General features: G+C 42.2%; 107 protein-coding genes, 2 tRNA genes and 2 pseudogenes (1 of these 111 running past the window's edge). 13 read left to right on the forward strand and 98 right to left on the reverse strand.

What is annotated here, in order from left to right:
* Positions 1-188 precede the first annotated feature (188 nt).
* The 6 genes from H8S88_RS06795 to H8S88_RS06820 form a co-directional block, all read right to left on the reverse strand.
* Positions 189-1112 carry an ATP-binding cassette domain-containing protein gene (locus tag H8S88_RS06795; protein WP_048714745.1) on the reverse strand — a complete coding sequence of 308 codons (924 nt, stop codon included), beginning with the start codon at positions 1110-1112 and terminating at the stop codon, positions 189-191.
* Between the two features lie 9 nt (positions 1113-1121).
* The gene (locus H8S88_RS06800) at positions 1122-2189 is read right to left on the reverse strand and encodes an ABC transporter ATP-binding protein (RefSeq protein WP_125335844.1); all 1068 of its coding nucleotides are present in this window, start codon (positions 2187-2189) and stop codon (positions 1122-1124) included.
* An 11-nt stretch (positions 2190-2200) separates the two neighbouring features.
* On the reverse strand, positions 2201-3127 hold the full coding sequence (gene oppC, locus H8S88_RS06805) for an oligopeptide ABC transporter permease OppC (protein ID WP_048692005.1): 927 nt from the start codon (positions 3125-3127) through the stop codon (positions 2201-2203).
* The gene (locus tag H8S88_RS06810; RefSeq protein ID WP_048692006.1) at positions 3127-4626 is read right to left on the reverse strand and encodes an ABC transporter permease; all 1500 of its coding nucleotides are present in this window, start codon (positions 4624-4626) and stop codon (positions 3127-3129) included. Before H8S88_RS06810 ends, oppC begins: the two co-directional genes overlap by 1 nt.
* A 64-nt stretch (positions 4627-4690) precedes the next feature.
* Positions 4691-6676, reverse strand: a complete 1986-nt coding sequence (locus H8S88_RS06815) for a peptide ABC transporter substrate-binding protein (RefSeq protein ID WP_125335842.1) — start codon at positions 6674-6676, stop codon at positions 4691-4693.
* Positions 6677-6856: 180 nt separating this feature from the next.
* The gene (locus H8S88_RS06820) at positions 6857-8821 is read right to left on the reverse strand and encodes a peptide ABC transporter substrate-binding protein (RefSeq protein WP_061564749.1); all 1965 of its coding nucleotides are present in this window, start codon (positions 8819-8821) and stop codon (positions 6857-6859) included.
* Positions 8822-8996: 175 nt separating this feature from the next.
* Here H8S88_RS06820 and pbp3 point away from each other — a divergent pair, with 175 nt between their 5' ends.
* The gene (gene pbp3, locus H8S88_RS06825) at positions 8997-10244 is read left to right on the forward strand and encodes a D-alanyl-D-alanine carboxypeptidase PBP3 (RefSeq protein ID WP_125335840.1); all 1248 of its coding nucleotides are present in this window, start codon (positions 8997-8999) and stop codon (positions 10242-10244) included.
* A gap of 64 nt (positions 10245-10308) precedes the next feature.
* Here the strand turns inward: pbp3 and H8S88_RS06830 are convergent.
* From H8S88_RS06830 to H8S88_RS06875, 10 genes and pseudogenes are all read right to left on the reverse strand, one after another.
* Positions 10309-10882 (reverse strand): annotated as a pseudogene (locus H8S88_RS06830) (hypothetical protein).
* A gap of 20 nt (positions 10883-10902) precedes the next feature.
* Complete coding sequence (gene sufB / locus H8S88_RS06835) at positions 10903-12315, reverse strand: Fe-S cluster assembly protein SufB (RefSeq protein WP_125335836.1); 1413 nt, start codon at positions 12313-12315, stop codon at positions 10903-10905.
* Between the two features lie 145 nt (positions 12316-12460).
* Entirely contained in the window at positions 12461-12895 is a 435-nt protein-coding gene (sufU, locus tag H8S88_RS06840) for a Fe-S cluster assembly sulfur transfer protein SufU (protein WP_125335834.1), read from the reverse strand.
* Positions 12882-14108, reverse strand: coding sequence for a cysteine desulfurase (locus H8S88_RS06845; protein ID WP_125335832.1), 1227 nt, complete (start codon positions 14106-14108; stop codon positions 12882-12884). Before H8S88_RS06845 ends, sufU begins: the two co-directional genes overlap by 14 nt.
* A 2-nt stretch (positions 14109-14110) precedes the next feature.
* Positions 14111-15373 (reverse strand): Fe-S cluster assembly protein SufD, encoded by a 1263-nt coding sequence (sufD, locus tag H8S88_RS06850; RefSeq protein ID WP_125335830.1) that lies wholly within the window; start codon positions 15371-15373, stop codon positions 14111-14113.
* Positions 15374-15414: 41 nt separating this feature from the next.
* On the reverse strand, positions 15415-16185 hold the full coding sequence (sufC, locus tag H8S88_RS06855) for a Fe-S cluster assembly ATPase SufC (RefSeq protein WP_048692034.1): 771 nt from the start codon (positions 16183-16185) through the stop codon (positions 15415-15417).
* An 86-nt stretch (positions 16186-16271) separates the two neighbouring features.
* Positions 16272-17429, reverse strand: coding sequence for a glycosyltransferase family 4 protein (locus tag H8S88_RS06860; RefSeq protein ID WP_048692036.1), 1158 nt, complete (start codon positions 17427-17429; stop codon positions 16272-16274).
* Positions 17426-18172, reverse strand: a complete 747-nt coding sequence (mecA, locus tag H8S88_RS06865; RefSeq protein ID WP_125335828.1) for an adaptor protein MecA — start codon at positions 18170-18172, stop codon at positions 17426-17428. The genes H8S88_RS06860 and mecA overlap by 4 nt, the downstream gene beginning before the upstream one ends.
* A gap of 165 nt (positions 18173-18337) precedes the next feature.
* Positions 18338-19174 (reverse strand): undecaprenyl-diphosphate phosphatase, encoded by an 837-nt coding sequence (locus tag H8S88_RS06870; protein WP_125335826.1) that lies wholly within the window; start codon positions 19172-19174, stop codon positions 18338-18340.
* Positions 19175-19333: 159 nt separating this feature from the next.
* Positions 19334-21241: a DUF2207 domain-containing protein gene (locus H8S88_RS06875; protein WP_125335824.1), complete on the reverse strand. Its 1908-nt coding sequence runs from the start codon at positions 21239-21241 to the stop codon at positions 19334-19336.
* 120 nt (positions 21242-21361) lie between these two features.
* On the opposite strand from H8S88_RS06875, the gene H8S88_RS06880 reads away from it, so the two are divergent.
* Together H8S88_RS06880 and H8S88_RS06885 are read left to right on the forward strand one after the other, a co-directional pair.
* Positions 21362-22924, forward strand: coding sequence for an ABC transporter substrate-binding protein/permease (locus tag H8S88_RS06880; protein WP_125335822.1), 1563 nt, complete (start codon positions 21362-21364; stop codon positions 22922-22924).
* On the forward strand, positions 22924-23664 hold the full coding sequence (locus H8S88_RS06885) for an amino acid ABC transporter ATP-binding protein (RefSeq protein WP_009732258.1): 741 nt from the start codon (positions 22924-22926) through the stop codon (positions 23662-23664). The genes H8S88_RS06880 and H8S88_RS06885 overlap by 1 nt, the downstream gene beginning before the upstream one ends.
* Before the next feature lie 195 nt (positions 23665-23859).
* On the opposite strand, the gene H8S88_RS06890 is transcribed toward H8S88_RS06885, so the two are convergent.
* The 56 genes and pseudogenes from H8S88_RS06890 to H8S88_RS07160 form a co-directional block, all read right to left on the reverse strand.
* Positions 23860-24075: a capsule biosynthesis transcriptional regulator gene (locus H8S88_RS06890; protein ID WP_006594972.1), complete on the reverse strand. Its 216-nt coding sequence runs from the start codon at positions 24073-24075 to the stop codon at positions 23860-23862.
* Between the two features lie 109 nt (positions 24076-24184).
* Complete coding sequence (locus tag H8S88_RS06895) at positions 24185-25072, reverse strand: SPFH domain-containing protein (RefSeq protein ID WP_048788758.1); 888 nt, start codon at positions 25070-25072, stop codon at positions 24185-24187.
* 59 nt (positions 25073-25131) lie between these two features.
* Positions 25132-26382: a threonine ammonia-lyase IlvA gene (ilvA, locus tag H8S88_RS06900; RefSeq protein WP_125335820.1), complete on the reverse strand. Its 1251-nt coding sequence runs from the start codon at positions 26380-26382 to the stop codon at positions 25132-25134.
* 215 nt (positions 26383-26597) lie between these two features.
* The gene (gene ilvC, locus H8S88_RS06905) at positions 26598-27620 is read right to left on the reverse strand and encodes a ketol-acid reductoisomerase (RefSeq protein WP_023027688.1); all 1023 of its coding nucleotides are present in this window, start codon (positions 27618-27620) and stop codon (positions 26598-26600) included.
* Between the two features lie 64 nt (positions 27621-27684).
* Positions 27685-28161, reverse strand: coding sequence for an acetolactate synthase small subunit (ilvN, locus tag H8S88_RS06910; RefSeq protein ID WP_006594976.1), 477 nt, complete (start codon positions 28159-28161; stop codon positions 27685-27687).
* A complete protein-coding gene (locus H8S88_RS06915; RefSeq protein WP_125335818.1) occupies positions 28154-29854 on the reverse strand; it encodes an acetolactate synthase large subunit in 1701 nt (566 codons plus the stop codon). The genes ilvN and H8S88_RS06915 overlap by 8 nt, the downstream gene beginning before the upstream one ends.
* A gap of 186 nt (positions 29855-30040) precedes the next feature.
* Positions 30041-30640, reverse strand: coding sequence for a response regulator transcription factor (locus H8S88_RS06920; RefSeq protein ID WP_236128212.1), 600 nt, complete (start codon positions 30638-30640; stop codon positions 30041-30043).
* Between the two features lies 1 nt (position 30641).
* Positions 30642-31739 (reverse strand): sensor histidine kinase, encoded by a 1098-nt coding sequence (locus H8S88_RS06925; RefSeq protein WP_125335814.1) that lies wholly within the window; start codon positions 31737-31739, stop codon positions 30642-30644.
* Positions 31736-32476 (reverse strand): ABC transporter permease, encoded by a 741-nt coding sequence (locus tag H8S88_RS06930; protein ID WP_125335812.1) that lies wholly within the window; start codon positions 32474-32476, stop codon positions 31736-31738. The genes H8S88_RS06925 and H8S88_RS06930 overlap by 4 nt, the downstream gene beginning before the upstream one ends.
* On the reverse strand, positions 32445-33362 hold the full coding sequence (locus tag H8S88_RS06935; RefSeq protein WP_125335810.1) for an ABC transporter ATP-binding protein: 918 nt from the start codon (positions 33360-33362) through the stop codon (positions 32445-32447). The genes H8S88_RS06930 and H8S88_RS06935 overlap by 32 nt, the downstream gene beginning before the upstream one ends.
* Entirely contained in the window at positions 33349-33546 is a 198-nt protein-coding gene (locus H8S88_RS06940) for a hypothetical protein (RefSeq protein ID WP_123159968.1), read from the reverse strand. Before H8S88_RS06940 ends, H8S88_RS06935 begins: the two co-directional genes overlap by 14 nt.
* Positions 33543-33734 carry a hypothetical protein gene (locus H8S88_RS06945; RefSeq protein ID WP_023027681.1) on the reverse strand — a complete coding sequence of 64 codons (192 nt, stop codon included), beginning with the start codon at positions 33732-33734 and terminating at the stop codon, positions 33543-33545. The genes H8S88_RS06940 and H8S88_RS06945 overlap by 4 nt, the downstream gene beginning before the upstream one ends.
* Positions 33735-33861: 127 nt before the next feature.
* On the reverse strand, positions 33862-34431 hold the full coding sequence (locus tag H8S88_RS06950) for an SP0191 family lipoprotein (protein ID WP_048691478.1): 570 nt from the start codon (positions 34429-34431) through the stop codon (positions 33862-33864).
* Positions 34432-34592: 161 nt separating this feature from the next.
* A complete protein-coding gene (locus H8S88_RS06955) occupies positions 34593-36257 on the reverse strand; it encodes a DAK2 domain-containing protein (protein ID WP_048691480.1) in 1665 nt (554 codons plus the stop codon).
* Positions 36258-36259: 2 nt separating this feature from the next.
* Positions 36260-36625, reverse strand: coding sequence for an Asp23/Gls24 family envelope stress response protein (locus H8S88_RS06960; protein ID WP_125335808.1), 366 nt, complete (start codon positions 36623-36625; stop codon positions 36260-36262).
* 154 nt (positions 36626-36779) lie between these two features.
* The gene (gene rpmB, locus H8S88_RS06965; protein WP_001140948.1) at positions 36780-36968 is read right to left on the reverse strand and encodes a 50S ribosomal protein L28; all 189 of its coding nucleotides are present in this window, start codon (positions 36966-36968) and stop codon (positions 36780-36782) included.
* Positions 36969-37086: 118 nt separating this feature from the next.
* A complete protein-coding gene (locus H8S88_RS06970) occupies positions 37087-37782 on the reverse strand; it encodes a LiaF transmembrane domain-containing protein (protein ID WP_125335806.1) in 696 nt (231 codons plus the stop codon).
* A 4-nt stretch (positions 37783-37786) separates the two neighbouring features.
* A complete protein-coding gene (locus H8S88_RS06975; RefSeq protein WP_125335804.1) occupies positions 37787-38233 on the reverse strand; it encodes a LytTR family DNA-binding domain-containing protein in 447 nt (148 codons plus the stop codon).
* 177 nt (positions 38234-38410) lie between these two features.
* The gene (locus H8S88_RS06980; RefSeq protein ID WP_125335802.1) at positions 38411-38722 is read right to left on the reverse strand and encodes a hypothetical protein; all 312 of its coding nucleotides are present in this window, start codon (positions 38720-38722) and stop codon (positions 38411-38413) included.
* Positions 38723-39049: 327 nt separating this feature from the next.
* Positions 39050-39122 (reverse strand) — tRNA-Thr (locus H8S88_RS06985).
* A 46-nt stretch (positions 39123-39168) separates the two neighbouring features.
* Positions 39169-39249 (reverse strand): annotated as a pseudogene (locus H8S88_RS09955) (GNAT family N-acetyltransferase); the annotation flags it as partial.
* A gap of 94 nt (positions 39250-39343) precedes the next feature.
* On the reverse strand, positions 39344-40129 hold the full coding sequence (locus tag H8S88_RS06990) for an ABC transporter permease (RefSeq protein WP_125335800.1): 786 nt from the start codon (positions 40127-40129) through the stop codon (positions 39344-39346).
* Between the two features lies 1 nt (position 40130).
* Positions 40131-40949, reverse strand: a complete 819-nt coding sequence (locus H8S88_RS06995; RefSeq protein WP_125335798.1) for an ABC transporter permease — start codon at positions 40947-40949, stop codon at positions 40131-40133.
* Between the two features lies 1 nt (position 40950).
* Entirely contained in the window at positions 40951-41943 is a 993-nt protein-coding gene (locus tag H8S88_RS07000; protein ID WP_125335796.1) for an ABC transporter ATP-binding protein, read from the reverse strand.
* Positions 41944-42407: 464 nt separating this feature from the next.
* Positions 42408-43814, reverse strand: a complete 1407-nt coding sequence (gene lacG, locus H8S88_RS07005) for a 6-phospho-beta-galactosidase (protein WP_312023214.1) — start codon at positions 43812-43814, stop codon at positions 42408-42410.
* A 213-nt stretch (positions 43815-44027) separates the two neighbouring features.
* Positions 44028-45722 carry a lactose-specific PTS transporter subunit EIIC gene (locus tag H8S88_RS07010; protein WP_125335790.1) on the reverse strand — a complete coding sequence of 565 codons (1695 nt, stop codon included), beginning with the start codon at positions 45720-45722 and terminating at the stop codon, positions 44028-44030.
* Positions 45722-46039: a PTS lactose/cellobiose transporter subunit IIA gene (locus H8S88_RS07015; RefSeq protein WP_117745228.1), complete on the reverse strand. Its 318-nt coding sequence runs from the start codon at positions 46037-46039 to the stop codon at positions 45722-45724. Before H8S88_RS07015 ends, H8S88_RS07010 begins: the two co-directional genes overlap by 1 nt.
* Positions 46040-46081: 42 nt before the next feature.
* Positions 46082-46915 carry a PRD domain-containing protein gene (locus H8S88_RS07020; protein ID WP_048691506.1) on the reverse strand — a complete coding sequence of 278 codons (834 nt, stop codon included), beginning with the start codon at positions 46913-46915 and terminating at the stop codon, positions 46082-46084.
* A gap of 291 nt (positions 46916-47206) precedes the next feature.
* The gene (gene lacD, locus H8S88_RS07025) at positions 47207-48187 is read right to left on the reverse strand and encodes a tagatose-bisphosphate aldolase (protein WP_048691508.1); all 981 of its coding nucleotides are present in this window, start codon (positions 48185-48187) and stop codon (positions 47207-47209) included.
* Position 48188: 1 nt separating this feature from the next.
* A complete protein-coding gene (locus H8S88_RS07030) occupies positions 48189-49118 on the reverse strand; it encodes a tagatose-6-phosphate kinase (RefSeq protein WP_125335788.1) in 930 nt (309 codons plus the stop codon).
* Positions 49119-49129: 11 nt separating this feature from the next.
* Positions 49130-49645 (reverse strand): galactose-6-phosphate isomerase subunit LacB, encoded by a 516-nt coding sequence (gene lacB, locus H8S88_RS07035; protein ID WP_048691514.1) that lies wholly within the window; start codon positions 49643-49645, stop codon positions 49130-49132.
* A gap of 13 nt (positions 49646-49658) precedes the next feature.
* The gene (gene lacA, locus H8S88_RS07040; RefSeq protein WP_048691516.1) at positions 49659-50084 is read right to left on the reverse strand and encodes a galactose-6-phosphate isomerase subunit LacA; all 426 of its coding nucleotides are present in this window, start codon (positions 50082-50084) and stop codon (positions 49659-49661) included.
* A gap of 221 nt (positions 50085-50305) precedes the next feature.
* A complete protein-coding gene (locus H8S88_RS07045) occupies positions 50306-51061 on the reverse strand; it encodes a DeoR/GlpR family DNA-binding transcription regulator (RefSeq protein ID WP_048691519.1) in 756 nt (251 codons plus the stop codon).
* Positions 51062-51215: 154 nt separating this feature from the next.
* The gene (locus tag H8S88_RS07050) at positions 51216-52097 is read right to left on the reverse strand and encodes a class II fructose-bisphosphate aldolase (RefSeq protein ID WP_006595009.1); all 882 of its coding nucleotides are present in this window, start codon (positions 52095-52097) and stop codon (positions 51216-51218) included.
* A gap of 177 nt (positions 52098-52274) precedes the next feature.
* Positions 52275-52360, reverse strand: a tRNA-Leu gene (locus H8S88_RS07055).
* A 163-nt stretch (positions 52361-52523) separates the two neighbouring features.
* Complete coding sequence (locus H8S88_RS07060) at positions 52524-53219, reverse strand: B3/B4 domain-containing protein (protein ID WP_125335786.1); 696 nt, start codon at positions 53217-53219, stop codon at positions 52524-52526.
* Between the two features lie 109 nt (positions 53220-53328).
* On the reverse strand, positions 53329-53907 hold the full coding sequence (gene rpoE, locus H8S88_RS07065) for a DNA-directed RNA polymerase subunit delta (RefSeq protein WP_048691524.1): 579 nt from the start codon (positions 53905-53907) through the stop codon (positions 53329-53331).
* Between the two features lie 218 nt (positions 53908-54125).
* Positions 54126-55409 (reverse strand): trigger factor, encoded by a 1284-nt coding sequence (gene tig / locus H8S88_RS07070; protein ID WP_048717652.1) that lies wholly within the window; start codon positions 55407-55409, stop codon positions 54126-54128.
* A gap of 219 nt (positions 55410-55628) precedes the next feature.
* Entirely contained in the window at positions 55629-56192 is a 564-nt protein-coding gene (locus H8S88_RS07075) for a TIGR01440 family protein (RefSeq protein WP_006595013.1), read from the reverse strand.
* A gap of 3 nt (positions 56193-56195) precedes the next feature.
* The gene (locus H8S88_RS07080; protein ID WP_048789871.1) at positions 56196-56666 is read right to left on the reverse strand and encodes an ECF transporter S component; all 471 of its coding nucleotides are present in this window, start codon (positions 56664-56666) and stop codon (positions 56196-56198) included.
* Positions 56656-57417: a bifunctional hydroxymethylpyrimidine kinase/phosphomethylpyrimidine kinase gene (locus H8S88_RS07085; RefSeq protein WP_125335782.1), complete on the reverse strand. Its 762-nt coding sequence runs from the start codon at positions 57415-57417 to the stop codon at positions 56656-56658. The genes H8S88_RS07080 and H8S88_RS07085 overlap by 11 nt, the downstream gene beginning before the upstream one ends.
* Positions 57410-58156 carry a tRNA pseudouridine(38-40) synthase TruA gene (truA, locus tag H8S88_RS07090; RefSeq protein WP_048691534.1) on the reverse strand — a complete coding sequence of 249 codons (747 nt, stop codon included), beginning with the start codon at positions 58154-58156 and terminating at the stop codon, positions 57410-57412. Before truA ends, H8S88_RS07085 begins: the two co-directional genes overlap by 8 nt.
* A 145-nt stretch (positions 58157-58301) precedes the next feature.
* Complete coding sequence (locus tag H8S88_RS07095; protein WP_125335779.1) at positions 58302-61862, reverse strand: family 20 glycosylhydrolase; 3561 nt, start codon at positions 61860-61862, stop codon at positions 58302-58304.
* Between the two features lie 795 nt (positions 61863-62657).
* A complete protein-coding gene (locus tag H8S88_RS07100; RefSeq protein WP_125335777.1) occupies positions 62658-63899 on the reverse strand; it encodes an aminopeptidase in 1242 nt (413 codons plus the stop codon).
* A gap of 21 nt (positions 63900-63920) precedes the next feature.
* Positions 63921-64073: a hypothetical protein gene (locus H8S88_RS07105; RefSeq protein ID WP_048717639.1), complete on the reverse strand. Its 153-nt coding sequence runs from the start codon at positions 64071-64073 to the stop codon at positions 63921-63923.
* A 13-nt stretch (positions 64074-64086) separates the two neighbouring features.
* Entirely contained in the window at positions 64087-64764 is a 678-nt protein-coding gene (locus tag H8S88_RS07110; RefSeq protein WP_125335775.1) for a hypothetical protein, read from the reverse strand.
* Positions 64765-64801: 37 nt separating this feature from the next.
* On the reverse strand, positions 64802-65080 hold the full coding sequence (locus tag H8S88_RS07115) for a type II toxin-antitoxin system YafQ family toxin (protein ID WP_045504411.1): 279 nt from the start codon (positions 65078-65080) through the stop codon (positions 64802-64804).
* A complete protein-coding gene (locus H8S88_RS07120) occupies positions 65073-65336 on the reverse strand; it encodes a type II toxin-antitoxin system RelB/DinJ family antitoxin (RefSeq protein WP_125335773.1) in 264 nt (87 codons plus the stop codon). The genes H8S88_RS07115 and H8S88_RS07120 overlap by 8 nt, the downstream gene beginning before the upstream one ends.
* 146 nt (positions 65337-65482) lie before the next feature.
* Positions 65483-69874, reverse strand: a complete 4392-nt coding sequence (locus H8S88_RS07125) for a PolC-type DNA polymerase III (protein ID WP_125335771.1) — start codon at positions 69872-69874, stop codon at positions 65483-65485.
* Between the two features lie 142 nt (positions 69875-70016).
* The gene (locus H8S88_RS07130; RefSeq protein WP_125335769.1) at positions 70017-71867 is read right to left on the reverse strand and encodes a proline--tRNA ligase; all 1851 of its coding nucleotides are present in this window, start codon (positions 71865-71867) and stop codon (positions 70017-70019) included.
* 17 nt (positions 71868-71884) lie between these two features.
* Entirely contained in the window at positions 71885-73144 is a 1260-nt protein-coding gene (rseP, locus tag H8S88_RS07135; RefSeq protein WP_125335767.1) for an RIP metalloprotease RseP, read from the reverse strand.
* A 41-nt stretch (positions 73145-73185) separates the two neighbouring features.
* A complete protein-coding gene (locus H8S88_RS07140) occupies positions 73186-73989 on the reverse strand; it encodes a phosphatidate cytidylyltransferase (protein ID WP_125335765.1) in 804 nt (267 codons plus the stop codon).
* An 11-nt stretch (positions 73990-74000) separates the two neighbouring features.
* A complete protein-coding gene (locus H8S88_RS07145; protein WP_125335763.1) occupies positions 74001-74750 on the reverse strand; it encodes an isoprenyl transferase in 750 nt (249 codons plus the stop codon).
* 132 nt (positions 74751-74882) lie between these two features.
* Complete coding sequence (yajC, locus tag H8S88_RS07150) at positions 74883-75212, reverse strand: preprotein translocase subunit YajC (RefSeq protein WP_006595033.1); 330 nt, start codon at positions 75210-75212, stop codon at positions 74883-74885.
* A gap of 187 nt (positions 75213-75399) precedes the next feature.
* On the reverse strand, positions 75400-75645 hold the full coding sequence (locus H8S88_RS07155; protein ID WP_023022151.1) for a hypothetical protein: 246 nt from the start codon (positions 75643-75645) through the stop codon (positions 75400-75402).
* A gap of 291 nt (positions 75646-75936) precedes the next feature.
* Positions 75937-78042, reverse strand: coding sequence for an ATP-dependent Clp protease ATP-binding subunit (locus tag H8S88_RS07160; protein WP_125335761.1), 2106 nt, complete (start codon positions 78040-78042; stop codon positions 75937-75939).
* Between the two features lie 550 nt (positions 78043-78592).
* Here H8S88_RS07160 and H8S88_RS07165 point away from each other — a divergent pair.
* Positions 78593-79414: a Cof-type HAD-IIB family hydrolase gene (locus H8S88_RS07165; RefSeq protein WP_125335759.1), complete on the forward strand. Its 822-nt coding sequence runs from the start codon at positions 78593-78595 to the stop codon at positions 79412-79414.
* A gap of 105 nt (positions 79415-79519) precedes the next feature.
* Here the strand turns inward: H8S88_RS07165 and glmS are convergent, their stop codons facing one another.
* From glmS to H8S88_RS07195, 6 genes are all read right to left on the reverse strand, one after another.
* Positions 79520-81328: a glutamine--fructose-6-phosphate transaminase (isomerizing) gene (glmS, locus tag H8S88_RS07170; protein WP_125335757.1), complete on the reverse strand. Its 1809-nt coding sequence runs from the start codon at positions 81326-81328 to the stop codon at positions 79520-79522.
* A gap of 326 nt (positions 81329-81654) precedes the next feature.
* The gene (locus H8S88_RS07175; RefSeq protein WP_236128213.1) at positions 81655-82533 is read right to left on the reverse strand and encodes an ABC transporter permease; all 879 of its coding nucleotides are present in this window, start codon (positions 82531-82533) and stop codon (positions 81655-81657) included.
* The gene (locus H8S88_RS07180; RefSeq protein WP_125335753.1) at positions 82526-83455 is read right to left on the reverse strand and encodes an ABC transporter ATP-binding protein; all 930 of its coding nucleotides are present in this window, start codon (positions 83453-83455) and stop codon (positions 82526-82528) included. The genes H8S88_RS07175 and H8S88_RS07180 overlap by 8 nt, the downstream gene beginning before the upstream one ends.
* 464 nt (positions 83456-83919) lie before the next feature.
* Positions 83920-84846 carry a helix-turn-helix domain-containing protein gene (locus H8S88_RS07185; RefSeq protein ID WP_236128214.1) on the reverse strand — a complete coding sequence of 309 codons (927 nt, stop codon included), beginning with the start codon at positions 84844-84846 and terminating at the stop codon, positions 83920-83922.
* Positions 84847-85058: 212 nt separating this feature from the next.
* Positions 85059-86444, reverse strand: coding sequence for a glycoside hydrolase family 1 protein (locus tag H8S88_RS07190; protein WP_185761525.1), 1386 nt, complete (start codon positions 86442-86444; stop codon positions 85059-85061).
* 147 nt (positions 86445-86591) lie between these two features.
* Positions 86592-87284: a gamma-glutamyl-gamma-aminobutyrate hydrolase family protein gene (locus H8S88_RS07195; RefSeq protein ID WP_125335749.1), complete on the reverse strand. Its 693-nt coding sequence runs from the start codon at positions 87282-87284 to the stop codon at positions 86592-86594.
* 167 nt (positions 87285-87451) lie between these two features.
* On the opposite strand from H8S88_RS07195, the gene H8S88_RS07200 reads away from it, so the two are divergent.
* From H8S88_RS07200 to H8S88_RS07210, 3 genes are all read left to right on the forward strand, one after another.
* The gene (locus H8S88_RS07200) at positions 87452-87640 is read left to right on the forward strand and encodes a class IIb bacteriocin, lactobin A/cerein 7B family (protein ID WP_125335747.1); all 189 of its coding nucleotides are present in this window, start codon (positions 87452-87454) and stop codon (positions 87638-87640) included.
* 214 nt (positions 87641-87854) lie between these two features.
* Positions 87855-87938, forward strand: a complete 84-nt coding sequence (locus tag H8S88_RS07205) for a class IIb bacteriocin, lactobin A/cerein 7B family (RefSeq protein WP_236128226.1) — start codon at positions 87855-87857, stop codon at positions 87936-87938.
* The gene (locus H8S88_RS07210; protein WP_125335745.1) at positions 87938-88168 is read left to right on the forward strand and encodes a hypothetical protein; all 231 of its coding nucleotides are present in this window, start codon (positions 87938-87940) and stop codon (positions 88166-88168) included. Before H8S88_RS07205 ends, H8S88_RS07210 begins: the two co-directional genes overlap by 1 nt.
* A 54-nt stretch (positions 88169-88222) precedes the next feature.
* Here the strand turns inward: H8S88_RS07210 and H8S88_RS07215 are convergent, their stop codons facing one another.
* From H8S88_RS07215 to H8S88_RS07290, 16 genes are all read right to left on the reverse strand, one after another.
* Positions 88223-88636 (reverse strand): YjdF family protein, encoded by a 414-nt coding sequence (locus H8S88_RS07215; RefSeq protein WP_125335743.1) that lies wholly within the window; start codon positions 88634-88636, stop codon positions 88223-88225.
* 141 nt (positions 88637-88777) lie between these two features.
* Positions 88778-90010, reverse strand: coding sequence for an acyl-CoA thioesterase/bile acid-CoA:amino acid N-acyltransferase family protein (locus H8S88_RS07220; protein WP_185761524.1), 1233 nt, complete (start codon positions 90008-90010; stop codon positions 88778-88780).
* A gap of 58 nt (positions 90011-90068) precedes the next feature.
* Positions 90069-90524 (reverse strand): MarR family winged helix-turn-helix transcriptional regulator, encoded by a 456-nt coding sequence (locus tag H8S88_RS07225; RefSeq protein ID WP_070674717.1) that lies wholly within the window; start codon positions 90522-90524, stop codon positions 90069-90071.
* Between the two features lie 96 nt (positions 90525-90620).
* On the reverse strand, positions 90621-93122 hold the full coding sequence (leuS, locus tag H8S88_RS07230; RefSeq protein WP_125335741.1) for a leucine--tRNA ligase: 2502 nt from the start codon (positions 93120-93122) through the stop codon (positions 90621-90623).
* Between the two features lie 283 nt (positions 93123-93405).
* Entirely contained in the window at positions 93406-95388 is a 1983-nt protein-coding gene (locus H8S88_RS07235) for a peptide ABC transporter substrate-binding protein (RefSeq protein WP_125335739.1), read from the reverse strand.
* A 188-nt stretch (positions 95389-95576) separates the two neighbouring features.
* Entirely contained in the window at positions 95577-96251 is a 675-nt protein-coding gene (locus H8S88_RS07240) for a CPBP family intramembrane glutamic endopeptidase (protein ID WP_236128215.1), read from the reverse strand.
* Positions 96252-96269: 18 nt separating this feature from the next.
* Positions 96270-96491 (reverse strand): hypothetical protein, encoded by a 222-nt coding sequence (locus H8S88_RS07245; RefSeq protein ID WP_048717596.1) that lies wholly within the window; start codon positions 96489-96491, stop codon positions 96270-96272.
* A gap of 61 nt (positions 96492-96552) precedes the next feature.
* A complete protein-coding gene (locus H8S88_RS07250; RefSeq protein WP_125335735.1) occupies positions 96553-96693 on the reverse strand; it encodes a bacteriocin in 141 nt (46 codons plus the stop codon).
* 210 nt (positions 96694-96903) lie between these two features.
* Positions 96904-97995: a glycerol dehydrogenase gene (locus tag H8S88_RS07255; protein ID WP_048788743.1), complete on the reverse strand. Its 1092-nt coding sequence runs from the start codon at positions 97993-97995 to the stop codon at positions 96904-96906.
* Positions 97996-98009: 14 nt separating this feature from the next.
* Positions 98010-98678 carry a fructose-6-phosphate aldolase gene (locus tag H8S88_RS07260; RefSeq protein WP_048717592.1) on the reverse strand — a complete coding sequence of 223 codons (669 nt, stop codon included), beginning with the start codon at positions 98676-98678 and terminating at the stop codon, positions 98010-98012.
* 15 nt (positions 98679-98693) lie between these two features.
* Positions 98694-101132, reverse strand: a complete 2439-nt coding sequence (locus tag H8S88_RS07265) for a glycyl radical protein (protein ID WP_023027619.1) — start codon at positions 101130-101132, stop codon at positions 98694-98696.
* 141 nt (positions 101133-101273) lie between these two features.
* A complete protein-coding gene (locus H8S88_RS07270; RefSeq protein WP_048691625.1) occupies positions 101274-102575 on the reverse strand; it encodes a PTS sugar transporter subunit IIC in 1302 nt (433 codons plus the stop codon).
* A gap of 11 nt (positions 102576-102586) precedes the next feature.
* Positions 102587-102895: a PTS sugar transporter subunit IIB gene (locus H8S88_RS07275; RefSeq protein ID WP_013904534.1), complete on the reverse strand. Its 309-nt coding sequence runs from the start codon at positions 102893-102895 to the stop codon at positions 102587-102589.
* Between the two features lie 13 nt (positions 102896-102908).
* A complete protein-coding gene (locus H8S88_RS07280) occupies positions 102909-103232 on the reverse strand; it encodes a PTS lactose/cellobiose transporter subunit IIA (protein WP_048691622.1) in 324 nt (107 codons plus the stop codon).
* A gap of 165 nt (positions 103233-103397) precedes the next feature.
* Positions 103398-104369, reverse strand: a complete 972-nt coding sequence (locus H8S88_RS07285; protein ID WP_006595063.1) for a sugar-binding transcriptional regulator — start codon at positions 104367-104369, stop codon at positions 103398-103400.
* Between the two features lie 14 nt (positions 104370-104383).
* Entirely contained in the window at positions 104384-105127 is a 744-nt protein-coding gene (locus H8S88_RS07290; RefSeq protein WP_048717589.1) for a DeoR/GlpR family DNA-binding transcription regulator, read from the reverse strand.
* Positions 105128-105257: 130 nt separating this feature from the next.
* Here H8S88_RS07290 and H8S88_RS07295 point away from each other — a divergent pair, with 130 nt between their 5' ends.
* Positions 105258-106034 (forward strand): glycyl-radical enzyme activating protein, encoded by a 777-nt coding sequence (locus tag H8S88_RS07295; RefSeq protein WP_048691616.1) that lies wholly within the window; start codon positions 105258-105260, stop codon positions 106032-106034.
* Between the two features lie 167 nt (positions 106035-106201).
* Here the strand turns inward: H8S88_RS07295 and H8S88_RS07300 are convergent, their stop codons facing one another.
* Positions 106202-108097, reverse strand: a complete 1896-nt coding sequence (locus tag H8S88_RS07300) for a M13 family metallopeptidase (protein WP_125335729.1) — start codon at positions 108095-108097, stop codon at positions 106202-106204.
* Between the two features lie 148 nt (positions 108098-108245).
* On the opposite strand from H8S88_RS07300, the gene H8S88_RS07305 reads away from it, so the two are divergent.
* The 4 genes from H8S88_RS07305 to tpx all read left to right on the forward strand — a co-directional run bounded on the left by H8S88_RS07305 (position 108246) and on the right by tpx (position 111333).
* A complete protein-coding gene (locus H8S88_RS07305) occupies positions 108246-108968 on the forward strand; it encodes a metal ABC transporter ATP-binding protein (RefSeq protein ID WP_048691612.1) in 723 nt (240 codons plus the stop codon).
* On the forward strand, positions 108965-109807 hold the full coding sequence (locus tag H8S88_RS07310) for a metal ABC transporter permease (RefSeq protein WP_120701320.1): 843 nt from the start codon (positions 108965-108967) through the stop codon (positions 109805-109807). Before H8S88_RS07305 ends, H8S88_RS07310 begins: the two co-directional genes overlap by 4 nt.
* A gap of 11 nt (positions 109808-109818) precedes the next feature.
* Positions 109819-110751 (forward strand): metal ABC transporter substrate-binding protein, encoded by a 933-nt coding sequence (locus H8S88_RS07315; RefSeq protein WP_048691608.1) that lies wholly within the window; start codon positions 109819-109821, stop codon positions 110749-110751.
* An 87-nt stretch (positions 110752-110838) separates the two neighbouring features.
* Positions 110839-111333: a thiol peroxidase gene (gene tpx / locus H8S88_RS07320; RefSeq protein WP_023027611.1), complete on the forward strand. Its 495-nt coding sequence runs from the start codon at positions 110839-110841 to the stop codon at positions 111331-111333.
* 105 nt (positions 111334-111438) lie between these two features.
* Here tpx and H8S88_RS07325 read toward each other — a convergent pair whose 3' ends face one another.
* Positions 111439-112464, reverse strand: a complete 1026-nt coding sequence (locus H8S88_RS07325; RefSeq protein ID WP_236128216.1) for a DUF3114 domain-containing protein — start codon at positions 112462-112464, stop codon at positions 111439-111441.
* A gap of 140 nt (positions 112465-112604) precedes the next feature.
* On the opposite strand from H8S88_RS07325, the gene H8S88_RS07330 reads away from it, so the two are divergent.
* Positions 112605-113258 carry a metal-dependent transcriptional regulator gene (locus H8S88_RS07330; protein WP_023027609.1) on the forward strand — a complete coding sequence of 218 codons (654 nt, stop codon included), beginning with the start codon at positions 112605-112607 and terminating at the stop codon, positions 113256-113258.
* Between the two features lie 293 nt (positions 113259-113551).
* Here H8S88_RS07330 and dtd read toward each other — a convergent pair whose 3' ends face one another.
* Both dtd and H8S88_RS07340 read right to left on the reverse strand, forming a co-directional pair.
* Entirely contained in the window at positions 113552-113995 is a 444-nt protein-coding gene (gene dtd / locus H8S88_RS07335; RefSeq protein ID WP_023027608.1) for a D-aminoacyl-tRNA deacylase, read from the reverse strand.
* A 203-nt stretch (positions 113996-114198) separates the two neighbouring features.
* Positions 114199-115343, reverse strand: the 3' portion of a protein-coding gene (locus tag H8S88_RS07340; protein ID WP_135783201.1) for a RelA/SpoT family protein. The gene runs 1075 nt beyond the window's last position; the window shows 1145 of its 2220 coding nt (coding positions 1076-2220); its start codon lies beyond the right edge, outside the window — the gene reads right to left on this strand; the stop codon is at positions 114199-114201.

Here is a 115343-nt window from a genome sequence, read left to right on the forward strand (position 1 = left end):
TTATAGTGCCCTGCACATTGGTTCGTCTTGTTCAGTTTTCAAAGGTCTTTGTCGCTCTCGCGCGACAACTATATTAGTATATCACGTCCATATGTCCTTGTCAATATCTTTTTTCTATTTTTTTAAAAAAGTTTTTCTTTTTTAAAAAAATAGAAAACGAGAAGCGTATTCTTCTCGTTTTCTTATGATTATACAAGTTCTTTATATTTTTTCTGTTCTGCTTTATTTGCCCAAACGTAATGTCCAGGTTTGATTTCAACCATTTCTGGTTTGTCGGTTGAATAATCATGCTGATCAGGATCATAAACTTTCAGAACTTTTTTGCGTTCTAGAATTGGATCTGGAATTGGAACAGCAGATAGTAGAGATTGTGTGTATGGATGAATTGGATTATTAAACAATTCTTCCGTTTCAGCTACTTCTACAATAACTCCTTTGTAAATAACCGCAATACGATCAGAGATAAATCGAACAACTGAAAGATCGTGTGCGATAAAGAGATAGGTCAAGCCCAACTCTTTTTGGAATTTCTTAAGGAGATTTAAAACTTGCGCACGTACGGATACGTCAAGGGCTGAAATTGGTTCATCTGCGATAACAAATTCTGGTTCCATTACCAAGGCACGAGCAATCCCAATCCGCTGGCGTTGTCCACCAGAGAATTCATGGGGATAACGAGTCAAATGCTCTGCTAGAAGCCCAACTTCATGCATAATCTCTTTTACTTTACGTACTCGGTCTTCTTCATTTTCGAATAGGTGATAATTGTACAAACCTTCTGAAATAATGTAGTCGACTGTTGCACGCTCATTCAAACTTGCTGCCGGGTCTTGGAAGATCATTTGAATCTTACGGATTAATTCATTTTCATCCTTACGCGATTGCTTCCCATTGATTTTTTTGCCATCATACAGGATGTCACCTGCACTAGTGTCATTCAAACCAATGATTGCACGACCAATTGTCGTCTTCCCACTACCAGACTCACCAACAAGAGAAAATGTTTCCCCTTTGTTGATGAAGAAATTTGCATTCTTTACAGCTACAAATTTTTTACTTCCTTCACCGAAGGAAATTTCTAGATCTTTAACTTCTATTAATTTTTCTGTCATTTCCTTCTCCTAGTCCTTGATTGTAGTGAATCCCATTTTTGCACTGATCTTTTCATGAAGATTATCAATAATTTCTGGTTTATTGACTTTTGGTGCATCTTCATGTAAGAGCCATGTTTTAGCCCAATGTGTATCTGAAACATTGAAGACTGGTGGATGTTCCTCGAAATCAATTTGCATAGCATAGTCTGAACGCAAAGCAAAGGCATCCCCTTTTACTGGTGAATATAATGATGGAGGAGTCCCTGGGATAGAATATAAATCACCTTTAGAGGTAGACAATTGTGGCAAACTTGAAAGGAGACTCCATGTATAAGGATGTCTTGGATCGTAGAAGATTTCTTCTACTTTACCAAATTCTACAATTTCACCAGCATACATTACAGCAACCTTATCTGCAATACTTGCGACTACACCTAAGTCGTGGGTAATAAAGATTGTTGTAAAGTTATATTCTTTTTGCAATGATTTCAACAAGTCAATGATCTGGGCTTGGATGGTTACGTCAAGGGCCGTTGTTGGCTCGTCACAGATCAAGATATCCGGACGACAAGCAAGCGCAATAGCAATAACGATCCGTTGACGCATCCCGCCTGAATATTGGAAAGGATATTCATCAAAACGACGTTCCGCTTCTGGGATTCCCACCTTTTCCATATAATCAATGGCCATTTCTCTGGCTTCTTTGGCACTCTTGCCTTGGTGTTTAATAATAACTTCCGTAATTTGTGATCCGATTGTATTAATCGGGTCCAAACTGGTCATTGGATCTTGGAAGATGGTTGCAATTTTTGCACCGCGGATATCTTCCCAGTCCTTGTTTGACTTGAGTTCTGTTAATTCTTGCCCACGGTAATTAATGCTACCATTGGCAATTCGTCCGTTGTCTTCTAACATTCCTGTGAAGGTTTTTGTCAGAACAGATTTACCAGAACCTGATTCACCAACAAGTGCCATGACTTCACCTTCAACAAGGTCTAAGGACACATTGCGAATGGCTGTTAAGACACGATCCCGAACATCAAATTCTACTACGATATCGCGAGCAGATAAGATTACATTTTTATCATTTGTCATACCTACTCCTCCTATCTATGTGTACGTGGATCGCTGGCATCTGCAAGGTTTTGTCCAACGATATAGAATGACAAGGATACCAAGACTAAGACTGTCAATGGAATCCAGAAAAGATACGCATTGGTTGTTACGTTTTGTGAGTAGTCTGAAATCAGACGACCTAAACTTGGAACTGTAATTGGCAATCCCAATCCAAAGAAAGAAAGGAAGGCTTCAGTTGAAATAAAGGCTGGCAACAATTGAGTTGTCGTCGTCACAATAACAGATACCAACTGCGGCAAAATATTTTTTGTCACGATTTTTAGAGTTGGAGTCCCCAAAGTACGGCTGGCCAAGTTGTACTCTAAATCACGGTAACGCATAATTTGGACACGGATAGAATAAGCAATCCCAATCCATCCTGTTACCGTCATCGCCAAAATCAAGTTCCAGAAACCAGCACCGATTGAGTAAGTCAAGACAATAACAATCAACATGAATGGAACGTTTGAAATAACGTTATAAACTTCCATCATGAAGCGGTCGATTGATTTTGACACACCCCAAATCCCACCAATCACTACACCAATCACAACGTTGATCAAGGTAGCAATAAAAGAGATGATAATCGAATTGCGGGCACCAAACCAAACTCCATCAAACAACGATTTACCATTGTTATCTGTACCAAAGAAAGCTTTGGCACTTGGAGGATTCAAACGAGCAGTGAAATCATTTACTTTACTTACATCATTGTAATCAAAGTTTGAAAACATTGGATAAACAAAACTCATCAAGAGAATCCCCACCAAGACTGCTAACATGAAAATGGTTGATTTCTTTTTGAAAAATTGGCGAAATACTGATTTCCAGTAGGAGTACGACGGCGCATCAATTGTTTCAGAGGCAAAGTCGTCACGTTCAACAAATTGGAATTTCTTTTTATCGATTGTAGACATTATTTGCCTCCTTTCTTAGTTGTCAATTTGATACGAGGGTCTACCATAACCATGAGAATATCACCGGCCATCGCTCCAAATACAGCAAGAACGGTGAAGATGAAGACAAGACCCACCACCATGGTATTATTCGATGCTTTGATGGAATCAATCAACATTTTACCCATACCAGGGAAGGCAAAGACAGTTTCTGTCAAGGTAGCTCCTGAGATAACCAAGACCAATTGAACAGGAATACCTGTAACGATTGGAACCATGGCATTCTTGAAAATATGCTTGCGTGAAATTTCTTTTTCAGAAAGTCCTTTAGCACGTGCAAAACGGACAAAGTCTTGTGAGTGCAAGTCAATCATATAACGACGAATCCAAACAGCCAAACCTGGAGCGGTCAATAGTCCCAGGATGACAGAAGGAAGAACGTACGATCTCCAGTCCTGAGCTCCTAAGACTGGGAAAGAGTCTGGAAGACCAATTGTTGAACCAACCAAGCGGACGATGTAGACCAAGGCAATCGTTGGAAGAGCCATCATCAATGTCAAGACAGCTGTTGAGGCACTATCAAACCATGTGTTCTTCAACAAGGCCATGTATGATCCCAATGGAATTGCGATCAAGTAAGCAATTGCAATCCCGATCAAGCCGATAATAGAAGAGCTCACAATCATGGATGGATTTTCATAGTTACTCAAAGTTGCTGTATAAGCATCTCCTTCACCAAAGCGGGCAATATCTTGAGCATCTGCCTTGCTTGGTGATTTGTAAGTACGTGAGTAGATATCGATAGAAGATTCTTTTTTCCCTGTTGGGAAGTTTACTTCACTCTTCTTGGTAGTACCTTGTCCTTGTGTAATAACCTGAAGAACCGGCGTATTTGAATAAGTTGGATAAGATTCACCCAAGTTTAACGATACAAAATTTTGATGAATGAACGGGAATTGACCATTGAAATACAAAAGATATTTATGTTTAGTCCCCGAACCAACTACTGACCAACCAATAGCTGGATCATTTTCAATTCGAATATAGCGTTCAAGTTTTGGATTGGAAGCATCTTTGATGACATTTGGATGATCAATCTGAATCAGGTTGCCGTAGAATCCAATAACACGTTCAAAGACAGGGACTTCACGAGTTGCGTAAAAGCCTTTGTTTTCAGGGAAACGTTTCAATACCCAGCCATTTCCAAGATTAGAAATGTACTTTTTGTAGATCTTTTCGTTTTCTTTAGTAGGCTCTACAGTTACTGATGAGTCTTCCTTGCTTGCTTTTTCTTTCAAAGCTTTTGAATCAAGATATTCTATATACCCCATACGATCATAGACTGTGTTTTCATAATTGATTTTAGAATCCTTAGTCTTTGCAATCTTATTATAGTTAGGGTCGTTTTTGAAAATTAAATTTCTTGGGGTTAGCGTATAAATAATTGTATACGTCAATGTCGTAACTAAAAAGATCGACACTAACGAACGTAAAATACGCATAAATATATATTTTTTCATATTCCGTTCCTTTAATGTTCAAAAGAACTTTCTCCCCTATTAGAGAAAGTTCTGATGAAGGTGATTATTTAACGTGTTTTTCTAGTTCTTGCTGAGCTTTTTTATTTGAATCAGCTTTTTCTTTCAACCATTTTTCACGTTCTTGATCATATTGTTTTTTAGTGACAGGTTCATCTTGAACTTCAACATATTTGAAATAAGTTGATCCTTTGTTACCTGTTTGTGATGATGGTCCAGAGAATGGAACTACTTTTGAAACAACTGTTCCAGCACCTGAACTTGTCATAGTTGGAATCACTAATGCGCTATCTGTTAACCAAGCTTGAGCTGCTGCAAATTTGTCGTAACGAGTCACTACATCTTGAGTTTCTTTTTCTGCATCATCAAGCAATTTCGCAAATTCATCTAAACCGACTGCTTTAGCAGAAGCATTGTCGACACCACCAGCAAATCCAAGGTAAGTCTTAGTTTGGTCTGGTGAAGATGGTTGCAAGGTATCAAGGTAAGTAGATGGGTCATCGTAGTCTGGATTCCATCCTACAAGTCCTTGAAGATCCCAGTCAGCTTCTGCAGCTGATGGTACGTTCAATGTAATGTTCAAGACTTCATCTTGGTCCATCATTTGAAGGTCCACAACAACGTTTTCTGTACCAAGTGTTTCTTCAACTGATTGTTTGAAGGATTGCATCCGTGACACAAAGTTTGTTGAGTTTTGTGCAACCGGAACATCCAAGTGGATTGGGAATTGAACACCCTCTTTTTGAAGTTCAGCTTTTGCTTTTTCAAACTGAGCTTTTGCTTTTTCCTTGCTATAAAGTCCGTTTTGACCGTCTGCAAGATTCACACCACTCCATTGATCTCCATAAGTTTGCAACTTGTCTGCTACTACATCACCAAAGTCTTTACCATTTACTTGAACAAAGGCAGGTGCGGTGTACATGTTCCGAATAGCAGCCTTAGCATAGTCTTTACCATTGACTTGCGCTGAATAATTCTCACGGTTCAAGGCAAAGGTGATGGCTTGACGGAAATTCTTGTTCAAGATAGCTTTCTTCGTAGAAGATTTCTGGTCATCTGACGTCTTAGAAGTATGGTTGTAGGCTTGACGGTCAATGTTGAAACCTAAGACTGCTACACCAGAACCAGGCTGTGTGTTGTAGATATTATCTTTGTATTTTTCTTCAACAGACGCAAAGTTTGAACTTGCTGGGAAGAGACGAGCAACTGTGTATGATCCATCACTAAAGCCACGCGCCAAGGAATCTTGATCTGATCCATCATAATAAGACAATTTAATCTTGTCGATATGAACGTTGTCTTTATCCCAATAATCTTCGTTTTTCTCAAAAGTGATTTCTGATTTAGAAGTGATTGATTTCAAAAGGAATGGACCATTGAACAAGATTGATTTGACATTACCTGGCTGACCAAATTCATCACCCTTGCTCTTCAAGAAATCTGTACTAATTGGGAAAAGAACACCATTAGTTGTTTTTGAATTCCAGAAAGTTTCTGGTTGGTTCAAAGTATACTCAAGAGTATAGTCATCCACTGCTTTGACTCCAACCTCAGAGAAATCTGAAATTTTTCCTTCTGAGTAGTCTTTCAATCCTTTGATTGAGTCTTTTACCAATGGAAGAGATTCTGATTTTTTATCCGCCGCATGCTTCAATCCAGTAACAAAGTCATGAGCTGTTACTTCACCATGCTCTTCACCATCAGCATCATACCATTTAACACCCTTACGGATTTTGTAAGTATAGGTCAAACCGTCTTTTGAAACAGACCAATCTTCAGCAATAGATGGTACAAGGTTTCCGTACTTGTCGTTCTCCAACAAACCATCTACACCGTTTGTTGTAATATCGTGTACGGAAGCTTTTGAAGATACAGTGTAATCCAAAGTTGTTGGATCATCGTTATAAACATAGCCATATGTTGTATCTTTTTTTGATGCAGACTTGCTATCTTTTGAGCCAGAACATGCTGCAAGGAAAGTTGCTGCGAGCAATGTTACTCCGGCAAATGCAAAAACTTTACTTTTTTTCATTTTGAGTCTCCATTTTATTGAATTTAGATAGAATTATAGCATAAGTGAGACAAAAAGTAAACTAAATTTTCTGAATATTTGGCAAGTGAAAGGAGCCACTAAGCGGAGGACTGTCTAAAAAATCAATCCTTTTTAGTGGCTCCTTCCCCTACTTAAACTTATGCGTTCTCACTATCCCAGCTATTTCGATTCGATGTGGTTCTTTAATTCTTCTTGGGCTTTTTTATTGGATTCAGCCTTTTCTTTCAACCATTTTTCTTTACTTGCATCGTAATCCTTTGTCTTGATGACTTCTTCTGAAAGTTCAAGATATTTATAGTTGGTTCCTGTACCTTTTGTTCCAACCCATGAAGCAGCACGACTATATGGGACAGTCCGTTGCAACATTGGCGTTCCACCATTTGAAACAGTTGGTAAGATCAACGAACTATCGGTTAGCCATGCTTGAGCGGCTGCGTATTTCTCATACCGTACAGCTTGGTCACTCACTTCTGCATTGGCATCTTTTAAGAGCTCTGCATACTTCCCAAAGTCAACTGCTGTAATAGAAGGGCTGTTTGAACCTGCATCCACACCTAGATAGTAGAAAACCGAACCGTTAACAGGACTTAAACTCTCTAAATAAGTAGATGGATCTTGGTAGTCTGGCACCCATCCTCCGCCTGCAAGATCATAATCTTTCTCAGCAGCAGTATCTGTGAAGTAGGTAATATTGTTAAAGTCATCATCAGATAATTTCTGAATATCTACGACAACATTGTCTGCACCAAGAACAGCTTCTACGGATTGTTTGAAGGAGCTAGCTTGTTGTACCTGACTGTTATCTGTCTGACTAACAACGTAATCCAAATGAATTGGGAATTGTACCCCTTCTTTTTGTAGTTGTTCTTTGGCTTTTGCAAATTCAGCCTTAGCTTTTTCTTGATTGTAGAGAGTGGTTTGGGCATCATCTAGATTTACGTCTTTCCACTCATCCCCATAGGTCACCAATTGTTTCTCAACAACCTTACCGAACTCTTCACCATTTACTTGAACAAAAGTCGGTGGAACCAAGGTGTTTCGAAGAATCTTGGTCGCTGCATCTGCGCCAGATGTTTGAGCTGCATAGGCTTCACGGTCAAAGGCAAAGTTGACAGCTTGACGGAAATCCTTATTTAAAATCGCTTGTTTTGTAGACGATTTTTGAGCATCTGTCGTTTTGGCTGTATGGTTATACTTCTGACGATCGATGTTGAAGCCTAGATAGTAAGATGTACCATATTGAACACCATAAACAATATTATCACCAAATTTCTTTTTCACACTCTTATAAGTGGAGCTATTTGGCATTACTGTCGCAAATGAATATTGTCCATTCTCAAATTTCTTGATGACTGATTCTGGATCTGATCCGTCATTGTAAGTCAACTTCACATTATCAATATGAACATTCTTTTCATCATAGTATTCTTTATTTTTTACAAGTTCAATTTGAGATTTTGAAGTTAAATTCTTTAAATAATAGGGACCGTTATAGAGAATACTACTTGGTTTTAAAGAACCAAAGTCTTTTCCTTGAGATTCTAAGAACGCTGCGTTAACTGGGAAAAGGACGCCTGATGTCGTCTTAGAATTCCAAAAGCTTTCTGGGCGTTCCAAGGTATATTGAACGGTGTAATCATCTAAGGCTTTCACGCCAACTGTCTTAAAATCTGTTGTTTCACCCTTGGCATAGGCATCCAAGCCTTTAATGGAGTTTTGGATTAAGAAGAGACCTTCAGATTTTGATTCCACAGCATGTTTGATTCCTGTCACAAAATCGTGAGCTGTTACAGCACCATATTCTTCCCCTTCACTGGTGTACCATTTAGCATCTTTTCGAAGTTTATAGGTATAGACCAAGCCATCTTCTGAAACTGTCCAGTCTTCTGCCAAACTTGGGATTAAATTTCCATATTTATCATTTTCTAACAAACCATCAACAAGGTTACTTGTAATATCAGACGTCGTTGTACGAGTCGATGCAATATAGTCCAAAGTATTTGGATCCGTTGAATAAATATAAGAATAAGTAGATTGATTGCTGCTTCCACCACCGCATGCTGTTAATAGAAGAGCGCTGGCTAGAGAAACACCGGCCAGTACAAACCGTTTATTTACTTTCATCACTATCTCCTTATGTTAGGTTTTCTACCATTATACACTATTTCTTCCATTTTACCAACTATCTTTACAATTTACTTATAGAGTTTTAAATTAAGTGAAGGTGAAAATAGGATTAAAGCAGTTGCCTTCTTTTATGATACAATAGTAGAGACAAAAAACAATCGAGGATTCAAACGTGAAAAAAATAATCACTTTACTTCTTTGTATAATTCTTACCCTTCTCAGTACTTCTCCTGTAAGAGCGGAGGATCTAGACCTCGGAGCTCAGCATGCTATTGCAATCGATGGGACAACAGGTAAAATACTCTACGAAAAAAATAGCAATGAAAAAAAAGAAGTTGGTGGAATCAGCAATCTCTTAACTACTTATCTCGTTTACGAAGCCATTCAGCAAGGAAAAATCTCTTTAAATGATGACGTAGATATTTCGGACAAAGCCTACCAACTGACCGCTGTTGAAGGAATCAGCAATGTCCCCATGGAAGCTCGTAAATACAAGGTTAAGGACCTGCTCACTGCTCTCCTCGTATCAAACGCCAATAGCGCCGCCATTGCCTTAGCTGAAAAAGTAGCTGGTAACGAAGAACAATTCGTCCTGCTCATGAAAGCGAAGCTCAAAGATTGGGGGATTACAGATGCGACGATTGTGAATGCTAGTGGTTTGAACCAATCTATCATTGATGGGGATGAGGATGAGGAAAACAAAAAGAAAGATACAGAAAACAAGCTGAGTGCTTATGATGTAGCAGTCATCGCAAAACATCTTCTGGAAGACTATCCTGAAGTTACAAAAATCACCTCCCTTTCCCATGCAGAATTTGCTGGAATTCAATTGGAGAGTAGCAACTATATGCTGGAAAACATGCCCAACTATCGAGCTGGGGTGGATGGTCTAAAAACTGGAAATTCCGAAAAAGGAGGGATCTCATTTGTCGCTTCTACTAATCAAAATGGGATTCGAATGATTACCGTTATCATTGGTGTTGAGGTAATCGATGGAGATCCCTACGCACGATTTGTTGCAACAGCCAACCTGATGAATTATGTGAGTCAAAACTTCGTTCCAAGCCTCATTGTCAGTAAAGGCGAAGCTTACAACAACAGTAAATCAACGGTTCTTGATGGCAAGAAAACAAACGCCACTGCTGTTGCCAAGGATGACTTCATCGTGATCGAACGACAAGGAAGCCAAGCAGAACCTAAAATCACCTTTAAAAGTAGCCAATCTTCATTTAGCGCTCCTATAAAGAAAGGTACTTCTCTCGGAACCCTTACCTACACTGATCCAGAACCCATCGGTCGAGGGTATATCGAAGGCAAAGCCCCTAGTATGGAAATGGTGAGCGGAGAAAATATCCAAAAAACTTTCTTCTTAAAAGTGTGGTGGAATCAATTTGTTCGTTACGTCAACGAAAAACTATAAATGCTCATAAACAAAAAAGAGGTCACCCTCTTTTTTTGTTTATTCAATTCCGTCAACAGAACTTCTATCGAACTTCGAAATAAGGAAAAGCAGTGTCGCTGTCTATTGGATGAGTCGGAATCTCTTCTTCAATCACCGCACGCCAACCTGCTACCAATTCTTCAAAAGATAAGCTAGCTTCAGGTGTAGCTGTTGTTAGCTTCCGACCAAACCAAGCCATGGTCGCCGTTTCTAATTGAAGCATGGCGTACTGGATTACTGGTACATTTGCCTCTTCATAATTTTCATTGACTGCACGGGCTACTGCTGGTGCTTGAGGCAAGAGTTGAAGGCGGATTTTTTCTACAAGTTCTGGATCCAATTCTTGCCAAGAAATTAATTTTCCATCGATTTGATAATACAAGTCAAATGTTTCTTGACCCGGCTTAAAATTCACTAGCATAAAGGCACGATCCGCTTTATCAGGACCACCAACAGCCTTCACAGCATTGATCAAGAGGTTTTGTTCCATCTGTCTCCAATAATCATCTGCTTCTTCAGCTAAATCGTTTGTAAATGGCGGAATAATTTCTTCTGCAGGAATTTCGCCCTTATTCGCTTTTTCGACATTACCAAATAATTTTTTTTAGGAATCCCATTGGCTTCTCCTTTTATCTCCTTAACCGACAGATCCTTCCATTTCGTAGCTAATCAATCGGTTCAGCTCAACTGCATATTCCATTGGAAGTTCTTTAGTGAAGGGCTCTACAAATCCCATGACGATCATTTCAGTCGCTTCTGATTCTGATAAACCACGGCTCATGAGGTAATAGAGTTGTTCTTCTGAAATCTTAGATACTTTGGCTTCATGTTCCAAAGCAACTTGTGAATTATGAATTTCATTAAATGGGATGGTGTCAGATGCAGACAAGTCATCCATGATAATGGTATCACACTCAATGTGACTGACAGATTTCGCTGAATCTTTATTGAATGTCACTTGTCCACGGTAGTCAACCTTTCCTCCACCTTTCGCGATGGATTTTGAGACGATTGAAGAGCTGGTATGTGGAGCATTGTGGATCATCTTGGCACCAGTATCCTGGTGTTGCCCCGTATTTGCAAAGGCAATAGAAAGCATGGTACCACGCGCTCCTTCTCCATCTAAGTATACAGATGGATATTTCATAGTTGTTTTGGCACCCAAGTTCCCATCAATCCACTCAACAGTAGCATCTTTTTGAGCCTTAGCGCGTTTTGTAACCAAGTTATAGACGTTATCAGACCAGTTTTGGATAGTCGTATAACGCATGTAAGCTCCATCCAAAGCAAAGATTTCTACAATAGCAGCATGCAAGCTATTGCTTGAATAAGTCGGTGCTGTACATCCTTCTACATAGTGGACGCTAGCGCCTTCATCAACAATAATCAAAGTCCGCTCAAACTGACCTGTATTTTCATTGTTGATCCGGAAGTAGGTCTGCAAAGGAACATCGACCTTTACACCCTTCGGTACATAGATAAAGGTCCCACCTGACCAAACAGCTGAGTTGAGGGCTGCCAACTTATTATCCGTTGGAGGTACCAACTTAGCAAAGTACTGCTTAAACAAGTCTGGGTATTCCTTCAAAGCCGAATCTGTATCGGTAAAAATGATTCCGAGCTTTTGGAATTCTTCCTTCATGTTATGGTAAACTACTTCAGACTCATACTGAGCAGCTGCTCCGGCCAGGTAAGCACGCTCTGCTTCTGGAATACCAATCCGTTCGAATGTTTCCTTAATTTTTTCAGGCACTTCATCCCAGCTACGTGCAGGTTTATCAGATGGTTTTTGATAATAAATCAAATCATCAAAATCAATATCTGACAAGTCCGCTCCCCAAGTTTGCATCGGCATTTTTTTAAATGCTTCATAAGACTTCAAACGGAACTCCAGCATCCATTCCGGCTCATTTTTCGCAGCAGACAACTCGCGAATAACCGATTCATTCAACCCTTTTCCTGTTGACAAGATTGGGTCTACATCATCGTGAAAGCCAAATTTATATTCACCAAGATCAATTGGTTTTGGTTCTACTCTTTCTTCTGTCATATCTTTCCTTTCATTTTCTTTTTAGCGCTCTTCCCATGTGATTACTTTTTCTAATCTGGATCATCAGCACCCGAATGTTGATAGCACTTCTCACCAGAAGCTCGGTTAAAAAACAGACTTGAGTCTTCATCACTTTTATTCATCATTAGGCTTGAGCATCGATTGCTTTTTTGAGAGCATTCCAAGCCAGGGTCGAGCACTTGATCCGTTGTGGAAATTTAGCAACCCCAGCTAAAAAGGCTGCATCTCCCAACTGATCTTGACGGGCATCTTCTTTGCCTTGGACCATTTCTGAAAAAATAGTCGCCAACTCTAGCACTTCTTCCTTGGATTTTCCTAGGACAACGTCCGTCATCATACTAGCAGAAGCCGTCGAAATCGTACAACCTGAGTTGACAAAGGCAATGTCCTTGACTAGTCCTTCATCATCAAACTGAACAGACAAACTAATCACATCGCCACAGGTTGGATTGTTTAAGTTGATTTGTTCAACCCCTTCAATCTTTCCATGGTGGTGGGGATTTTTTGAATGGTCAGCTACTACAGCCATATAGAGGCTATCTAATTTAGAAAGTGCCATTGAAAAACTCCTTTGTTTTTATCAGCGCTTCTACAAGCTTATCACAGTCTTCCTTTGTATTGTAGAAATAAAAGCTAGCTCGAGCAGTCGCTGGAACCTCCAAATACTGGATCAAAGGTTGAGCACAATGGTGGCCTGCCCGAACGGCAACTCCTTCATAATCCAAGGCAGTCGCAAGATCATGAGGATGCAGATCCCCTAAGTTGAAGGAAATCACCCCAGAGCGTTTCGCTAAATCTTGGGAGCCATAGATTTTCAAGCCTTCAATCGCTTGAAGTTTAGGAAAGACGTAGGCAATCAAGTCTTGCTCATGATGCTCAATGGCATCCATGCCAATAGCCTCTAAATAATCAATTGCCGCAGCTAAACCAATTGCGCCAGCCATATTTGGAGTCCCTGCTTCGAATTTCCAAGGGAGTTCCTTCCAGGTTGCGGATTGTTCATAGACAAAGTCAATCATTTCCCCACCAAATTCAACAGGTGACATTTGGTTGAGATAGTGCTCTTTTCCATACAAGACTCCAATCCCTGTCGGTCCAGCCATTTTATGCCCGGAAAAGACAAAGAAGTCTGCATCTAGCTTTTGAACATCAATTTTCATATGGGGGACTGATTGGGCCCCATCCACTACCATAATAGCACCTTTTTCATGGGCCAATTGAGCGAGTTCCTGGATAGGATTAATCACCCCGAGAACGTTAGAAGCATGGGTAATGGAAACAAACTTGGTTCGATCTGTCAATTTTTTTCGAAAATCCTCTAGATCCAAACCACCGTCTTTCAAGTAGGCATAGACCAACTTCGCCCCTGTCTTCCGACAAGCTTCCTGCCAAGGAAGAATGTTGGAATGGTGTTCCATAATAGAGATGAGGACCTCATCCCCCTCTTCGAGGATTTCCTCTGCAAACCGCCCAATCCAGTTCAAGCCTGTCGTAGTCCCTCTCGTAAACAAGACCTCTTTGGTCGAGGAAGCATTTATAAAACGACGGACCGTTTCTCTTGCTGCTTCATAGGATGCGGTCGCCCGTTCAGCCAAAGTATGAACCCCGCGGTGAACATTGGCATTATCCTCTTGGTAATAGCGATTCACCGCTTCTAGGACAGCTTTTGGTTTTTGTGTCGTCGCTGCATTATCTAAATAGACAAGCGGCTCATCATTCACTATTTGATCTAAAATCGGGAAATCTTTCCGAATCTTTTCGACATCTATCATGTTTATCTCTTCAATAATTTATCTTCAATGGTTTGGATCATTTCTTCACGAACTTCTTTGACTGGAATCTCCACGATCACTGATCCAAGGAAACCACGAACCACTAGGCGTTCTGCAGTTGCCTGATCCAAGCCACGGCTCATGAGGTAGTACATGTCTTCTGGATCTACCTGACCGATAGAAGCCGCGTGGCCTGCAGTCACATCATTTTCATCGATCAAAAGAATTGGGTTGGCATCGGAACGAGCTTGGTCAGAAAGCATTAACACACGGCTTTCTTGTTGGGCATCTGCCCCTTTTGCTCCTTTAATAATGTGGCCAATCCCGTTGAAGGTCAAGGTTGCCTTTTCAAGAATGACACCATGTTGGAGAATGTTCCCTACCGAATTGCAACCATAGTTGGTTACACGGGTATCAATCCCTTGTACCTGACGACCACTAGATAGGGCTACGACCTTAAGGTCTGCATGGCTGCCGTTTCCTATCAAGTCACTATCAAAGTCAGCAACGACATTTCCTTCGTTCATGACACCGATTGCCCAGTCAATACTAGCATCCTTGCCTAGTTTCCCACGGCGGCTAATGTAGGCAGTGACATTCTCACCAAGACGATCAATCGCAGCAAACTTCACTTGCGCACCTGAACGGGCAATAACTTCTACTGTGATATTGGCAGTTGCCTTAGCACTACCTTCTCCACGTGACTCTAACCGTTCAAGGTAACTAATCTTACTGTTCTTACCAGCGATAATCAAGATGTGCTTGTTAAATGGCACATCGCTATCACTATCCTGGTAGAAGACACCCTCGATTGGCTCCGCGATTTCTACATGATCTGGAATATAAAGAACAGCTCCACTATTGAAATAAGCCGTGTGGTAGGCTGCCAACTTGTCATCATCATATTTAACGGATGACATGAAAAATTCTTCTACAAGTTCTGGAATTTCTTCTAGAGCTGAGTGGAAGTCTGTAAAGATGACTCCCTGGTTGGCCAAGTCAACTGGAATCTGTTCAAATACTGTATGAGTCCCATGCTGAACCAATTTTAATTGATTGTCAATCGCCGTGAAGTCTGGCACAGCAGTGAGCGGCTCACTTTCTGTGATCGTTCCATCGCCAAGATTCCAACGATGAAATTTCACGCGTTCAATCACGGGTAGTTCTAAATCATCAATTTTATCAAAAGCCTTCTGGCGCAAGTCCTGCAACCATTGAGGCTCTGCATGCATTTCTGAAAAAAGTTTGATATTTTCTTTGGTCATTTACTCCTCCTCAAAGATCCTGTTCAGTTTTGGACACAAGATTAGAGTTCTTCTTTGTAGTCGTAACCTAACTCTTCTGCTAATTTCGCGTATCCTTCACGCTCCAAACGCACAGCAAGTTCAGGACCACCTGAAAGGACGACACGACCTTCCATCATCACGTGAACCACATCAGGAGTAATGTAGTTTAAAAGACGTTGGTAGTGGGTAATAATCATGGCACCAAAACCTTCGCCACGCATTTCATTGACCCCTTTTGAAACTACTTTAAGGGCATCGATATCCAAACCAGAGTCAATCTCATCAAGGAGGGCAAACTTCGGTTCCAACATCAACAATTGCAGAATTTCATTGCGTTTCTTCTCACCACCTGAGAAACCTTCGTTCAAATAGCGTTCTGCCATTTCTTCCTTCATATTGAGGAGTTCCATTTTCTGGTCCAATTTTGTGATAAAATCACGAACAGAAATTTTTTCGTCCTCTTCTTTGCCAGCATTCATGGCTGCACGAAGGAATTCAGCATTGGTAATCCCTGGAATTTCTGATGGGTATTGCATAGCCAAGAAAAGGCCCATGCGAGCACGTTCATCCACTTCCAATTCAAGGATATTCACTCCATCAAATAGAATTTCACCTTTGGTCACTTCATAGTTTGGATTCCCCATGATGGCTGCAGATAGGGTTGATTTCCCTGTCCCGTTAGGTCCCATGATGGCTGCAATTTCCCCTGTTTTAAGGGTCAAGTTTACGCCTTTTAAAATTTCCTTGCCTTCAATTTCTACATGAAGATCTTTAATCTCTAATACTGACATTTGTATTCCTTTCTGCTATAGAGTTTTGTCTTATCTAGTATAACAAAAAAAAGCCTAAAAGGCTTTTCTGGTGTTTAGAATCGTTCTTATTTAGTCTTGTTTTTTCTATTTTGTCGAACTTCCTCTCGATAGGCAGAATTTCCTATATAGCGTAAGCAATTTAGGAGCGGACTATGGTTAGGACCTAGGACTCCAATCAATTCTGCTAATAATTCAACTCCTAATACCAAACCGATGACAAGCAGAACGCCACCAATACGAGTCGAAATATTCAATAGAAGAGAAATCATAGCAAAAATCATCGAAATTCCATAGATGACCAAGACGGTTCCACGATGCGTTAAGCCCAAAGAAAGCAGGCGATGGTGCAAGTGATTCCGGTCTGGTGCATAGAACTTCTGACCAGAGAGAGTCCGACGAACAATCGCTAAAAAGGTATCCGTAATGGGGACTCCCAAAATAATCATCGGCGTAACAACCGCAACTGCCGTCGCATTCTTAAGACCTTGCAAGGACAAAACAGCGATCATGAAACCAATGAAGAGGGCTCCTGTATCCCCTAAATAAAGAATCGCTGGATGATAATTAAAGGGGAAGAAACCAGCAATGGCCATGACTAATACAAAAATCGTCATAGTCAGAAAGAGATTGGGCACTGGGAGAAAGAAATGAGAAACAATCCCCATCGTCACCAAGGAAATAATCGAAACCCCACTGACCAGGCCATCCAAACCATCAATCAAATTGACTGCATTGGTAATCGAAATGATCCAAATGACTGTTAAAATATAGGACAACCAGGGATCAAAATGAAGAAATGGCCCTCCAAAAGGGATCTTGAAATCATTTAAGCGAAAATCTGTAAAGAACCAGATCACACTGGCCCCTAGGAAAATCCCCAGCATCTTTAACCGCGGTGACAATTCTTTTATATCATCGATTAAACCAGTCAGACCAATGATCCATCCTCCAACAACAACTGGTAAAGTATAGGTCAGATAAGATGTCTTGGCTACATAGCCTTTGGTAATCATCGGTAGCAATACCACGGTTGCAATGGTAAAAGCAAGAAGAATGGCTAAACCACCAGCGCTGGGCATGGGTTTTTTATTGATCCGACGCGCATTTGGATAGTCTACGGCATCTATTTTAAAGGCCAATAACCTCACAAAGGGAGTTAGAATCAAACTGATCAAAAAAGTTGCAATCAGGACCAGGATAAATTGTAATGGAAAAGTAATCATACCAAATTAACCTTTTGTAGTTCGTGAATAGCATCTGAGACGAGCAAGAGATGACCATGTTCCTGGAGGACAGCCCTAGTAGTATCTGTGTCTTCTGCATATTCACGCATGGTTGCCAAGAGCCAACCTGGATAATCTTGCGGGCACCCTTCCAAATCGATCAAGATGGTTAAATAGTATAGCCCGTCCATTTTATAAAGTTCCGAAGTCTCGACCGCATAATGAACTGTCTTTGTAAACCGAATCACTTCTTCTAACTGAGAAAACTGGAGGATATAATAAATATACCGTGTATCTACTGGATGATTCGGCGTATCTTCTTCTGAAAGCTGATTCTCATCAGCCAATTCCTCAGCTTCTAAATGACGGATAGCATCGCCGTCTCCCTTACTCTTTTCAGAGATGGTTTTTTCCAAGGTCTTAATAAATTCGTCTGGAGACATTTGCGACAATTCTTCCATATCAGGCAAGTCGGAAAAATCTTCAAAATTTAAATGCTGATCAATTTTTGATTTGGTCACAAACACATCGAGCTTATCCGGCTTAGGAGTCACTCGGAAACTTAACATGCCACTGTCTAAGAAGCTTTCTGGCATTTCCAATTCATCTAAGATGGTATAGAAAAATTCTTCTGTTTTTTCTTGAGGCACCAAAAAATCGGCCATTTCCATGCCTCGTTCTTCTAAATCCTCTAATTGAATCGTGATTTTTATGGTTGAATCACTGATTTGCTTCATCTTCATGACTGCACCTCATACTGTTAGTCTTTCTATTATACTAAAAAGGGACATATTTTTCAAAACATGACCCCCCACCTCAGATATGAAAAAACCTTAAACAAAAGAGCACTTCCTCCCCCCTCAAACATAGCCATTTGAAGAGAAAGAAGAAGCACTCCTATCTCATGATTAGATAAAGATTTTAATTACTGCATAGACCAGCAAAATCGCTCCCAAAACAATCCGATATTTTCCAAAAACTGTGAAGTCATGAGTTTTAACATAATCTGTCAAGAAGCGAATCGCTACCATACTGACTCCGAAGGCAACTGCCATAGCGACCAAAAGGATTGTTCCTTGGCTGAAGCTTAAAGCATTTCCTCCCAAGACAAACTTAGCGACCTTTAATAGGCTAGCTCCAAACATGGCAGGAATCCCCAGATAGAAGGTAAATTCTGTCACAACGGAGCGGCTAACTCCATTGACCAAACCACCTACAATTGTTGCACCTGACCGACTGGTTCCTGGGAAAAGTGACAAGACTTGGAACAAACCAATATAGAGAGCAGTCTTATAAGGCAACTTGTGTAATTCCGTCACTTCTGGCTCTACTTGCTCTCGTTTTTCAAGGTAAATAAAGGCCCAACCATAGGTGATCAGCATGATGGCTACAGAAAAAGAGTTATGAAAATGAGCTTCAAACCAATCATCTAATTTAAAGACAAAGAGCAAAGGCAGGGTCGCCACAGCAACCTTGGCCCACAATTGCCAAGTCCGTCTCACCTCTTTTTTCGATTTTCCAGGCTTAAAGGGATAAAGCTTGTCGAAGTAAATCACGACGACGGCCATAATAGCACCAAGCTGAATAACAACATTAAACATCTCCATAAAGGCAGAGTTTTGATCCTTAAACTGGATAAAGTCTTGAATCAAAATCAAATGACCTGTACTTGAGATTGGAAGCCACTCGGTGACTCCTTCAACGATTCCAAAAAGAATCGCTTTTATCACTTCAATGATAAACATCTTCTTCTCCTAAACTTACATTTGCTATATTATAACACATTTCTAGCCATAGAACCAGATGCGCTTGCAAGGATGCATAGACTAAAAAAGTGAGGTAGATCCTACCTCACTTTTCTAAAATTGTAACTACAACTGTGGCTAGCTAGCACTTGTGCGACTCTAAAAAGCACCGAAGCCACCGCCACCACCGCCACCAGAGAAGCCACCACCAGAACTACCACTTGAAGACACTGTAAAATGACTAGCAGTTGTCGCGGTCGTTCCATAAGTAGATAAGAGATGGCTGGAATGGATCAGATTACTACGAAATGGAGTGTAGACATAGGCATCCATACTTGGGTTATCCAAGTGGATTTGACGAAGTTTCATCACTTTACTTACTTGATCTGCAAAACCAAACAGAGTAGCATAGACTAATAAGCGATTCCATAAAACCAGCGATTGAACTTCTGCTTCTTCCAAATGAGCGATATCCCGCAACATATTACGGAAGCTATCCCAGTAATAGCGCTGTTCTGCACCGAGGTCCGTTGGGACTCCATCCCGTCGATAGAGGGTGAACTTCCCTTGGAAGGATGCCGGAAGAATCCACATTACCAACACATAGATCACACAAAAGATAGAGAGCCAATTCAAGATGAAATAAGCAATTAGACCGGCTACCAAAGCAATGCTCCACGCAGCCCATCCAAAGAAGAGACACATACGGCCTGCACGTTCCTCCCCTACCTCTAAAGGACGGTAGTAAGGAGAAAGGGCAAAGGTTTGGATCTTTTGTTGAACTGCCTGAGCGACACGAGAAATCGCTGCATCAATCCGATCTTGCGCTTGTTTTCCTCGCTTGCGAATGGCATCTTGCTCTTTCTCAGAGGCATATTTATAGAGAGAATCCGAAATTTCATAATCTGAAAACAAGTCATCTGTTCTACAATATTTTTGAGAACCGAAAGCTAGTCTAAGAAATTCGCGCTCAAATTCATCCAATGTATCTTCATTTTGAATGGTTAAAACTGTATGAGTGTCGTATTGCTCACAGATGATATTTTTTCGATCAATCAAATCAAGTAAGGTTGCTTGCACCAACTGATCAAATTTAAAGGCGCCCCGAGCATGTTTTTTGGTTGGAGAAATCTCATCTAGCTCTGTAGAGTATACAATCGAGGCCATTAGTAGAGGCGCAACGTCATTTGGAATCTCATACAAGCGGCTATTTTTTGGGAAAACTCTGGTAGAAGTCACAGATTGCATGAATCGATGACGATAATAAATAGCAAGAAGAAGGATGAACAGAATAAGGATTGGGAGTAGGACCTTCATAAATAGGCGAATCCAGGTCCGTTTTTGAACAATTCCTGCTTCCGTCCGATGATAGTTGGACTCCTCCATCAAACCTGTATCGCGATAGGATTCCCCAAAGGAAGCTATATCCGATTTCCGCCAGTAAGCATAAATCTCAACACCTTCTTTTCGTTTCAGATTCTCTAGAGTAGCCTTATAGTTTGCTTCTTCTTTCTGAACAGTTGCCTCAGCCCCCATATAAGCCGTATGGATATTCAGTTCCGATTTTGAGGTAGCCGTGGCAAATTTCGGGATAATCTGTAACTCTACTTTTTTGACCCCCTGATCCCCATCACTGATCGGCTTCCAGTTCAATAACAAGATATCCCGATGAACATAGAGCAGATTTTTTAAGTGCCAGATAACCTTCACCTTAACAGTATCTCCTGCGCTTCCGCCATTGTAAATCTTAACCTGATAACCATCGCCTAAATTTTGAACTTCTGGTTCTTGTAACAAGGTTCTGCCTTCAACTTCCACCAGGGGAGGAGTTATTATTTCAAAACCTTGAGGCATTTTACCCGCCGATCCCAAGGTGACATATTGGCCATTATAGGAAGTTGTAAAATGATAGACCAATTCTTCCTCATAAGTAGCATCGTCCCAAGTTTCCAAGGTAAGAGTCCCCCGATAAGACTGAACCTCATAGGAAGGACCATCCGCTTTTACAAGACCTGTTACAAATAGACAGGCCATCACTGCCAATAGAACATACAGAATTTTTTTCATTTCCCCTATACTCCTTTGGTTTATTATAGCATTTTTTCATGAAAAGGTTATCAGGTTTGAAAAGTAGACCAATTTCCTGTACAATAAGATGATACTATTTATAAAGGAAGAGGAGACTACATGAAAAAAACAATTTATGCTCTCTTTACCGGACTACTTTTGTGTCTGGGAATGAGCCATATTGTCAAAGCAGATGAGTATCTCCGGATTGGAATGGAGGCTGCGTATGCTCCTTTCAACTGGACTCAAGAAGATGATTCAAATGGAGCCGTAAAGATTGATGGCACCAACCAATATGCCAATGGTTACGATGTTCAAATCGCCAAAAAGGTTGCTGAGGGACTAGGTAAAAAACCTCTGATCGTAAAAACATCTTGGAACGGACTAATTCCAGCCCTCACTTCTGGGAAAATCGATATGATTATTGCCGGGATGAGTCCTACTGCTGAGCGCAAAAAAGAGGTTGCTTTTTCTAATAGCTACTATACTAGTGAGCCAGTCATGCTGGTCCGCAAAGATGGAAACTATGCGAATGCCACTAGTTTAGATGACTTTAAGGATGCAAAGGTCACCTCTCAACAAGGGGTCTATCTCTACTCTCTCATCTCCCAACTCAAGGGTGCAAAACAAGAAACTGCAATGGGAGACTTTGCTCAAATGCGCCAAGCTTTAGAATCTGGTGTTATCGATGCCTATGTTTCTGAGCGTCCAGAAGCCTTGACAGCTGAGTCCGCTAATTCAAAATTTAAGATGATCCAATTCAAAAAAGGATTTGAAGTTGGGGAAGAAGATGCGACCATCGCTATCGGGATGAAGAAGGGTGACGCTAGACTTGACCAAGTCAATGCGGCACTAGCTAATATTTCATCAGAAGACCAAGTCAAACTCATGGATGATATGATCAAGAAGCAACCAGCTTCCAGCGATGCTAGCGATGATGAGCAGACTTTCTTCAGCCAAATGATGAAGATTTTGAAAGATAATGGCCCACAGTTCTTACGCGGAACTGGTATGACTCTCCTCATCTCCATGACGGGAACCATCGCTGGGTTGATTATCGGTTTGTTAATCGGTGTCTTCCGGACTGCGCCTATGTCTAAGAACAAGGCCGTCGCTGCCTTGCAATCATTCTTTGGTTGGTTCCTCAATGTCTACATTGAGATCTTCCGTGGAACTCCGATGATCGTTCAATCCATGGTTATTTTCTACGGTTCGGCCCAAGCCTTCAATATTTCCTTGGATCGTACCTGGGCCGCCATCTTTATTGTTTCGATCAATACAGGGGCTTATATGAGTGAGATTGTTCGTGGAGGAATCTTGGCAGTGGATACTGGTCAGTTTGAAGCAGCGACTGCTCTAGGAATGACCCATGGACAAACCATGCGCAAGGTCGTCCTTCCTCAGGTCGTTCGGAATATCTTGCCAGCGACAGGGAATGAATTTGTCATCAACATCAAGGACACATCTGTCTTGAATGTTATCTCCGTGGTCGAACTTTACTTTACAGGAAATACGGTCGCAACTCAAAACTACCAATACTTCCCAACCTTTACTATTATTGCAGTTATTTACTTTATCCTGACTTTCACTATCACCCGTATCCTACGTTACATCGAACGTCGCTTAGATTCTGATACCTATACAACAGGTGCCAATCAAATGCAAGTCAAAGAGGTGAAATAATGGCAGAAAAAATACTTGAAATCAAACACTTAAAAAAATCCTACGGTCAAAACGAAGTTTTGAAGGACATCTCTCTTTCTGTTGAGAAGGGCGAAGTGATCTCTATCATTGGGAGCTCTGGTAGTGGGAAATCTACCTTCCTTCGCTCCATCAATCTCTTAGAAACACCGACTGATGGAGAAATCCTCTACCGGGGGCAAAACGTTCTTGATCCTGACTATGATCTCACCCACTATCGGGAAAAATTGGGCATGGTTTTCCAAAGCTTCAACCTATTTGAAAACTTAAATGTCTTAGAAAACACCATTGTCGCTCAGACAACTGTCCTAAAACGGGACAGAGAAACGGCTGAGAAGATTGCTAAAGCGAATTTAGAGAAAGTTGGTATGGGAGAACCTTATTGGGCTGCTCGTCCAAAACAACTTTCAGGAGGACAAAAACAACGGGTCGCTATCGCTCGGGCCCTCTCTATGGATCCGGATGCTATTCTCTTCGATGAGCCAACCTCTGCTCTGGACCCTGAAATGGTCGGAGAAGTTCTTAAAATTATGCAAGACTTAGCCAAAGAAGGCTTAACCATGATCGTGGTCACCCACGAAATGGAATTTGCACGAGACGTCTCAAGTCGTGTTATCTTTATGGACAAGGGGGTCATCGCTGAACAAGGTGATCCGAAAGAAATCTTTACCAATCCAAAAGAAGAACGAACGAAAGAATTCTTACAACGTTTCTTAAACTAAAACAAACTCCCTCACTGGAAATCCTTCCGATGAGGGAGTTTTTAAATACCATCAATTGAAAGCACGATTCCACACATAAACTTGTTGAAATCCTTTGATAGATATGAAGTAAGCTAGTGATACTTTCCTACGATATCCTGATTTATACTATATAAAAAGAAGGGAAGCTTTTTCCCTTCTTTTTTATATCTAAGTTTAATTTTCGAATTTTTGATGATTCTTATCATAAAAATCGATCAAGCCAAGCGCAGTTTCAAACGAAATGTTTTTCACTTTTGCACGACCTTGCGCAAGTGCAATGATAGACATTTCACGGGCGTTCGTTTCTTTACTGATACGATAGCCAGTGATCTTTTTATCACGTACCCAACCAACAACTGATTCCACTTTTTCGAAGTTCGATTTAGCCATGATTCTTCTCCTATATTATTATTTCCAATACTAATATAAAATTTTTTGCATATTTTGTCAACCATAATAGCTGAAAATACGAACAATTTTAAAAAAGTCAGATATTTTGTTATTTAGCTTTTAAAGCTGAGAGGATTTGGGTGCGAATGCTCTCTACGCCATCAGGATTAGCTGGTAAGAAGAGGGTATTGGTTCCTTGTTTTTCTGCAAAGTTATTCAAAGTATCCAAATATTGGTTGGTCAAAAGAATCGACATAATCTGTTCTTCTGTCAAATTCACATTGGTGTCTTTCAATTCCTTGATAGAATCTGCTAAACCATCTACAATGGCCTTCCGTTGCTCTGCAATCCCGACCCCGTGAAGGCGATCTTTTTCAGCTTCCGCTTCGGCTGCAGTAACAATTTTAATCTTATCCGCTTCAGCCAATTCTTGGGCAGCCACACGTTTCCGTTGAGCAGCGTTGATCTCATTCATTGACTGCTTGACTTCAGCATCTGGTTCAACCTTGGTAATCAAGGTTTTTACAATGATATACCCGTAGGTTGACATTTCTTCAGCTACTTGTTTTTGAACCTCAAGGGCGATTTCATCCTTTTTCTCAAACAATTCATCCAAGGTCAACTTTGGAACAGATGAGCGCAGAGCATCTTCGATGTAAGATTTGATCTGAGCTTCTGGACGCATCAATTTGTAGTAAGCATCCGTTACATTGTTTTCATTTACACGGTATTGTGTCGCGACATTCATAGTAACGAATACGTTATCTTGTGTCTTAGTTTCGACCACAATCTCGCTTTGCAAGAGACGCAATTGCACACGCGCAGCAATTTTATCGATACCAAATGGTGCACGGACATGAATCCCACTATTGCTGATCTTTTGATAGCGTCCAAAACGCTCAATAATTGCAACAGATTGTTGTTTCACCACATAGAGTGAGCTAATGAATACAGTAGCTCCAACTACTAGAATAGCCAATAGAAAAATCCAAATCATTTCCTGATTCTCCTTTATATTTTATTACTTTTTTAAGTGACTCTTTGTTAAAGAAGCCATCATACCAACATGTTATAGAGGGTTTCATTTCCATTTAGGTTAATGAAAGAAGGGTCAAATTGTTCAATCCGATTGATCAGACCTGCATAGTCATGCTTATCTGCCAAAGCAACCCCAATCAAGACTGGGCCAGTCCCCTTACTTGCTCGTTTGATGTACTCAAACCGCGTGATATCGTCATTTGGTCCTAAGATATCATTTACAAATTCTCGAAGAGCTCCTGGACGTTGCGGGAAGTTGACGATAAAGTAGTGTTTGATACCATCATAGATCAAAGCTCGCTCTTCCATCTCTGGCATCCGGTTAATATCATTGTTCCCCCCAGAAATCACACAGCAAATGGTCTTCCCTTTGATATACTCTCTCAACACTTCTAAGGCTGCAACACTGGCAGCTCCAGCTGGTTCTGCAACCAAGCCTTGCTTAGAATAAAGATCAATCAAGGTCTCAGAGATCAAGCCCTCGTTGACGCCAATCAAGGTCTCAACATTTTTTTTCGTTGCTTCATAAGTCAACTGCCCTACCTTTTGAACAGCAATCCCATCCGCAAACTTATCAATCTGTTTGAGTTTTACCGGGCCTCCAGCTTCAAAGGCTGCCTTCATCGACCGAGCCCCATCTGCTTCAATTCCAATAACCTCGATTTCCGGCGCTTGTTCCTTGATATAGGTAGATACTCCGGCGATGAGGCCACCTCCACCAACTGGTACTAACACTGCATCGAAGTTGATGGATTCTTTTTTAGCTTCCTCTAAAATTTCATAGGCTACAGTTCCTTGACCTGCTTGGACATTGGCATCATCAAATGGATCAATGAAGGTACAGTTTTTAAGTTCAGTATATTCCTGCGCCGCCTTAGAAGAAGCATCAAAAGTATCTCCTACTAATTTAATGGTCACATATTCTCCACCGAAGAAACGAACCTGGCTAATTTTTTGCTGAGGTGTTGTAATCGGCATAAAGATGGTCGCTGGGATTTTCATCTCCCGGCAGGTGTAGGCAACTCCTTGAGCGTGGTTGCCCGCTGAGGCACAGACCACTCCTCGTTCTCTCTCTTTCGCATGTAACTGAGAAATCGCGTAGTAGGCTCCACGAATCTTAAAGGAACGAACCCGTTGCGCATTTTCCTTCTTTAAATAGATTTTTGCTCCATACTTTTCAGATAAATAATGATCATAATCTAAGGGAGTCTCAACAACCACACCCTTTAAGACCTTGTGGGCTTTTATGATATCTTTCGATGTTATCATGGTCTTCCTCTTCTTCTCCTTATTTCATCTAATTATATCAAAAGACTGCAAAAATTTCAGCGTGTTTTCCAAATTTTCAGAAAAATCACCCAAAATGTTCGATATGGCACGTCTCTTCATACAGATTCTGCTAAATGGTTGAAAATACCTTCCAATCCATCTCTGCTATTGATGAAAAAGAAGTTGGGATTTCTCCCAACTTCACCATCACCTCATTAGTTATAGATTTTAAAGGCGTCGTCGTCATTTTTTCCAACGAATGGCATTGCTTTACGCAATTCAGCACCAACTTTTTCGATTTCAAGGTTAGCCGCTTGTTCACGGTAAGCAGTCAATTTTGGACGACCAGCTTTGTAGTCGTTCACAAAGTCGTTGGCGAATTTACCATTTTGGATATCCGCAAGAACGGCTTTCATGTTTTCTTTCACTTGTTCAGTGATCACACGTGGACCTGACACGTAGTCACCGTATTCAGCAGTGTTAGAGATTGATTGACGCATTTTCTTGAATCCACCTTCGTAGATCAAGTCAACGATGAGTTTCATTTCGTGAAGTACTTCAAAGTAAGCCAATTCTGGAGCGTATCCAGCTTCCGTCAAGACTTCAAAACCAGCTTCGATAAGGGCAGTCAAACCACCACAGAGAACGGCTTGTTCACCAAACAAATCTTCTTCAGTTTCTTCTTTATAAGTTGTTTCCAAAAGACCAACGCGTGCTGAACCAACACCTTTACACCAGTCCATGGCGATATCTTTAGCATTTCCTGTAGCATCTTGGTAGACAGCGTAAAGTGCAGGAACACCAAATCCTTCTTCATACGTACGACGTACCAAATGACCAGGTCCTTTAGGCGCACACATGAAGACATCTACATCTGCAGGAACTTTGATGAATTCGAAATGGATGTTGAAACCATGTGCAAATCCAACAGCATTACCAGCTTCCAAGTTTGGAGCAATTTCTGCTTCGTACAATTCTTGTTGGATTTCGTCTGGAGCCAAGATCATGATAACGTCAGCCAATTTAGTTGCTTCTGCTACTGTGTAAGTATCAAAGCCATCTTCTTTTGCTTTATCAAAAGATTTACCTGGACGTACACCGATGATCACATCATGACCTGAGTCACGCAAGTTTTGCGCGTGGGCATGACCCTGTGATCCATAACCGATAACGGCGATTTTTTTACCGTCAAGTGCTGCTACTTTTACATCTTTTTCGTATTCCATTTGAACTGCCATAGTTTTTTCTCTCTTTTCTATTTTTATTGCCTATTAGGCTATTTTAACAAATTTAGGTTGGATTTTAATCGCGGGTAAAGCCAGTTGCACCCGTCCGTGCGACATTTTTAATCCCATAAGGACGAATGACACGCAAGAGAGCTTCGTTCTTCTCTGCATTTCCTGTCATCTGCACGGTGATGGAACTTGGAGCCACGTCTACCACAGTCGCGCGGAAGGGCTGGATAATAGCCAGCAATTCTGCCCGTTTCTCTGCTGGTGCAGAGACCTTGATCAGAATCACTTCACGCTCGAGGTGAGGTTTATCTGTAATGTCTCGGACGCGAATCACATCGACCTGGCGATTGAGTTGCTTGATGATTTGTTCGACTTCATCATGAGATGCAACATCAATGATGATGGTAATCCGCGATACATTCGGATTTTCTGTTGCTCCCACTGAGATGCTCTCAATGTTGACTTGTCGTCTAGACAAGACACCGGTAAAGCGGTTGAGAACCCCAGACCGGTTTTGAAGTTTGGCTGTTAACATTCTACGCATTAAACTTCACCCCCAACATCTCATGATTGCTCTTACCAGCTGGTACCATTGGTAGAACGTGTTCTTTCCGAGAAATGTCAATCTCGATGAACATTGGTACATCTTCGGTAATGACTTCCAAATCCTTCTCAAGGGTTTCGGGATTGTCAAATTTGTAGTTCTTAATCCCATAGGCTTGCGCCATCAATTGGAAGTCTGGCAAGGTTTCAAAGACGGACTCTGATGTTCGTCCATCATAGAAGGCTTCTTGCCACTGCCGAACCATCCCAAGTGAATGGTTATTGAGCATGATGACCTTGATCGGAATCTTGTAAACATTCAAGATTGCCAATTCTTGGTTGGTCATCTGGAAGCCACCATCTCCGACAAAGAGCACGACTTCTTTGTCTGGATTGGCAATCTTAGCACCAATTGCAGCTGGTACACCGAATCCCATAGTCCCTAAACCACCAGAAGTCACTAATTGGCGTTCGTTTTGATATGGGTAGTACTGAGCTGCCCACATTTGGTGTTGGCCAACGTCTGTCACGACGATGGCATCCCCCTTGGTCAACTCACCCACGCGTTCAATAACTGCTTGGGGTTGGACCACGCGTTCTTTCTTATCGTAAGAACGAACCCGGTTCTTATCTTTTGTGACCTTCTCTATCCATTTCTCCGTATTGTTGTGAACGACTGTCTCTGCCAACAACTGTTGTAGAGCTTTCTTCGCATCGCCAACAACGGGAATATCGACTGCAATGATTTTACCAATTTCTGCTGGGTCAATATCAATATGAGCGACTTTGGCATTCTTCGCAAAGGTCTTTGGATTTCCTGTCAGACGGTCATCGAAACGACAGCCAATACTGATCATGAAATCCGCTTCGGTCATGGCAATGTTGGCCGCAAAGGAACCGTGCATCCCACCCATTCCAAGGAAGAGAGGATGGTTTGTCGCAATCGTTCCCTGACCTAAAAGGCTAGTCACTACAGGGATCTGGTAGCGTTCTGCTAGGGCTACCAATTCTTCTGCCGCTTCCGCATAGCTAACGCCACCCCCAGCCAAAAGGACTGGTTTCTTAGCCTTGCCCAATTGCTTCAAGATTTTCTTAATCTGTAATTCATTTGGCTCAATGGTCGGCTGGTAACTTGGAATATCGATTGCTGGGTTGAATATATAATCTGTTTCTAAGGCAGAGACATCTTTTGGAAGGTCAATGACGACAGGACCTGGACGACCAGTTGTCGCAATATGGACCGCTTCAGTAATAATCCGTGGAATATCTGCTGTCTCTCGTACTTGGTAATTGTACTTGGTGATTGGCATGGTAATCCCAACAATATCTGCCTCTTGGAAGGCATCCTTCCCGATACCGGAACGGTTAACCTGTCCAGTAAATACAAGAAGAGGGACACTATCACTCATGGCGTCAGCAATACCTGTAATGGCATTGGTTGCCCCAGGTCCACTAGTGACGACTGCGACACCCAACTTTCCAGTTGATTTGGCGTAGCCTTCCGCTTCATGCAAACACCCTTGTTCATGTCGACCAAGAATGTGTTTGATCCCTTTAAAACTATAAATAGCATCGTAAAGGGGCAAAACCGCTCCACCTGGGTACCCAAAAATGGTATCAATCCCAAGATCTCGAAGCGTTTCTAGCACAAGCTCTGAACCTGTCTTTGCAGTTTCTAAGGTAATTTTCTCCATGTCTCTCCTTTCTGTTTCTTTGATTATCAAATGAGCATGCTACTATCATATCATTTTTGGAAAATATTTCAAGTAAAAATCACAAATTTTCTGAATTTTCTATCCAAATCCGAATAATGAGATATTTCCTGAAAAAAGAACAATCCAATCAAAAAAGTCTCTAGGAATCCTAGAAACTTTGCTTGCTTATAGCCAGCCCCTTTCTTGGGCAATCTTTGCTGCCTCGGTCCGGTTCTCTGCATCCAATTTGGTCAGAATCGCTGACATATAATTGCGGATGGTCCCATTAGAGAGAAATAAACGATCAGCAATTTCTTGGTTGGAAGCTCCTTTGGCGACTTCTTTTAGTACTGCTTGCTCCTGAGAACTTAGAGGATTGGGATGGGTCAAGATTCCCTCCATTAATTCAGGAGAATATTCTTTTTGACCTGCCAAAACGGTATGCAGGGTGCCCATCAAGTCCGTGATGCGGCGTTCTTTTAAGACATAGGCATCGACTCCGGTCTTGAGGGCCCGCTCAAAATAACCCGGTCTCTTAAAGGTGGTAACGATGACAACCTTGAGCTGGGGTTGTTGACTTTTGGCCCATTCCAACACTTCTAGTCCTGTTTTGATAGGCATCTCAATATCTAAAATAGCAATATCAACTGGATGGGTTTCGAGTAAGCGAACAGCTTCTTGCCCGTCTCCAGCCTGCAAGACTTCTTCTACATCCTCTTGCAAAAGCAAGAGCTGACAGAGGGCATCGCGTAACATACTTTGGTCTTCAGCAACTAATAAGCGCATCTTATTTCCTTTCTTGATAGGGGATCCGTATTTCTATGCGGGTTGGCTTGTGACGACGACTGATCTCTAACTCTCCTCCCAATAAGGCAATCCGTTCGCGGATCGAGTGCAGATCCTTATCGGAAACTTTACTAAAGCCGATGCCATTGTCTTCTGCAACCATTTCTACACCTGTCTCGGTGGAGCAATAAGAGAGAAAGGCCTGCGTCGCTTTGGCATGTTTGATCATATTAGTGGCTAATTCCAGAGACACCATGGCCAGAGCAGACTCTAGGATCGGCGAGATGCTAGCTGTATCGAGCTCATTCTGAATCTCCACTTTGACTTGCGCCACTTCTAGCATTTGCTGGACAGTTTCTAGCTCTCTTGTCAGGGTTCGTTGCTTCAAGTTCTCCACAATCTCTCGGACTTGGTGCATGGACTCTTGACTGATAGCTTGAATCTCTTGCACCTGCTCCTGCGCCTTCTCAACCTGACCCAATGCTAAGAATTGATCAGCTAGGTCCGCCTTGACACTGAGCATGGCAAAGGTGTGTCCTAGACTGTCATGCAGATCACGTCCAATCCGATGGCGCTCGTTTTCTGCCAGCAAAAGATTGATCTGGGCATTTTGCTTGGCATGGTCAGCTTTCAACTCTTCCATCATCCGAATCCGAACCATGCCGTAAGTCATGGCATGGGTAAAGAAGAAAATGATGATTAAAAATACCCATTCATACTCCATCGCATTCTGTTTGAAAAAGATAACTCCAAAAAGTAGGAATTGCGATAGAAAAACTGTCCAAAGATAAAGAGAGCGAAAATCGCTAATCTCAAAGTGATAGACTAACAGGTTACTGATGAAGAAATAAAACCAAAAATAGTTGGCGTTAATAAAAAGAGTATTTCCTGCTACATAGGCTAGGAGGTACAGCCAACAAATCCAGATCAGCTTCTTGTTTTCAGTAATCAAGATTCCTAGATAGGAAGCAATAAACAAGAGGGCTAAAAAGAAGTGCCAGTAGGGAACCTCACCCAATAAAATAGAGATAAATGGGAATCCCATAAAGACTAGGCTAGCGTAAAACATATAATGAATACGCTTGAGTTTTTCAATCATGAACGAACCTCAGAATGACGACGATAGACGATGACAAGGGTAAACAAGACCAAGGTAAACAAGATTAAATAGAGACTAGCAAAGCCATTGACCTGCCCCTTATTTAAAAAGTTCTTGATCAGTTCCATCAATTGATAGGTTGGAAGGCATTTGCCAATAGCTTGCATCCATTCTGGAAAGACACTAATCGGCATCCATAGGCCACCCATGACAGCCAGTCCCATATAGAGGAGATTGCCCGCAACCGACATCAATTGACTGGAAGGAAGCAAGGTCAAGACCAGACCGATAGCTACAAAAGCTAGACTTCCTAGGATGAGAAGGAAGGCCGCTAAGACCCAATCCTGTAGAGACATGTTCACATGCCGCACCACATGACCCACGGTAAAGACGACCCCAATGGATAGGAGAAAGTCTACAAAGAGACCCGCAACCTTTATTAGATAATATTCTACCATAGATACCGGGGTATGGCGCAAGACTTTTTGCCAATTGTTGAGTCGATCGGTTTCAAGAACTGTTGGAAAAGAAAAGATAGCCGTAGACATCATAGAAAATGCCGTCATAGAAAGGAGATAATCCCTCATAAAGTGAGTGGGTGCCCCTGGTGTGTCCTGGTACATCCCTGAAAAGAAGAGATAAAAGGCCGTGGGCATCCCAATTGATAACAAGTAATAAATGGCTTGGCGTCTAGTCAAATGCCACTCAACCACGCCGAGAGCTTTCATGCGTTTCATCTTCTCTACCTACTTCCTTTGTATTTTCAAAAATAGAATCCAATAAACTTCGATTGGTCACCTCGATCTCTTGGATCGAACACCCTTCTTCCTGCAATCGCCTCCACAAACGATTGGCATCGCTTGTCACAACCTGAAGGGCATCGGGTTTGACCGTCACTTGACCAATCCCTTCCATCTCGGCCACTAGACCTTGGTAGCGTAGTGGCAGGGTGAAATGTTTTTCTACCTCTTCGCTTCTCATAGCGAGAGGTGTCGTATCCCGAAGCAAATGGCCCTGGTGTAAGACTATGATCCGATCAGCTGTATGCTCTACTTCCTCGATGTAATGGGAAGAATAGACAATAGTCACACCTTGGTCCTTTAAATGCCCGACAATCTCCCAAAAGCGTTGGCGAGTGGACGTATCCATGGCAGCCGTTGGCTCATCCAAGAAAAGCAAACTGGGACGACCAATCAAAGTCAACACAAAGGATAAAAGACGCTTTTGCCCACCAGACAGCTTACTGGCTAATTGCTTCTTTTGTTCTGGAGTAAAACGCAATAAATCATCGATGGCCTTGACCGTTAAAGGGTTGGGATAAATCGAGCGAAAGAAACTGATCAGTTCCTGCACGGTTAGCTTTTGTACGATGGCATTCTCTTGAGGGAGATACGAGACACTAGCCTTTAGTTGAGGATGGCCAGGAGCTTTTCCCTCTACTTCAATAGTTCCAGAAGTCGCCTTCCTATCTCCTAGGAGGCAATCCATCAAGGTTGTTTTCCCAGCTCCGTTTGGCCCAATCAAAGCCAGACAATCCCCTCTCTCGACTGTGAAAGAAAGATCTTCTAGGATCACCTTTCCTTTGATACTTTTGTTCAAGTTCTCTACTCTAATGACACTCATGAGACTCTCCTTTCAACCAGATTTGGCCAGCTGGAATGATGACATAGACGACCAAGGTCACTCCCCAAACCGTTTGGAAAAACCAGCTAGGAAAATGGGCAGAAAACCAGCCCGTCATTATCTCAGTTGCCCAAAGGAGCAAACACAAAACAGCTACCAATCCAATTTCAAATTTCTTTTTCATTGCTCCATCTCCTTTTTAACAGCCTTGACCATTTTTAGACCTTCTTGGACCGCCCAGCTCATGATGCCAATCCCAGCAAATAATTCCCAAGGGAAATGGTAATAGAGACTATCATCCTTTGAAAAGATCAAATAGACGACCATCCCAACCACTGTTAACGTAAACACTTTATAGAACCATTGTTTCATTTTTCCTTACCTCTTACTTTCTGACTTTATTATAGCGAAAGGAATAACAGGCCACTAGATGATTTTGTCACTGGCTGACATGACAAATGTCATGGAAAATAAAAAAAGGCCGGACAAGAGTCCGAACCTATGGTGCTGGGGTTTCTTCTTTGAAACCATGGAGTTTTAATCCTGTGAAAACGGTCGATGCCTTGATGTCTTTCAGGTCACCGATACCAAGATCTTTAAAGTAAGATAGATCTTTAACCTTGTCCCAATCAATGGTTTCCATATCAACAGAGACTGTTGAGGCTAATTTTTTCTCTGGAGTGACCTTATATTCGATACTGAAGCCAGCTGTGTCTTTCAGAGCCTTGTATTCTGAATCTGACTGCAAACCTTCATTGATAATTTTTGTCATTTCTTCAGGACTTAGATTAGCTGAATTAGTGGCGATTTTTTCTGGTAGGGCCGATAAAACATCTAACTTTAATTTCTGAACCTTATCACCTTTTGTCGTGATGGTGTAGCGATGTTGATTGCCATTGATTTCTGCAGTGAGAACCTTGGTTTCTTCCTTTGCCTCACTGGTAACAGTTTCACTTTTTTCTATCGAAGTAGTGGTTGAGCTTTTTGATGTTTCTGTGGACTGGGACTTAGTAGCACACCCCGTCATCACCAAAAGCAAAGCTCCTAAAAAGCAGATTACCTTTTTCATTTGCTTTTTTCTCCTATTTCTATTTTTCTAAAGTATAACATATCAAATAAAAATTGTCTAAAAACACCTATCTAATCGCTTTCATAAAGCTTTTTTTTATCAAAAAAGGGCCAAAAAATCATTTTTTGGCTCTTTTTCCTGCTATTTTTGAAATTTTTTGATTATTCAACGCTAAACAAATATGGGTAAACTGGTTGATTTCCTTGATGAATTTCGACTTCGACGTCTTCATATTTAGCCATCAAGTTTTGAGCCAAGTCATTAGCTACTTCTTCTTTACCATCTTCACCGATATAAATCGTGACAATTTCACTATCTTCGTCCAACATCTTGTCAAAGGTTGCTGTCAAGGTTTCCATCATATCTGGATTGGAAACGACGATCTTACCATCAACCATTCCAAGATTGTCGTTTTCATGGATTTCAAGACCATCAATAGTGGTATCACGAACAGCTGTCGTCACACTACCAGACACAACATCTTCCAATGAAGCGCTCATGCGTTCGTAGTTTTCTTCGATCGACTTGCTCTCATCAAAGGCAAGAAGACTGGTCAATCCTTGAGGGATGGTCTTCGTCTCAACAACTGCTGCAGGTTGTTCAATGACTTCTGCTGCAGATTGAGCCGCCATCAAGATGTTCTTGTTGTTTGGCAAGATAATGATGTTGCGTGCATTCAACTCTTCAACAGCTTTGACAAAGTCTTCTGTTGAAGGGTTCATAGTTTGACCACCAGAGATGATGTAATCCACTCCTTGCGCTTTGAAGATATCCGCTAAACCATCACCCGCAACGACTGCAATAATCGCATATTCTTTTGCTTCAGCTGGTTTCGCTTGACGTTCTTCTTTTTCAACTTGTGCTTCGTGCTGGTTGCGCATGTTGTCCACTTTTACTTTGACCAAGCTACCATATTTCAATCCTTCTTGCATGACAAGACCCGGATCTTCAGTATGGACGTGGACCTTGACGATTTCGTCATCGTTGACGACTAATAGAGAATCCCCAAGATTGTTCAAATAGTTACGGAATTCGTCGTAGTCAAAGTCTTTGACATAGGTTGGACCTTGTTTCAAAGCGACCATGATCTCTGTACAGTAACCAAAGGTGATATCTTCGGTTGCCACATGGCCCGCTACGGACTTGTGGTGCTCTGCGTTGATCATTTCTGACATGGTTGCTGGAGTAGCCACAAATTCTTCAGAAGCAATGAATTCTCCTGTCAAAGCTGATAGGAATCCTTCATAGATGAAGACCAAACCTTGACCACCAGAGTCCACCACACCGACTTCCTTCAATACTGGAAGCATATCTGGTGTTTTGGCAAGGGCTGTTTTAGCTCCTTCAAGGGCTGCACGCATGACTTCAACCGCATCATTGGTTGATTCTGCCTTTTTCTTGGCACCAATAGCAGCACCACGAGAAACAGTCAAAATCGTTCCTTCGACAGGCTTCATAACCGCTTTATAGGCTACTTCAACCCCTGCTTGGAAGGCTGCCGCAAGAGCTGCACCATCCAATTCATCCTTATCTTTGACACTTTGAGAAAATCCGCGGAACAACTGTGAGGTAATCACTCCTGAGTTTCCACGCGCTCCCATCAAAAGACCCTTAGCAAAGATATTTGCTGCTTCACCAACAGTTGAAGCAGAGCGATCGGCTACTTCTTTTGCACCATTTTCAATGGTCATTCCCATATTGGTTCCAGTATCACCATCTGGCACAGGAAAAACGTTCAACGAATTGACATACTCGGCTTGTTTATTTAAGCGAGTAGCCCCTGCTTGGACCATTTCTTGAAATAAACTAGTTGTAATTTTTGACACGATTATTCTCCCACAATTTTAATGTTTTGGATATAGACGTTTACTGTATCCGTTGTGATTCCAAGCTGGTTTTCTAAACTAAACTTGACACGTTCTTGAATATTTTTTGAGACTTCGCTAATCTTTGTACCATAGCTCAAAACAGTGTAAACATCAACCGCGATACTTCCTGCTTCGGTCGTTTTTACAACCACACCCTTAGAGTAGTTTTCCTTACCTAAGAGAGCTTGGAAATTATCTTTAATCGCGTTTTTGCTGGCCATTCCAACCACTCCAAAAATTTCAGTGGCAGCACCGCCTACAACAGTTGCGATGACATCATCGGTCAATTCAATCTGACCATCTTTTGTATTGATTTTTACTGTCATAATTTCTACCTCAAAAGTATTTTATATTCTATTTTACCATAAAAGAGCTCGAGTGTAAAAGGGAGAATCCTTTCTCCTATCGGTTGATACAAATGTCCATAAATAAGGAAATGGAGACAAAAGAAAAGGACCTCCAAGAGATCCTGATTTCTGATTAAACGCGTTCTACTTTACCAGATTTCAATGCACGAGCTGAAGCCCAAACTTTTTTAGGTTTACCATCGATAAGGACAGTTACTTTTTGAAGGTTTGGTTTTACGGCACGTTTGGTTTGGTTCATCGCGTGTGAACGGTTGTTTCCTGATACAGTCTTACGACCAGTAAAATAACATACTTTAGCCATTCTGTTTTGCCTCCTATTAGATCTAATATTACGGATGTGCTAGCACCACATACCGTACTATATTACCAAAAAAACTTTCTCTTGGCAAGACCTTTGAATAAGTTTTTCTTAGATCGACTTATGAAAAGTTATTCTCACCTACATAGATGATTTCTAGATTCCCCAGTGAGACCTCTCCGACGATGTAAAAGTCTTTGCTGGTTAAATTGCTAGGATTTTCCTGGTGTTGGATAGCTGACAGAGAACTTTCTACATTGACATGAACCCGCCAGTCACTCGGGACATAGAGACTCAAACTTCCAAGGGAGACATCCACCGCAAACTGGGCTGACGGCCCTTCGATCCGGCAATTGTCAAAATAGATAGAAGCTTCTCCCAAGCTCACATCCGCACTCCCACCCGTAAAATTCTGATCATTCAAATACTTGGTCACTGTAGAGAAGGAAACATCGATGTCATTGCCAGCAGTTTGGGAAGATGTTCCTGCTGAGTAGGAGTTCCAAGTTGCTTTTGCTTTTTTGGAAGGCTTGAAGAGAATATTGAGACCGATCACCGCTAAAATAGAAGAAAAGATGACCACCGAATTGGATACTGGAAGAAAATGGTATTGGCCGTTAAGGGAGAAGAGGGCCAAAATCCCATATAGGAAGCCCCAACCAAAGTGGCGCTTCAAGAAACTAGAGAGGGAAAGGACTGCGAGCAAGACAACCCAAGCCAGCGCCCAAATACTGATTTCCCATTTTACAAAATAGCCTTGCAAAAGCACCAGAGCTGCTAGGAGGATTAAGAAAATCCCAATTAATTTATTTTTCATTTTGTTACCTCATTTCCTTTAACCGTTCTTTTAAGAGTTGATAATAGTGTCGGGACACGTGTACCTGCTTATGGGTTTGATAAAAGTTTACTGTACTGGTTCCCGAAAAAGATTTTTCGATGGAATAAATCTGCTTGGTATTGACGATGGTCGACTTGGAGATGCGACAGAAAGCAATCGGCAAGATCTCTTCCAATTCGTAGAGTTTTTGACGGACCTCGTAAGCTTCTTCTTTGGTATGCCCATAGATCTTTTCACCATCTGTCTCAAAGAAGAGAATTTCTGACACATCTACAAAGTACTCGCTTCGATCCTTGTAAAAGGTCAAGGGCGTCATTTTTTGCTCCAAGATCAACTGTTGCAAGCGGGCGACATCCTCCGTCAATCGAGGAGCCCGAATGATCATTTCTGGCTCATCCATCTGCGGATCTAATTCGATACGAACTTTCATAGGACTCCTTTCTTAACCTTTGTTAGTAACATTATAACAGGTGTTCAAAATCTTACAAGACCTTTTCGGTAAGTGGTTCTTTTCAGCCCCTAAGTGGTTCTTTCAGACAGCTAAAAAGGACTTGGTATGAAGAAATCTCTTCATACCAAGCCCCTGAAGCGAATAAAATTAGAAGCATTATTTTTCTTTTGGTGCGTCTGGAAAGAGAAAACCGAGACCAAGACAAACCAAGACACCCGCAGTAATCACGACCCCATTTGAAATCGGAAGAAGATCATAGATAGCATTGGCAATGATGAAGCCAATGACGGCACAAATCAAGCTGGACTTGTAGTCTTTCTTAAGTGCATTTTCAAGAGTAAAGAAAGCAAACAAGACAACTGGAACCAAGGGCCAAAGATTGGCATCTATTTTCGGATATCCAATCATACTAAAGGTGATGACGGCAATAGCTGCAAGGATAAATCCAAAACCAATTAATTTTTTCATGATACTACCTCTTTTTATAATGTTATCAGAAGACTAGCTTCTTTTGATAATCCTACTATAACAAACAAAAGCAAGGGTGACAAGGAAATTTGGATAAGCGGTCAAATTATCGGACTATCTGGTTACATGAACATCCATGAGCTAGACGGAATAAATGTTTTTTTATATAGATCCTATACTTCATGAAACCATTCCAGTCCATGACGATTGAGAAAAGCAAAGATGAGTTTGAAAATTTTTATAATCATTTGGTACAAATTTTGGTACATAAAGTGATTCAACATCAAAAAAAGCCCGTCACAATAGGCTTTTTCTTGTGTGGTTTGATGCCGAATGCAGGGATCGAACCTGTGACCTACGCGTTACGAGTGCGTTGCTCTACCAACTGAGCTAATTCGGCGATTACCTTCTCAGTATAGCACTCTGATAGCGGATGTCAAGCACTTTTAGTTGATCTTTTTAATCAAAATCTGACAAGGATTTTTAAGATCCCATAGTTGAGGAAAAATCTCTAATTTTTTAAAACCTCAGCGACAACTGCCATTTTTTGCTCTTCATCCTTAACTTCTTTAATAACAAGCATCATAAGTTCCTTTCTTGATTTTAGTCTTACTTTAGCTCTTACGAACCTGCACTTTCGTATGCGTCTAATCCCCTATCCCAGAGTTTCAGAGAGATGCAAAAGAAGATAATAGAAATCAGAATCAAACCACCGATATTAAAGAAGACATCCTTGTCCTGCAAGAAATAGCTGGCAGGATAGTAGGCCGTAAAGGCGAAAGGTACAATAAAGCTAATTAACCAACGAAGGAGCGAATTGTAAATGGAAATCGGGTACTTGGCAAAATCATTAAACATATAGAAAATGTAAATCATGGCGCCTGACTGCTTGGTCCAAAAAGCGATACTGGCTGTCGCGATTTTCAAAGAAGTATAAATCAAGGTTGCAAAAGGAATGCAAACTAGAAAAATCAGGAATTTCGGTAGAGTCCAAGCAATGCTAGTCGCCGTTGTCGCTAGTAAAATTCCACCGACCAAAAGTTCACCCAAGGCATCAATCTGAAAGGTCTCAACGAGTATGTGGAAGAGAGGATTGATAGGACGAGTCAGATACTTGTCAAACTCCCCTTTTCGGACTAAGCGTTGACCTAAAGCCCAGAGATTGTCAAAAAAGAGGTGGTCCAATCCCTTTGGAATTAAGGAAAAACCATAGATAAAGGCAATTTCTTGAAAAGTCCAGCCTTCCAGCGAGGGGATGTGTTGAAAGATGACATTGAGAAACAAGAGGTTCAAGCCTTGGGTCAGAAAAACTCCTAGCACACCAACCACAAAATCGACCTTGTATTCCATGATTTGCTTGATGTATTGTCTGATAAAAATCAGATGCATGCGTTGATATTTTTTCATACTAACCTCCTTGAATGGTGATGAAGGACTGGACTCGTTTCCAAATCAACTGAGACAAGCCTAGCATCACTAAGAGCCAGAAGAACTGGAGCAAAAGCGCTTGAAGAATCTGACTGGCATCGTATTTCCCAACAATGATCATAACCGGAGTATAAATCAAGGATGAAAATGGCAAGAAGGACAGAATATCTGAAACAACCTTGGGAAAGAAAGCCAAGGGAATCAGACTCCCTGACATAAAGGCCACTATGGAAGTCTTAAGTAGATTAGAACCCCATAGATTTTTAAACACAAAGGCTGAAAATCCAAAGCAGATATTAAAGAAAAAGTTGATTAGGTAGGCTAGGGTTAAGCTAAAGAGATAAAGGATGGTTAATCCCAGTACTTCTACAATGCCTTGTCCTGATAAGATTTTCATCAAGACAATGACACTTAAAAATGGCAGTCCAACGCTGATAAAAATCAACCACTTGGATCCAAGCTCTGTAAAGAGGTAAGAAGCCGCAAAATGCACTGGTCTCAGCAAGCGCATGATAATGGAGCCATCCTTGACCTCCTCCCCAATCATAAAGGAGCTGTCAGACCTGGTCAAAAGATTGGTCACAAAACTCATGATGATGTAGAGAGTGATATCTGCCATACTGAAGCCCTGAATCAAAGGCTCCTGGGAGGAGTCAAAGACAGCCTTCCAGAGATAAAAGGCCACAAAAGCCCCCATGACATCACCAATCCGATAGAGAATAAAGTTGACTCGATAGCTAATCAACTCCTGAATCCCTGCATTGATAAAGGGTTTATAACGTCTCCACAATTTGACCATCTTAGAGCTCCTTTCGATAGAAGCGACGGATAATATCTTCAATATCTGTATCTACCATCTTCAAATCACGAACTTCAAAATCAGATAAGGTTTGCTTGATAATATCAGCCGACTGGTAGCGGGAACTATCGAATTCAATATTGAGAGTATTTCCTTGTCTATCAATGGACATATCAGGCAAGCCCTCATAATGAGAGACTAGATGATTTTGACCTGGCGTCAGGTCAAAGGAGAGAGTCTTCATCTTTCCAAAGGTCTCCTTGAGCTGGCTAACCGTTCCATCAAAAATCTCTTGCCCCTTATCAATCATAAAAATCCGATCACAGAGTTGCTCAATATCACTCAAATCATGAGTAGTCAAGAGAATAGTTGTCTCTTCCTCCTGATTAATCTGAGTAATGGCCCGACGAATGTTGTCCTTGACCGACACATCCAAACCAATAGTCGGCTCATCTAAAAAGAGAACTTTGGGATTGTGAAGCAAGGAAGCCGCAATATCCGCCCGCATCCGTTGACCTAGTGAAAGAGTCCGCACAGGATCCTTGATAAATTCCTTCAAATCCAAAACTTCATTCAAAAAGTCCATGCGCTTATGGAAAAGCGAGTCCGATACATCATAGATCTCTTTCAAGACCGTGTAGGTCTCTTGCAGAGCCAAATCCCACCATAGCTGGGTGCGTTGTCCGAAAACGACTCCAATATCCTTGACATAATCTTGGCGATTATCCTGGGGAATCTTGCCGTTAATCCGACAAAAGCCAGATGTGGGCTTCAAAATTCCTGTCAGCATTTTGATGGTGGTTGACTTCCCAGCACCATTTGCCCCGATAAATCCTAAAATCTGCCCTTTTGGAACTTCAAAAGTTAAATCCTTGACCGCTTCAAAGGTCTGCTTTTCAGGATGAATAAAGGAGCGCAAGGCTCCCTTTAACCCCGGCTCCTTGACTGTCTTCACAAAATTTTTCTGAAGATGTTGCACTTCTATCATTGCCATATCTATCTCCCTATCGTAAGAAGCAACATTGTATTTTTGACTACAAATATTCTAAATCCTTACTTTCTATACTTTTTCAATATTATTACAGAAGGCTTTATACCAACCTATTATAATCTAATAAAAAAAGGAATGCAAGCGTTTGCTTATCGATTATGAAATTAGAGATTTCTCTCTTAAAATGAAACTTTTAATCAAAAATTCTGTTAAATAGTTTCCTTAAGACACCAAAAAACCTGCCCTTAGGGGCAGGCTACGAATTGTAAAAAGGCAAACTATTTTGATCAATCTCCATCATAATCTCCTGATATTAACTCAACAATTTAATTATATCATGTAAAAACTATATTGACCCTCCAAACAAAAAATTATTACTAGAAATGAGTGAATTGTTTTGTTTACAATAAACACTTTTCCAAAAAAGACCTACCCTTACGGATAAGCCTTCTTACATGTTTATTTCTTTATTCAATTACTTGGCTTTCTGCTACTTTCTTGTACCAGTGAGCTGACTTCTTCGGATAGCGCTCTTGGGTTTCAAAGTCCACATAAAAGAGACCATAGCGTTTTTCATAACCATTAGACCAAGAGAAGACGTCCATGAGTGACCAAATGAAGTAGCCTTTGACGTTTGCTCCATTCGCAATCGCATCGGACAGAACTTCCAAGTGTTGTTTCACATAATCAATCCGTCCATCGTCATAAACCGTATTGTCCACAAACTCATCTTTGTAGCCCAGTCCGTTTTCAGTGATGTAGATTTTCTTATAGTTTGGATAATCCGCCTTCACACGCATGATCTGATCATATAGCCCTTGAGGATAAATGATCCAGTCCCAGTCAGTGCGAGGTACATAGTCAGGAGCTACACGACGACCAACACCTTTAATTTGGTACTTAGAGCTTCCTTTTTCCCCTTTACCGTTGTGGATGATTTCAGTTTCACCATCAAAGGCTTCCATCCAATCACTCATGTAGTAGTTAATTCCAAGGAAGTCATTCAGGTCTTTAGCTGCTTCAAGTGCCACAAAGTCTTCCTCACGAAGATCCAAGCTACCACCATTAACTGAAAGAATGTGGTTTACACCTTCCATGGTTTTATCGGAATAGTGTCCAAGGTAGGTTGCATCTAGAATAAACTTGTTATGGATGATATCTTCCAATTCAGCCGCCCGAACGTCTGCTGGATTTTCTGGATCCAACGGATACTTAGTTGGAAGAGCGTGCACAACTCCAATTTCACCTTCATACCCTTTGTCTTTATACAATTTCACAGCTCGGGCATGCGAAACCATCATATTGTGGTGTGATTGGAAAACTTTGGCAAGGTCATACTGAATCCCTGGAGGGAATTTTCCTACTAAGTATTGACCATCACCGATTGGTCCAATTTCATTAAAGGTTGTCCAATAGTTGACTTCTGGGAATTCTTCAAAACAGAAGGCAGCATAATCTACGAAGTGTTCGATATTTTCACGATTCAAGAAGTCTCCGTTTGAGTGAAGAGCTTCTGGTGTATCAAAGTGATGGAGGGTTACAAAAGGCTCCACATGGCGTTTGTGGCATTCCGCAAATAGATTGTGGTAGAATTCTACCCCTTTTGGATTTACTTCACCATAGCCAGTTGGGAAAATACGTGACCAAGCGATCGAAATCCGGATACCGTTTACGCCATATTCTTCAGCCAACTGTAAGTCTACTGGATATTTATGGTAGAAATCGCTTGCTGGTTCTGCTGTATACCAATAGTTATCAGCTAAGTATTTGTCCCAAGCAACTGGTCCTTTTCCGTCAGTATGGGTAGCTCCTTCTGCTTGATAGGCAGCCGTTGCCCCACCAAAAATAAAATCTTTAGGAAGTGTTTTTGTCATTTTTTCACCTATTTCTTGATTGGATAAAATGAAAAGTGAGGGGAGAGGAGTTAGTGAGCCATCCATCTCCATCTCACTTCTTGTTCCAAGCCACCGAATTGTGACATGAGGAGGTAAAAACGATATATTTTTACCGACGAATTAACAAGTCGATTAGGAAAATCGCCATAGCGATTTCCGTTACGATAGGAAACTGTTTCACAGTCCCTATCGTTAATCGAATTGAGCTTGAACAAAGGCTAGAGCACCTTGTCCATCGCGTGTCAATTTAATGTACTGAGCACCTTCTGTCTTAGCCAATTTGATGCCTAGTTTATCTGTTTCAGCCTTCATATCTTCGAAGTTGGAAGCAACCTGAGGCGCCAAGATAACAAGGTCAAATTCTGGCAACATTTCACGGTGGGCTCCATAGCCACCTGCTGCAGCTTTAACTGGAACTTTATACTCTTCTGCGGCTTTATTCAAAGCATTGGCAAGAAGACCACTTGTTCCACCACCCGCACAAAGAACGAGGACGTTTGTTTCTTCAGTAATTGTATTTTGTGCTGGTTCTACTCCAGCTTTTGCAAGAATAGCATCTGCTTTTGCAGTGTTAAAGTTTGCAGCTACTTTATCTTTTAATTCATCATTAGCTTTACCCGAACGCTCTTCTTCAAGAATTTGTTCATCATAAACCTTGAGGAATGGATAGTAGATAACAATATCTACTACAATTAATAATGCTGCAAGAGCGAATGATAAGAACTGGAAGTTTGTACCAAGAACAATACCAAGAGGTCCTGGTGTAGTCCATGGAAGGTTGGCAGTAAATGAGTTCATGCCAAGTGTTTCAATAAAGAACTTAAAGATCCATACGTTTGCAATTGGTGCAAAGATGAATGGGATAAAGAAGATTGGGTTCAAAACAAGTGGTGCACCAAACAAGATTGGTTCGTTTACACCAAAGAATGTAGGAACTACTGAAGCGCGTCCAATAGCACGATTTCGTTTCGATTTACACAACCACATAAACATGAATGGAACCACAAGAGTTGCCCCTGTACCACCCATAGTGACGATAAACATTTGTGTACCAGATGTAAGGATCTTATCAGCGTGCATACCTTGTTGAAGAAGGTTCAAGTTGACTTCAGCATTTGCATAAGTGATTGCTGCAATCGCAGGCTCAACGATAGATGGGCCATGGATACCAATAAACCAGAAGAATGCAAAGGCACCGAAAATAATCGTAATACCAACATAACCGTCTGCTGCTGAGAATAGAGGCGCAAGAAGAGTACCAATAGATTCAGCTACTGTTACACCAAGACTACCCTTCACAATCAGTTCAAGTCCATAAAGGAGAACGACAGATACAGTGAATGGGATCAAGTCTTTAAATACTTGAGAGATATTTGGTGGAACTTCGTCTGGCATGCGAATAGTAACATTATTTTTCACGCAGACTTTGTAAACATTAACGGTAACGAAGGCTGCAATAAAGGCTGTCAAAAGACCTTTTGTTCCCATGAAGGCAGTCAGAAAACCTCCTTCTTTCGCTGGTTCAGCTGCCATTAGAAGGAAACCAACCATAGATGCCAACATGGTTGACAAGAAGTTGATCTGGTTTGTTGCAGGTAAATCACGATTGACAGAATCTGTCAAAGCTTTGGCTGTAGTTCCACCTACGAAGAAAGCCAGAATTCCCATCGAATAGCTATAAGGTGTCATCAAGAAGTTTTCAATTTCTTTTGACCAATGGAAGCCCCATGCATTTGGAACATAGGCAATCAAGATAAAGATAGATGAGAATAAGATGACTGGCATCCCTGCGATAAATCCATCACGAATCGCACGCAAATATTTATTACGAGAAATCTTCTCGAAGAAAGGTTTTCCTTTCTCAATTAATTCAATTAATTTATGCATTATTTTACTCCTCTTTTGTATAGTTCAATGAGATGATGAATCACATCTTTTAATAGGATTGTTGTCATTAAGTGGTCCTGCCCATGCATCATGGTAATGCTGTAGGGGAGGTCTTCTCCTGCTGCTTCTTGCGCTAGCATAGTTGTTTGAGACTTGTGAGCCTCTGCGATACAGCTTCCTGCTTCTTCTACCAAGCTTTCCGCTTGAGCGAAGTCACCCTTCTCAGCCGCCTTGAGGGCCTCCAAGAGTTTAGAACGAGCATCCCCTGCATAGGCAACGATCTCAAAACCTAATAGTGTCATTTCTTCTTTGGTCATGACCAATTCCTCCAATTTGAATTTCTTAATTTTTAAAAGTTGTTACAATAAGCGTTGAATGTGCAAGACCAGATAGACCCGTTCACTCTTGTACAAGTCAACCCCGGTCTCCCTAGAAATCACATCATAAATCTTGGAACCAATCTCAAAGGCCTTAGGATAGGAGCTTTTGATATGTTCCTCCATATCTAGAAGCGATTGATTATCATCCCGATTGCGATCCAGGTAATCCAAGAAGTAGTTAAGATGAATCATGAAACGATCATAAAAGTTGTTGTTGGTCTCGGTTCGTTTGATTGAATAACTATCCAAAACCTCTTCCACACCTTTTAAGATTTCTTTGCGCTGGTCCATGGAATCCACAACCTCCGCTCCATTTTCACCTTCTGCGTTGATGAAATGATAGGCGATACGAGTGACCTCATCTTCAGGGAAGCTAGTTGTGAGCTTCTCCCGATAGATATCGACTGCCTCTTTAGCAATCTCAAAAGCCACTGGGTAGTTTTCTGAGATATCCAAAAGATTACTTTCCTTATACCTGCCTTGAGTCACTGCCTGGTAAGAGCAAAACATGTGGTCGGTCAAGGTCACATAGATATATTCTTGAACGGGGTAGTGATACTTTTTGCTCAAGTAATCGATCATCTCGTAGGTCACTGTGATGAAGTCTAATGGAACATCTTTTAACAGAGTCATAAAGTTCTCTCGGGATTCCTCTGTTTTCATCCGAAAGAGCTTTTCTACCTTTTCTTTAGGGACTAGGTCGCCCTTCTTTTTGCCAAAAACGATTCCTTTTCCAATGACAATCAGTTCTTCCCCTTTGTCATTCCTCACCAGAGCAACATTGTGATTGAGTGGATTCAAAATCCGATACATGGTACTCTCCTTGCTAGTTTATTTAAGGTTTAGGGTATAAAAAATGACCACAAATGAGATCAGAGAGGTTTCTCCCCGATTCATCTGTGATCATGCGTAATCTAACTTACTAACACTCACCTTGTATTCACTTATGGATTAAGTATAGCACACGCTTTTGTTTTTGTAAACCCTTTCTTAACAACTTTTTAACTTTTTTGTTTTTTTCTAACAAATAGCTGTTTATCGTTGTATTCTCTGGGCTCTTCAAGGAAATTCGAACGCCCATCGTTAAAGGAGTGGTCTACACTGTTAAATACGCTCTTTCCAAGAAGTTGCGACTTGGTCCAAGACTTGGTTGAGTTCTTCAATGTTGCGACGACCTTCAGTACGCAACCATTCACGAGCTGCTTCTTCCCCATTCTTGATGTAGGCTTCTACAGATCCAGCCCAAGTTGCACGGCCACAGAGAACTCCATTAAAGTTTGCTCCTGCTTCATGGGCAAAGACTAAAGTTTCTTGGAAGAGTTTTGCAGAAACACCTGCACTCAAGTAGATGTATGGAAGGTTGGTTGCTGCTTCTTGTTCTTTAAAGAAGGCTGCAGCCTCTTCACGGCTATGAACGATTTCCCCATCGCCAAAGCCTTCTACGTATTTGACGTTGACAGGAACTTCTACTTTCAAAACATCGATGTTAAAGCGTGGGTCTGAGAAGACTTTCATCGCTTCGATGACTTTGCGAGGTTTCACTTTAGCGTATTCTACAGAACCTGCATCAGCGATTGTTTCATCGTAAGCCAAGATTTCAAGGAAGAATGGAATTTCTTCTGCCGCACATTCTGAACCGATGCGTTCGATGTAGGCTTGTTTTTCTTGGTTGAGTTCATCAGCACTATCCACATCATAGTAGAGCAAGAACTTCACTGCATCTGCACCTTGTTCTTTGATGCGTTTAGCTGACCAAAGGTTGAGGCAGTCTGGTAGACGCTTGGTGCTTGAAGTGTCGTAGCCTGTTTTTTCATAAGCTAACAAGAGCCCTGCTTCCGCATCCAAAACCTTAGTCGCTGGAAGTCCATACTCAGGGTCCAAGAGCATAGAAGATGCGAATGGTGTCAATTCTTCAGCCACTAGGACCTTCAACTCTTCCATTTGAGCAACGGTTGGTTCTGTGTCTTGGTATTGAGCCATTAGGCGTTTCAAAGCGCCACGTTGGTCAAAGGCCAAGGCTGAGATCACACCCTCTTTGGTGCTCAATTTTTCTAAATAGTTGCGTTTTTGTTCTGTTAATACCATCTTATACCTCTTTTACATTTATCTGTTGATACAAATCATCATAGCGATGAATATTGATATGGCCTGTTGTTGCTTCTTGAGCATTCAACATGCCAAGGACATTGGCTTTGGTTAAAAGTGCTTGGTCGTCTTCCTGATGATAGAGAGCTGAGGCAATCCCAGCAACTGTCGAATCACCAGATCCCACTGGATTAACCACTTCAATTTTTGGAATATCCACTTTATAGAAGACATCACCATGTTTGGCAAAGGCACCGTCAGCTCCTAGGGAGACGATGACCCAGTCAATCCCTTTAAACAAGTTAGATTGAAGGACCTCTTTTAATTGATCCAGATCCTTGGTCACCTCGTAGCCCAAGAGTTGAGACAACTCTTCATTATTGGGCTTGATAACCGTTGGTTTAATAGGAGCTGCTAGAGCTTTTTCCAAGGAAACACCTGAACAATCAAGAACAACTGGTTTTCCTGCCTTCTTAGCACGCTCTACTAATTTCACATAATAATCAGCTGGTAAACCAGCTGGTAAACTTCCTGAGATAGCAACGACTGCTACATCTGGAAGCAAGGCTTCAAAGTGAGCCAGAAATGCTTGCCCTTCTTCTTCAGAAACAGACGGACCTTTTTCCAGGATTTCAGTTTGTTGTCCTTCGTGAAGGATCGCAATACAATTCCGGGTCTCCCCTTGAATTTCAAAGAATTCTTTGCCGATTTCCTGATCCAGATGGTCCAAGATAAATTGGCCTGTTGAACCACCAATCAGACCAGTCGCTGAGACAGGATCTCCAATCTCTGCTAGGACCCGTGTGACATTGAGTCCCTTACCACCTGCGGTTTTGCTTACCTTGTCAACTCGATTGACCGTATCCAAGTGTAAAGTTTCTAATGGATAGGAAATGTCGATTGAAGGGTTCATGGTTACCGTTAGTATCATAGACTCACCTCTTAGTCGTGGTATTCCCCACGGTCCCATTTTTCAAGGAATTCTGTGAAGAAATCCTCATCTTCTTGATGGTCGTTGTGGGTTTCCAAATGTTGAATCTTGGCAATCAATTTCTTGTTTTCTTCACTTGGTTTGTATTCCGCATGGATGAAGGCTTCCAAAATGTCACACATCAGAAGTTCTCCTGTGACCTTCCCACCAAAACCAATCACGTTGGCATTGAGTTCCTCTTTGGCATAAAGAGCAGAGGTCATATCGCGGACCAAGGCTGAACGGACACCCGGAACCTTGTTAACCGCGTTGTTAATCCCAACACCAGTTCCACAGATACATACACCAAGATCTGCTTGACCACTCACTACTGCTTCCCCAACCTTCTTCCCAAAAATTGGATAGTGGGTCCGAGCATGGTCATAGGTTCCGAAGTCAAGGACTTCATAGCCTTTTGATTTCAAAAACTCGGAAACAGCCATTTTTTCATTTGTGACAATATGGTCACATCCAATTGCAATTTTCATTTTTCGTCCCCCCTTAGCACATCTTGTTGAGCATATCGACACGGATTTGGTGGCGACCACCGTCATACTTACCATTCACAAAACCTTTGGCAATATTCTTCGCCAATTGGTCACCTACGATTTGAGCACCCATGGTGATCATACGAGAATTGTTGTGTCCACGGGTCATGTAGGCAGAGCGCTCATCTGAAACTTCTGCGGCAACCATTCCTTTAATTTTAGTCGCTACCATAAATGGACCTGCACCATAAGCATCAATGACAATGCCCAGATTATCTTCTGCTTGTTTGACTTCTTTGGCAACAGCTAAGGTTACATCGACAAAGTCTTGTCCCTCTTCTGTGACATCCAGGACTTGAAAACCTTCCGTTTCCAAATATTCTTTGACTACTTCTTTTAAGCGAATACCTGCTGCATCCGCACCAACTACAATTGCCATATACTTCTCCTTTTTGCATTTCCGTCAACAAAGAAAGTTCTCCTCTTTCTTCATTCGACTTCGTTTTGTTATTCACAAACACAGTATAGCGCTAATTTTGTTTGTTGTCAACTATTTTTGTTTATTTTTTTCATTTTCCTTTATTTTTTATTATTTTTTATCCCTAAATTGTTTGTAATAAACAAAAAAGAGAGAATCGCTCTCTCTTTTCAGTTTATTATTTATACAATCACACGTGTATATTCCTCTAATTCTTCATGTGCTTTCTCAGATGCATCGTCCGTTATCACCGCAGTTACTTTTTTCAAGGAACAGATAGAGGTAAAGTCTTCCTTGCCAATCTTGGAGGAGTCAATCAGTAGGTAAGCTTCAGAAGAACGTTCTAAGGCTAACTTTTGCGTATAGGCTTCTTCAAAAGAAGAGGTCAGAACGCGTCCATCCACAATGCCATTCCCACTAAAAAACATCTTGTGGAAGTACATTCTTTCCATGAGAGTGTTCGTTATCTCGCCAACAAAAGCTTGACTGGTTTCTCGAAGCTCCCCTCCTAAGAGGATTACCTTAAAGCCATCACTTTTCTTCTTTAACAACTCTTGGAAAATCGGCAGACAGTTGGTCACCACACGCAATTCCTTATTATTAATGGCTTCGGAAAGAACCTCAACAGAGGTCCCCGGCCCAAGGAAGATACTCTCACCTTCTTTTATCAGTTCGCTAGCTTTCTTCGCTACCTCACGCTTAGCCAGAATATTCTTGAGTAACTTCTCTTCATGGGGAAGCTCTCGTGAAGGGAGGAATTGGTTACTTTTGGCTCCATTTCGAACACGAATAAGGAGCCCTTGCTTTTCCAATTCAATCAAATCCCGACGGACCGTCATATCCGACACCTGCATACTTTCCATGATGTCTTGAACATAAACGGTTCCAGCCTTATTGACCAGATTGATAATCTCATTCAGTCTTTCCTGTTTTTTCATTTCCTACCTACTTGCATCGTTTTTGTTTATTATAACCTTAAACTGTCAGAATCGCAATCATTTTTTGTTTACAATAAACACTTTTCCAAATCAAAGAACCAAAAAAGGCTTATCCTTGCGGATAAACCTCTGGTTAATAACGTTTCAAGCAAGATTAAGCTTTGTTTTCGCTACCAAATACGTCGATACGTTCTTCAACTGAAGCTGTGATTGCTTCGAATCCTGGTTTTAAGAATTTACGTGGGTCGAAGAGTTTCTTCTTGTCGTATTCTGCTTCGTTTGCATCGTATTCACGTACGAATTGACGAGTTGCGTTAGCGAATGCGATTTGGCACTCAGTGTTAACGTTAACTTTCGCAACACCAAGTTTGATAGCTTCTTGGATTTGCTCATCAGGGATACCTGAACCACCGTGCAATACGATTGGGAATCCTGGAAGAGCTTCTGTCAATTTCTTCAAGTGATCAAGGTCAAGACCTTCCCAGTTTGCTGGGTATGGACCGTGGATGTTACCAATACCTGCTGCCAAGAAGTCGATTCCTGTAGCAACCATTGCTTTAGCATCTTCGATTGGTGCCAATTCACCTTTACCAACGATACCGTCTTCTTCACCACCGATTGTACCAACTTCAGCTTCAACTGAGATACCTTTAGCGTGAGCTTTTTCTACAACTTCTTTCGCCAATTTAAGGTTTTCTTCAACTGGAAGGTGTGATCCGTCGAACATGATTGAAGTGTAACCAACTTCGATACACTCAAGAGCATCTTCGTAGTGACCATGGTCAAGGTGGATTGCAACTGGTACAGTGATACCCATTGCTTCAACAAGGTTAGCGATCATGTTGCGAGCTACTTTGTAACCACCCATGTATTTAGCAGCACCCATAGAAGTTTGGATCAAAACTGGAGCTTTTTTAGCTTCTGCTGCACGCAAGATAGCTTGAGTCCACTCAAGGTTGTTTGTGTTAAATCCACCAACTGCGTAACCATTGTCACGAGCTGCTTGGACAAATTTTTCTGCTGAAACGATTGCCATTAGTAGTAGGCCTCCTCTAATTTTTTGTGGTTAAACCACTTACATTGTTTATTTTATCACTTTTTCATTGAAAATGCTAGCTTTTCCTGAAGCTTTAAAGCGTTTTCTTCTCTTTCAAGCAATCTTTCTACTAAATGAACAAGAAAAAAGACAGCCGAAGCTGTCTTGATCATCCGATGCGGAGAGAGGGACTTGAACCCTCACGACCTAAAGCGGTCACAGGATCCTTAGTCCTGCGCGTCTGCCAATTCCGCCATCCCCGCGATTGAGTACCTTACTAGTATATCAATCTTCTACTTTCTTGTCAAGATTTTTTTCAAACTTTTTTCAAAGTTTGCAGATTTCCACAGGTCAAGAAGAACGTCGGCAGCTTCACTTGTCTCTCCTGTTCAAATGAGGATTCATCCCTATTACAGAAGGGCTCCTTTAAGGGACTGGAATTGTCTCACTGGGGGTAACCAGATATTTTTCAAATTCTAAATCGGGCATGCAAGAGGACAAATCTTCTCTAATCCGCTCCAGTGCTTCCAAGCGCATCTCTACAGAGGTCGCTCTGTTTCCCTGGATGATAAAGAGGGCATTGCGGGTAGTCTCCTCCATCTTATAGCGCTCACCATCTCTCACATCTAGCCAGGCCATAATACCCTCTTGATCTCGGTAGACCGGATCGGTTTCACTAACATGCTTTTCTGTTGATAAGATGGGCAAAAAGGTATCCTCTCTTTGACTAATCGTAAACTCGATTGGTTCCTGGATTTTATCCAGATCATGCCCTCCAATGGCTAAAAAGGAACGGAGACATTCAACATTATAGATATCAATCACACTATTGATCGTCGGAAGAAAGCCACGACTTTGGATATTCTTAATCAAAGCAAGAATTGTCGGCGGGTTCTTCTTGACACTACGCCCCGCTTCCTTCAACAAGTCCATATAGCCTTGTACAACTGCCTCCTCTTTCACCGAGCTGAGATCACAATTTAAGGCCCAAGTTTCCATCTCCTTCTTTTTAGCTAGAAATGTTGCAGATAAGGGAGCTTGTGGGTCCACCTGTTTGGCCACTCCGATTACAACTGTCTCAATCCCCAAATCCACCAAACTTTGATCAAGTATCCAGTCCATAGGTCCTTCCTCCTTCTTCGCTACATCATTCTTACACCCTTATTATACTCCTTCTTGAAGCCTCCTTCAAGCAAACAAAAAACAAGGAACGAATTCCTTGTTTTTTGGATTATTCTTCTTCTTCGTAAGACTCTTCTTCGTCTTCTTCGTCACTTAACTCAACTTCTTCATCCAACTCATCTGGTGAGATTTCATTGATTTCAGCGTCATAGGCTTCCACTTCATCCTTCTCATCTTCTGGGTTTTCATCATCGTAAGTAAGCGCTGGATCTGCTTCATAGACATCTTCGTCTTCTGGATCATCCGCATTGTAATCGATCGCGTCTTCGTCTCCATCCATAAAGGCGTTGACACGTTTTTTCTTACGTTTCTTAGGCTCTTCGTCTTCATCAGTTTCTTCAAGAGCGATGATTTCTTCATCTACCTCATCGATCGCATACCATGAGCGAAGTCCCCATTTGTTGTCTCCTAGTGGGATAAAGCTTCCATCCACATTTAATTCTGTATAGAACAAGGGAAGAGCTTCACGAATTTCACTGTTTGATTTTTCGAGGTAGTTTTGAATTTCATTGACCAGGTCATTGAAATACATTTCATGATCACGGCCACGTGACTCCAAAATCGCACGGGCTACTTCAATCATTGAAAGTTCACTTTTTTCTTGTCCAGCAAATACTTCTAATTCCAAGGTAGATCTCCTTCATTTTTATCTCAAGGCAACACTCTTTTTCATTAAAAAAGAGGATACCCCTAGAATACATCATTTATCGTTACACTCTATTGTACGATAATTTTCCCCTTTCGTCAAAGGAAAATTCCGCGCCAAGAAGAAGAGAAAAGCCGGGACACATGGCCTCAGCTTTTCTTCTTATGACTTGTTTCCATCAAGATGGAAGATCGTCTTTTTTATTTTACTTTTGCAGTGCTTGTGATCACTTCAACAGCTTTCTTCACAGCGATATCGTGTTTCAACATTTCTGGCGAAAGCAAGCTACGAACTTGTTCAACTGGCATGTTGTAGTCTGCTGCCAATTGTTCGATTTCTGCAGTTACTTCTTCGTCAGTTGCTTCGAAGCCTTCTGCTTTAGCAACTGCTTCTACGACAAGGTTTGTCTTAGTACGTGCTGCTGCATCTGCTTCATATTGTTTGTGAAGATCTTCTTGAGTTGTACCAGTGATTTGGAAGTACATGTCTGGAGAGATTCCTTGACGTTGCATGTTTCCAAGGAATTCATTGACAGCACGGTGTACTTCTTCGTGGATCATTTCTTCTGGAAGGTCAACGATTTCTGCATTTTCTACTGCAAGGTCAATTGCTGCTGACTCAACTGCATCTTTGTATGCTTCTTCTTTCGCTTCCGCCAACTCTTTGCGGTATTTTTCTTTCAATTCAGCAAGAGTTTCAACTTCTTCGTCGATGTCTTTTGCCAATTCATCGTCAAGAGCTGGTACTTCTTTTGCTTTTACTTCGTGGATGGTTGTCACGAATTTTGCTTCTTTACCTGCAAGGTCAGTTGCTTGGTAGTTTTCTGGGAAAGTTACGATGACATCAACTGTTTCACCAGCTGAGTGTCCAACCAATTGGTCTTCGAAACCTGGGATGAATTGACCTGAACCAAGGCCAAGTGAGAAGTTATCTCCTTTTCCTCCGTCAAACTCAACACCGTCAACAGAACCTACAAAGTCGATCACAACAGTATCACCTTCAGCTGCTGGTCCTTCTTTGATTACCAATTCAGCCAAGTTGTTGCGTTCGCGTTCGATACGTGCATCTACATCTTCATCTGTTACTTCTTTAGAAACTTCTACAGATACTTCAAGGTCTTTGTAAGCACCCAATTTTACTTCTGGTTTTGTAACAACATTTGCTGTCAATGTCCAATCTTGACCTTTTTCCATTGATACAACGTCAAAAGTTGGTTGAGCAACCACTTCAAGACCTGCTTCTTTTACTGCTGCTTCATAAGCTGCTGGAAGAAGATCATTCAAAGCATCTTGATAAAGTGATTCTTCACCAAAACGTTGGTTGAAGATCGGACGTGGAAGGTGACCTTTACGGAATCCTGGTACGTTCAAGTTTTTCTTAACAGACTCAAACACGCGATCTAAAGCTGGTTTAATTTGGTCTTGACTGATAGTGAAAGTCAATACTCCGCGGTTTGTTTCTTTGTTTTCAAATGATACAGACATTCTGTCTCTCCTTAAAATAATATAGTCATTCCTAATAATTTTACCATAAAACTTCGAAAATGCAAGTTTTTGGGCATCTTGGTTTTATGGAAACTGCTTCTTTTTAGAGGAATTTTATAGTGGTTTATGAAGACCAAAAGATTAAAAATCTCTTTTCTATCTCAAAAATTGTCCCGGAATAAAAAAAACTAGTCCGTGCCTGAACTAGTTTCCTTCCTATTAGGACTTCCGAAGCGGATCTTCTTGGTAAGTAGCACGCGCCCCACCGATCAACTTTGGACGACTGGCTAGAGCCGTCACATGAGCGCCACCCAGTTCTTTCAAGACAGGGCGAACGGGTACTTGCACATGCTTGACATGCATCCCGATAGAAGTATCCCCAATGTCCAAACCAGCCTGAGCTGTGATATATTCCACTTCGACAGGGTCTTTCATATAACCGAAAGCAGCCAACTGTCCGGCCCCCCCCGCATGGAGGCTCGGTAGTACATTGACGATTTCTAAGTCTTTCTTCTCTGCTAGTTCACGTTCGACCACCAGAGCGCGGTTAAGATGCTCACATCCTTGGACAGCTAAGTAAATCCCTTTGGGAGTTAGGGTATCCAGGATGGTTTTCACAATGGCTTGCCCAATCTCCAGGCTTGAGTTCTTCCCGATACTTGCGCCAGCGACTTCACTGGTGGACAGTCCTAATACGAGGATTTGTCCCTGATGCAGATTGGCCTTGGATAATAGATCCAGCAAGATCTCCTGGGTTTCTCTTTTTAATTGCTCTAACTCCATCTTCTAATTTCCCTTCTTTGGTAAGAAATGATACAGAGCATATCCCAGAGCCATCCCAACGAAGTTTTGAACCAGATTATGAGGAACCTCTTCAATGGCCGCTACCCAGGTATTTCCTAAAAAGAGCGCTGAAGCTAGAGCATAACCACCTACCATGATAACCGTTCCTAGAAGCAGACCGATGTAACGGGCTTTTCCTTTAAAACCAGCAAAGTAGCCTTGAGCTCCGTGGAACAAGAGACTAAAGAACATCCATTGAGGATAGCCAGAGAGGAGGTCCAAGAGAAAGGCACCAAGACCACCGACCACTGCTCCTTCTTTGCGCCCCAGATAAAAGGCGGTAAAGTAGACGCCTAGATCCAGCAAGGTCACCATCCCGGTCGGAGTTGGCAACTTGGTATAATAGCCTAGCACAACTGTCAAGGCGGTTAAAATGGCTAAATGCGCGATTACTTGGGTACGTTTATTGGTCATATTGAACTACTCCATATTGATCTGATTTTTGAATGGCTTGGTAGACGAACGCTTTTGAAGCCTTAACAGCTTCTAAGGTTGCCTTCCCTTGGACTAACTGGCTTGCAATACTAGAGGCAAAGGTACAACCAGCTCCTGTATTATTCTTTTCTAAAATGTCTTCTTCGAAGACCGTAAAGTCTTGGCCGTCATAAAAGACATCGATGGCTTTTTCCTTGTTAAGGCGGTTGCCCCCTTTGACCACGACAGTCGCTGCTCCAAATTCATGGAGCTTGCGAGCTGCCTCCTTCATATCGTCGAGCGATTGAATCTTGCTTTGGGTCAAGATTTCAGCTTCTGGTAAGTTTGGCGTGATGATGGTCACATAAGGGAAGAACTTGATCAGTTCATCTCGAAGGGCTGATACTTCCACGTCATGAGTTTCCTTGCAGACCAAGACAGGGTCTAGTACCACAGGAATCTCCGCATGGGCTTTGACATAGTCCAAGGCTAAGTCTGCCACTTCAACATTTGGCAAGAGGCCGAGTTTAATAGCAGAAAAAGGAACATCCTTGAGAGAGTTGAGCTGTTGAGCAAAGGTCGTCGGATCCACCGGAATCACTTCAAAACCGTGCTCCGTCATAGCGGTCAAACAAGTCACTGCTACAAAGCCATGCTGTTTGTTGGTTGTATAGGTGGCCAGGTCAGCGTGAAGACCTCCCCCACTAAAAATATCATTTCCTGAAATAGCTAGAATCAATTCATTACTCATAACGGATCTCCTTTAAATATAAGCCATTTGGCGCTGCTGTAGGACCAGCTAGATTGCGGTCCTTTTTTTCTAAAATCAAGTCTATTCGATCCACCGGCATTCGTCCATTGCCAATCTTCAACAAAGTCCCCACCATATTGCGGATTTGCTTGTAGAGGAAGCCATTGCCCGAAAAGGTAAAGAGAAGACGATGATTTGCCACATCCTCAACCAAGCGAGCCTCTGTAATCGTACGAACCTTGTCTTCCACACTGGTTCCCGAAGCTGTAAAGCCGGTGAAATCATGGGTTCCCTCCAACTTTTGGATGGCTGCTTGCATCTTTTCCACATCCAAGGGATAGGGGTAGTGGGTGGCATAGTGGCGCATCATGGGGTTCTTGGGACGACCATAATCCACGATGAATTCATAGGTCTTGCTGTGCTTCTGGTAGCGTGAGTGAAAGTCATCTGTTACTTGCTCCACCCGGATAAAGTCAATGTCCTCTGGGGTCTGGGTATCGAGGGCGAAGCGGAGCTTCTCCTCATCCCGCGGCTGGGGGAGATCAAAATGGATGACCTGCCCGAGGGCATGGACACCTGCATCTGTCCGGCCTGCTCCATGGATGGTCACAGGATTTCCTTGATTGAGACGCATCAAGGTCTTCTCGATTTCTTCTTGCACACTACGGGCATGCGGTTGGCGTTGGAAACCAGCAAATAGAGTTCCATCGTAAGAAATAGTTGCTTTGTATCGTGTCATGTTTTTATTTTATCAAGTTCATCCGAGCTGAACAAGGCGGAAAAGAGAGAACTGTCCGGGTACAGTTTCTGAAACAAAAAAAGAACCAAGTCTTTCCTTTTCCATATCCGGAAAATAGAAAGACTTAGTTCAATCGGGGGGCTGATTAGTCTTCTTTCCGTCCTTTGAGACTCATCCCTGTCGCTCCTAAGATTGCTCCAAGCAAAGCCAATCCTAAAATAGACTCTTGTCCAGTCTCAGGAAGCTGATGACTAGACGGTGTTTGATCTTGCATCGGTGTTAGCTTAGCCTCTTCTACTGTTTTTTGTTCTGAAGCGACTGGAGCTGGTTGAGCGTTCACAAGTGGCTTCACTTCAGGGACTACTGGTCTTACTTGATGATGACCTCCTTGATCAACTTGAGGTAAGTCTGGTTGAGGACTTGGACCATCCTGTAAACCTGGAGTCGGAGTGATCACTTCTGCCTCCTTGGTTCCCACTTCCACAATCTCAGCAACAGCTTCTTTCGAAACTTCAGTTCCTAGCACTTGGCGGCTCTCATCAAGGGCAGAAACCGCAACAAATTCACGCTGCTGGCCTTTGACACCTGCTTGAACCACTTTTCGTTCACCCTTGGCTAGTTCTGGATTGGTCCGTTCAACAACTTCAAAATCCAGTTCTTTTTCGACGACTTCCAAGCTTGGTTTGTCTGCTACCAAGGCTCTGACATCATCTTCTGCTTGGCTTCCCACTTGGGTGATTGGTTTCAATTGACTGAGAGCTTGAGTTACCTGTTCAACCTGCTCTGCCACTTTTTCTTGGTGAGCACGACTGATCTTCCAATTTAGCTGGTCTAGCACCGTTGCAAGAGCTGAACGAGATTCCTCAGTGTAGATGGAAAGATCGGTTGGAACATTGGCAAGAGCCGCACGAAGGGCTGTATAGTCAGCTTTGAAGTAGTCCTTATTGTGGTTGGCAAATGCTTCCATGACCTGGAAGACTTCTTCTTCCTTGTATTCATTGGCTGGTTCATCTGCCCAGATTCCCAACATACTTCCGGACACTGGTAATTTCACATCAGGGTATTTGGTTGAAGCTAATTGTTCAAATGGAACAGTTTCTGAATGTTGGATAGCTTTATCGAGTGGATAGCTTTGATCTCCTCTGTGGCCCAAAACATAGTACCAGTCCCCGTTTGTATTGAGGAATTTGTAGCCCTTGTCTGCTAGGTACTGTGGTGATGCGAGGTTATAGCCCCACCATCCTTTAGACCAGTAAGAAATCAAGACGTCCTTGTCAAAGGTAACATCATCTTCGTCTCCATAGTAGAAGCCATCGTTAAAGGCCATTGGTTGCAAGCCTTTTTCACGAGCCATAGCAGCGAGACTATTAGAATAGTCCGCAAATTTACCATAGAGCTCATACCATTTGAGGTAGTACCAGCCTTGGGCATTGGTAGCATCATTGGCGTATTCGTCTGTTCCGTAGTTAAAGATCTTAGACTTGCCTTTGAAATAGTCCATGTACTTGCCAATGAGGGCCTTGGTGAAGTTGACCGCTTCTTCGTTGGTCAAATCCATGGTTGTCTTAGAAACCGTATCAAAGGTCGCTTGCGGATGTTCGATACCTAGTTTTTCCATCGCTACCAAGATAGCATCCATATGACCTGGACTATTGACTGCTGGGATCAAGCCAATTCCTTTAGAAGTCGCATAAGCCAACAATTCGTCCATCTCTGCTTGGGTCAAGGCTTGACCATTTGGATCGTCATAGTAGGCTTTGGTTCCTTCGAGAAGGGCCTGTTTCACGTCATCGCTGGCATAGGTCTTGCCATTAGCTTCCACCGTCATATCATCGAGGACGAAGCGCATGCCATCGTTTCCGACAAGGAGGTGCAAGTCAGAGTAGCCTAGCTCACTGGCCTTGTCCACGATTCGTTTCAGCTGATCCAATGAGAAGTATTTGCGTCCTGCGTCAATGGAAATCACCTTGCTCTTAGCTAGTTTTTCAGCAGCTTCCTTGTCTGCCAACTCTTTGGCATAGCTTTCTGTATAGACCAAGGACTCTTGAGCGGCTTTGAGAGAAGCAATCAGTTCCTTAGCTTCTGCTCGAGTCGTGTCTGTTCCTACTCCTTCTAGCGCCTTTTTTGCTGCTGTAAAGGCTACTAGGGATTCTGGTGTGTAGTGGTCCAAATCAGTTGGAGCTTCCGCCAGAGCTTTTTCAACGACTTCAGGATCTGCTACAAAGTAGTCCGCATTCTTATCCGCAAAAGCGTGCATGAGCTTGAAGAGTAGCTCTTTTTTGTAGGTTGCAGATGGCGTATCTGCCCAGGCAGCTACCATCCCACCAATGAAGGGAACCTTAGCCCCATCATTTTTTTGAACAACATCAATCGCTGACTTGGAAATCCCTTCAAGTCCTTGATCGAGATTGTACCAGCCAGATCCAGCCTTATCCCGGCCGAGGACATAATACCAAGCATCATTGGTATTAAAAATTTGATGGCCTAGTTCAGATAGGAATTTTGACGAAGCCACATCATAGCCGTTCCAACCACCAGTCCAATAGGATACAATGATATCCTTATCAAAGGTTCCGTAGGAGGTATCGCCATTGTAGTAGATACCGTCGTTGAAGGCCATTGGTTTCATCTTGTGTTTTTTCACAATAGCCGCTAGATCATTGGCATATTGGATGAATTTTTCGTAGCCTTTATCTGGATAACCTTCATCTGGCCAATGCTTGCTAGCTTGAAGGACCTGCCAACCATGGGCATCTGTTGCATCATTGGCATATTCGTCCAAGCCGATGTTAAAGATTTCTGTCTTGCCACTGAAATAAGCCGCATACTTGTCCACCAAGGCTTTGGTGAAATCTAGAGCTTTTTGGTTGTCTAAATCGACAGTCCGTTCTGACTTTTTCGTACCAAAGTAATTAAAGTGAGGGTTTTCGATTCCCAATTGCTCCATAGCTGTCAAAATCGCATCCATGTGCCCTGGGCTATTAATCGTTGGAATGACCCCTATTTTCTTGGATTTGGCATAAGCCAAAATCTCATCCATTTGAGCCTGAGTCAAGGCTGTTCCATTTGGATCATCATAGTAGGCTTTGGTTCCTTTTTCTACAGCCTCTTTGACCGCTTGACTTGAGTAGGACGCATCTCCCACTTGCAAGGACATGTCATCAAGGACAAAGCGTAAGCCGTCATTTCCCACTAAGAGATGCAAATCGGTATAACCCGTCTTGCTAGCTTCATCAATGATTTCCTTGATTTGATCCGGTGAGAAGTACTTGCGACCGGCATCAATAGAGATGACCTTTTTCTTGGCCAATTTTTCTTCTTGCTCTGGATCTTTAGCGGGTGTTTCCGTCGCTGCTGTCACCGGTTGAGCTGTCCCATTAGCTTCTGTAACAGAGATCGCTTCTTCGCGAATCAAGCGATCAAGATCGGATGCGCGCAATTCTCGATCAGGTAGGGTCGGTTGACTTTGCTCGACGATTGGAGCCGGAACAATTGGTTTTTCTACTGCCGGCTGAGCAGTTTCCTCGGTAGCAGACTGAGGCAAGTCTCCTTCACTTGGCTGTGTCGGAGGAGTCGTTGCAGGGCTTTCTGTAACACTCGGCGTATCTGCTGCTACGACTTGACCGCTGGCAAAAAAGCCAACCAGTACCGAAGCAACTCCTACAGCATACTTGCGAATAGCATAACGTGGTTGATGTGATTTCATCAGGACCTCCTAAAATTTGTTGTGTGTAAACGCTTACTTCCAGTCTATCTAGAAAGCAGGCCCTCGTCAAGGCTTCTTTGAAATGTTCTTTAATTAAGAGAAGAAGCTATAAAATTTTATCCCTATATTTCATTAAAACTAGCGGACACAAAAAAGAGCTTAGTCGTTAAAACCAAACTCTTTATTTTTATTCTTGAAAAACAAAGGCTCTAAGTAGCTCATTTCCGTCTCTCGGCGCAGTGGTTGATGGCTCAAAACACTGTTTTGAGGTGGTGGATAGGGATTGCGGAGCAAGGCCCTTCCTAATCAACTGTGTGGGGCCAGGACTACGAAATCGAGACTGCGTCTACCGATTTCTGTCTCTCGGCACAGTGGTTGATGGCCCAAAACACTGTTTTGAGGCGGCGAATAGGGATTGCGGAGCAAGGCCCCTTCCTAATCAACTGGGCGGGGGTACTAAAAAGGTCCTGTGGACCTTTTTTGCCCGAGCTTTGAATCCAAAAAGCGAGGAAGAAATCGAGACTGCGTCTACCGATTTCTGTCTCTCGGCGCAGTGGTTGATGGCTCAAAACACTGTTTTGAGGTGGCGGATAGGGATTGCGGAGCAAGGCCCTTCCTAATCAACTGGGCGGGGGTAGGACTACGAAATCGAGACTGCGTCTACCGATTTCTGTCTCTCGGCGCAGTGGTCGATTGGAACTACTCCTACCTACGGTACTCGTACTTCCTAATCAACTGTGCGGGGGCAAAACTACGAAATCAAACTCTTCGAGTTACTGATTTCTGTTTTGCTCCCTATATTGCCCAATCTCCGTTGCGGAAGACTGGGACGCGGGTGCCGTCTTCTCGGATGCCGTCGATATCCATTTGGCTTGAACCGATCATGAAGTCGACGTGAACGTCTGAGCGGTTAAGGCCAGCTGCTTCGAGTTCTTCTTCTGTGAACTCTGCGCCACCTTCTACACTGGTTGCATAGGCTGCTCCGATGGCCAAGTGGTTAGAAGCATTTTCATCAAAGAGAGTGTTGAAGAAGGTGATGCCTGATTGGGAAATTGGGCTTGGGTCTGGTACGAGGGCACATTCACCTAAGGCACGCGCTCCCTTGTTTTTGAAGACCAAATCTTTCATGACTTGATCGCCTTTTTCAGCTGTGATATCCACAATTTCTCCATTTTCAAAGGTCGCTTTGATGCCTTCGATGATGTTCCCATTGTAGCTAAGCGGTTTTGTAGACGTTACATATCCTTCTGCACGACGGAAGTCAGGAGCTGTGAAGACCTCTTCTGTCGGCATATTTGGCAAGAAGCCTTCGCCCTGGGCATTGATAGCCCCCGCAGATTCCCAGACGTGGTTCTTCGGCAAGCCAAGGGTCAAGTCAGTTCCTGGTGCTGTGTAATGAAGGGCTGAGAATTGTTCCTTATTAAGTGTATCTGCCTTGCTCTTGAGAATAGCTGCATGCTCTTCCCAAGCCTTGACTGGATCTTCTTCGTATACCCGGCAGGTCTTGAAGATTTGATCCCACAGGAGATCCACTGCTTCTTCATCGCTCACCGCATTTGGGAAGACTTTTTTCGCCCATTCTAAACCTGCTGCTGCAGCAACTGTCCAGCTGACCTTGTTAGATTGAGTGGCGATGCGCATTGGTTTCATGGCCATGCCCAAAGCTTTAGCAGAAGCAGAAAGCTTCTCTGCATCGACACCATTTAAGGCACCTGGATCAGATGAACGCACACCCAAGCGACTTGCCTTGTGTTCCAAGAGGTAGTTCATCTCTGCAATCTTGTAATCAGGTACATTGTCCAAGCGATCCATCGGTGCATGGAGGAATTTCTCCCGGGTAGTAAAATCATCTGCCCATTGGACAATCACTTCATGTGCTCCCAAAGCATAGGCTTCCTTCACAATCAAGTGGGCCAATTCTCTTTGTTCCACATCAATGTTCAAAGCCAAGGTATGGCCAGGTTGCACATTAATACCGTTCGCCACCAACAATTTAGCGTATTTTTCGAGATTTTCTTTAAAATTTGGTAAAACCATTTATGTTTCTCTTTTCTATTTTTATTTTTCTTTCAAAGCAGAAAATAATCCTGCCAAAGCAATTGCACCTGACAAGAGTGCTGTCGATAGAAGAATTGTCTGATCAGCAAGCTCTAACTGATATTCAAAAACCTTTTGAGCTGGCTTGTTTTCCGCAAAAATTCTAAGTTTCATCAAATGTCCTTTCTTATTCTTCGTACTCTCCTAGATAGAGACGTTGAGCCTCTGGGCTGTTAGTAAGGATATCTACATAAATTTCATAGTCATCAAGTAGGGGCTTTCCCAAAGAAATATCTAGCTCTGGATTTACATTTTTCCCATAGAGAAAGCAGAGATAAAGACGTTCATTGAGCGTCGGAAAGACTTCTAGAGACATGAGCTCAGCCTGACTGACCCGCTCCCAATCTTGCTCTTGGATATCTGGTAGGATATAGGCTTGGAAGAGTCCCATCAGAGGATTACCCTCTGGTTGGCCACTTTCCTTATCCGCCTCAACCAAAGAAAGCCGATGACCAAAACCAGCTACTTGACGCTCCTGTCCCTTCACCGAAACCGTAATCGAATGCCCTCCCATATGGCTATAAATCCATTCTTTAGGCAGCCGATAATCTAAGAGAGGCTCAAGATCTTTGACAATCGTTACAGGACTAGAGCATAGAAACTGACGAGTGACTGCTTTACAAAAGAGAATATTTTCCTCTTTCAAGGTCACTCCCTTCCAGCTATTTTCCTCCTTAAAATGGTTAAAAAATACCAGATAGGGCTCTCGCACCATTTGTGCTAAGACATAAACACCATTTCGTAGGCGAATGGAAATGACTTTCCCTGACTTCCAGGGCGTTGCTCTTTTTTTCTTTTCTATCATTAACCAACCTCAAACCGAGCGAGGATCGTTGAATCCATCAGAACAAATCGCTATGACTTCCTGTCCTTAGCAAGTTTAAAATCAATTCGTCCTTATCTACTTTGTAAACCAAAAGCCAATCCGGCTGGATATGACACTCCCGAACACCTTGGAAATGCTTGGAGTTGGTCAGTTGATGGTCACGATATCTAACAGGAAGTTCTTTTTCTTGAATCAGAAAATCCAAGACTTCTTCTAATAAGTCTGCCTTCAAACCACGCTTCATTGCCAACTTAAAATCTTTTTTAAACTGTTTATGATAGCGAATCTTAAGCACGCAAATCCTCCATCAAATCTGAGATAGATTCAAAAGATTGGCTCATATTCCGATTTTGCTCTACATCCGTTACCACTTGAAGCAATTTCCTGTTTTCATCTATCTTAACATCAAAAGGTAGACCCTGATATTGAATAGCCTGACGGAGGAAAATGTTGATGGCTGTAGTCATATCCATCCCTAAATGGTTAAAAACCTGTTGAGCCTGTTCCTTAACCTCACTATCCAAACGAATACTCATACTCGTCTTAGACATATTCTCACCTTCTTTCTATTGATTATTGTAACAAAAAAGAAGGCTACTGTAAATCTATTAGATATACAATAGCCTACTATTAGTTTTGCTGTTTAGTTTTAATCAAGATGAAACTTCATCAACTTTTTATAAATGTTTTGTCTCCATCAAAACAAATCATCAAAGAGACTGAGCTGGTTGTCTTCTGGCATATTGCCAAGGATTCCCATCTCGTCCATCTTTTCTACCAAGGTTGAGGAGACGCCACCACGTTTGCGTAACTCTGTTTTAGAGAGGAATTCTCCTTCTTTGCGAGCTCGCACAATCTGCTTGGCTACGTTCTCTCCCAATCCATCCATGGCGACAAATGGCGGGATAAGGGTGTCTCCATCGATAATGAATTCCGTCGCATCACTGCGATAGAGGTCTAGCTTCCCAAACTTGAAGCCACGCTCCCACATCTCATTGACAATTTCAAGGGTGGTGTAGAGGTCAATCTCCACATTGGAAGCTTCGTTGTTCTTACGTTTTTCAGCGATCTCCTTCATCCGCGCTTTCACGGCTTCTAGGCCTGCGCCCATGGTCTTGATATCAAAGGCCTTGGCCCGAATCGAGAAGTAAGCACAGTAATAGTAGAGAGGATGGTGCACTTTGAAGTAAGCCACCCGTAAGGCCATCATAACGTAGGCAGCCGCATGGGCTTTTGGGAACATATACTTGATTTTTCCACAAGACTCGATGTACCATTCAGGGACATTGTTAGCCTTCATGGCCTCGATATAGCCATTGCGCTCCTCTTCAGGAATCTTGAGCCACATGCCTTTCCGCACCCGCTCCATGATGGTAAATGCCATTTTTGGATCTAGGCCAGCATGCATGAGGTAAACCATGATGTCGTCCCGACATCCGATAACAGTTGATAGGTCGGCAATTCCCGCCTTGATCAAGTCTTGGGCATTTCCCAACCATACATCGGTACCGTGAGACAAACCAGAAAGCTGAAGTAACTCGGCAAAGGTGGTCGGATGGGTTTCATCCACCATGCCTCGAACAAAGTTGGTCCCAAACTCTGGGATCCCCAGCATACCGGTTGAGGTACCGATTTGCTCCGGTGTGACTCCTAGGATATCGGTCCCTGAGAAGAGGGCCATAACCCCTGGATCATCCATAGGAATATCATTTGGATCAATGCCTGACAAGTCCTGGAGCTTGCGAATCATGGTCGGATCATCGTGTCCCAGGACATCGAGCTTGAGGACGTTCTCATCGATATCGTGGAAGTTAAAGTGGGTGGTCTGCCATTCGGCGCTCACGTCATCTGCTGGGTACTGGACCGGAGTGAAGTCGTAGACGTCCATATAGTTTGGAATAACAACGATTCCCCCTGGGTGCTGACCGGTTGTCCGTTTGACCCCAGCAGCTCCTTGGGCCAGACGTTCCACCTCTGCATCTCGGTAGTACTTGCCATAATCCCGCTCATAGCCCTTGACAAATCCATAGGCCGTCTTAGCAGCCACAGTACCAACCGTTCCTGCCCGGAAGGCGTATTCTTCCCCAAAGATATCCCGGACATCCAAGTGGGCGCTCGGCTGGTCCTCCCCTGAGAAGTTCAAATCGATATCGGGTACCTTATCCCCATCAAAACCAAGGAAGGTCTCAAAGGGAATGTCTTGGCCGTTCTTGCTGAGCTTGTGGCCACAGTTTGGGCAGTCTTTATTAGGCATATCAAATCCTGAACCATAGGAACCATCCGTGATAAACTCACTGTACTGGCACTGACCACAGACATAGTGAGGAGAAAGCGGATTAACCTCGGTAATCCCGATCATGGTCGCCACGAAACTGGATCCGACAGACCCCCGTGAACCCACCAGGTAGCCCCGTTCATTGGAACGATGCACCAAGAGTTGGGAAGCCAGATAGATCACGGCGAAGCCATTCCCCAGGATAGAGGTCAACTCTTTTTCAATCCGTAGATCGACAATATCAGGTAGCGGATTGCCATAGATTTCAAAGGCCTTCTGATAGGTCAATTCGGCAACTGTCTCTTCGGCCTTGTCGATAAATGGCGTATAGAGGTCCCCCTTGACCACTTCAACAGGTTCAAAGATTTCTGCCAGTGCGTTAGTATTTTCAATGACCAATTTTCGTGCCAAATCTTCCCCTAGAAAGGCAAATTCATCCAGCATTTCATTGGTTGTACGGAAATGAGCTTTTGGTAGGGGTGCTGGTTGAGCATTTTCTCCATGACCGATCGTCCGGTTGATCATAGCCCCTTGCCCAAGACTGCGGACAATAATTTCCCTATAAATCTCTTCCTCAGGCTCAAGATAGTGGACGTTTCCTGTTGCCAGGACCGGTTTGCCAAGGCGATCTCCCACCTCAATCAAGCTCTTGATGATGGTCTGGAGCTCCTCCATGTCTTTTACCTGCTCTTTGGCAATGAGAGGCACATAGATGGCTGGAGGCATCACCTCAATAAAGTCATAATACTTGGCTACTTCGACTGCTGCGTCAACTCCTTGAGAGACAACCGCGTCGAAGACCTCTCCTTCAGAACAAGCCGATCCCAGGATCAAGCCTTCCCGATGGGCATCTAAAACCGTCCGCGGAATCCGAGGAACACCCTCAAAATATTGAGTATTTGAAAGAGAGACCAATTTGAACATGTTTTTCAAACCGGTCTGGTTCTTGACATAGATGGTCGCGTGTTTGACCCGTGCCTTTTTATAGGAATCTGGACTAATTAGATCCACATTCAACTTGGCTAGATTGGTCACGCCATGTTTTTCTGCGACATCCTTGATAAAGATAAAGAGCAAGCGACCCGTCGCTTCCGCGTCATAGTTGGCCATGTGGTGGTGCTCCAAGGCAACGCCGAAGCGCTTGGTCAAGGGACCCAAACCATGACGCTTGTACTCTGGATAAAGGTTACGCGCGAACTCTAACGTATCAATCACTGGATGAGTGATTTTTGGAAGGCCATGACGCTCATAGTTGGCATTCATGAAGCCCACGTCAAAGGTGGCATTATGGGCAACCAAAACCGCATCCTGACAGAATTCCTGGAACTCCTCTAGGACTTGTTTCAAAGGTTTGGCATTGCGAACATGGTCATCGGTAATGCCTGTCAGGTCCGTTGTAAAGGCAGAGATAGGATGCCCTGGATTGATGAACTCATCGAATTCAGCAATGATATTGCCCTTGTGCATTTTAGAAGCGGCAACCTGAATCAGATCATTGTAAATCGCTGAGAGTCCCGTCGTTTCCACGTCAAAAACCACATAGGTTGCTTCATGAAGGTCTAGATCAACTTCATTGTAGGTAATCGGTACACGGTCTTCAACGATATTGGCTTCCATCCCATAGATGAGTTGGATACCAGCTTTCTTGGCAGCCTTATAGCCATGAGGGAAGGACTGAACATTTCCATGGTCTGTGATAGCCACTGCTTTGTGACCCCATTTGGCTGCTTTTGCGACTAGCTCCTCTACCTCAGGTAGGGCATCCATAGTCGACATATTGGTATGGGCATGGAACTCGACCCGACGCTCGCCTTCTGGCATCAGATCCTTACGCTCATAGTGGACCACTTCTTGGACATCCTGGACATTCATGGTCAAATCACGTGTGAAGTTATTGACCTCGATATTCCCACGGACCCGCAACCAAGAGTTTTTCTTGATCATGTCAAACTTCTGAGCTTCTTCTTCATTTTTAGCCCATTTTTGGAGCGAAAAACTGGAGGTATAGTCGGTCATCTTGAAATTGATCAAGACCCGACCTGTCCGAGTCACCTTGTGCTCAACATCAAAGACCACTCCTTCAAAGACAATGCGGTTCTCTTCTGTCGTGATATCAATCATAGGAGTGACTTCTGCCTTATCCAGCTTGGGCTTGGCCACAGCCTTTTTGGCCTTGAAATCAAAGGCTGGTTTTTCCTCTGCTGGTGGTGGAGCCATTTGAGACAAGGACTCCATAGCCCGCAAGGTTTCTTCATTAGCTGCTTGGAAGATTTGATCCTTTTCAGCCTCGAAGGCCTGCTGGAGTTCTTCTGTCATCTGGTCATCCGCCTCGACCCGACACTGGAAATGAGGAAAACCAAACTTGGTCAATTGACTCGCAAGATTAGGCAGATGGTTTTTCCGGTGGTGCTCCGTATCCACAGATGAAGGGCCACTAATGATCAACTCTTCTCCTTGAGAGCGGACTTGTAGGTGTTGATACATGCTCTTAAAGCCCTGACTCGCACAGGGACCACTTTCAAAAGCCTCCTGATAATAGGCTTGCAAGAGCTCCTCACTAAAAGTTGGATTCTTTACCTGAATCTCAAACACCGCTCGATTTCCTGTCTTTGAAAACTCCTCAGCCAAGCGGTTTTTGAGCTCCTGAAAAATCGTGATGGGAAGAATTTCGGCAAAAACAAAACGAAATTCCCAAACACGACTGAGCTTATGGACGATGACCTCTTGGATTTCAGCCCCTTTAAAAGCGTCTGATTCACGCATTTCCAAAGGCATTCCCAACTGATTCATTAAGATTTCAAAGCTAGTTGACATGATTTCTCCCTGACGAATTACTAGCCTTTATTTTATCATAATTCGCCTAACTTTTCGACTATAAGAAGATCCTTTCAGCTAGCTGGATCAGCTTACAAAAAAGAAGGCTAGGATGTTGAGAATCCTAGCCTTCTACCGTTGCTTATTTATTTAAAATAGAAAGAGTTTCAAGCAGGTTGTCTGCATGTACTTCAATCGTGTCGCCTGAAGCTTTGATTTTCACTTCTACGACACCATCAGTTGCTTTCTTCCCAACAGTGATGCGGATTGGCAAACCAATCAAGTCACTATCGCTAAATTTAACACCGGCACGTTCGTTGCGATCGTCTACCAAGACTTCGTAACCGGCCTTGATCAATTGATCTTCAATCTTGCTTGTCAATTCAAGAGAAGCTTCGTCTTTGACATTGACTGGAATCAAGTGTACATCAAACGGCGCCAATTCTTTAGGGAAGTTGATACCCCAAGCGTAACGGTATTCACCTTTTGGAGTCTTGTTAACAAAGAGGCGAGCGTGTTGCTCCATAATGGCTGAAAGAAGACGACTGACACCGATACCGTAGCAACCCATAATGATTGGTACAGCACGGCCATTTTCGTCCAAGACATCTGCTCCCATACTTGCTGAGTAACGAGTACCCAGTTTAAAGATGTGACCAATCTCGATCCCACGCGCAAAGTTGAGAACACCTTGTCCGTCTGGTGAGATTTCACCCTCACGCACTTCACGGATATCGACATATTCCGCAGTGAAGTCACGACCTGGGTTGACACCCGTCAAGTGGTAGCCATCTTCGTTGGCACCAACAACCGCATTGCGGCTATCTTGCACCTTGCGGTCAGCAATAATCTTAACATTTTCAGGAAGATTGACTGGGCCAAGAGATCCAAAGTCCGCTCCCAACAATTCTTTCACTTCTGCCTCAGTTGCAGGTTCCAAGAAGTCCGCTCCAAGGTGGTTTTTCAACTTAACTTCATTGAGTTGGTCGTTGCCAACGAGTAGGGCCACAACTGGCTCCTCGTCTGCGATATACACCAAGGTCTTGATGGTTTGCTCTTCAGAGATATTCAAGAAGGCTGCGACTTCATCAATCGATTTGACACCCGGTGTTTCCACGCGAACCACTTCTTCTTCCGTCACAACACGGTTGCTTGGTTTGTAGGCGTTGGTTGCCATTTCCAAGTTGGCCGCATAGCTTGACTCACTTGAGTAGGCAATGGTATCTTCACCAGAAACCATCCATTTGAGCAATTCTGCCTTGATTTCTTCTTGCACTTCTGCAGGAATCTCGTCAAATGACGCAACAGACTTGTCTAACACCACCCAACGGTCAAGGTCTGTACGAGTAGGGGTGATGGCCATAAATTCTTGGCTATCCTTACCGCCCATGGCTCCACCGTCACCGATGATGGCTTTAAAGTCCAAGCCACTACGAGTGAAGATACGCTCGTAGGCTGCCTTGTACTCATCATAAGTTACATCCAAGCTATCGTAGTTTGCGTGGAAGCTATAACCATCTTTCATGATGAATTCACGCGTCCGAAGAAGTCCATTACGTGGACGTTTTTCATCACGGTATTTAGGCTGGATTTGGTACAAGTTCAGTGGCAATTGCTTGTAAGACTTGACAGAATCACGAACAATCGCTGTGAAGGTTTCTTCGTGAGTTGGGCCCAAGATAAAGTCTGACTTCTCACGATTTTTCAATTTATACAAGTCTTCACCGTAAGTTTCATAACGGCCAGATTCGCGCCAAAGGTCAGCACTGAGAAGGGCTGGGGCCAACATCTCAACCGCACCAATCTTATCAAATTCTTGGCGCATGATCTTCTTAGCTTTTTCGATCACACGGTTAGCAAGTGGCAGATATGAATAAACACCTGCTGAGACTTGACGAACATAACCCGCACGGAGCATCAAAGCGTGGCTGATGACCTGCGCATCACTTGGCATTTCGCGAAGTGTTGGAATAAGCATTTTACTTTGTTTCATTCAGATTCATTCCTTTTCTATTTCAAAAATAATTTCATAATATCGTTCCAAGTAACGGCAATCATCAAGATAACCATGACCGCCACTCCAGCAAGGGTCAAGTAGGTCTCTACCTCCTGCTTGAGTGGTTTCCGACGAACCAGCTCGATCAGATTGATCAAGATTTTTCCACCATCCAAGGCCGGAATGGGGATCAAGTTAAAGATTCCGATATTGATGGACAACATGGCCATCAGGGACAGGATAGCTGGAAGTCCAAGCTCCGCGGCTTGCGAACTCGCTTTGTAGATCGCAACCGGACCACCCAACTTGTTCAAACTAAAGTGGAAGATGATATCCTTCAAGGCCGTTAAGATACGAGTTGCTGTGTACCAAGTATCTGTCACACCTGACAGAAGCTTATCGAGGAAGCCCGTCTTGACAGCATTGGTCACACCGATATAATAGCGTCCACCATCTTCTTCTGGTTGGACCGTCACTTTTTGAGTCTTCCCGTCTCGTTCATAGGTAATCGTTATTTCTAGATTTTTTCCTTGGTTACGGGTTGCCTTCTGAACAGAATCTGTCAACTCATCCCAGTTGGAAACCTTATATTCATTGATCTGAACGATCTGGTCATTGTCTTTCAAACCAGCCTTAGCTACCACTCCTTGAGGAACAACCTGAACATGGTTGCTATAGTAGTCCACTGCTCCTCCTCGCATAAAGGCTAGGAGAGAGTATACGACAATACTCAGAATAAAGTTGTTCATAGGACCCGCAAAGTTGGTAATGAGTCGTCCCCAGATACTAGCATTTTGATACTGCACATCTAGAGGAGCAATCCGTACTTCTGTCCCATCTTCCTCAACGATGGTCGCATCATGGTGGACAGGATAGGTCTTGGTCTCTTCGATGACGATTCCTGTGATTTCAAGTTTATCCTCAAAATCAAAATCTGTGACATTCATGGGAAGAGCCGTCTGGTCGATATTTTTCCCAGAAAGGTTGATCCGAACAACTGTTCCCTCAGGGTTCAAAGTTAGACTGACTGGCGTTCCTGTCTTAATCTCTGTCGTATCTTCGCCCCAGCCTGCCATTCGGACATAGCCCCCCAATGGAAGGATTCGAATAGTATAGGCTGTTCCGTCTTTGCCTACATGGGCAAAAATCTTTGGCCCCATCCCAATCGCAAACTCGCGAACAAGGATGCCTGATTTCTTTGCAAAATAGAAATGGCCGAACTCATGTACCAGGACAATGACGCCAAAAATGATAATAAAGGCAATAAATTGCATATACGCTCCTTCGTTTTATCTGATGATGGGATGATTTCTGTTTAAAACAGATCAAAGAATAGCATCAATGGGAAAACAAAAATCAAGCTATCAAATCGATCCAAGACACCGCCATGACCAGGAATAAAACGGCCAGAGTCTTTCACTCCAAAATGGCGCTTGATGGCACTTTCGACTAGGTCACCAAACTGAGCTGCTATACTGAAAAGAATGGTAAAGAGAATCATGGTCATCCAACCGTAATCCCCCGCAACGGTGCGATCTAGCATCATAAAGATCATCGTCACAACAACAGCACAAGCGATCCCGCCTAGACTTCCTTCAACAGTCTTGTTGGGTGACACTCTTGGCAAGAGTTTTTTCTTACCGAACTGGCTCCCAATAAAGTAGGCCCCTGAATCCGTCGCCCAAACAATAAAGAGGGCCAAAAGAATCTTATCTACACCTGCTAAGCGTGCTTGAATCAAGGCATGGAAGCCAAAACCAACATAAAAACTTGAAGCAATCGGATAGACAACCTCGTCATAGGTGTAGCCTTGTGCCAAGACAGTCGTCCCCATCAATAATAAGACCAAAAGGCCATAGGCGATAAAATTGCCACCTGCTGGCAAGAAGGGAAGGTAACTCTCTAGGGGCAGCGCCAATACAAGAGCTGCTAGCATGGCCAATGCCCCTTCGATGGTTTCAGTCTGCAGGCCTTTCATCTTCAACAATTCATGAACACCCAACATAGCGATGAGTCCCACTACAATCTGGAACACAAGGCCTCCCATAAGGACAACTGGGATAAAGAATGCTAGGGCGATTCCTCCAAAAATCACTCGCTTCTGTAAATCTTTTCTCATCTATTTCTCTCCTATACACCACCAAAACGTCGATGACGATGGCTGTATTCTTCTATTGCATCATGCAAGGCCTTTTCTCCAAAGTCAGGCCACATCACATCGGTAAAGTAAAGCTCACTGTAGGCTGCTTGCCAAGGTAAAAAGTTACTCAAGCGAAGCTCGCCACTGGTCCGAATAATCAGATCAGGATCTCGCAAGTCCTTGGGTAGACTACTGGTATACAAATAATTGGCAATGATCTCTTCTGAAATATCACCTGGATTTAAGTGCGCATCGAGAACTTCCTGGGCGATTTGTTTGACTGCTTGGGTCAGTTCCGCCCGTCCTCCATAGTTCAAGGCAAAATTCAAAATCAAGCCTGTATTGGAGTGAGTTAACGCCTCTGCCTTTTCCAGAGCCTCTAAGGTTTCCTTCGGAAGACGAGAAACCTCGCCAATCATCTGGATCTTCACATTATTTCTATGAAGTTCTGGAACAAAGCGATCGTAAAATTCAACTGGAAGATTCATGATAAAAGTCACTTCCTGTTGAGGACGCGTCCAGTTTTCAGTTGAGAAAGCATAGACCGTTAGGGCTTGCACTCCCATTTCTTTAGCTGCGATGGTTACTTCTTGCAGAGCCTCCATGCCAGCCTTGTGGCCAAAGACACGAGGTTGCATCCGTTTTTTGGCCCAACGACCGTTCCCATCCATGATGATTCCAATGTGCTTGGGCACTTCTAGGGGAACACTTAATTTTTCTTTCTTTTTAAAACGAAACATGTTTTTCTACCTATTTCACTGTTTTTATCGCTTCATTATATCATAAATCCGCTTAAAATGGCAGCCTAGCCCCTTTTCTAGGGGGCATCGAGCTAAAAATGAAAAAAGCGACCCTTTGATCGCTCTTTCTTATTATTCACCGTCGATGATAGAATCTGAGTCACCAGCGCCTTCAACTGCACCAGCTGTCACTCCTTCTGAAACTGGCAAAACTGTTTTAATAGCTGTCAATTCAAATGTGAGGTATACGCCATCCACATCCAAGACAACGGTTTTACGTTCAGTGTCTACTTCATCAACTGTTCCATACAAACCACCGATGGTAATCACTTCATACCCTTTTTGAAGCTTGTTTAAGCTCTCCATCCGTTTTTGGTATTGTTTCTTTTGGCTACGGCTCATGAAGAACATCATTCCGACCATTAGCGCAAGCATAAATAGCAAGGTTGTACCACTTTGCATCCCATTTCTCCTTTTTAAATCATATATGCTCTACTATAGCAAATTTTATAGGTATTTTCAATACGAACCCTGGATTTTCAAAAAAATAAGTCCTTAGATGGAGGTGTCCAGCCACTATCCGATCCGGATAGCTTTTCTAGTGCTTTCTTTTTTAGAAAAAGAAAAAACCATAAAAAATAGGTTTTTACTAATCGATTGTGATTCCATATTTTTCATGATTTTTATCATACCATTCAATCAACAACATCGCTGTTTGATAGGTAATGTTTTTAATTTTACTGGTTCCTTTTGTCAAGGTAGCTAGACTCATCTTACTAATATCTGTCTCAGTTGCTACTCTATAACTTGTCACCTTTCCATCCACCATCAATTGAACGACAGCTTCAACTTTCTTATAATCTTTTGTCGAATAAATATCAATTGGATTTTTCATAAAATCATCCTATCCCCTCAAATTTAGTCTTTTATATATTATATAATTTATTTGTTCATTTATATGGAAATCTTGCTTACAGACGCTTTCTAAGGCATTTTCATGCTGTATTTAGCATCAATTCATGAAAAAACATACCTATTTTTTATCATTTTTCACTTTCTGGGAAAAAAAACGATAAAACTATACCTTATATATTTTTCTTTTGTTGACATAAAAAAGGCTAAGAATTTCTTCTTAGCCTTCTTTTTCAAACTGATTTTCTCTCGGTTATGGTACTAGATGTCCTAGTTATTCTTCTGAGTTTGTATTCTCTTTAATAACCAATTCTCCATCTTCCATATCCGCTAACAAGTGTTTAGCCTCAAGGTGATCCAAGTGGAAGTCGGTCACTTTGTCACGGATTTGTTGTTCAACCACCCGACGGAGTGGACGTACGCCCATGACTTCATCATAGCCTTCTTCGGTCATGTATTCTTTGGCCGCATCGCTCACTGTCAAGTCGATATCTTTCTTCGCAAGAGTTTTGTTCACTTCTACTAACATCAAGTCAACAATCTTAGAAAGGTCTTCCTTGCTCAAGTGTGAGAATTCAATCACAGCGTTGAAACGGTTCAAGAATTCTGGACGGAAGAATGGTTTCAAACGATCCAAGAGTTCTGGTTTGTCCGCATCTTCTGTCAAGTTGGCTTCGTAACCAAAGCCAGCATTTGAAGTAGCGATAATTACGGTATTCTTGAAGTTGACCGTGTTTCCTTGACCGTCAGTCAAACGACCATCATCCAAGACTTGAAGAAGGAGGGTGATGACTTGAGGGTCCGCCTTTTCAATTTCGTCGAGAAGGACGATAGAGTATGGATTACGGCGAACGCGTTCTGTCAAGGTATTGTTGTTGTCGTCGTAACCGACATAACCGGCAGTTGTACCGATCAATTTAGACACGGCTGTACGGTCGCTGTATTCTGACATGTCCAAACGGATGATGGCATCTTTAGTACCAAACATATCAAGGGCCAATTGTTTAGCCAACTCAGTCTTACCGACACCAGTAGGACCTACAAAGAGGAAGCTACCGATTGGGCGGTTTCCTTCGTCAAAGCCTGCACGGTTCCGACGGATTGCTTTGGCAACGGCTTCAACAGCCTTGTCTTGACCGATAACTTTGGTTTGCAAACGGTGACCCATATCTTTCAAGCGTTCGATATCAGTTGCACCCATTTGTGATACTGGAATACCAGTCATCCGTTCGACAGACTCTGCTACGTCATTGACAGTTGCAGTCACCTTGTGATCTTCTGTATGGTTTGCAATTTGTTTTTCCAATTCTTCGATCCGAATTTTTGCATTAAGGGCTGCTTCGTAATCTTCTTTAGCAGCTGCAACTTCTTGTTTCGCTTTTTCTTCTTCAATTTCATGTTCCACAGCATGGACATCTGTCACTGGGTGTTGTGCTGCCAAGTGAGCAGCTGTCACATCGACCAAGTCGATAGCCTTATCAGGCAAGCTACGTTGTGGAATGTATTGAACAGAATAATCAACTGCTGCTTTCAAGACTTCATCTGGCAAGACAACATTGTGGTGTTGTTGATACAATTCGCGGATTCCTTGGAGGATCTTGAAAGTATCTTCAGCAGATGGAGCATTGACCTTGACTTCGTTGAAACGACGTGCAAGGGCAGCGTTCTTCAAGATGGTGTTGCGGTATTCGTCTTGAGTGGTTGCCCCAATCACGGTCAATTCACCACGTGAAAGAGCTGGTTTCAAGATATCCGCAAGACCTTTAGATCCTTGACCATCCCCTGTGCTACCAGCACCAAGGATTTGGTGGATTTCGTCAAAGAAGAGGATAATGTTTCCAGCTTCTTTAACTTCGTTGACCAAGTTTTGAATATTTTCTTCGAAGCTACCACGGTATTGTGTACCAGCTTCTAGACCAGAAATATCAATGGAGATGATTTCTTTGTTCTTGATAGCAGCTGGGACATCCCCATTCACGATAGCTTGGGCCAAGCCTTCTACAACGGCTGTCTTACCAACACCCGCATCCCCTACAAGGACAGGGTTATTTTTAGTACGACGAGAAAGAATTTCAGAAGTTTCTTGAATTTCTTTGTTGCGACCGATAACTGGATCCAATTTTCCTTCACGAGCTTCTTCAGTCAAGTTACGACCAAGCTTCGCAAGGATTCCATCTTGTTTCATGCCTTTGCCTTGTTGGTGTTGCACTGGCTCACTTCCTTCAGTTGGAAGTTGACCCGTTTGACGGTAAATGGCGAATTCTTCCGGTGTTACTTCACGACCATTGATCATGTAGCGACGGCTTTCAGAACGAAAACCACCCATGTTTCCCATTAGTTGATTGAAAAGATCATCCATATTGTTAAAGTTGTTGTTCATATTGTTTACCTCTAATTTACATAATTTTAATTTGTTCTTGAAAATGAGTAGCTGATTTAGCTACTTTAAATTTGTTTACATAATTTTATTTTGCTATTAAATGAATAGCCTCGAGGGCTAGGATCTTGTATTTCTTCTTTTATCAATTAGTTTTCTATATTTTGGAAATAGCATCTCACCATCTCCTTTCCACTATTGATCCTGTAAACTCTTGAGATTTTCTCAACCTCTTTTTGTTTACATAAATTATTATAACGCAGTCTGATTTCTTTGTCAACACTTTTTACATAATTTTTTATATTTTTTAAAAAAATTTTTTCCTAAGACTAAAACGTTCATATTTATGCGAAAATTAGCGGGTAATCTCTAAACCAACAACTTTTATACATGAGCCTTATTGAAATAAAACCTCGATAAGGCCACAGCCATAGCTTCTTTCAGCTATGGTTTTTTGCGTCTGGAAAAGAAACCATCCCTTCCGTAACTTCCTAATGATACTGCACATCCTTCCCTCCTAAAATATGATATACTAAAGAAAAAGGAGGTGCCTATGTCTTCCATTCGTTTAATTGTCAGTGATATTGACGGAACTATTCTGGATCAGCAGCATCAGGTCGATCCCGACCTCATCGAACTCATCCCCCAGCTCCAAGAAAAAAAGATTCCTTTTATCTTGGCATCGGCTCGTTCTCCTATCGGGATTGCTCCTATCGCAAGAAGCTTGGGCGTCCATCAGGAACCTATCGCTTGCTACAATGGGGCTCTCATCGTCAAGGGAGAAGAGATTTTATTTGAACACAGCCTGGACAAAGATGAGATCCGCACCTTCCTCCATCATGTAGACGAACTAGATCCCAGCATTTCAATTAATTGTTATAGCGGGGCAGTCTGGTTCAACTCCAGAGAGGACCAGTGGACCCAAGTTGAGGCTTCGATTACTGGTGAGACGCCACAGATGCAGCCACTTTCTCAGACTCTCTCTGACGATGCTCTCCATCTACATAAATTACTCTTGATCGGCGAGACTCAGAACATTCAAGAACTCTATCAGAAGCTGGATCCACAAGAATTTCCGCAGACTGCCTTTTACCTTTCAAAAGAAAACTACCTAGAAGTCACCGCCAAGTCCGTCTCAAAAAGAGATGCTGTCCTTGAACTGGCTGCTTATTACCAGGTCCCTTTGGAACAGGTCATGACCATCGGAGATCACTTCAATGACCTCCCTATGATTCGTCTGGCTGGACTTGGAGTTGCCATGGGAAATGCTCCTGAAGCCGTCCAAAAGGAAGCTCAAGTTGTCACTACCAGCAACCAAGAACACGGTGTAGCGCAAGCTATCCAAGAGTATGTCTTACCGCCATCAAACAAATAGCCCATGGAGCTCCTGCTTTCATGGGTTTTCTAACTCACTGTTTTTTAACCCAGCCTCTGATAAAAGAAAAAGAAGCTAGGACTTGATCCTATCTTCTTTTCATTTTTATTCTACTGTTACGGACTTAGCAAGGTTCCGTGGTTTGTCTACATCAAGTCCACGGTGGAGAGTTGCAAAGTAAGCGATCAATTGGGTTGGTACCACCATTGAGATTGGTGAGAGGTAAGGGTGGACCGTTGTAAGGACGATATCGTCTGTCTCTTTGGCAACATTTTCCTCAGCGATAGTAAGGACCTTAGCTCCACGCGCTGCCACTTCTTGGATATTTCCGCGAGTGTGGTTGGCAAGAATTGGGTCAGACAAGAGGGCCAAAACAGGTGTTCCATCCTCAATCAAGGCAATGGTTCCGTGCTTGAGCTCTCCAGCCGCAAAACCTTCACATTGGATGTAAGAAATCTCTTTGAGCTTGAGACTGGCTTCCATGGCTACATAGTAATCTTGACCACGTCCGATATAAAAGGCGTTGCGTGTTGTTTCAAGAAGATCACGAACCTTATTTTCAATCAGTTCTTTCTCTGAAAGGGTTGATTCGATAGACTGAGCTACGATAGACAATTCATGAACCAAGTCAAAAGCCTTGGTTTTTTCATTGCCATTTGCTTCACCGACTGCTTTTGCAAGGAAGGCAAGGGCTGCGATTTGCGCAGTATAAGCTTTGGTTGAAGCTACAGCAATTTCAGGACCTGCATGAAGCAACATAGTATGGTTGGCTTCACGTGAAAGGGTTGATCCTGGCACGTTTGTCACTGTCAAGCTTGGGATTCCCATTTCATTGGCCTTAACCAAAACCTGACGGCTGTCAGCTGTTTCACCAGATTGACTGATAAAGATGAAGAGTGGTTTCTGGCTGAGAAGTGGCATCCCATAACCCCACTCAGAGGAGATGCCCAGTTCAACTGGTGTATCCGTCAATTCTTCCAACATCTTCTTAGAAGCAAATCCAGCATGGTAAGAGGTTCCAGCTGCAAGAATGTAGATGCGGTCTGCGTCTTGAACAGCCTTGATGATAGCTGAGTCTAGGACTACTTGACCAGCTTCATCTGTGTAGGCTTGGATCAGCTTACGCATCACCGTTGGTTGCTCATCGATTTCCTTGAGCATGTAGTAAGGATAAGTTCCCTTTCCGATATCAGACAAGTCAAGCTCAGCAGTATAGCTAGCACGCTCACGGCTGTTGCCATCGTAGTCTTGCACTTCAACGCTATCAGCTTTCACAATTACCAACTCTTGGTCATGGATTTCCATATATTGGTTGGTCTCACGAATCATGGCCATAGCATCTGAGCAGACCATGTTGTAGCCATCACCAAGACCAATCAAAAGTGGTGATTTGTTCTTAGCTACATAGATGACATCTGGATTTTCAGAGTCAATCAAGGCAAAGGCATAAGATCCACGGATGATGTGAAGGGATTTTTTGAAGGCTTCAAGTACTGACAAGCCGTCTTCTTCCGCAAATTTACCAATCAAGTGAACAGCGATTTCTGTATCTGTTTGTCCCTTGAAGTGGTGACCTGCCAGGTATTCTTCTTTGATTTCGAGATAGTTTTCAATCACACCATTGTGCACCAAGACAAAACGTCCTGTCTCAGAGCGGTGTGGGTGAGCATTGTCCTCCGTTGGTTTCCCGTGAGTGGCCCAACGAGTATGTCCGATACCAGTTGTTCCCTCAACACCAGCCGTTTTAGCAGACAATTCCGCAATACGACCAACCGCTTTCACCAAATGGTTCTCAGCACCACCTAGGACAAAAATCCCCGCAGAATCATAACCACGGTATTCGAGCTTTTCAAGCCCTTGAATCAAAATATCCGTTGCATTTGTATTTCCAACAACACCAACAATTCCACACATAGTATATACGACACAGACAAGCTGTGCTTTCTCCTTCTATAAAAATGAAAGAAAATAGGTATCCGTACTTGAGTTCCCTTATTTTCTTAGCCAATTTATAAAATTGGTCTAGTCTGATTCGATAGAAAAATTATCAGCGGAGTCAGTATACAATGCTTTTTTCTGTTTGTCAACCTTCAAAATATCAAAAATTGGTCTAGTTAAGAAAGGATTAAGAAAAACCTACCAACTTTTTTAGTGATAGGTTAGGATGATTGGCTTATTTTTAGATCGTCATTGATGCCAACTGATCTAAATGCCTATCGAGTAATTGTATAAGTTTCACTTCATTTTTTGATCTTTTTAATCATCAAATCAACTCCCAGCAAAACAACTATAATAATGAAAATATAGGCAAACATGGACTGACTCGATAGATGTTCCCCACTCGCATTCTTCAAGATGACTCCATAAGACTCTTTGTAATTAGTTACTATTGAAGTTGGCGCTTTATCAAAGACTTTATTGATTGCATCTTTCATTAAAATCTGTTTCAAGAGCGCATTTACCTGTGTAAGAGGGAACCAGGTCATGACCTGTTGCAAGCTTCCTCCTACAGAACCAATAGAAAGATAAACACCTGAAATGAATCCGATAAAAGTTCCAACTATTGTACTCAAAGTTGTAAATGCTGAACTGGTTCGAATAAAAGCTAGGATTGGCAGAATAATAGTTGCAGATAACATCGTTCCCATTGTGACAACTCCTAAAATAGATAAGTAGTCCATCATAGAATAGTCAAGAAGAGCACTAAAACCATTAAACATACCAATTGCAAAGATACAAGAGAACATGGTCATAATAATCCCAAATAAAATCGCAAAGACCGCATACGATAGTTCAATTTTAAAGTTAGAAACTGGACTGACTTTAAAGTCCTCACTCAATTTCTTTTCTCTATCCGAAACCATCACTCCAAATGCACCAAGAGTACTGGTCATTGAAATAATGGTCGTTAAACCTGAGATTAACCAATAATTGACCATCTGGATGGTGTCCGTAGAGGCGGTATCACTATTCAAAGCCTCCTTGATGGCATCAATCTGAATTTGTCCTAAAAAGACTTGATAAACCAAGATCAAGATGATGACCGATAAGAAGGACATAAAGAAAGCTAAGCGATCTCTTGTATAGACTTTCCGATTTCTAGAGATTAATTCAAGCATTCCCTTCTCCTCCTTTAGATCTTAGTAAGTTCAAATAAGCTGCTTCTAAATTTGAATATTCTACATTAAATGTTTCAATAATTGATTTTCCTTGATTTTCTGCAATAATTTCCATCATCTCTTCAACGGAAACATCCTTACATACGACTTCTGCCTCCGAAAGGATCTGACACTTATTAGCAAACTTAGAGACAGATAACGAATTGACTGGTTTACCAGGTTTTAACGTAAGATTCAGGTTAGTGGTTGAATGCTGTTTAATAAAATTGGCAATATCTCCTGAATAGTACAAGTTCCCTTCAATTAAGACATTTAAGACATCACAAGCAGCCATCTCTTCTAAATAGTGTGTAATTAGAACGACTGTCATATTATCTTTCTTATTCAACTGATGAATCGCTTCCCATAAATCATGACGAGACTGTGGATCTAAACCAGTTGTTGGCTCATCTAACAAGAGCAAAGACGGTTGTGGCAATAACGCTCGGGCAATATCTACTTTTCGTTTTTGTCCTCCTGATAAGCTGCCATAGCTTTTCTTTTTAAGAGTAGCTACATCCAAATAGGATTGCAAATCTCTAATACGCGTTTGTACTTGTGATTTTGATAAACCGTACAAGGCCCCCCGAGAAATCAAATTTTCCTCTACCGTTAAGTTATCATCTAGACGATTGCTTTGAAATACAATACCGATATGTCGATAAAAATCTTTCGTTGACAATGATTTTCCATCTAGTTCCCAAAAAATCTCTCCTGAACTTGGCTTGAAATTCTGAATCAACAAATTAAAAAGCGTTGTTTTTCCAGCCCCATTCGGTCCAAGAAGTCCATAAAATTTACCTTCCTCAAGAACTAAATCAATTCCTTTCAAAGCCTCAAAGGAACCATAGCTTTTCTTTACATTGTGTAATCTAATTTCCATTTTCTGACACCAATATCCTTTTTTCTTTCCTTGTACTCTCAGTATATCCAATTTCTATCCTCTAACGTGAGGACATTCATGTCCAGTATAGCCATCATTTTCACCAAAAAACCTGTGAAACTTCACAGATGTTCGAGAATGGAGACAAACTATTGTTTTACATAAAACAGTTAGATGATTATCAAAAAATGACTTTTATTTTTTAGTTATTTAAGAAGATCAAAAACTTTCCGCTGTGAGAAAAATGCCTGAAACGTAATTGTTTCAGGCATTCGGAATTATTGAGACCTTAGGCTCAATAATTAGTCATGGAACTTTGAAAAAGTTCGCTGACGTCCGTACTCACCTAAGGAAAGTTTTTCAGAAGACTTTATCTTCAATCTGAAACACCTGTGAATCTTCACAGGTGTTCAATGTTTATTTTATATTTTTCAAGAACAACAGACGAAAGGAAAAATGCTCCTCTATACCTCAGTGTAGTTTAGACCTTTTTTTGCAAGGTCCTCTTTCCATTCTTCTTGCATGTTTCTCTTCACTAGATCCTCAGATAATAAGTCAGCCATTAAGCATACTTTTTGATAATCATCTTTTGCTTTTTCTAAGTCATCCTCTATAAATAAAGCAACTTTCCAATTTAATGCATAAACAAAAATATTATCCTGAAAATCATGTCTCTTTGTCATAATATCATTTAAAGCTTTAACAATGTCTGGCAACCTCTCGTATATCCCATAATGGGCTAACACGCCTGCAGCTGAGATAAGAGTGTTTTGTAGCATTTCCAATTCTGATAAGGGGAAATAATCTATCGCAAGTAGGATTTTCTCTACTAAGTGTATAAATTCATCTTGATCAAAGGCCCCCAAAGCCAAAGAAAGCAAGCGCAATTTGATAATCTCCACATCGTTGAGACTTAACTCTTTTTTCTTCATGGCTTGCTCTAGATACTCATCTAATAAACCTTGATCAAAAGAAGGATTTTTGGATCCAATCATATCAACCGTGGCTTGGGCGACCTGGACAGACAGTTTTTCTTCCTCTGGCAGATTATCAAAATAGTTCTCGTAAATATCCTCAATAATTTCTTCATGCCGATGAAGACGATCTTGATCTCCATAATGATATAAAGTCCGTAGTTGATACTTCAAATTCAGATATTCTGCAGGCAATTCTAAACTAGTTTGATTCGTTAACGTATCTAGGGAAACACCTAGTTGATCAGCAATATACTTCGCTGTTGCAATCGTTGGCAAAGACTGACCCTTTTCAATTCGCTGGAGTTGGCGCGTCGTTAATAGGTCCTCAATACCACAGATTGCTTGTCTACTTAATCCCTTACTTTCACGTAGAGTTTGTACTTTTTGTCCTAGTTCTGTTTTAAAATCCATCATACAAGCTCCTTTTCTTCTGATTTCATTATAGCACATATTGAAGTTGAAGGGTTTTGAACCTTTTCCAGCACTAAATGAAAAATCGGAAATGAAGAATGCCGTCAGAAACATCTGCATCTGATGGAGTTCCACACTTCCGAAAATAAAACCAGTCAGTCAACTACTGAAATGAACGGGTTCTATCCTACTTAGATATCAGAATCCTCAAAAACTTACTCTTCAAATCCATTCTGCTGGCTCAACTCACGGAACCAATGGCCTGATTTTTTCAGGCGTCTTTCCTGAGTGGCTAAGTCTAATTCGACAAGACCGTAGCGGTTTTTATAGCCGTTGAGCCAAGACCAGCAGTCAATAAAGGTCCACATGAGGTAACCCTTACAGTTGGCCCCTTCTTGAATAGCCCGATGCAACTCACGTAGGTGGTCTTTGACGAAGTCAATCCGGTAGTCATCTTGGATTTCCCCGTTTTGGCGGAATTTTTCTTCCCCTTCAACTCCCATTCCATTCTCTGTTAGGAGCCACTCGATGTTGCCGTAATTTTCCTTGATATTTTGAGCAATATCATACAAGCCCTGCACATAGATTTCCCAGCCTCTATGTGGATTGATCTTTCTTCCTGGCATGACATAGGGTTCGTAGAACTGTTCGACCAACATCGGAGACTCTGGATTTGGCGCATATCGAGGCGCAGATACCCGCATGGGTTGGTAATAGTTGACTCCTAAGAAGTCAACTGTATGTTTTTTTATCAGCTCTAAGTCACTTGGGTCTACCTCTGGCAAGAGAGCACGTTCCCGCAAAATCTCTACCAACTCTGGTGGGTAAGTCCCAAGCACAGACGGATCGAGAAAAGACTTGGCTTGGAAGAGTTCAGCGATCCGTGCCGCCTTGACATCTGCTGGATGTTGACTCCGAGGATAGGCTGGCGTCAAGTTCAAGACTACTCCGATTCGGTAACTTGGATCCACCTCATGGCAGACCTGAACCGCAAGGCTACTTGCCAACTGGGTGTGGTAGGCGACTTTGACGGCTGCAGCGGCATCCACCTTATGTGGGTAATGGGCATCATAAAAATAGCCAAACTCTACAGGAACAATGGGTTCATTAAAGGTGATCCACTGATCGACTAAGTCCCCATAGGTTTCAAAGCAGAAACGAGCGTAATCGCGATAGGCGTAGACCGTCTCCTTGTTCTCCCAGCCATCTCCCTGTTCTTGCAAGGCAAAAGGAAGGTCAAAGTGATAGAGATTGACCATCAAGTGAATGCCTTTTTCCTTAATGCGTTCAAATACTTGGCGGTAAAAAGCTACTCCTGCTGGATTGGCTTCTCCACGACCCTCAGGGAAAATCCGAGACCATTGGATAGAAGTCCGAAAGGCAGTATGCCCGGTCTCGACTAGAAGCTCAATATCTTCCTCCCAATTTTCATAAAAGGTCGACGTTAAGCCGGGTCCTTCTTGGAAGCGAAAGCGATGAGGCTCTACCTGGTACCAGTAGTCCCAGAGGTTGTCTCCCTTGCCATCTCCAGCAAAGCGCCCTTCTGTCTGTGGACCAGATGTCGAAGTCCCCCATAAAAAATCTTGTGGAAAGTTGATCATGTGTTTATCCTCTCTCATTGTCTTCCTCTCTATTATACTCCCTTTCAGCCCTCTTCCTAGAGACTATTTTCAGTCATTTTTACGCAGATTATAGAAAAAAACACGCTAGCGATCAGAAGACCCGATTTCTAACGTGTTTTGTTTCCATTATAGTTGATTGACGACATAGTCAAAGAGAGCCTTGTCTCCTTCACTTATCTGATAACGCAGTTCCGGATGCCACTGAACCCCGAGAAAGGCTGTCCCGTGGGATGATTGCACCGCTTCGATGATCTGATCTTCAGGGCTAAGAGCAACCACTTCTAGATGAGGGGCTAAATCCTTGATACTCTGATGGTGGTAGGAATTGATCTGACCAACTTCCCCGAATAAGTCCCGCAAAACGGTCCCTTCAACAGTTTCGATCGTATGACTAGCTTCGCTGGCAGGATTTTCTTGCCAGTGGTGGTCGATATCTTGGTAAAGTGTCCCGCCCATAGCTACATTGTAGAGTTGCATGCCTCGGCAAACCGTAAAGATAGGCTTCTTAGCAGCTACCGCTTCCTTGATCAAGGCCAACTCGAAAAGGTCGCGCTCGAGCAAGTAATCATCACTGACAATCTCTTTCTTCTCTCCATAAAACTGAGGAGAGACATGCTGACCACCTGTGAGAATCAACTTATCAATCAAGGAAATATAGTGCCCAGCCGATGCAGGGTCTCCAATCGGAAGGATCAGAGGGATGCCCCCCGCTTCTTGAACCCCCTGGACAAAGCCTGTCGGTGTGTAACTGAGGTACATTCCTTCCTCTTCACGAAAAGGGCGTTGGTTGCCCGTTATCCCAATCACTGGTTTCTTCATCGCTCATTCTCCAATCTCTTCATAGCTAATATAGTTCCTTATTTTATCACACTCTGAAGGTGACTTTCAACTTTTTTCATGATTTTTCAAATAAGGAGAAGTTTTCTAGAATTTTTACGAATAGTATAGATGAAGAAGAAATTTTCTTCAAAGAAAGGAGAAGATAGATGAACACAATTTCTATTCATTCTGATGACATCCTATCAGATCACGAACTAGCCACTATTCAAGGTGGATTTATCCCAGCTGTCATTGCAGGGGTAGCTACATGGAAAATTGCTGCAGCTGCTGTCGGTAGTGTAGGACTCGTTTTTGCTGCAGGAGCAGGCCTAGGATATCTAGCTAACCGTCCATAGGTAAGAACGATGAAAAAAAGACGCATATTCCATATCATCACGGTATCTACTTTACTTTTTTCTAGAATCTTTTTAGCAGTTCTACAAATCTTACACGACCTTCACTATCTCACACTCCCTTTTGAAACTTACGGAGTGAGTGACTTACTTTCTGGGATTCTTGTTATGTGGATCCTCATCATTGCATATCGGGAAATCAGAAAGGAGAAAAGCAATGAACAATTTACAACTTTTAACAACTGAAGAATTAGAAAACATCCAGGGCGGTGTTGGTCCAGCTGAAATCGTTGCTATTTGATGAGCCTTAACGGCCTCTCCCCCAAATACCAGAAGCTGATTGTCTCCTTGCTCCAAGAACTCAAAACAGCAGGAAAAACGATTGTCATTTCCTCCCACCATTTCGAGCAAATCGCTCCCATTGTGGAACGAGTTCTGCTCTTTTCTGAAGAGCACACCATTACTGGAAGCTACGATCGAGCGGATTGGGAACATCATCCAGATATTCAACAATCGTTTTCGTCATGTTAAAAAGCCTCGGTAGGGTTCTTCCTACCGAAGCTTTTTTGATGAAAGAGATAAGGGTTAATGTCCTTTATGCTTGTCTCTTCGTTTTTGCTGTTTGCGTTCAAATTTCTCTTGTTTGAGCAATTGCTTTTGGACACTAGATTGATGTTTTGAAATCTTTTTCCTTTCCTCATACTGCAACTGCAATAGTTCTTTCGACTTGGAAGAAACTTTTTGTTTTACTTGTTTCCTCACCATTCGCTGTAATCGTTTAGGATTCTTGATTTTTACATGTTGCTTAACTGTAGTTTCTGGACTAAAAGATAATTGAGTAAACTGAGTCTGTAAAATCTCTAGAATTTCATCATATTTTGGCTCCTTACCAAATGTCACACGACAAACTTGATAAGTTTCTCGATACACTTGTTCGAACAAACCATGCCAAAATCCATCTTCAAAATAAACTGTCAATCCAATTGAAATTGTTTCCACGACAGCACCTCCTTAAATCTATTCCTAAGAATGGACAACCAAGGAGGAAGGTTACTGATAGGCTTGCCTACGTCTGGACTACCAACCAGAACTGTGTTTTTATCTTAGTTGGAACTATTATAGCATATTTATAATCTATTTTTATTTCTTCTTCAAATGCCTATCAAAAAAATGAATCGTAGCTAGCCAAGAATCCTTACTCTCTCTCATCAATAAACGCCAATCTTTTCGATAACGGTGATTTGGTTGATAAGCCACTGTCAACATGTGACCTGTTTCATGATATTTTTTAAATGTAATGTGGCGTCCTTTATAATCTGAGACAATATCATCAATTGCTGACGAGGCATCCCATATTTCATCAACAGTACTTCCGAGCAATAAGATTGGTGAATGCATTTGACCGATATCTATCTTAGCAGAACGATCTTTAGGGAAGCTTTTTCTAAAAAGTTTGCTGAACAGATAATCTCCAAGTCGAAACTTTTGATAGGGAAGTTCTTTTTTCAAATTTGTCCAAGAAGAAGTGTGAGAGTTCCTTTTCCCTTTTATCCCTTCATATACCACATCAGAGGGTGAATTTAGTACCAAACATTGAACGTCATTAAAAAGGCTCTCCTCAGCTAAAACTAATTCTGCTCCCTTAGACCGTCCATAGATTCCAATTCTTTCACTATCTACTTGAGGATGCTGACGTAGATAATCCTTTGCTTCCACAAGGCACTCTAAAGGAATACGTTCCAAATATTTTGGCAACCCCTCTAAACCAAAGTAGGCAACTGCTAGGCAAATATAACCTCTAGAAGATAGAAGCTGAGCTATATTCTGTGCCTTTTCAATCCTTCCTTCACTGCCGCTCACAATAATCAATGCTGGTGTTTTTATTGCCTTTTGATCATAAAAAAGTCTCCCTTGAAAATGTTCCCCGTAAATATCTTGATGACTAATTTGCGAACTCATGTAATGTCTTGTGAAAGTTCTCTCTGCAATGACAGTATTTCCTTGCATAATTTTGATATCCACAAAAAAATGATCTAATATGGGAATTTCAGAAAGAGAGTTTGGAAGTTTCTTTCTCTGATTGGTCAAGGGCTTGGCATTAAAAAATAGTCCCATTGTTGAAATGCCTTCATAAGAGCCAGAACAAGATGGAGTTTGTGAAATATCAATAATACCATTCTTATCTGATACAAAAGTCCCTGTTGATCTCCATAAAACATCATGAGCTAAAAGCATGGGAGCATTGATACAATAATAATCAGATAGAAACATTTCGACTCGATATGTTTCTCTTGGTTTTAAGCCATTGATGACAATATTAAAAGATTCGTCTGCTAACTCAGACTCTGAAATCAGTTCAATTTGTATATTCATATCTTCCTCTTTTTTTGTTAATGTGATTAACAATGTAGTTATAAAATTACCGTGATTTTTACCACGGTAATTCTTGCCAAACCTGTTCAACATCATCCATCAATTTCATAATCATTTGAAGATCCTCCTCATTATAGTTTTTTAAAACTGAAAAAATGGCTGTCTCAATATGTTCTTGCTGCTCTTTATGAATGTTAAAAACTTCAACCCCTTTTTTGGATAATATCAGATATTTATTTTTTTCATTATCCGGTGCAAATTCAAAAGCAACGAGGTCTTTCTTGGTTAAACGTCTAACACTCTGAGTAATGGCACTCCTAGACACTTCAAGTAACTCAGATAATTTCACTAGATTCACAGGCTGATTGCGGCCTATCAGGTCGATCAAATGGACTTCATTAATAGTGATTGATTTATCAATACTGTTCCTATGCTGAGCTTTTTTCAACTGTTCAAAAGCTAAAGCAAAGCTGTTAAAACGATTATTAAACTTATGCAGTTCTTTCTTATTCATGGTTTCCTTCTTTTTGTTAACTATATTAACAAAATACCAATTTCTTGTCAAGAAGAGTCAAAAATCCTCCAGAGCTGAACTCTGAAGGATTCATTTTTATTTCACAACAATATTTACAAGCTTGTTAGGTACACTAATCACTTTTACGACTTCCTTGCCATCGATCTCGGCCTTAACTTTTTCGTCAGCCAGAGCGACTTCTTGCAATTCTTCGCGTGACAGATCTTTCGCAACCATGAGTTTAGCACGGACTTTTCCTTTGATTTGGACGACGATTTCGATTTCGTCTTCAACCAATTTGCTTTCGTCCCATGTTGGCCAAGCTACGTAAGAGATAGACTCACCTGTTGCTGCGACTGTTTGCCAGAGTTCTTCTGCCAAGTGAGGGGCAAATGGGGCGATCAATTGGATAAAGCCTTTAGCGTAATCCACATAGAGTTTTTCTTCCTTGTTCGCCGCATTGACAAAGACCATGAGTTGGGCAATGGCTGTGTTGAATTTCATAGACTCGATTTGCTCTGTGACAGCTTTAACGGTTTCGTTATAAACCTTGTCTAGAGCACCATTGTTTTCCGCAACGATTTCTTTACTTGTGATCAAACGGTACACACGGTCAAGGAATTTACGGCTTCCTTCCAGACCTTCTTCAGACCAAGCGATGGAAGCATCGAGTGGTCCCATGAACATTTCATAGACACGAAGGGTATCCGCACCGTATTGTTCCACCACATCGTCTGGGTTAACCACGTTCTTGAGGGATTTAGACATCTTAGCTGGTGCTTGCTCCAACTCTTCTCCTGTTTCCACATGGAAGAAGGAACCATCACGTTTTTCAACCTTGTCAGTCGCCACAAGTGCACCACGGTGGTCACGGTAGCTAGTTCCCAAAATCATACCTTGGTTAAAGAGTTTTTGGAATGGCTCTTTGGTTGGAACAACACCGATATCATAGAGGAATTTGTGCCAGAAACGAGCGTAAAGCAAGTGGAGCACGGCGTGTTCTGCCCCACCCACGTAGATATCGACTGGCAACCATTGTTTGAGGAGATCCTCGTCAGCCAATTTCTCAGTGTTGTGTGGATCGATATAGCGGAGGTAGTACCAGCTTGAACCTGCCCATTGTGGCATCGTATTCGTCTCACGACGACCTTTGATACCATCCTCACGAGTCACTTCAAGCCAGTCTGTCAAGTTAGCCAATGGGCTTTCACCAGTACCTGAAGGGCGGATGTCCTTGGTTACTGGCAAGACAAGTGGGAGTTCACTTTCAGGAACAGTTGTTGAAGTTCCATCTTCCCAATGAATAATTGGGATTGGTTCACCCCAGTAACGTTGACGGCTAAAGAGCCAGTCACGAAGACGGTAAGTGACCTTTTCTTGACCGCAGCCTTTTTCTTCCAACCAAGCCACGATTTTAGCAATCGCTTCTTCTTTGTTGAGACCGTTCAAGAAGTCAGAGTTGACGTGAAGTCCATCTTCTGTGTAAGCAGCTTCTGCTACGTTTCCACCTTCAAGCACTTCTACGATAGGAAGGTCAAATTGCTTTGCAAATTCCCAGTCACGCTCATCATGGGCAGGTACAGCCATAACAGCACCAGTTCCATAGCTAGACAGAACGTAGTCGGCAATCCAGATTGGAATTTCTTTGCCATTAACAGGGTTGATAGCATAAGCACCCGTCCAAACCCCTGTTTTTTCCTTGGCAAGGTCTGTACGAGCCAAGTCTGACTTGAGGCTTGCTTGATGCTTGTAGTCCGCTACAGCCTCAGCTTGTTCAGGTGTCGTGATGGCATCTACTAGTTCATGTTCAGGCGCCAAAACAGTGAAGGTCGCACCGAAAAGAGTATCTGGACGAGTCGTAAAGACGGTGAATTCCTTGTCTGTTCCTTTTACTTTGAAGGTGACATTGGCACCAGTTGATTTCCCAATCCAGTTGCGTTGCATGTCCTTGATAGATTCTGGCCAATCCAACTCATCCAAGTCAGTCAGCAAGCGCTCCGCATAGGCAGTGATTTTGAGCATCCATTGGCGCATTGGTTTGCGGACAACTGGATAGCCACCACGCTCAGAGGTTCCATCTGGAAGAACTTCTTCGTTGGCGATAGCTGTTCCTAGTTCCTCAACCCAGTTTACAGGCACTTCCGCTTCATAGGCCAAGCCTTTTTCATAAAGCTTAGTGAAGATCCATTGCGTCCACTTGTAGTAGTTTGGATCTGTCGTATTGACTTCACGGTCCCAGTCGTAAGAGAAGCCAAGCGCATTGATTTGGCGTTTGAAGTTGGCAATGTTTTCTGCTGTGAATTCCGCTGGGTCATTTCCTGTATCCATAGCGTATTGCTCTGCAGGCAAACCAAAGGCATCCCATCCCATTGGGTGAAGGACATTGTAGCCTTGCGCACGTTTGAAACGGCTGAGGATATCCGTCGCTGTGTAGCCTTCTGGGTGTCCTACGTGCAGACCTGCTCCAGATGGGTAAGGGAACATGTCCAATGCATAAAACTTAGGTTTTGAAGCATCTGTTCCTGTCTTAAAAGTGTGATGGTCAGCCCAGTATTTTTGCCACTTAGGCTCGATTTCTTTATGATTGTAAAAACTCATGCTGTCTCTCCAATTTTCGTGATGCTCCTATTATACCATTTTTAAGGGATTTTTAAAGGTTCTATCCATCAAAAAGAGGCTGGGACAAAAGTCCTAGCCTCTCAATTGTCTTTGGATTATCGAGCAAGACGCAGTGGTTGAGTGGGCTCTACTACGCTGATTTCATCAGCTTTTACAGCCCTACTCAACTGTGCGGAGGTGGGACGACGAAATCGAATTCTAACGAATTACCGATTTCTGTCCCATTCTCTTCCCTGTTCAATAGACAATTGCTCTTAAATTCCTAGTCTTTTACGTGACTTTCTAGTTCTTTTTGAGCTTTCTTATTGGATTCTTCTTTTTCTTTCTTCCATTGTTCACGCGCTTCATCGTACTCTTTGGCTGTCAAGACTTTGTCTTGTAATTCCAAGTACTTGTAGTTGAAGGATTGACCCTTGTGTCCTGTCCAAGCAAAGGCAGCTGAGTATGGAACTGTCTTACGCACACCTGGAGAGGCACCATCTGAATGAATCGGGATCAAGAGGGCACTATCTGTCAACCAAGCCTGAGCCTTAGCATATTTTTCATAGCGGGCATTGACATCTTTGGTTTCATTGTGCGCATCTTCGATCAATTGATCATATTCATCAAAACCAGCTTCTTTGGCTGCGGCATTATTGGTACCCGCATCAAATCCAAAGTAGGCATTGGCATTTTCACCCGTCTTAGAGTTTGTGATATCTAGGTAAGAAGATGGATCGGTATAGTCTGGTCCCCAACCCAAGTTATTGTTCAAATCCCAGTCTTGTTGAGAAGCATTTTCAGCAAAGTAGGTCACTCGTTGAAGATCATCCTCAGAAACCATTTTTAGGTCGATAACAACATTTTCTGACCCTAGGGTTGATTCAATCGATTGTTTAAAAGATTGGGCCTGTTTAACGCCTACAGTATAAGTTGATGCTACTGGAAGATCCAAATGAATTGGGAATTCAACTCCTTGACTTTGAAGTACTGTTTTAGCCTTAGCAAATTCTTCTTTTGCCTTATTTGGATTATAAAGAGTATCTTTTCCATCTGTAACAGATACTCCTTGCCATTCTTCCCCATGTTCTCCTAGATATTTTTCTACCGAGTTACCAAATTCTTTTCCATCAATTTGAACAAAGCTAGGTGGAACAAAAGTATTTCGAATAACCTTATCGGCAGATGCCTCACCATTAGCTTGAGCTACATATGCCTGACGATTAAATGCAAACAAGACTGCTTGACGGAAGTCCTTATTCAAGATTGCTTTCTTGGTTGAGCTCTTTTGAGCATCTGTCGTCTTCGTCGTAATCTCATAAGCTTGACGGTCAATATTGAAGGACAAGTTATAAGTAGAAGATCCTTGGTCACTAAAGACGATGTCATCTTTGTGTTTCTTCTCTACACTCTTATAGTTGGAACCATTCGGAAAGACACGGGCAACCGTAAAGTCTCCGTTATCAAAGCCACGAATCAAAGATTCTGAATCTTGTCCATCATAATAGGTTAGCTTGACCTTAGAAATTTTTACATTATCAGCATCCCAATAAGAGGGATTTTTTTCAAGGGTCACAACAGATTTAGATGTGATGGATTTAATCAAATATGGGCCACAATAAAGAATACTAGAAGGGTTAGTACCTTGACCGTAGTCATCCCCTTTAGAATCTAAGAATTCTTTATTAACTGGCATCAAAATGCCCATGGTGGTTTTAGAATTCCAGAAACTTTCAGGCTGACTCAACGTATACTCAACGGTATAATCATCAATAGCCTTGACTCCAACAGTAGAGAAATCTTTGGATTTTCCAGATACATAATCATCCAATCCTTTCACTGACTTCTGGACCAAGTAAAGAGCTTGAGACTTTTTATCCGCAGCATGTTGAAGCCCCGTCACAAAGTCTTGAGCCTTAACTTCTCCGAATTCTTCCCCCTCAGCGGTTACCCATTTAACCCCTTTACGGAGCTTATAAGTGTATGTCAAACCATCCTTTGAGACAGACCAATCCTTAGCAAGAGATGAAATTAAGTTCCCATACTGATCCACTTCTAATAAGCCATCTTCAGCATTTCCTGTAAATTCTGAAGTTGATTGCTTATTGGACAGAGAATAATCTAATGTATCTGGATCAGTAGTGTAAACATAGCTAAAAACTTTTTCACCCGAACTTGAAGATTTCCCTCCTTGTGAGCAGGCTACCAGTGCGCTTACAGACAAAAGTAGAGCGCCGGTGGCTAAGAGTAGCTTCCCTTTTTTCATATGGATCACCTCTGTATAAAATGTTATTCTTCATATTAAATTATAGCACTTTGTGGAAAAATGTAAACGTTTAACTGTATAATATTTCAAAAGTTAAGAAAAATAGTAGTTTTGATTCCATACAAAAAAGCAGTATTGAACTGCTTTTTTGATGATGAATAAAAGCCCCTGACACTAGCTCCCTTTGCTTAAATCCCACTGACCAGGAGGGATAAGAGGGTAAGGAAGCTATTCCAAGAGGCATGCTGAAGGATGGCCCAGTAGATCGATTTGGTATAGCGCAGGACCGCACAAAATAGCAAGCCCGGTACCAAGTAAACGATAAAGCTTGGCAAATCCCAACCATGCTGCCAGACATGCGAGAGGCTGAACAAGGAAGCAGACACCAGCATATCCAGCTTATACTTCTGATAAGATGCCAACGCCGTCATGACCAAATCACGAAAGACTAGTTCCTCCACGATAGGAGCCAGCAAGCAGGCATAGACATAACGTATCAATACCAAGGCCCAGCCTGACAAACCACTAGATACTTCTACAAGGGCTATGGAATTCTTAGTTGGTGGAAATACCGCAGCAGAAAACATATCCCATAAAAAGTGAGCAAGAAAAACAAGCACAAAAACCGCAAAATAAGAAGCTTTAAAAGTAAATTTCCCGTACAAGTCCCAACGACGACTCTTTACCAAGAGTGTAACGGCTAACCCCCCAATCAATCCGATCAACAAGAGGAGCAAGCCATAATAAGAGTCATCCGATAGGTGGCCCACTAAATCCGTTGGGAGCCCAACGTTAAAAAGCGCAAAATTGATGCAGAGAATCCCTAGTGTCGCGAGTTGAAACGGTCTGTCTGTCTTTCTCATTGCATTCACCTTTCTATCTTACTTTCTTTTTCTACTAAATATTGGGGCAATTTGCTCCAGCCATCTAAAACCGCCACCTGAAGGTGACATTCCTTGATTTCCCCAACCCGGGTAAATTCCAGGGGTTCCCCAACCACCGCCACCATACGTTAGTTCAGGGCTTCTGATTGGAGTAATCACCCCTCCTACTGTTTGTTCGAGTTCATTTGTCGTCAATTCTGTTTCTGTATAGATTTTCATTTTTTCTCCTATTCTTCCTATCTAGATTTCAAAACACCATGATCAAGATTGCTATCATGTCTTAAATACGAGCGAGCGGTGGTCGCTTCACAAAGCCAGGACGTCCAATCTCAATCTTATCTGACTGACCTGGAATCACATTTGGGCGAGAACCCCCACCTCCTACAATTTGTTCCAATTCTTTTTGACTACATTCTATCATTTCATTTCCTCCAATTTGTATTTGTAACGCTACCTCCTGAGTCTATCAAAAATCGGAGCATTTGCCTTTGATCCTTCTATATGGTTGCATTTTTCAGCTATGTGGGAGTGAAAAGCTATTCATTCAGAAGGATACACCTCCAAATCAAACGAAACGTCCAATCATCAAAAAAACCATCGCCAACAGACGATGGTTTCTATATTTCTTTGATTAGCCTAAGGACTTGACATAAGCATCTACTGCTACAATGGCTTGGGCAATATCAGAGGCTTGTACCTTGAATGGCATTTGATGGATGGTTTCTCCTTCGATGGTGGCTTGTTGGCCAACCTTGAGAAGGTCTTCGTAGCTTGCATTTTCAAGATGCATTTCTTTCAGAGTCGTTGGCATGCCAATTTGTTGATAGAAACGAATGTATTTATTCAATTCTTCTTTAGGACGGTTTTCCAAGAACAATTGAACCAAGGTTCCATAAGCAACTTTTTCACCGTGAGTCAAATGGTGAATGTCTCCAGTGAGGGCAGTAAAGCCATTATGGATGGCGTGAGCTGCTGCCAAGCCACCACTTTCAAATCCAATCCCACTGAGAAGGGTATTGGCTTCAATGATGTTTTCAAGAGCAGGCGTTACCACTTTGGCTTCACAAGCAGCCATGGCTTGAAGTCCGTCTGCAAATAAGATTTCTTCACAACGTTGCGCAATCGCGACACCAGCTAAAGTTTGGTGTTTGCCTAGCATGGTTTTTCCGTTGGCTTGCATCACCGCACGCGCTTCAACCCAAGTCGCTAAGCCATCTGCGATACCAGAAGCGAGCAAACGTTTTGGTGCTTGAGAGATGACTTTGCTATCCACCAAGACCAATTCTGGGTTTTTAGAATAGAAGATATAGCGAGCAAAGGCACCTTCATCCGTGTAGATAACTGACAAGGCTGAAACCGGAGCATCTGTAGAGGCAATGGTCGGAGCAATGACAACTGGTGATTTTAGAAGATCGGCAATGGCTTTTGCACTATCGATGGTCTTTCCTCCGCCAAGTCCGATGACTAAGTCACAGCCATTTTCTTCTGCCAGACTGACCACACGATTGATTTCATTATCAGAAGCTTCACCATTGAAGAATACTGGCAAGACTGTAAAGCCATACCGAAGGAGATACTTTTCAAAACGTTCCCCTACGATATCATAGACCACTGAATCACAGAGTAAAACAGGATGACTCCCCAGTTCTAAAATAGGTTTTGCATTTTCAAATAAAGCATTTTCCCCTTGAATGTAACGAGATGGGCTTGCAAAATTTCTCATACACTCCTCCTTTATCAAATTGTATTCTTATGATGAACGGCTGACCAATCTGCCTCGAAGTCATCTACTGCTTTTGCAATAGAAGGCATTCCAAAAGCTGCTTCAAAGACATCTGCCCCTGCCGTAATTGCTTGTGTTCCTTCTTTAAATGCTCGATTAACTTGAGCCACATTTTTAAAGGAAGCTGCTAGAATTTTGCTTGATGAATGATCACGCTCTATGGCACTCGCTAACTGAGAAATAACCTGAGCTGAATCAATGTTTAAGTTTTCCATACGATTGTAATAAGGTGCTAAATAGTCGGCTCCTGCCTCAATCGCTAACAGCCCTTGAAAAACAGTATAGATTGCTGTTGCAGTAATTTTGTAACCCTCTGCTTTTAACACTTTAATTGCAGCAAGTCCTTCAGGTGTTACTGGGACTTTAATATAGGTGTTTTCATCGCATTGTTCGCGAATTTTAGCCGCATCTTTCAAAATTCCTTCATAATCTTTTGCGACAACTTGAACATGGATGGAAGGAGAGCCCCCAATGATTTCTCGCACCTTATGGATACGATCAAAAAAATCAATGTCCCCTTCTTTTTTAGCAATTGTTGGGTTCGAAGTTACCCCAGCAAGGGGTAACACTCGTGCCCATTTTTTTATCTCATCTAAATTTAAAGTATCAAGCATAAATTCCATATACATACCTCTTTACTATAGAGTATGCTCTGTCCGTCCAATAATATCATCTTGTGTAGCTCTTGATAGTACATTGAAGAAAGCTGAGTAGCCTGCAACACGTACAATTAAGTCACGGTGTTTTTCCGGATGTTTTTGAGCATCTAACAACGTTTCTCTAGAAACCACATTGTATTGAATATGGTATCCATGTAGACGATTAAAGAACGTACGGAGTAAAGCAATAAGTTTTAATTTATCTTCTTCTTTGGCTAAAGTTTGTGGGTTTACTTTTTGGTTCAGTAAAACACCACCAACAATTTCATCTGTTGGCAATTTAGAAACAGATTTTAGAACAGATGTTGGGCCATGTTGGTCCATATTGTGGGATGGAGAGCATCCTTCTGCTAGTGGAGTTCCAGCATTACGACCGTCCGGAGTAGCTAATGTTCCACGACCTTGTCCTACATTGGCTGAAATAGAAGATGTACCTGAGTAACGGATACCACCGATTGGCCCACGTCCATAGCGAGTATTTGGATATTTAGCAATTTCATCCACATAAATATCGTATGCTTCTCGAACTAAGCTGTCTGCATAGTCATCATCGTTTCCATACTTCGGCGCATCATGGATAAGCATCTCTTGGATTTCTTTTCCACGTTCGCCCTCGTAATCGGTTTCCAGAGCATGCCATAGCTCTTGTGGCGTTAAGCGTCCTTCTTCGAATACCAGTTTCTTGATTGCTGCAAGTGAATCGGATAAGTTTGCAATACCCACTTGTAGACCAGAAATATAATCGTAGACAGCTCCACCTTCTTTTAGGTGTTTTCCACGTCCAATACAGTCATCTGTCAAAGCTGAACAGAGGATATCTGGCACTTCTCTTTCAAGAGATAGGTCGATCGAGTTTTCTACGATCACACTCATGCGGGTTAAGTGACGCAAAGTCTTGTCCCAAGCAGTCTGCAATTCATCGAAGCTCTTCATATCTTTAAAATGGCCGAAGCTTGGTGCAAAGCGCTTGCCAGAAGCAGGATCGATTCCATCATTCATCGTGATGAGCAAAACTTTAGGGAAGTTCATATAACTCATACCTGTACAGCGATAGCCCCATTTACCTGGAACAGCTGTTTCTACACAACCAATTGCACTGTAATCATAAGCATCTTCTTCAAGAACACCTTTTGAAATAAAGGATGGAATAATGATCTCATCATTATTGAAAGCAGGCATACCGAATCCGAGCTTCATAACTTCAATACATTCGTTCATGAAGCGGGCATCCAAACCAGCATGGTAACGAACAGTTAAGTTTGGTTGAGGAAGGTGAGTTTGAGCAACAGACTTCAACACTAAATAAGACAATGGGTTAACGGCATCTTTCTTATCACGCGTTTGACCACCAATCGTAACGTTTTGATATAGCGGACTACCTGCAGATGAGAAGGTATGTGCTTGACTACGTACTTTGTTAATTGTAATAGTCTTAATCCAAAGGTTGGTCAAGCGTTCAACAATACTCTCTTCAGTTTCCCGTCCACTTTCCAAATCAGCTTTAACGTATGGATACATATATTGGTCAAAACGGCCATATGAAAGTGAGTGTCCATTTGATTCAATCTGAAGAATACATTGGATAAACCAAACGGACTGAACAGCCTCTGCAAATGTACTTGCAGGCTCGTATGGAACTTTTGAGCAAATCTCTGCAATTTCAAGCAATTCCTTCTTACGTTCAGGAGTTGCTGTTTCAGCAAGTTGTTTAGCAAGTTCCACAAATCGTTGAGCATAGGTCTTAACAGCATCAACTACGATAAAGATAGAATCGTAAAAATGGTACTTATCAATGCTAGCTGGATCCGTTAGATCTAGTGCTGCTTTAGCTTGGCGAGCTCTTTCTTCAAAACCTTTCAAGCCATATTGCAATAATTTTTGATAATTGACTGCTAAGTGGGCATCTCCTGAATTCATCTTCCCTTCCATACCGAAGAATCCTGTTTCCATATAGACAGATACTTCTTCAGGTAGAAGAGCTCCAGCTCTTGCACGTAAGTTATTATTTTCCCAGAACGGTGCGATACTACGGAGCTGCTCTTTCGTTTCTTCCGTAATATAGAAGACGTCACCATCCCGCTTTTCAAAAAGATCCAATTCCTTCAGAACGAACTCTAAAGTATATTCTGGGAAGATCGGAGCATCTTTATTAGAGGATGCCTGATTTCCAGCAATCATGGATTCATCCTCAATATAGATTGTCATATTTTCAAGAATCTCTTTCAACATATAGGCACGTTTAAGAACATTTGGTTGTTCCTTATAACGATCATATGCCTTAGTTGCAAGAACGGCACGTTCAGCGTCGATATAAGGCTTCTTGTTTAAGACATCTTCACGATACTTATTCATGCGTTCAGTGAGGCTTCCAAAATATTCTGTTTTAATGCTTGTACTTGCTACTTCTACTTGTTTCATTTTTTCAAAACCTTTCTTTTGAAATTATTTTGTTTTCTTTCGTAACTATAGTAGCATTAAATTTTACGAATTTCAATGAATTATGGATAATACCTATAAATTCTATTCTAGTCGCACATCTGTGCATTCCTAATAAACGCACTATTTTTCAGCTTGTAATTCGTTGTTATAGGCAAGATTATCTTGGAATTTGAAGAATGGGAAATATACGACAGTCGAGGTTGCAAGAACCAGCACTTGAACGAAAGCACCTTGCCAACCTCCAACCATAAATCCAGAAATAATGGCTGGTGTACTCCAAGGAAGGGTCACACCTGAGAATGGATGCATGAACCCAATAGCAATTGAAGTATAAACAATTATCGCTGCTAAAATTGGAACGATAATAAATGGAAGGAACATCACTGGGTTCATTACAATTGGGAAGCCAAATACGACGGGTTCATTAACATTGAAGATTGCAGGAAAAGCTGCAACTTTCCCAAGTGCCTTATATTGTTTTGACTTAGCAGCAAATAACATAGCAATAACCAAACCAAAGGTTATACCTGATCCAGACAAAATAAGGAAACTATCTAGGAATTGTTGGGTTACAATGTGGGCACCATTTTCAACGGATAGCTTCCCAGCTGCCAACATTGATTTATTGGCATCCAGGTTAGAAAGTAGTAAGGCTGTTACTACACCATTGACAACTGATTGTCCGTGCACACCAAACCACCACAAGAACGAAATAAAGAAGGCAATTCCAATCGCTCCATAAAGGGATCCTGTTAGACCTTGTAAAGGAACCTGAATGACATCATAAATCATTTCAATGAAGGTACCGCCACTTGTCACTACTTTTGATACGATATAGACAATCATTGATAGTAAGAAAATCACGAAAGCAGGAATCATCGCTTCAAATTGTTTGGCAATGGCTTGAGGTACTTGTTCTGGCATTTTAATAACAATGTGTCTTTGGATAAACACAGTATAAATCGCACCAACTACCAGACCAATAATAATAGCACCGATAATCCCTTGACCACCAAACCATACTTTTGCAATGGCATCGCCAATCGGTTCTCCCTTAGCTGGTACATAAGAAGATTTTAACAAGATAAAGAATGAAGATAGGGACAGAACTCCCGCTGGCAAAGGTTCTACTCCACTGTTTTTAGCATATGAATAACCAATGGAGAAGCAAGAAATTAATCCCATGATGGCGAATGTTCCTGAATAAACCTGCATAAATGGCTCTGTCCATGTATCACCAAATACACTAGCAATAGCCTGATTAAGACCTTCAAATGGTAATTGCCCAATAATCAGAAACAAACTACCAACTACCGTTAATGGAAGGATCGCCAACATCCCATCTTTAAGAGCAATAATTCCTTTCATGTTTACAAAACGCATGATTGGAGCGATAATTTTCTGAGAATTAAAATTAGACATGGGAAGCCTCCTTATTTTTCTCCTAGCAATTCTAGAGCTAGATTTAGTACTTTCTTACCATCCAACATCCCATAATCTGCCATAGGGATGACAGCAATAGGAATATGGTTTGCCTCACAAATCGCTTTTGATTTATCCAAAGTATAAGCTACTTGAGGGCCCAACAATGCAACATCGATTTCTGGGGCAAAATCTGCTAATTTCGCTTGAGAATAGGCATCGATTTCAGCATCAATCCCTAATTCCTTAGCCGCCACCTTCATATTATTTACCAACATTCCTGTTGAAAATCCTGCTGCACAAAACAATCCAATTTTCATCTTCTTTTCCTCCTTATTGTTTCGCTGAAAGTTCTTTACGTAAGTCAATCATTTCTTTAATCAAGTTAATCTCTGTGATTGAAGTCATTAAGTGATCTTGTGAGTGCACAAACAGAGCTGTAATATCTGTCTTTGTCCCACCTGCTTCCTGGGCTAAAAATTGTGTTTGCAGGTTATGCGCTTCTAGCAATGCTGCATCTGCTTTTGCAATTTCGCCTTCAGAAGATGTAAAATCGCCCTCCTTAGCATATGATAAAGCTTGGTAAATATGCTGTTTAGCATCACCCGCATTTAAAATCAATCCCATAATAATTTGGTCTGCAACAATTATTTCCATGTGCACTACACTCCTTTGTCAATCTACTGAAAGCGCTTTTTCTATTGTCAATATACCATTTATATTTTTGCCGGTCAATAAAATCGCAACATTTGATTGTTGTTTTTATTTTTTGCACATTTGTGCTATACAGCTCAAAAAAATAAGGACCGCATTTCTGCTGTCCTATTTTTTAGTAAATTGCTGATCACCATCTAATTCTAAAACTTTTAAGATCGTCGCTTCATCTGTGACTAAATGATTGATATAGTTGGCTTTCAAAACCGATAAAATAGCTTTTGCTTTCTGATCACCGTAGGCTAAAGAGATGGTGTTTGGTACCTTTCTCAATTCCTCCAATGTGATAGATATTGTTCTTTCCTGTAATTCAGGATAAACGGGGACACCTTCTTGATCAAAGAAACGACAGCATACTTCTCCTACAGCATGTTCTGACTCCAATTTCCTAAAATCATTTGATGTCAGCATATCAAACCACTGAGGATTCTTGCTATCTGCATAGCCACCAATCCCCACAGCCGCAACATCCAAACAACGCCAACTAGCTTTCAAATCCTCAAAATACTTAGAAGATAAGATACCTTCCGTCACCTCAGAATTTTCTTGAATGACACTCGCGTTTATAAAATGACATTCCCCATGAAATTTACTCGCCATACTGTAGATTAGTGTATTGACATGGTAGCGGGCATGGATATGACTTGGACCTCCAGCTAGGGGATAAAATTGAACACCATCCAAACGCTTCGTTCCAACTTGTTCTACCATTAATCTGAGAGACTTGCCCCATGAAAATCCGACTGTCATTCCATCTTCAATCAAATTACGAAGCATGACCGCACTTGCTTGCGCCAGTCGCTTTTCAAGGCTTTCTCGAGGCTCATCAACTAGATTCGGTATAATCTCGATAGCTTTTAAGCCATATTTTTGTTTGATATAATTTTCTAAATGGAAGAGGCGAGTATCAAAGTTTTCGATTTCAATTTTTACAACTCCCTCTTTTTTAGCCTCTGCTAGCATTCTGCTGACAGTTGTACGGTAGATTCCAGTTTCTGCTGCGATTTGCGATTGACTTTTGTCTTCAACATAGTATAGATAGGCTAATTTAGCAAGTAACTTTTTCCGTTCATCTTTCAATTGGCTTCTCCTTCTTATACTAAAGTTAAAATCGTTTGCGAATCCTCAAGTTTTTCTTTCGCTTCTTGAGATATATTCTTATCTGTTATGACTCTCGAAACTTGTGAAAGTGCAAATCGTCTGACGGTTCCACATTTCCCAAATTTACTTGAATCTGTTAAGACAATCACTTCCTTAGAAACATCGGACATAGCTTGAACAACTTCACTTCTCATCATATCTTTCCCAGTAAAGCCAAGTTCATCATCATATCCGTCAACCCCTACAAAAGCAAAGGGAACTCTAAACGAGCGGATTAATTCTTTCAAAAGCGGACCTACAGTCACTCTCGATTCTTTTTGAAATTCACCACCAAGTAGGATGATTTTACAAGAATCATATTCCTGAATATAATCTGCAATAAAATAAGAATTTGTCACAATCTTGACATTCTTTTTTGTTTGGCAAATTTCTTCCGCTAGCAAGGCACAAGTAGAGCCCGATTCAATCAAAACCGTGTCGTTATCCTTAATTAATTTAGCAGCTTCCCTGGCTATTCTTTTCTTGGTATCATATTGAAAGGACAATCGAACATTGATATCATCTCCACTATTTAAAACAGCATAGCCGTGTTCTCTATGCAATAATCCTTTGGATTCTAGCTTGTCCAAATCCTTTCGAATGGTCACTTTAGAGACTTGTAATTTCTCAGACAAGCTATTAACATCAATCTTTTCAAATTCCGATACTAATTTCAATATTTCATCTAAACGTTGCATTGTTTTTACCTCTTCTCTATTTTAGCAAATTTTCGAGTGAATTCAAAACAAAATAAACTTTCGTTCGTAATTGAATTAGTTTCTTAAATAATGTATAATGGACTTACTAGATTGATAGGAGAGCAAAAATATGGAACAAAATCGTGGCATAATCTTTAATATCCAACACTTTAGTATCCATGATGGCCCTGGAATCCGAACTACTGTATTTCTAAAAGGATGTCCCCTACGTTGTCCATGGTGCTCCAATCCTGAATCCCAGCGTGCAAATCCTGAAAAAATGTTGGATGCTGTTACTAAAAAGGAAACCATCACAGGAGAAGAAAAAACAGTTACAGAAATCATAGATGATGTCTTAAAAGACGTTGACTTCTACGAAGAATCTGGTGGTGGCCTTACCCTGTCTGGTGGAGAAATCTTCGCTCAATTTGAATTTGCCAAAGCAATCTTAAAAGCTGCGAAAGAAGTTGGACTTCATACTGCAATCGAAACGACAGCTTTTGTTGAACATGAGAAATTTGTCGATCTCATTCAGTATGTTGATTTTATTTATACAGACCTTAAACATTACAATACACTTAAACATAAGAAGGTTGTCGGAGTCAACAATCATCTGATTATTAAAAATATTCATTATGCCTTTGCTCAAAACAAAACAATCGTTTTACGTATTCCAGTCATTCCTAATTTCAATGACTCTTTAACTGATGCTGAAGAATTTGCTTCCCTTTTTAATTCTCTCAACATCGATGAAGTACAACTGCTCCCATTTCACCAGTTTGGAGAAAACAAATACAAGCTTTTAGGACGTCGCTATGAAATGGAAGGAATAAAAGCCCTGCATCCAGAAGATTTATATGACTACCAGCAAGTTTTTTTAGATCATGACATTCACTGTTATTTCTAATCCACTCAAAAATCCCCAAAGCTAGTTTCAATTTACTGAAACTTGGCTTTGGGGATTTCTTATTCTTTCACGAGCATCGAGAAAAAGAGAGATTGCCTGGTGAGCATGGCCCACATGGTCAATATCCTATTTTCTTCTCGCTTTTTTTACGGGCTTAGTATCTTAATTTACCAAATAATCACACGGTCTTCTGGTGCGCGCCACATGCCGTCGCCTTCTTTGACATCAAAGGTTTCAAAGAATTCGTCAAAGTTTGGTAATTGGACATTGGTGCGGAGTTTTCCTGGTGCGTGGACATCGACACTTGCGAGGAGTTGCATGTACTCTGTTCGGGCTTTCATGCGCCAGATGCGAGCAAAGTTGGTGAAGAATTCTTCTGCTGAGAAATCTTCCTCTTTCTTAGCGGCTTCAAGAGCTGCAGCGATACCACCGAGGTCTGCTACGTTTTCAGAAACGGTCAATTTCCCGTTGATCTTGGCACCGTATGAGTCTTGTCCTTCAAACTGATCGATGACTTTTTGAGTACGAGCGGTAAAGGCTTCGTAATCTTCTGGCTTCCACCAGTCTTTCAAGCTACCGTGCTCGTCAAAGGAGGCTCCATTGGTGTCAAAGGCGTGGGAGATTTCATGGGCAATGACCGCACCGATTCCGCCGTAGTTGGCTGATGATGATTGGTGAAGGTCATAGAAAGGTGCTTGTAAAATCGCTGCTGGGAAGACGATTTGGTTTTGTTGCGGATCATAGTAAGCATTGACCATATTAGCTGGCATGTGCCATTCGCTCCGATCGACTGGTTGGTTCCACTTGCTCCAAGTATGGGCAATGGAAATTTCATAGAGAGCTTGAGCATTTTCCACCAAGGTCTTGCTCTCGTCGATAATCTTTTTGGCGTATGTTTCTGGTAATTTTTCAGGGTAGCCAATATGCGGTGTAATGACATTGAGTTTGACAATGGCTTTTTCACGAGTTTCAGGAGCGAGCCAGTCTGCTTTTTCTAAGCGCTCCTTGTAGACGTCAATCATGGTCGCTACTTTATGCTCTACGTCTGCTTTTGCTTCTGGTGAGAATTTTTCTCCCGCATACCAGAGTCCAAGCGCTTGGCTATAAGGTCCTTCTGCCAAGGCCAAAGCGGCTTTTTCTTTTGGACGAGGTTCTGGAATCCCCGTGATGATCCGTCCATATTCACCAGACAAGACACGGATTTCTTCGGTCAAGAAAGACGTCCAATCTAAGGCTGCACCGAGTTTCAATTTGGCATGAATGGTTTCCCAGTTGGCTGCCGAGTAGTATTTTGGTGCAAATTCTTTCCAGAAACGCTCTTCTGGCACGATGATTTTATCTGGTGTTTGTCCGATCACTTCAGTAAAGAAGGCATCGAGTGGCAATTCTGGAACCAAGGCCTTGAAATCTGCCCACTCATAAGGATGGTAGAGTTTGTTGTACTCTGATCTTTCTTCATTTGACAAGACATATTTGGCTAATTCTGCGTCCGCTGCAATGACCTTATCCAGGATATCTTTGATTTCTTCCTCTGAGAAATCAAATTTTGGCAAGAGTTTTTCCATCATTTGGCGCCAGATAGCCAGCAATTCTGGTCCTTTTTCGTTTCCTTCTTCATAGTAGGTCGTATCTGGCAAGATGAGAGCAAGAGACTCTCCCCACAAGACATTCATTTGAGCATTCATAAAGTCTGGTGACACGCTAAATGGCATGAGATTTGGTTTACCAGCTAGTTCATAGGTCCCCAACTTGCTGGTATAGTCTTCAAAAGAAGACAGAGCCTTAATTTCATTGATCAAGGGCATGACTGTTGCTACACCAGCTGCTTCCCGCGCATCAAAATCTGCCACCATTTTGTGGTATTTGACAAAGTTTTGCAGAATGCTGTCTTCAGGCAATTCTTCTCCCCGTTGCCATTTTCCGGTAATATCCAACATCAAGTTTTCGATATCTTGGATCAAGTCCATAAAACCACCAGTTGACGGTTTGTCATCAGGAATAACAGCTGTCTCAGCCCATTCCCCATTGACGTAATCATAAAAATCATCTTGTAAACGTACCATGATCTTCTCACTTTCATTCTTTTCTATTAACCTTATCAAAAATAGGTCTATTTTTCAATGATTACAAGCGAGTTAATCTAAATTATTTTTAAAATTAACTTGACTTAATTTTTTCATTCATGTATATTAATGGTAAAGGAGAAAAATCATGATTCAAATTGAACATCTAAGTGTTGCTTACCAGCAAACACTGGCCTTGGAGGATCTTTCCCTCACCATCCAGGGTCCAACCATCCTAGGCATTCTTGGACCCAACGGAGCTGGAAAATCAACCCTGATCAAGGCCATGCTAGGACTTCTCCCTCATTCGGGAAAGGTCCAGCTCGATCAAAAAGACCTCGGCCAAGTTCTTCAACGAGTGGCCTACGTCGAACAGAAATCCGCTATTGATTTCCACTTCCCCATCACGGTGCGGGAGTGTGTCTCGCTGGGGCTCTATCCCCATCTTTCTATCTTCAAGAGAAAAAGCAAAGAGGATCTCCAAAAAGTAGAAAATGCCTTGAAACTTGTCAATCTTCTTGATCTAGCAGATCGCCAGATTGGCCAGCTTTCAGGAGGGCAATTCCAAAGGGTTCTGATCGCCCGCTGCTTGGTTCAAGAAGCAGAGGTCATCTTCTTGGATGAGCCCTTTGCTGGGATTGACTCTGTTAGCGAAGACATCATCATGCAGACACTCCAAACCTTGAAAAAGGAAGGCAAGACCATCCTGATTGTCCATCACGATCTGAGCAAGGTCCCAGCTTATTTTGACCAGATCCTGCTCCTTCATCGCAAACTGATTGCTTTTGGGAAAACAGAGGAAACCTTTACCAAAGAGAATCTTCACGCAGCCTACGGTCATGAACTTTTTATAGGAGGTGAAATCAGATGATTGCAGAATTTATCGATGGATTACAACAATTTCATTTCCTCCAAAACGCTCTCATTACAGCTATTGCCATCGGGATCGTCGCTGGTGCAGTCGGATGTTTCATCATTTTGCGAGGCATGTCTCTCATGGGAGATGCCATCTCACACGCGGTCCTTCCAGGTGTGGCCCTTTCCTTTATCCTGGGCATCAATTTCTTTATTGGCGCCATTACCTTTGGACTTTTAGCTTCCATCCTCATCACCTATATCAAGAGCAACTCCATCATCAAGAGCGACACTGCAATTGGGATTACCTTTTCTTCTTTCCTCGCCTTAGGAGTCATTCTGATTGGAATCGCTAAAAGTTCCACCGACCTTTTCCACATCCTCTTTGGGAATATCTTGGCCGTGCAAGACCAGGATATGTGGATGACCATCGGTATTGGGGTGGCGGTCTTGCTGGTGATTTGCCTGCTCTTTCGACCCTTACTGCTCACATCTTTTGACCCCGTTCTGGCTCAGTCCATGGGCGTCCGGGTCAAGGTCTATCACTACCTTCTCATGGTGCTCTTGACCTTGGTTTCTGTCACTGCTATGCAGAGTGTCGGGACCATTCTCATCGTTGCCATGCTCATCACACCCGCTGCGACAGCCTATCTCTATGCCAATAGCCTCTGGTCCATGATGCTCCTTTCATCCGGATTAGGTGCTCTTGCATCCATCCTGGGACTCTTTATTGGCTACAGCTTTAACATCGCCGTTGGGTCTTGTATCGTCCTCACTTCTGCCATCTTCTTTCTCATCAGCTTCTTTATCGCTCCTAAGCAGAGAAAGAATAAGCACGCTCTTTCACCTCATTAAAGGAGAAACACATGAAAAAAATCGCTTCTGTCCTTGCCCTCTTTGTGGCGCTCTTATTCGGCCTTATGGCCTGTAGCAAAGGCTCTTCTTCCAAGTCCTCATCTGATAAATTGAAGGTGGTCACCACCAACTCCATCCTCGCAGATATCACCAAAAATATCGCGGGGGATAAAATCGAGCTACACAGTATTGTCCCTGTCGGCCAAGATCCCCATGAATACGAACCACTCCCAGAAGATGTCAAAAAAACTTCACAAGCAGACCTCATCTTCTACAACGGCATCAACCTCGAAACGGGTGGCAATGCTTGGTTTACCAAGTTGGTCAAAAATGCTAATAAAGTAGAAAACAAGGACTATTTCGCTGCCAGCGATGGCGTAGAGGTCATCTACCTAGAAGGCCAAAACCAAGCTGGAAAAGAAGACCCTCACGCTTGGCTCAATCTCGAAAACGGGATCATCTATGCTAAAAACATTGCTAAACAATTGATCGCCAAAGATCCAAAAAATAAGGACTTCTACGAAAAAAATCTAGCAGCCTATACTGAAAAACTGAGCAAGCTGGATCAAGAAGCCAAGCAAGCATTCAATAACATCCCAGCAGAGAAGAAGATGATCGTAACCAGTGAGGGTTGCTTCAAGTACTTCTCCAAAGCCTACGGCGTCCCATCTGCCTATATCTGGGAAATCAACACTGAAGAAGAAGGGACACCTGAACAAATCAAAACGCTGCTAGAGAAATTGCGTCAAACCAAAGTACCGTCCCTCTTTGTCGAATCCAGTGTCGATGAGCGTCCTATGAAAACTGTGTCTAAGGATAGCAATATCCCTATCTTTGCAAAGATCTTTACTGACTCGATCGCCAAAGAAGGCGAAGAAGGCGACAGCTACTACAGCATGATGAAATGGAATTTGGAGAAAATCGCAGAAGGTTTGAACAAATAAGATTCCAAACTGATTAGATTCTCAAACAAATCAGTGGCTCTTCCCCCTTCATTAATGTACAATGAAAAGAAAAAAGGAGTCTTTGCTATGACAACATTTTTAGGAAACCCTGTTACCTTTACCGGATCTCAACTTCAAGTTGGCGATACTGCTCATGACTTTTCACTGACTACACCAAACTTAGAGAAAAAATCTTTGGCTGATTTTGCTGGGAAGAAAAAAGTCCTCAGCGTGATCCCATCTATTGACACAGGTATCTGTTCCACCCAAACACGTCACTTCAACCAGGCCCTCTCTGACATGGAGGACACTGTGGTCTTGACGGTTTCCGTCGACCTTCCTTTCGCTCAAGGTAAATGGTGTGCTGCTGAAGGGATCGAAAATGCCATCATGCTCTCAGACTACTTCGACCATTCCTTCGGGAAAGCCTACGGCCTCTTGATCAATGAATGGCATTTGCTCGCACGCGCTGTCTTGGTCCTAGATGCGGACAACAAGGTCACTTACGTTGAATACCTCGACAACATCAACAGTGAACCAAATTACGACGCTGCAATCGAAGCCGTCAAAGCACTTGGATAATAAAAAGAGGTCTACGACCTCTTTTTCATTACTATAAAATTCGTTCAGAGACTTTCCTTAAGAGAATTTCTAAGTGTCCTTTTTCTTCAATCCGAAAGAGGACTACTATAAAATCCGATGGAGTCCATTCTGGAAGAGAACCCGCCAGCGTAAGCGTGGGATGCCTCTGAGGAAACTCCGCACGCGCTTTGCTACTTGTTGCTTATAGCTCTTGCCTCCTTGTGCAAAGGTTCCCTTCCGACTCCAGTAGCCTTCAATACTGCGATCATTCTTCGGAGCTAGATAGCGAACACCTTGCTGATAGAGAACCTGCTTGCGAAATGGCGGATCCCAAAGTTTAACAGGATCAATATCCAAGTCCTTATGGGTCCGGCCCTTGGCTAAGCCATAGTTGAAACTGGCTCCATTGACAATGCCATTTTCAGAAATCTGATTCGGATCCACTTCATTGAGAAACTGGCCACCCTGATCCAGGATATACTCTGTATGGAAGTTGAGTAAGACCTTAAAATTCAACTGGGCCTGAGCACGAGATGGGAAGGCGAGCTGGCCGTCTTGATCCACATAGACCTTATTATGGAGACGAGCCGCTGCATAAGCATCGATTTTAATTCTTTTTGTCTCCTGCAAGTAAGCTTGTAGCGCCTCTTCATCCGTCTGTCCAGTTTTGGCATAATGCTCCCGAATCCACTGGGTCTGATAGGCAGAGAGCAGATAGCGGAACTGGTGGACCTGGCGTTTTAAGAGCTGGTCTCCCTCTTTGCTAGCCAATGGATCCTGAGCAAATGCTACTTGGACCACTCTTGAAAAAGAGGACCAAAAAGACGAATGAGGCGGGCAATCTGGCCAGAACCGCTTCAGTAAGAAGGCAGTCTCCTCACAGGTTCCCGATAAATCCCGTGGCATGAGACAGAGGTGCATGACCCCTCTTAAGAGGGCCTGGGCACGGCCTTCCGTCAACCCTTGCAGTTCTCTCTGCCACATCTCTTGGAAAAGAGGACTGGCAAAGACGAAGACAGAGCGGTAAGAGTCTTGCCTTGTTGCTTCATCTTCGCAAGACTGCAGTTGTTTTTCTAAGTAGCTGAGACCTCTGGTCGTCCAGCCCAGTTTTTCCAATTCCTGTCGCTGCATTTGCACCCTCCTTTCCATATTGTTCTCGGTTTATGCTTCTATACTATCATCTTTCTCCCTCCCAGACAATTCCTATCCACTGGCCAAGCCATTTCGCGCTTTTTTTGATATACTAGAAGAAGCGAAGAAAAGAGGACCCTATGACACCAAATAAAGAAGATTACCTCAAGTGCATCTATGAAATCGGCACGCAACATGAAAAAATTAGTAACAAAGAGATTGCGGCCCGGATGCAGGTTTCGCCTCCAGCCGTGACTGAGATGGTCAAACGCATGATCTCGGAGAATCTCCTCATCAAGGACAAGACCCACGGCTATCTGCTAACCAAGCTCGGCCTCCAAACGGTTTCCGATCTCTTTCGCAAGCACCGCTTGATTGAAGTGTTCTTGCTCAAAAAACTGGGCTATACGACTGAAGAAGTCCATGAAGAGGCTGAAGTGCTCGAACATACTGTCTCCGACCGCTTTATCGATAAACTTGACCAGATGTTAGACACTCCCAAAACCTGCCCCCATGGAGGAACCATTCCACCCAAAGGAAAACTTCTCATCGAGGCTTACCAGGACCGTTTGAGTGATGTCAGCGAACCGGGAACCTATCGTTTGCGAAGAGTCCAGGATAGCTTTGAATTGCTGAATTTTTTAGACCAGATCCAGCTGACCATTGGAGATGTCATTCTCTTCAAAGGCTATGATGATTACACCGGCCTCTATCATCTCCAGATCAAAGACCAAGACATCCAAATCAATCATCTGATTGCCCAACAACTTTACATAGAAAAACATGCCCTTTGATAAAGGGCATGTCAGATTGAAGAAATAGTATTCCTAGAAACTTTCCTTAGGTGAGTACGGACGTCAGCGAACTTCTACGAAGTTCCATGACTTAGTTTTGAACCTAAGGTTTCAAAACTCCCGAATGCTTGAAACAACAATGTTTCAAGCATTTTTCTCACAGCGGAAAGTTTCGGATTTACTTTGACAATCCAGAGTAATATAAGAATTTTTTTGAAAAATTATCCAGCTATCCTAAGTAAAAAGTAATTTGTCTACATTCAAACATGCCTTTTAATCAAGGGCTTGTTTTTTTATGGATTTTTCGTATCGAGGATGATGGTCACTGGGCCATCATTGATGAGTTCAATTGCCATATCTGCAGCGAAGACCCCTCGTTTGACAGGGACTTCCTTTTCTAACAAATCATTAAAATCATCATAGAGCTGGCTAGCCATCTCTGGATTGGCTGCCCCAATAAAGGCTGGACGATTGCCTTTTTTTGTCTGGGCAAAGAGGGTAAATTGAGAAATCGAGAGGATTTCTCCTTGAATATCCTTAACAGATAAGTTCATCTTCCCTTCTTCATCCGAGAAAATTCGCATTTGCGTGACCTTTCGTACTGCGTATTCCAGGTCCTTTTGGTCATCATCCGGACCCACTCCCACCAAGAGAAGAAGTCCTTCTTGAATCTGACTATAAACTTGACCATCAATAGAAACCGAGGCCCTTTTGACCCGTTGAATTACTAATTTCATCTTATTATCCTATTATACAATCTATTGGGCTCACCACTAAGCTTCAAAGAACATCGACTTCAAACAAGGCGATGAAAAGCAGGCAGACTATCCGAAAACCAAAGGCTGTTCAGTTGCTTTTAGGGCAAGGCAGCGAGACGAAGACAGTACTGGAGTACGGCGAGGCGAGCTAACGAAGCAATAAAAGATAACTGAGCAGCCGACTAGCCGTTGGTACGCTTAACAGAGTACACCTCCGGCACACTCTTAATCTTATCCACAACCGTTGTCAACATAGACAGGTTTGGAATCCCGAAGGAAATGTGGATATTGGCAAATTTCATATCTTTGGTTGGTTGGGCATTGACAGTTGAGATCATCTTAGCCGTGTTGGAGAGGACTTGAAGGACATCATTGAGAAGGCCTGCACGGTTGAGGCCGTAGATATCGATATGGGCGATGTAATCCTTGGTCGTGTTATTGTCTTCCCACTCGACGTCGATCAAGCGTTGCTCGTAGTTGTCTTGGGCCCGCAGGTTCATACAGTCTTGACGGTGAATGGCAACCCCACGTCCTTTGGTAATGTAACCGACAATTGTATCTCCTGGGACGGGATTGCAACACTTAGCAATCCGGATCAAGAGACCAGAAGCCCCTTGGATGACCACGCCACCTTCATGGCGGACCTTGAGGGTGTCTTTTTTGTTTTCAACCTTGACTTCGCCACCTTTGACCAGTTCTTCAGCTTCTGCACGCGCCTTGGCCTTTTCCTCTTCTCGACGCTCTTCCTCCGTCAAACGATTAAAGACAGAGATGGCTCCGATTTCTCCAAAACCGATGGCCGCAAACAAGGCCTCTTCGGTCTTGTAGCTGGTCTTTTGCAAGACCTTGTCCATGTGCTTCTTATCCATGAACTTGTTGGCAATCATATCATGCTCATGGAATTGGGCCATGAGCAACTCTCGTCCACGGTTGATCGAGAGTTCCTTGTCTTGGTTCTTAAAGAATTGGCGGATCTTATTGCGGGCCTTGCTGGTCTTGACGATATTGAGCCAGTCACGACTTGGTCCAAATGAATTTGGATTGGTGATGATTTCAACCTGGTCACCCGTTTTCAGCTTGGTAGTCAAAGGAACCATACGGCCATTAACCTTGGCACCAGTCGCTTTTTCCCCGATCTTGGTATGAATCTCATAGGCAAAGTCAATCGGTCCAGAATCCTTTGGAAGAGAACGAACCGCTCCATCTGGGGTAAAGACATAAATCTCTTCGGCTAGATAGTTTTCTTTGACCGTATCTACAAATTCTTTGGCATCATCCGCCTGATCTTGGAGTTCCATCATCTCCTTGATCCAGTTCATCCCAATAG

The sequence above is a fragment of the Streptococcus sp. GS001 genome, assembly GCF_021595565.1.
GTDB classification, from domain to species: domain Bacteria; phylum Bacillota; class Bacilli; order Lactobacillales; family Streptococcaceae; genus Streptococcus; species Streptococcus xiaochunlingii.

Coding starts and splice junctions, on each gene's coding strand:
- H8S88_RS06795 (WP_048714745.1), bottom strand. CDS start 1,112: ATGACAGAAAAATTAATAGAAGTTAAAGATCTAGAAATTTCCTTCGGT.
- H8S88_RS06800 (WP_125335844.1), bottom strand. CDS start 2,189: ATGACAAATGATAAAAATGTAATCTTATCTGCTCGCGATATCGTAGTA.
- oppC (WP_048692005.1), bottom strand. CDS start 3,127: ATGTCTACAATCGATAAAAAGAAATTCCAATTTGTTGAACGTGACGAC.
- H8S88_RS06810 (WP_048692006.1), bottom strand. CDS start 4,626: ATGAAAAAATATATATTTATGCGTATTTTACGTTCGTTAGTGTCGATC.
- H8S88_RS06815 (WP_125335842.1), bottom strand. CDS start 6,676: ATGAAAAAAAGTAAAGTTTTTGCATTTGCCGGAGTAACATTGCTCGCA.
- H8S88_RS06820 (WP_061564749.1), bottom strand. CDS start 8,821: ATGAAAGTAAATAAACGGTTTGTACTGGCCGGTGTTTCTCTAGCCAGC.
- sufB (WP_125335836.1), bottom strand. CDS start 12,315: ATGACAGAAGAAAGAGTAGAACCAAAACCAATTGATCTTGGTGAATAT.
- sufU (WP_125335834.1), bottom strand. CDS start 12,895: ATGGCACTTTCTAAATTAGATAGCCTCTATATGGCTGTAGTAGCTGAC.
- H8S88_RS06845 (WP_125335832.1), bottom strand. CDS start 14,108: ATGATAGATGTCGAAAAGATTCGGAAAGATTTCCCGATTTTAGATCAA.
- sufD (WP_125335830.1), bottom strand. CDS start 15,373: ATGACCAAAGAAAATATCAAACTTTTTTCAGAAATGCATGCAGAGCCT.
- sufC (WP_048692034.1), bottom strand. CDS start 16,185: ATGTCAGTATTAGAGATTAAAGATCTTCATGTAGAAATTGAAGGCAAG.
- H8S88_RS06860 (WP_048692036.1), bottom strand. CDS start 17,429: ATGATTACTTTTCCATTACAATTTATCCTGGTCCTGATTGCAACTTTT.
- mecA (WP_125335828.1), bottom strand. CDS start 18,172: ATGAAGATGAAGCAAATCAGTGATTCAACCATAAAAATCACGATTCAA.
- H8S88_RS06870 (WP_125335826.1), bottom strand. CDS start 19,174: ATGTTTATCATTGAAGTGATAAAAGCGATTCTTTTTGGAATCGTTGAA.
- H8S88_RS06875 (WP_125335824.1), bottom strand. CDS start 21,241: ATGAAAAAAATTCTGTATGTTCTATTGGCAGTGATGGCCTGTCTATTT.
- H8S88_RS06880 (WP_125335822.1), top strand. CDS start 21,362: ATGAAAAAAACAATTTATGCTCTCTTTACCGGACTACTTTTGTGTCTG.
- H8S88_RS06885 (WP_009732258.1), top strand. CDS start 22,924: ATGGCAGAAAAAATACTTGAAATCAAACACTTAAAAAAATCCTACGGT.
- H8S88_RS06890 (WP_006594972.1), bottom strand. CDS start 24,075: ATGGCTAAATCGAACTTCGAAAAAGTGGAATCAGTTGTTGGTTGGGTA.
- H8S88_RS06895 (WP_048788758.1), bottom strand. CDS start 25,072: ATGATTTGGATTTTTCTATTGGCTATTCTAGTAGTTGGAGCTACTGTA.
- ilvA (WP_125335820.1), bottom strand. CDS start 26,382: ATGATAACATCGAAAGATATCATAAAAGCCCACAAGGTCTTAAAGGGT.
- ilvC (WP_023027688.1), bottom strand. CDS start 27,620: ATGGCAGTTCAAATGGAATACGAAAAAGATGTAAAAGTAGCAGCACTT.
- ilvN (WP_006594976.1), bottom strand. CDS start 28,161: ATGCGTAGAATGTTAACAGCCAAACTTCAAAACCGGTCTGGGGTTCTC.
- H8S88_RS06915 (WP_125335818.1), bottom strand. CDS start 29,854: ATGGAGAAAATTACCTTAGAAACTGCAAAGACAGGTTCAGAGCTTGTG.
- H8S88_RS06920 (WP_236128212.1), bottom strand. CDS start 30,640: ATGCGCTTATTAGTTGCTGAAGACCAAAGTATGTTACGCGATGCCCTC.
- H8S88_RS06925 (WP_125335814.1), bottom strand. CDS start 31,739: ATGATTGAAAAACTCAAGCGTATTCATTATATGTTTTACGCTAGCCTA.
- H8S88_RS06930 (WP_125335812.1), bottom strand. CDS start 32,476: ATGAAACGCATGAAAGCTCTCGGCGTGGTTGAGTGGCATTTGACTAGA.
- H8S88_RS06935 (WP_125335810.1), bottom strand. CDS start 33,362: ATGAGTGTCATTAGAGTAGAGAACTTGAACAAAAGTATCAAAGGAAAG.
- H8S88_RS06940 (WP_123159968.1), bottom strand. CDS start 33,546: ATGAAAAAGAAATTTGAAATTGGATTGGTAGCTGTTTTGTGTTTGCTC.
- H8S88_RS06945 (WP_023027681.1), bottom strand. CDS start 33,734: ATGAAACAATGGTTCTATAAAGTGTTTACGTTAACAGTGGTTGGGATG.
- H8S88_RS06950 (WP_048691478.1), bottom strand. CDS start 34,431: ATGAAAAAGGTAATCTGCTTTTTAGGAGCTTTGCTTTTGGTGATGACG.
- H8S88_RS06960 (WP_125335808.1), bottom strand. CDS start 36,625: ATGACAGTAAAAATCAATACAAAAGATGGTCAGATTGAATTGACCGAT.
- rpmB (WP_001140948.1), bottom strand. CDS start 36,968: ATGGCTAAAGTATGTTATTTTACTGGTCGTAAGACTGTATCAGGAAAC.
- H8S88_RS06970 (WP_125335806.1), bottom strand. CDS start 37,782: ATGAAAAATAAATTAATTGGGATTTTCTTAATCCTCCTAGCAGCTCTG.
- H8S88_RS06975 (WP_125335804.1), bottom strand. CDS start 38,233: ATGAAAGTTCGTATCGAATTAGATCCGCAGATGGATGAGCCAGAAATG.
- H8S88_RS06980 (WP_125335802.1), bottom strand. CDS start 38,722: ATGAAAAAATTAATTGGTTTTGGATTTATCCTTGCAGCTATTGCCGTC.
- H8S88_RS06990 (WP_125335800.1), bottom strand. CDS start 40,129: ATGAAAAAATATCAACGCATGCATCTGATTTTTATCAGACAATACATC.
- H8S88_RS06995 (WP_125335798.1), bottom strand. CDS start 40,949: ATGGTCAAATTGTGGAGACGTTATAAACCCTTTATCAATGCAGGGATT.
- H8S88_RS07000 (WP_125335796.1), bottom strand. CDS start 41,943: ATGGCAATGATAGAAGTGCAACATCTTCAGAAAAATTTTGTGAAGACA.
- lacG (WP_312023214.1), bottom strand. CDS start 43,814: ATGACAAAAACACTTCCTAAAGATTTTATTTTTGGTGGGGCAACGGCT.
- H8S88_RS07010 (WP_125335790.1), bottom strand. CDS start 45,722: ATGCATAAATTAATTGAATTAATTGAGAAAGGAAAACCTTTCTTCGAG.
- H8S88_RS07015 (WP_117745228.1), bottom strand. CDS start 46,039: ATGACCAAAGAAGAAATGACACTATTAGGTTTTGAGATCGTTGCCTAT.
- H8S88_RS07020 (WP_048691506.1), bottom strand. CDS start 46,915: ATGTATCGGATTTTGAATCCACTCAATCACAATGTTGCTCTGGTGAGG.
- lacD (WP_048691508.1), bottom strand. CDS start 48,187: ATGGTATTAACAGAACAAAAACGCAACTATTTAGAAAAATTGAGCACC.
- H8S88_RS07030 (WP_125335788.1), bottom strand. CDS start 49,118: ATGATACTAACGGTAACCATGAACCCTTCAATCGACATTTCCTATCCA.
- lacB (WP_048691514.1), bottom strand. CDS start 49,645: ATGAAAATTGCAATTGGATGTGACCATATTGTCACAAATGAAAAAATG.
- lacA (WP_048691516.1), bottom strand. CDS start 50,084: ATGGCAATTGTAGTTGGTGCGGATGCAGCAGGTATTCGCTTAAAAGAA.
- H8S88_RS07045 (WP_048691519.1), bottom strand. CDS start 51,061: ATGAAAAAACAGGAAAGACTGAATGAGATTATCAATCTGGTCAATAAG.
- H8S88_RS07050 (WP_006595009.1), bottom strand. CDS start 52,097: ATGGCAATCGTTTCAGCAGAAAAATTTGTCCAAGCAGCTCGTGACAAT.
- H8S88_RS07060 (WP_125335786.1), bottom strand. CDS start 53,219: ATGGACTGGATACTTGATCAAAGTTTGGTGGATTTGGGGATTGAGACA.
- tig (WP_048717652.1), bottom strand. CDS start 55,409: ATGTCTGTATCATTTGAAAACAAAGAAACAAACCGCGGAGTATTGACT.
- H8S88_RS07075 (WP_006595013.1), bottom strand. CDS start 56,192: ATGGAGTTAGAGCAATTAAAAAGAGAAACCCAGGAGATCTTGCTGGAT.
- H8S88_RS07080 (WP_048789871.1), bottom strand. CDS start 56,666: ATGACCAATAAACGTACCCAAGTAATCGCGCATTTAGCCATTTTAACC.
- H8S88_RS07085 (WP_125335782.1), bottom strand. CDS start 57,417: ATGAGTAATGAATTGATTCTAGCTATTTCAGGAAATGATATTTTTAGT.
- truA (WP_048691534.1), bottom strand. CDS start 58,156: ATGACACGATACAAAGCAACTATTTCTTACGATGGAACTCTATTTGCT.
- H8S88_RS07095 (WP_125335779.1), bottom strand. CDS start 61,862: ATGAAATCACATCAACCACGTTATGCTATTCGCAAGTATGCTGTAGGA.
- H8S88_RS07100 (WP_125335777.1), bottom strand. CDS start 63,899: ATGGTTTTACCAAATTTTAAAGAAAATCTCGAAAAATACGCTAAATTG.
- H8S88_RS07105 (WP_048717639.1), bottom strand. CDS start 64,073: ATGAAACTTAGAATTTTTGCGGAAAACAAGCCAGCTCAAAAGGTTTTT.
- H8S88_RS07110 (WP_125335775.1), bottom strand. CDS start 64,764: ATGATAGAAAAGAAAAAAAGAGCAACGCCCTGGAAGTCAGGGAAAGTC.
- H8S88_RS07120 (WP_125335773.1), bottom strand. CDS start 65,336: ATGTCTAAGACGAGTATGAGTATTCGTTTGGATAGTGAGGTTAAGGAA.
- H8S88_RS07125 (WP_125335771.1), bottom strand. CDS start 69,874: ATGTCAACTAGCTTTGAAATCTTAATGAATCAGTTGGGAATGCCTTTG.
- H8S88_RS07130 (WP_125335769.1), bottom strand. CDS start 71,867: ATGAAACAAAGTAAAATGCTTATTCCAACACTTCGCGAAATGCCAAGT.
- rseP (WP_125335767.1), bottom strand. CDS start 73,144: ATGCAATTTATTGCCTTTATTATCATTTTTGGCGTCATTGTCCTGGTA.
- H8S88_RS07140 (WP_125335765.1), bottom strand. CDS start 73,989: ATGAGAAAAGATTTACAGAAGCGAGTGATTTTTGGAGGAATCGCCCTA.
- H8S88_RS07145 (WP_125335763.1), bottom strand. CDS start 74,750: ATGTTTCGTTTTAAAAAGAAAGAAAAATTAAGTGTTCCCCTAGAAGTG.
- yajC (WP_006595033.1), bottom strand. CDS start 75,212: ATGCAAAGTGGTACAACCTTGCTATTTATGCTTGCGCTAATGGTCGGA.
- H8S88_RS07155 (WP_023022151.1), bottom strand. CDS start 75,645: ATGAAAAATCCAATTGATATTTATTCGACAAAAGATTATAAGAAAGTT.
- H8S88_RS07160 (WP_125335761.1), bottom strand. CDS start 78,042: ATGAACAACAACTTTAACAATATGGATGATCTTTTCAATCAACTAATG.
- H8S88_RS07165 (WP_125335759.1), top strand. CDS start 78,593: ATGTCTTCCATTCGTTTAATTGTCAGTGATATTGACGGAACTATTCTG.
- glmS (WP_125335757.1), bottom strand. CDS start 81,328: ATGTGTGGAATTGTTGGTGTTGTTGGAAATACAAATGCAACGGATATT.
- H8S88_RS07175 (WP_236128213.1), bottom strand. CDS start 82,533: ATGCTTGAATTAATCTCTAGAAATCGGAAAGTCTATACAAGAGATCGC.
- H8S88_RS07180 (WP_125335753.1), bottom strand. CDS start 83,455: ATGGAAATTAGATTACACAATGTAAAGAAAAGCTATGGTTCCTTTGAG.
- H8S88_RS07185 (WP_236128214.1), bottom strand. CDS start 84,846: ATGATGGATTTTAAAACAGAACTAGGACAAAAAGTACAAACTCTACGT.
- H8S88_RS07190 (WP_185761525.1), bottom strand. CDS start 86,444: ATGATCAACTTTCCACAAGATTTTTTATGGGGGACTTCGACATCTGGT.
- H8S88_RS07195 (WP_125335749.1), bottom strand. CDS start 87,284: ATGAAGAAACCAGTGATTGGGATAACGGGCAACCAACGCCCTTTTCGT.
- H8S88_RS07200 (WP_125335747.1), top strand. CDS start 87,452: ATGAACACAATTTCTATTCATTCTGATGACATCCTATCAGATCACGAA.
- H8S88_RS07205 (WP_236128226.1), top strand. CDS start 87,855: ATGAACAATTTACAACTTTTAACAACTGAAGAATTAGAAAACATCCAG.
- H8S88_RS07210 (WP_125335745.1), top strand. CDS start 87,938: ATGAGCCTTAACGGCCTCTCCCCCAAATACCAGAAGCTGATTGTCTCC.
- H8S88_RS07220 (WP_185761524.1), bottom strand. CDS start 90,010: ATGAATATACAAATTGAACTGATTTCAGAGTCTGAGTTAGCAGACGAA.
- H8S88_RS07225 (WP_070674717.1), bottom strand. CDS start 90,524: ATGAATAAGAAAGAACTGCATAAGTTTAATAATCGTTTTAACAGCTTT.
- leuS (WP_125335741.1), bottom strand. CDS start 93,122: ATGAGTTTTTACAATCATAAAGAAATCGAGCCTAAGTGGCAAAAATAC.
- H8S88_RS07235 (WP_125335739.1), bottom strand. CDS start 95,388: ATGAAAAAAGGGAAGCTACTCTTAGCCACCGGCGCTCTACTTTTGTCT.
- H8S88_RS07240 (WP_236128215.1), bottom strand. CDS start 96,251: ATGAGAAAGACAGACAGACCGTTTCAACTCGCGACACTAGGGATTCTC.
- H8S88_RS07245 (WP_048717596.1), bottom strand. CDS start 96,491: ATGAAAATCTATACAGAAACAGAATTGACGACAAATGAACTCGAACAA.
- H8S88_RS07250 (WP_125335735.1), bottom strand. CDS start 96,693: ATGATAGAATGTAGTCAAAAAGAATTGGAACAAATTGTAGGAGGTGGG.
- H8S88_RS07255 (WP_048788743.1), bottom strand. CDS start 97,995: ATGAGAAATTTTGCAAGCCCATCTCGTTACATTCAAGGGGAAAATGCT.
- H8S88_RS07260 (WP_048717592.1), bottom strand. CDS start 98,678: ATGGAATTTATGCTTGATACTTTAAATTTAGATGAGATAAAAAAATGG.
- H8S88_RS07265 (WP_023027619.1), bottom strand. CDS start 101,132: ATGAAACAAGTAGAAGTAGCAAGTACAAGCATTAAAACAGAATATTTT.
- H8S88_RS07270 (WP_048691625.1), bottom strand. CDS start 102,575: ATGTCTAATTTTAATTCTCAGAAAATTATCGCTCCAATCATGCGTTTT.
- H8S88_RS07275 (WP_013904534.1), bottom strand. CDS start 102,895: ATGAAAATTGGATTGTTTTGTGCAGCAGGATTTTCAACAGGAATGTTG.
- H8S88_RS07280 (WP_048691622.1), bottom strand. CDS start 103,232: ATGGAAATAATTGTTGCAGACCAAATTATTATGGGATTGATTTTAAAT.
- H8S88_RS07290 (WP_048717589.1), bottom strand. CDS start 105,127: ATGCAACGTTTAGATGAAATATTGAAATTAGTATCGGAATTTGAAAAG.
- H8S88_RS07295 (WP_048691616.1), top strand. CDS start 105,258: ATGGAACAAAATCGTGGCATAATCTTTAATATCCAACACTTTAGTATC.
- H8S88_RS07300 (WP_125335729.1), bottom strand. CDS start 108,097: ATGGTACGTTTACAAGATGATTTTTATGATTACGTCAATGGGGAATGG.
- H8S88_RS07305 (WP_048691612.1), top strand. CDS start 108,246: ATGATTCAAATTGAACATCTAAGTGTTGCTTACCAGCAAACACTGGCC.
- H8S88_RS07310 (WP_120701320.1), top strand. CDS start 108,965: ATGATTGCAGAATTTATCGATGGATTACAACAATTTCATTTCCTCCAA.
- H8S88_RS07315 (WP_048691608.1), top strand. CDS start 109,819: ATGAAAAAAATCGCTTCTGTCCTTGCCCTCTTTGTGGCGCTCTTATTC.
- tpx (WP_023027611.1), top strand. CDS start 110,839: ATGACAACATTTTTAGGAAACCCTGTTACCTTTACCGGATCTCAACTT.
- H8S88_RS07325 (WP_236128216.1), bottom strand. CDS start 112,464: ATGCAGCGACAGGAATTGGAAAAACTGGGCTGGACGACCAGAGGTCTC.
- H8S88_RS07330 (WP_023027609.1), top strand. CDS start 112,605: ATGACACCAAATAAAGAAGATTACCTCAAGTGCATCTATGAAATCGGC.
- dtd (WP_023027608.1), bottom strand. CDS start 113,995: ATGAAATTAGTAATTCAACGGGTCAAAAGGGCCTCGGTTTCTATTGAT.